Origin of the sequence: Rhodopseudomonas telluris, from assembly GCF_042432815.1 — a bacterium.
In the GTDB taxonomy this organism is placed as follows: domain Bacteria; phylum Pseudomonadota; class Alphaproteobacteria; order Rhizobiales; family Xanthobacteraceae; genus Rhodopseudomonas; species Rhodopseudomonas telluris.
This window is the reverse complement of sequence record NZ_JBHLWM010000003.1, coordinates 566523-672515: the sequence shown is the minus strand read 5'-3', so window position 1 is coordinate 672515 and position 105993 is coordinate 566523. Positions and strand designations below refer to the sequence as shown.

Annotated in this window: 95 protein-coding genes (1 of these 95 cut by a window edge); 29 read left to right on the top strand and 66 right to left on the bottom strand. The window is 66.8% G+C overall.

Annotated elements, in window-relative coordinates; all coding sequences use genetic code 11:
• Nucleotides 1-276: 276 nt before the first annotated feature.
• The 7 genes from ACFFJ6_RS09920 to ACFFJ6_RS09890 form a co-directional block, all read right to left on the bottom strand.
• Nucleotides 277-1095, bottom strand: coding sequence for an aspartate dehydrogenase (locus tag ACFFJ6_RS09920; RefSeq protein WP_378387017.1), 819 nt, complete (start codon nucleotides 1093-1095; stop codon nucleotides 277-279).
• A gap of 17 nt (nucleotides 1096-1112) precedes the next feature.
• The gene (gene cnbZ / locus ACFFJ6_RS09915; protein ID WP_378387015.1) at nucleotides 1113-1862 is read right to left on the bottom strand and encodes a 2-amino-5-chloromuconate deaminase CnbZ; all 750 of its coding nucleotides are present in this window, start codon (nucleotides 1860-1862) and stop codon (nucleotides 1113-1115) included.
• Between the two features lie 37 nt (nucleotides 1863-1899).
• Entirely contained in the window at nucleotides 1900-2631 is a 732-nt protein-coding gene (locus ACFFJ6_RS09910; protein ID WP_378387012.1) for an ABC transporter ATP-binding protein, read from the bottom strand.
• On the bottom strand, nucleotides 2624-3373 hold the full coding sequence (locus ACFFJ6_RS09905; protein WP_378387010.1) for an ABC transporter ATP-binding protein: 750 nt from the start codon (nucleotides 3371-3373) through the stop codon (nucleotides 2624-2626). The genes ACFFJ6_RS09910 and ACFFJ6_RS09905 overlap by 8 nt, the downstream gene beginning before the upstream one ends.
• Nucleotides 3366-4301 (bottom strand): branched-chain amino acid ABC transporter permease, encoded by a 936-nt coding sequence (locus ACFFJ6_RS09900; protein WP_378387008.1) that lies wholly within the window; start codon nucleotides 4299-4301, stop codon nucleotides 3366-3368. Before ACFFJ6_RS09900 ends, ACFFJ6_RS09905 begins: the two co-directional genes overlap by 8 nt.
• Nucleotides 4298-5164 carry a branched-chain amino acid ABC transporter permease gene (locus tag ACFFJ6_RS09895; RefSeq protein ID WP_378387006.1) on the bottom strand — a complete coding sequence of 289 codons (867 nt, stop codon included), beginning with the start codon at nucleotides 5162-5164 and terminating at the stop codon, nucleotides 4298-4300. Before ACFFJ6_RS09895 ends, ACFFJ6_RS09900 begins: the two co-directional genes overlap by 4 nt.
• A gap of 184 nt (nucleotides 5165-5348) precedes the next feature.
• Complete coding sequence (locus tag ACFFJ6_RS09890) at nucleotides 5349-6569, bottom strand: amino acid ABC transporter substrate-binding protein (RefSeq protein WP_378387004.1); 1221 nt, start codon at nucleotides 6567-6569, stop codon at nucleotides 5349-5351.
• 157 nt (nucleotides 6570-6726) lie between these two features.
• Between ACFFJ6_RS09890 and ACFFJ6_RS09885 the strand changes: the two genes are divergently transcribed.
• The gene (locus ACFFJ6_RS09885) at nucleotides 6727-7629 is read left to right on the top strand and encodes a LysR family transcriptional regulator (protein ID WP_378387002.1); all 903 of its coding nucleotides are present in this window, start codon (nucleotides 6727-6729) and stop codon (nucleotides 7627-7629) included.
• Nucleotides 7630-7776: 147 nt separating this feature from the next.
• On the opposite strand, the gene ACFFJ6_RS09880 is transcribed toward ACFFJ6_RS09885, so the two are convergent.
• Nucleotides 7777-9171, bottom strand: a complete 1395-nt coding sequence (locus ACFFJ6_RS09880) for an NAD(P)/FAD-dependent oxidoreductase (protein WP_378387000.1) — start codon at nucleotides 9169-9171, stop codon at nucleotides 7777-7779.
• Entirely contained in the window at nucleotides 9171-9575 is a 405-nt protein-coding gene (locus ACFFJ6_RS09875) for a nuclear transport factor 2 family protein (protein ID WP_378386998.1), read from the bottom strand. The genes ACFFJ6_RS09880 and ACFFJ6_RS09875 overlap by 1 nt, the downstream gene beginning before the upstream one ends.
• Nucleotides 9576-9789: 214 nt before the next feature.
• On the opposite strand from ACFFJ6_RS09875, the gene ACFFJ6_RS09870 reads away from it, so the two are divergent.
• Together ACFFJ6_RS09870 and ACFFJ6_RS09865 are read left to right on the top strand one after the other, a co-directional pair.
• Nucleotides 9790-11301: an aldehyde dehydrogenase family protein gene (locus tag ACFFJ6_RS09870; RefSeq protein WP_378386996.1), complete on the top strand. Its 1512-nt coding sequence runs from the start codon at nucleotides 9790-9792 to the stop codon at nucleotides 11299-11301.
• A gap of 8 nt (nucleotides 11302-11309) precedes the next feature.
• The gene (locus ACFFJ6_RS09865) at nucleotides 11310-12098 is read left to right on the top strand and encodes a sulfite exporter TauE/SafE family protein (RefSeq protein ID WP_378386994.1); all 789 of its coding nucleotides are present in this window, start codon (nucleotides 11310-11312) and stop codon (nucleotides 12096-12098) included.
• Between the two features lie 15 nt (nucleotides 12099-12113).
• Here the strand turns inward: ACFFJ6_RS09865 and ACFFJ6_RS09860 are convergent, their stop codons facing one another.
• From ACFFJ6_RS09860 to coxB, 3 genes are read right to left on the bottom strand one after another with little or no spacing between them, the layout of a single operon-like run.
• Nucleotides 12114-12461: a hypothetical protein gene (locus tag ACFFJ6_RS09860; RefSeq protein WP_378386992.1), complete on the bottom strand. Its 348-nt coding sequence runs from the start codon at nucleotides 12459-12461 to the stop codon at nucleotides 12114-12116.
• A complete protein-coding gene (gene ctaD / locus ACFFJ6_RS09855) occupies nucleotides 12458-14992 on the bottom strand; it encodes a cytochrome c oxidase subunit I (RefSeq protein ID WP_378386990.1) in 2535 nt (844 codons plus the stop codon). Before ctaD ends, ACFFJ6_RS09860 begins: the two co-directional genes overlap by 4 nt.
• Nucleotides 14989-15690, bottom strand: a complete 702-nt coding sequence (gene coxB, locus ACFFJ6_RS09850) for a cytochrome c oxidase subunit II (RefSeq protein WP_378386988.1) — start codon at nucleotides 15688-15690, stop codon at nucleotides 14989-14991. The genes ctaD and coxB overlap by 4 nt, the downstream gene beginning before the upstream one ends.
• Nucleotides 15691-15711: 21 nt before the next feature.
• On the opposite strand from coxB, the gene ACFFJ6_RS09845 reads away from it, so the two are divergent.
• Nucleotides 15712-16194: a DUF2231 domain-containing protein gene (locus tag ACFFJ6_RS09845; protein ID WP_378386986.1), complete on the top strand. Its 483-nt coding sequence runs from the start codon at nucleotides 15712-15714 to the stop codon at nucleotides 16192-16194.
• Here ACFFJ6_RS09845 and ACFFJ6_RS09840 read toward each other — a convergent pair.
• Nucleotides 16158-16652, bottom strand: coding sequence for a CopD family protein (locus ACFFJ6_RS09840; RefSeq protein WP_378386984.1), 495 nt, complete (start codon nucleotides 16650-16652; stop codon nucleotides 16158-16160). The genes ACFFJ6_RS09845 and ACFFJ6_RS09840 overlap by 37 nt on opposite strands.
• On the bottom strand, nucleotides 16649-17410 hold the full coding sequence (locus ACFFJ6_RS09835) for a cytochrome c oxidase assembly protein (RefSeq protein WP_378386982.1): 762 nt from the start codon (nucleotides 17408-17410) through the stop codon (nucleotides 16649-16651). The genes ACFFJ6_RS09840 and ACFFJ6_RS09835 overlap by 4 nt, the downstream gene beginning before the upstream one ends.
• A 235-nt stretch (nucleotides 17411-17645) precedes the next feature.
• On the opposite strand from ACFFJ6_RS09835, the gene ACFFJ6_RS09830 reads away from it, so the two are divergent.
• A complete protein-coding gene (locus ACFFJ6_RS09830) occupies nucleotides 17646-18638 on the top strand; it encodes a Bug family tripartite tricarboxylate transporter substrate binding protein (RefSeq protein WP_378386980.1) in 993 nt (330 codons plus the stop codon).
• A gap of 19 nt (nucleotides 18639-18657) precedes the next feature.
• Here ACFFJ6_RS09830 and ACFFJ6_RS09825 read toward each other — a convergent pair whose 3' ends face one another.
• From ACFFJ6_RS09825 to hutW, 8 genes are all read right to left on the bottom strand, one after another.
• Nucleotides 18658-19479, bottom strand: coding sequence for an energy transducer TonB family protein (locus tag ACFFJ6_RS09825; RefSeq protein WP_378386978.1), 822 nt, complete (start codon nucleotides 19477-19479; stop codon nucleotides 18658-18660).
• On the bottom strand, nucleotides 19476-19910 hold the full coding sequence (gene exbD / locus ACFFJ6_RS09820; RefSeq protein ID WP_378386976.1) for a TonB system transport protein ExbD: 435 nt from the start codon (nucleotides 19908-19910) through the stop codon (nucleotides 19476-19478). Before exbD ends, ACFFJ6_RS09825 begins: the two co-directional genes overlap by 4 nt.
• 3 nt (nucleotides 19911-19913) lie before the next feature.
• Complete coding sequence (gene exbB / locus ACFFJ6_RS09815; RefSeq protein ID WP_378386974.1) at nucleotides 19914-20711, bottom strand: tonB-system energizer ExbB; 798 nt, start codon at nucleotides 20709-20711, stop codon at nucleotides 19914-19916.
• Complete coding sequence (hutX, locus tag ACFFJ6_RS09810; protein ID WP_378386972.1) at nucleotides 20704-21231, bottom strand: heme utilization cystosolic carrier protein HutX; 528 nt, start codon at nucleotides 21229-21231, stop codon at nucleotides 20704-20706. The genes exbB and hutX overlap by 8 nt, the downstream gene beginning before the upstream one ends.
• Before the next feature lie 14 nt (nucleotides 21232-21245).
• A complete protein-coding gene (gene hmuQ, locus ACFFJ6_RS09805) occupies nucleotides 21246-21578 on the bottom strand; it encodes a heme-degrading protein HmuQ (RefSeq protein WP_378386969.1) in 333 nt (110 codons plus the stop codon).
• A gap of 60 nt (nucleotides 21579-21638) precedes the next feature.
• Entirely contained in the window at nucleotides 21639-23966 is a 2328-nt protein-coding gene (locus ACFFJ6_RS09800) for a TonB-dependent hemoglobin/transferrin/lactoferrin family receptor (protein ID WP_378386967.1), read from the bottom strand.
• A 175-nt stretch (nucleotides 23967-24141) separates the two neighbouring features.
• Nucleotides 24142-24804 (bottom strand): SDR family oxidoreductase, encoded by a 663-nt coding sequence (locus ACFFJ6_RS09795; RefSeq protein WP_378386965.1) that lies wholly within the window; start codon nucleotides 24802-24804, stop codon nucleotides 24142-24144.
• Nucleotides 24805-24840: 36 nt separating this feature from the next.
• Complete coding sequence (gene hutW / locus ACFFJ6_RS09790) at nucleotides 24841-26268, bottom strand: heme anaerobic degradation radical SAM methyltransferase ChuW/HutW (protein WP_378386963.1); 1428 nt, start codon at nucleotides 26266-26268, stop codon at nucleotides 24841-24843.
• Between the two features lie 312 nt (nucleotides 26269-26580).
• Between hutW and ACFFJ6_RS09785 the strand changes: the two genes are divergently transcribed.
• The 4 genes from ACFFJ6_RS09785 to ACFFJ6_RS09770 are packed head-to-tail and all read left to right on the top strand — an operon-like array spanning nucleotide 26581 to nucleotide 29604.
• The gene (locus ACFFJ6_RS09785) at nucleotides 26581-26781 is read left to right on the top strand and encodes a hemin uptake protein HemP (RefSeq protein WP_378386961.1); all 201 of its coding nucleotides are present in this window, start codon (nucleotides 26581-26583) and stop codon (nucleotides 26779-26781) included.
• Nucleotides 26778-27740: a heme/hemin ABC transporter substrate-binding protein gene (locus ACFFJ6_RS09780; protein WP_378386959.1), complete on the top strand. Its 963-nt coding sequence runs from the start codon at nucleotides 26778-26780 to the stop codon at nucleotides 27738-27740. The genes ACFFJ6_RS09785 and ACFFJ6_RS09780 overlap by 4 nt, the downstream gene beginning before the upstream one ends.
• Complete coding sequence (locus tag ACFFJ6_RS09775; protein ID WP_378386957.1) at nucleotides 27737-28819, top strand: FecCD family ABC transporter permease; 1083 nt, start codon at nucleotides 27737-27739, stop codon at nucleotides 28817-28819. The genes ACFFJ6_RS09780 and ACFFJ6_RS09775 overlap by 4 nt, the downstream gene beginning before the upstream one ends.
• Nucleotides 28816-29604 carry a heme ABC transporter ATP-binding protein gene (locus ACFFJ6_RS09770; protein ID WP_378386955.1) on the top strand — a complete coding sequence of 263 codons (789 nt, stop codon included), beginning with the start codon at nucleotides 28816-28818 and terminating at the stop codon, nucleotides 29602-29604. The genes ACFFJ6_RS09775 and ACFFJ6_RS09770 overlap by 4 nt, the downstream gene beginning before the upstream one ends.
• A 485-nt stretch (nucleotides 29605-30089) precedes the next feature.
• Here the strand turns inward: ACFFJ6_RS09770 and ACFFJ6_RS09765 are convergent, their stop codons facing one another.
• From ACFFJ6_RS09765 to ACFFJ6_RS09755, 3 genes are read right to left on the bottom strand one after another with little or no spacing between them, the layout of a single operon-like run.
• A complete protein-coding gene (locus ACFFJ6_RS09765) occupies nucleotides 30090-31205 on the bottom strand; it encodes an ABC transporter permease (protein ID WP_378386953.1) in 1116 nt (371 codons plus the stop codon).
• A gap of 1 nt (nucleotide 31206) precedes the next feature.
• Nucleotides 31207-33972, bottom strand: a complete 2766-nt coding sequence (gene rbbA / locus ACFFJ6_RS09760) for a ribosome-associated ATPase/putative transporter RbbA (protein ID WP_378386950.1) — start codon at nucleotides 33970-33972, stop codon at nucleotides 31207-31209.
• The gene (locus ACFFJ6_RS09755; protein WP_378386948.1) at nucleotides 33969-35039 is read right to left on the bottom strand and encodes an HlyD family secretion protein; all 1071 of its coding nucleotides are present in this window, start codon (nucleotides 35037-35039) and stop codon (nucleotides 33969-33971) included. Before ACFFJ6_RS09755 ends, rbbA begins: the two co-directional genes overlap by 4 nt.
• 198 nt (nucleotides 35040-35237) lie before the next feature.
• Between ACFFJ6_RS09755 and ACFFJ6_RS09750 the strand changes: the two genes are divergently transcribed.
• A complete protein-coding gene (locus ACFFJ6_RS09750) occupies nucleotides 35238-35843 on the top strand; it encodes a TetR/AcrR family transcriptional regulator (RefSeq protein ID WP_378386946.1) in 606 nt (201 codons plus the stop codon).
• 5 nt (nucleotides 35844-35848) lie between these two features.
• Here ACFFJ6_RS09750 and ACFFJ6_RS09745 read toward each other — a convergent pair whose 3' ends face one another.
• From ACFFJ6_RS09745 to ACFFJ6_RS09720, 6 genes are all read right to left on the bottom strand, one after another.
• Nucleotides 35849-36673, bottom strand: coding sequence for a phosphodiesterase (locus ACFFJ6_RS09745; RefSeq protein ID WP_378386944.1), 825 nt, complete (start codon nucleotides 36671-36673; stop codon nucleotides 35849-35851).
• On the bottom strand, nucleotides 36670-37491 hold the full coding sequence (locus ACFFJ6_RS09740; protein ID WP_378386942.1) for a phosphodiesterase: 822 nt from the start codon (nucleotides 37489-37491) through the stop codon (nucleotides 36670-36672). Before ACFFJ6_RS09740 ends, ACFFJ6_RS09745 begins: the two co-directional genes overlap by 4 nt.
• A 68-nt stretch (nucleotides 37492-37559) precedes the next feature.
• A complete protein-coding gene (locus ACFFJ6_RS09735) occupies nucleotides 37560-38840 on the bottom strand; it encodes an ABC transporter substrate-binding protein (protein WP_378386940.1) in 1281 nt (426 codons plus the stop codon).
• A gap of 30 nt (nucleotides 38841-38870) precedes the next feature.
• Entirely contained in the window at nucleotides 38871-39707 is an 837-nt protein-coding gene (locus ACFFJ6_RS09730; protein WP_378386938.1) for a carbohydrate ABC transporter permease, read from the bottom strand.
• Nucleotides 39704-40660 (bottom strand): carbohydrate ABC transporter permease, encoded by a 957-nt coding sequence (locus tag ACFFJ6_RS09725; protein WP_378386935.1) that lies wholly within the window; start codon nucleotides 40658-40660, stop codon nucleotides 39704-39706. Before ACFFJ6_RS09725 ends, ACFFJ6_RS09730 begins: the two co-directional genes overlap by 4 nt.
• The gene (locus ACFFJ6_RS09720; RefSeq protein ID WP_378386933.1) at nucleotides 40653-41807 is read right to left on the bottom strand and encodes an ABC transporter ATP-binding protein; all 1155 of its coding nucleotides are present in this window, start codon (nucleotides 41805-41807) and stop codon (nucleotides 40653-40655) included. The genes ACFFJ6_RS09725 and ACFFJ6_RS09720 overlap by 8 nt, the downstream gene beginning before the upstream one ends.
• A 115-nt stretch (nucleotides 41808-41922) precedes the next feature.
• Between ACFFJ6_RS09720 and ACFFJ6_RS09715 the strand changes: the two genes are divergently transcribed.
• The 5 genes from ACFFJ6_RS09715 (at nucleotide 41923) to ACFFJ6_RS09695 (ending at nucleotide 48741) form a co-directional block, all read left to right on the top strand.
• The gene (locus ACFFJ6_RS09715) at nucleotides 41923-42804 is read left to right on the top strand and encodes a LysR family transcriptional regulator (RefSeq protein WP_378386931.1); all 882 of its coding nucleotides are present in this window, start codon (nucleotides 41923-41925) and stop codon (nucleotides 42802-42804) included.
• Nucleotides 42805-42872: 68 nt separating this feature from the next.
• Complete coding sequence (locus ACFFJ6_RS09710; protein ID WP_378386929.1) at nucleotides 42873-43238, top strand: hypothetical protein; 366 nt, start codon at nucleotides 42873-42875, stop codon at nucleotides 43236-43238.
• Nucleotides 43239-43293: 55 nt separating this feature from the next.
• Nucleotides 43294-44565 (top strand): divalent metal ion exporter subunit IhpA, encoded by a 1272-nt coding sequence (gene ihpA / locus ACFFJ6_RS09705; RefSeq protein WP_378386927.1) that lies wholly within the window; start codon nucleotides 43294-43296, stop codon nucleotides 44563-44565.
• Nucleotides 44562-45554, top strand: a complete 993-nt coding sequence (ihpB, locus tag ACFFJ6_RS09700) for a divalent metal ion exporter adaptor subunit IhpB (RefSeq protein ID WP_378386925.1) — start codon at nucleotides 44562-44564, stop codon at nucleotides 45552-45554. Before ihpA ends, ihpB begins: the two co-directional genes overlap by 4 nt.
• Entirely contained in the window at nucleotides 45544-48741 is a 3198-nt protein-coding gene (locus ACFFJ6_RS09695; RefSeq protein WP_378386923.1) for an efflux RND transporter permease subunit, read from the top strand. Before ihpB ends, ACFFJ6_RS09695 begins: the two co-directional genes overlap by 11 nt.
• Before the next feature lie 42 nt (nucleotides 48742-48783).
• Here ACFFJ6_RS09695 and ACFFJ6_RS09690 read toward each other — a convergent pair whose 3' ends face one another.
• Complete coding sequence (locus ACFFJ6_RS09690) at nucleotides 48784-49164, bottom strand: response regulator transcription factor (protein ID WP_378386921.1); 381 nt, start codon at nucleotides 49162-49164, stop codon at nucleotides 48784-48786.
• 341 nt (nucleotides 49165-49505) lie between these two features.
• Here ACFFJ6_RS09690 and ACFFJ6_RS09685 point away from each other — a divergent pair, with 341 nt between their 5' ends.
• The gene (locus ACFFJ6_RS09685) at nucleotides 49506-50123 is read left to right on the top strand and encodes a helix-turn-helix domain-containing protein (RefSeq protein WP_378386919.1); all 618 of its coding nucleotides are present in this window, start codon (nucleotides 49506-49508) and stop codon (nucleotides 50121-50123) included.
• 27 nt (nucleotides 50124-50150) lie between these two features.
• Here ACFFJ6_RS09685 and ACFFJ6_RS09680 read toward each other — a convergent pair whose 3' ends face one another.
• The 3 genes from ACFFJ6_RS09680 to ACFFJ6_RS09670 all read right to left on the bottom strand — a co-directional run bounded on the left by ACFFJ6_RS09680 (nucleotide 50151) and on the right by ACFFJ6_RS09670 (nucleotide 55079).
• Nucleotides 50151-52478: a TonB-dependent siderophore receptor gene (locus ACFFJ6_RS09680; protein WP_378386917.1), complete on the bottom strand. Its 2328-nt coding sequence runs from the start codon at nucleotides 52476-52478 to the stop codon at nucleotides 50151-50153.
• 246 nt (nucleotides 52479-52724) lie between these two features.
• Nucleotides 52725-53891: an acyl-CoA dehydrogenase family protein gene (locus ACFFJ6_RS09675; protein WP_378386915.1), complete on the bottom strand. Its 1167-nt coding sequence runs from the start codon at nucleotides 53889-53891 to the stop codon at nucleotides 52725-52727.
• A gap of 144 nt (nucleotides 53892-54035) precedes the next feature.
• Nucleotides 54036-55079 (bottom strand): GMP reductase, encoded by a 1044-nt coding sequence (locus ACFFJ6_RS09670; RefSeq protein ID WP_378386913.1) that lies wholly within the window; start codon nucleotides 55077-55079, stop codon nucleotides 54036-54038.
• Nucleotides 55080-55239: 160 nt separating this feature from the next.
• On the opposite strand from ACFFJ6_RS09670, the gene ACFFJ6_RS09665 reads away from it, so the two are divergent.
• Entirely contained in the window at nucleotides 55240-56142 is a 903-nt protein-coding gene (locus tag ACFFJ6_RS09665) for a ketopantoate reductase family protein (protein ID WP_378386911.1), read from the top strand.
• Between the two features lie 228 nt (nucleotides 56143-56370).
• Here the strand turns inward: ACFFJ6_RS09665 and ACFFJ6_RS09660 are convergent, their stop codons facing one another.
• From ACFFJ6_RS09660 to ACFFJ6_RS09630, 7 genes are all read right to left on the bottom strand, one after another.
• Nucleotides 56371-57348, bottom strand: a complete 978-nt coding sequence (locus ACFFJ6_RS09660; protein ID WP_378386909.1) for an ABC transporter ATP-binding protein — start codon at nucleotides 57346-57348, stop codon at nucleotides 56371-56373.
• Nucleotides 57345-58760 (bottom strand): amidase, encoded by a 1416-nt coding sequence (locus ACFFJ6_RS09655; RefSeq protein WP_378386907.1) that lies wholly within the window; start codon nucleotides 58758-58760, stop codon nucleotides 57345-57347. Before ACFFJ6_RS09655 ends, ACFFJ6_RS09660 begins: the two co-directional genes overlap by 4 nt.
• Nucleotides 58757-58951, bottom strand: a complete 195-nt coding sequence (locus tag ACFFJ6_RS09650) for a hypothetical protein (protein ID WP_378386905.1) — start codon at nucleotides 58949-58951, stop codon at nucleotides 58757-58759. Before ACFFJ6_RS09650 ends, ACFFJ6_RS09655 begins: the two co-directional genes overlap by 4 nt.
• Nucleotides 58948-60012, bottom strand: coding sequence for an ABC transporter ATP-binding protein (locus tag ACFFJ6_RS09645; protein ID WP_378386903.1), 1065 nt, complete (start codon nucleotides 60010-60012; stop codon nucleotides 58948-58950). Before ACFFJ6_RS09645 ends, ACFFJ6_RS09650 begins: the two co-directional genes overlap by 4 nt.
• Nucleotide 60013: 1 nt before the next feature.
• Complete coding sequence (locus ACFFJ6_RS09640; protein WP_378386901.1) at nucleotides 60014-60901, bottom strand: ABC transporter permease; 888 nt, start codon at nucleotides 60899-60901, stop codon at nucleotides 60014-60016.
• A gap of 14 nt (nucleotides 60902-60915) precedes the next feature.
• Nucleotides 60916-61869 (bottom strand): ABC transporter permease, encoded by a 954-nt coding sequence (locus ACFFJ6_RS09635; protein ID WP_378386899.1) that lies wholly within the window; start codon nucleotides 61867-61869, stop codon nucleotides 60916-60918.
• A 301-nt stretch (nucleotides 61870-62170) separates the two neighbouring features.
• Nucleotides 62171-63832, bottom strand: coding sequence for an ABC transporter substrate-binding protein (locus ACFFJ6_RS09630; RefSeq protein WP_378386897.1), 1662 nt, complete (start codon nucleotides 63830-63832; stop codon nucleotides 62171-62173).
• A gap of 195 nt (nucleotides 63833-64027) precedes the next feature.
• Between ACFFJ6_RS09630 and ACFFJ6_RS09625 the strand changes: the two genes are divergently transcribed.
• The 9 genes from ACFFJ6_RS09625 to ACFFJ6_RS09585 all read left to right on the top strand — a co-directional run bounded on the left by ACFFJ6_RS09625 (nucleotide 64028) and on the right by ACFFJ6_RS09585 (nucleotide 72776).
• The gene (locus ACFFJ6_RS09625) at nucleotides 64028-65605 is read left to right on the top strand and encodes an ABC transporter substrate-binding protein (RefSeq protein WP_378387065.1); all 1578 of its coding nucleotides are present in this window, start codon (nucleotides 64028-64030) and stop codon (nucleotides 65603-65605) included.
• A gap of 455 nt (nucleotides 65606-66060) precedes the next feature.
• A complete protein-coding gene (locus tag ACFFJ6_RS09620) occupies nucleotides 66061-66786 on the top strand; it encodes a GntR family transcriptional regulator (RefSeq protein WP_378386894.1) in 726 nt (241 codons plus the stop codon).
• Nucleotides 66787-66836: 50 nt separating this feature from the next.
• Nucleotides 66837-67802, top strand: a complete 966-nt coding sequence (locus ACFFJ6_RS09615; protein WP_378386892.1) for an ABC transporter substrate-binding protein — start codon at nucleotides 66837-66839, stop codon at nucleotides 67800-67802.
• Between the two features lies 1 nt (nucleotide 67803).
• Nucleotides 67804-68559, top strand: a complete 756-nt coding sequence (locus tag ACFFJ6_RS09610; protein ID WP_378386889.1) for an ABC transporter permease — start codon at nucleotides 67804-67806, stop codon at nucleotides 68557-68559.
• A complete protein-coding gene (locus ACFFJ6_RS09605; protein ID WP_378386887.1) occupies nucleotides 68538-69344 on the top strand; it encodes an ABC transporter ATP-binding protein in 807 nt (268 codons plus the stop codon). Before ACFFJ6_RS09610 ends, ACFFJ6_RS09605 begins: the two co-directional genes overlap by 22 nt.
• 3 nt (nucleotides 69345-69347) lie before the next feature.
• Nucleotides 69348-70148: an ABC transporter permease gene (locus ACFFJ6_RS09600; RefSeq protein ID WP_378386884.1), complete on the top strand. Its 801-nt coding sequence runs from the start codon at nucleotides 69348-69350 to the stop codon at nucleotides 70146-70148.
• A 10-nt stretch (nucleotides 70149-70158) separates the two neighbouring features.
• Complete coding sequence (locus tag ACFFJ6_RS09595; RefSeq protein WP_378386882.1) at nucleotides 70159-70824, top strand: polysaccharide deacetylase family protein; 666 nt, start codon at nucleotides 70159-70161, stop codon at nucleotides 70822-70824.
• The gene (locus ACFFJ6_RS09590) at nucleotides 70821-71690 is read left to right on the top strand and encodes a fumarylacetoacetate hydrolase family protein (RefSeq protein WP_378386879.1); all 870 of its coding nucleotides are present in this window, start codon (nucleotides 70821-70823) and stop codon (nucleotides 71688-71690) included. Before ACFFJ6_RS09595 ends, ACFFJ6_RS09590 begins: the two co-directional genes overlap by 4 nt.
• A gap of 48 nt (nucleotides 71691-71738) precedes the next feature.
• Nucleotides 71739-72776 carry a 5-methyltetrahydropteroyltriglutamate--homocysteine methyltransferase gene (locus ACFFJ6_RS09585; protein WP_378387063.1) on the top strand — a complete coding sequence of 346 codons (1038 nt, stop codon included), beginning with the start codon at nucleotides 71739-71741 and terminating at the stop codon, nucleotides 72774-72776.
• A 33-nt stretch (nucleotides 72777-72809) separates the two neighbouring features.
• Here ACFFJ6_RS09585 and ACFFJ6_RS09580 read toward each other — a convergent pair whose 3' ends face one another.
• From ACFFJ6_RS09580 to ACFFJ6_RS09545, 8 genes are read right to left on the bottom strand one after another with little or no spacing between them, the layout of a single operon-like run.
• On the bottom strand, nucleotides 72810-73757 hold the full coding sequence (locus ACFFJ6_RS09580) for a hotdog family protein (RefSeq protein WP_378386877.1): 948 nt from the start codon (nucleotides 73755-73757) through the stop codon (nucleotides 72810-72812).
• 11 nt (nucleotides 73758-73768) lie between these two features.
• Nucleotides 73769-77077, bottom strand: a complete 3309-nt coding sequence (locus ACFFJ6_RS09575; RefSeq protein ID WP_378386874.1) for an acetyl-CoA carboxylase family protein — start codon at nucleotides 77075-77077, stop codon at nucleotides 73769-73771.
• Nucleotides 77078-77120: 43 nt separating this feature from the next.
• Nucleotides 77121-78833 carry an AMP-binding protein gene (locus ACFFJ6_RS09570; RefSeq protein WP_378386872.1) on the bottom strand — a complete coding sequence of 571 codons (1713 nt, stop codon included), beginning with the start codon at nucleotides 78831-78833 and terminating at the stop codon, nucleotides 77121-77123.
• 28 nt (nucleotides 78834-78861) lie between these two features.
• Nucleotides 78862-79737 (bottom strand): ABC transporter permease, encoded by an 876-nt coding sequence (locus ACFFJ6_RS09565; protein ID WP_378386869.1) that lies wholly within the window; start codon nucleotides 79735-79737, stop codon nucleotides 78862-78864.
• Nucleotides 79734-80690 carry an ABC transporter permease gene (locus ACFFJ6_RS09560; protein WP_378386867.1) on the bottom strand — a complete coding sequence of 319 codons (957 nt, stop codon included), beginning with the start codon at nucleotides 80688-80690 and terminating at the stop codon, nucleotides 79734-79736. Before ACFFJ6_RS09560 ends, ACFFJ6_RS09565 begins: the two co-directional genes overlap by 4 nt.
• Nucleotides 80691-80738: 48 nt before the next feature.
• Nucleotides 80739-82292, bottom strand: coding sequence for an ABC transporter substrate-binding protein (locus ACFFJ6_RS09555; protein WP_378386865.1), 1554 nt, complete (start codon nucleotides 82290-82292; stop codon nucleotides 80739-80741).
• Between the two features lie 20 nt (nucleotides 82293-82312).
• The gene (locus ACFFJ6_RS09550) at nucleotides 82313-83341 is read right to left on the bottom strand and encodes an ABC transporter ATP-binding protein (protein ID WP_378386863.1); all 1029 of its coding nucleotides are present in this window, start codon (nucleotides 83339-83341) and stop codon (nucleotides 82313-82315) included.
• Nucleotides 83341-84396 carry an ABC transporter ATP-binding protein gene (locus ACFFJ6_RS09545; RefSeq protein WP_378386861.1) on the bottom strand — a complete coding sequence of 352 codons (1056 nt, stop codon included), beginning with the start codon at nucleotides 84394-84396 and terminating at the stop codon, nucleotides 83341-83343. The genes ACFFJ6_RS09550 and ACFFJ6_RS09545 overlap by 1 nt, the downstream gene beginning before the upstream one ends.
• A 306-nt stretch (nucleotides 84397-84702) precedes the next feature.
• Here ACFFJ6_RS09545 and ACFFJ6_RS09540 point away from each other — a divergent pair, with 306 nt between their 5' ends.
• Nucleotides 84703-85491 carry a GntR family transcriptional regulator gene (locus tag ACFFJ6_RS09540; RefSeq protein ID WP_378386858.1) on the top strand — a complete coding sequence of 263 codons (789 nt, stop codon included), beginning with the start codon at nucleotides 84703-84705 and terminating at the stop codon, nucleotides 85489-85491.
• 3 nt (nucleotides 85492-85494) lie between these two features.
• Here the strand turns inward: ACFFJ6_RS09540 and ACFFJ6_RS09535 are convergent, their stop codons facing one another.
• From ACFFJ6_RS09535 to cyoA, 13 genes are all read right to left on the bottom strand, one after another.
• Nucleotides 85495-85881, bottom strand: coding sequence for a RidA family protein (locus ACFFJ6_RS09535; RefSeq protein WP_378386856.1), 387 nt, complete (start codon nucleotides 85879-85881; stop codon nucleotides 85495-85497).
• A gap of 24 nt (nucleotides 85882-85905) precedes the next feature.
• Nucleotides 85906-88242 (bottom strand): acetamidase/formamidase family protein, encoded by a 2337-nt coding sequence (locus ACFFJ6_RS09530; RefSeq protein ID WP_378386854.1) that lies wholly within the window; start codon nucleotides 88240-88242, stop codon nucleotides 85906-85908.
• 103 nt (nucleotides 88243-88345) lie between these two features.
• Nucleotides 88346-89587 carry an acetamidase/formamidase family protein gene (locus ACFFJ6_RS09525; protein ID WP_378386852.1) on the bottom strand — a complete coding sequence of 414 codons (1242 nt, stop codon included), beginning with the start codon at nucleotides 89585-89587 and terminating at the stop codon, nucleotides 88346-88348.
• 46 nt (nucleotides 89588-89633) lie between these two features.
• Complete coding sequence (locus ACFFJ6_RS09520; protein ID WP_378386850.1) at nucleotides 89634-91235, bottom strand: amino acid ABC transporter permease/ATP-binding protein; 1602 nt, start codon at nucleotides 91233-91235, stop codon at nucleotides 89634-89636.
• Nucleotides 91236-91359: 124 nt separating this feature from the next.
• The gene (locus ACFFJ6_RS09515; RefSeq protein WP_378387061.1) at nucleotides 91360-92202 is read right to left on the bottom strand and encodes an ABC transporter substrate-binding protein; all 843 of its coding nucleotides are present in this window, start codon (nucleotides 92200-92202) and stop codon (nucleotides 91360-91362) included.
• A gap of 402 nt (nucleotides 92203-92604) precedes the next feature.
• Nucleotides 92605-93969: a S41 family peptidase gene (locus ACFFJ6_RS09510; RefSeq protein WP_378386848.1), complete on the bottom strand. Its 1365-nt coding sequence runs from the start codon at nucleotides 93967-93969 to the stop codon at nucleotides 92605-92607.
• A 299-nt stretch (nucleotides 93970-94268) separates the two neighbouring features.
• Complete coding sequence (locus ACFFJ6_RS09505) at nucleotides 94269-94826, bottom strand: response regulator transcription factor (RefSeq protein ID WP_378386846.1); 558 nt, start codon at nucleotides 94824-94826, stop codon at nucleotides 94269-94271.
• Complete coding sequence (locus tag ACFFJ6_RS09500; RefSeq protein WP_378386844.1) at nucleotides 94819-96210, bottom strand: ATP-binding protein; 1392 nt, start codon at nucleotides 96208-96210, stop codon at nucleotides 94819-94821. Before ACFFJ6_RS09500 ends, ACFFJ6_RS09505 begins: the two co-directional genes overlap by 8 nt.
• Nucleotides 96182-96976 (bottom strand): SURF1 family protein, encoded by a 795-nt coding sequence (locus ACFFJ6_RS09495; protein ID WP_378386842.1) that lies wholly within the window; start codon nucleotides 96974-96976, stop codon nucleotides 96182-96184. The genes ACFFJ6_RS09500 and ACFFJ6_RS09495 overlap by 29 nt, the downstream gene beginning before the upstream one ends.
• 53 nt (nucleotides 96977-97029) lie before the next feature.
• Entirely contained in the window at nucleotides 97030-97419 is a 390-nt protein-coding gene (gene cyoD, locus ACFFJ6_RS09490) for a cytochrome o ubiquinol oxidase subunit IV (protein ID WP_378386839.1), read from the bottom strand.
• A complete protein-coding gene (gene cyoC, locus ACFFJ6_RS09485) occupies nucleotides 97416-98045 on the bottom strand; it encodes a cytochrome o ubiquinol oxidase subunit III (RefSeq protein ID WP_378386837.1) in 630 nt (209 codons plus the stop codon). The genes cyoD and cyoC overlap by 4 nt, the downstream gene beginning before the upstream one ends.
• Nucleotides 98045-100051: a cytochrome o ubiquinol oxidase subunit I gene (cyoB, locus tag ACFFJ6_RS09480; protein ID WP_378386835.1), complete on the bottom strand. Its 2007-nt coding sequence runs from the start codon at nucleotides 100049-100051 to the stop codon at nucleotides 98045-98047. Before cyoB ends, cyoC begins: the two co-directional genes overlap by 1 nt.
• An 8-nt stretch (nucleotides 100052-100059) precedes the next feature.
• A complete protein-coding gene (gene cyoA / locus ACFFJ6_RS09475; RefSeq protein WP_378386833.1) occupies nucleotides 100060-101214 on the bottom strand; it encodes a ubiquinol oxidase subunit II in 1155 nt (384 codons plus the stop codon).
• 186 nt (nucleotides 101215-101400) lie between these two features.
• Here cyoA and ACFFJ6_RS09470 point away from each other — a divergent pair, with 186 nt between their 5' ends.
• Nucleotides 101401-102723 carry an MFS transporter gene (locus ACFFJ6_RS09470; RefSeq protein ID WP_378386830.1) on the top strand — a complete coding sequence of 441 codons (1323 nt, stop codon included), beginning with the start codon at nucleotides 101401-101403 and terminating at the stop codon, nucleotides 102721-102723.
• An 88-nt stretch (nucleotides 102724-102811) separates the two neighbouring features.
• Here ACFFJ6_RS09470 and ACFFJ6_RS09465 read toward each other — a convergent pair whose 3' ends face one another.
• Both ACFFJ6_RS09465 and ACFFJ6_RS09460 read right to left on the bottom strand, forming a co-directional pair.
• Nucleotides 102812-103594 carry an SDR family NAD(P)-dependent oxidoreductase gene (locus ACFFJ6_RS09465; protein WP_378386828.1) on the bottom strand — a complete coding sequence of 261 codons (783 nt, stop codon included), beginning with the start codon at nucleotides 103592-103594 and terminating at the stop codon, nucleotides 102812-102814.
• 104 nt (nucleotides 103595-103698) lie between these two features.
• Nucleotides 103699-104766: a phosphotransferase family protein gene (locus ACFFJ6_RS09460; RefSeq protein ID WP_378386826.1), complete on the bottom strand. Its 1068-nt coding sequence runs from the start codon at nucleotides 104764-104766 to the stop codon at nucleotides 103699-103701.
• Nucleotides 104767-105081: 315 nt separating this feature from the next.
• Here ACFFJ6_RS09460 and ACFFJ6_RS09455 point away from each other — a divergent pair, with 315 nt between their 5' ends.
• Nucleotides 105082-105609, top strand: a complete 528-nt coding sequence (locus tag ACFFJ6_RS09455; protein WP_378386824.1) for a GNAT family N-acetyltransferase — start codon at nucleotides 105082-105084, stop codon at nucleotides 105607-105609.
• A gap of 130 nt (nucleotides 105610-105739) precedes the next feature.
• On the opposite strand, the gene ACFFJ6_RS09450 is transcribed toward ACFFJ6_RS09455, so the two are convergent.
• Nucleotides 105740-105993 carry the 3' portion of a VOC family protein gene (locus ACFFJ6_RS09450; RefSeq protein ID WP_378386822.1) on the bottom strand. It continues 142 nt past the right edge of the window, so only the last 254 of its 396 coding nucleotides appear in the window; its start codon lies off the right edge, out of view; its stop codon occupies nucleotides 105740-105742.

Genomic DNA, 105993 nt, shown 5'->3' with positions numbered 1-105993 from the left:
CTATGATGTGTCGACTATGTCTCCGAACACCTGTCGGTCATGTCTCCGGGCTGAACATCAAGCCCGGCCATGACGCGCTGATGGGACGGAGTGTAATGATCTGACGTCAGCGAGGTGGCGATTCAGACCTCGCCACACACACGGCCTCATGGTGAGGAGGCGCGCAGCGCCGTCTCGAACCATGGGCCGCGGCACCCGTGGCCTCTCATCCTTCGAGACGCCGCTTCGCGGCTCCTCAGGATGAGGACGCAGTGCGTGTCGGTGGGGCTGGAACGATCAGCTCCCCACCCGCAGCGCGGCGCCCCGCTTGCGCAGCAGTGCGATCACCGACAGCGGGGTGATCAGGCCGGTGCGCGGGTTGTCGGAGGGGATGTTTTCGATCGTCATCGAGAACCGCGCCGAATCCGCATCGACCTCGATGCGGTGGGTGTTGCGGGTGACGCTCGGGTCGGCCCAGATCTCCACCATGGTGCGGTCCGGCCCGATGCCGGCGAGCGACAGCGCGACCGCGACGTTGAGATTGGCCGGAAAGCCCTTGCCGGCTTCGCGCGCGGTGCCCTCGAACAGTTTCAACGGCTCTTTCAAGCCGTCGATATCGATGCCGTTGTCGACGATGAACGGCGCGCCACGCAGGCCGTCCACCGGCTTGCGGGTGATCATCCGCACCGAGTGAATCGTGCCGACCGCAGCGGCGGTGACGGCATCGAGGCCGATCAGCGCGCCGGTCGGCACGACGATCTGGCCACCGTTCGCCTTCGCCAGATCAATCAAGTCCTCGTGCTGCAGCAGCGCCGCGGCGCTGAGCACGATCGCGGTCTTGCCGCCACTGACGAACGGTTCGACGATCGCACGCAGCAGCCTGGCCGGCGCCGCCTCGATCACCAGATCGGCGTGGGCGTGGAGCTGATCGAGCGGCACGACCGACGGCGGCGACCGGAAGCTCGCGAGGAACTCGCGATGCTTCTCCGGGCTGCCGCTGGCGACCGCAGTGAGCGTCAGGCCGCCCTGGCCGCGATCGAGTTCACGTGCGATCGCGGCGCCGATGGCGCCGAGCCCGGCGATGGCGACGCGTTGCGGGGCCCGGCTGCTGCTCATGAGTTCGACCTTCCCGATCAGACGACGCGTTCGCGATGCACGCAGCGGCAATCCATCTCGTAGTCGAGGCCCTCGACCGGCGGGCGGTTGAAGTGCCAGGTCAGACCGTGGCGAAACACGCCGCGCTTGCCGAGCTCGCTCTCCAGGAACGGGTGGATGTCGTGCACGGTGTAGAGCTGCGCGCCGGTGATGTCGGCCCAGGTGCCGCCGAATGCGCTCATCCGCCGCTCCATCTCGCCGAGCACGAACTGCGCCTTCTTCTGCAGGCCGGCCGGGCTGGTGTCGCCGAGCGCCACGGTGTGGTCGCGGTAATTGCCCTTGCCTTCGGGCGCCTCGCCGCTGCCGGCGATCACGAACGACTTCGGCGCGTTGTCGGCCGGCACCGTGTAGGAGAACGCGTAGAAGCTCGGCTCCGCCGGCGGATCGATCGCCGGACAGACGTTGCTGCGCGCGATCGGATTGACGCGGTCCTGCATGATGCCCCAATCGACCAGCGTCTTGATGTAGATCTCGTTGAAGGCGACGAAGCCCTCTTCGGTGAACGGCGCGGGCGAGCGCAGCTCGCAGGCGCCGAACGCGGTCAGCGGCCGGCCGGCCTCCTTCAGGATCTCGGCGATCCTGGCGAAGCCCTGCTTGAGCGGCACCGGATTGGCGAAACGCACGCGCTCGATGGCGAAGCCCGGCAGCGCGGCGATGCCGCAGGAATACTGGAAAACGCCCGGCATATAGCGATAGCCGCTGTTCGGGGCTTCGACGGTCTCGATCATGATTCCTCTTTCGATCAGCAAGTGAAACTTCGGATTGTCATTCCTGCAGCACGCCCAGATAGGCGTCGCGGACGATCGGATCGGCCAGCAGCTCCTCGCCCGAGCCCTCGCGGACGATGCGGCCCATGTCCATCACGAAGGCGCGGTCGCACAGATCGAGCGCGATGGTGACGTCCTGCTCGACCAGCAGGATCGAGGTGCCGCCCTTGTTGAGCACGCGCAGCGCCTCGACGAGCTGCTCGACCAAGAGCGGCGACAGGCCGAGCGAGAGTTCGTCGATCATCAACAGCAACGGCGCGCTCATCAGGCCGCGGCCGATCGCGCACATCTGCTGCTCGCCGCCGGACAGCGTGGCGGCCTGCTGATTGCGGCGCTCGCGCAGTTTCGGAAACGTGCTGTAGACCTGATCGAGGTCGCGCTTGATCTCGGCGCGGCCCGCCTCGCGCAGGTAAGCGCCCATCAGCAGATTCTCTTCGACGCTCATGGCGCCGAACAGCCGCCGGCCTTCCGGCACGTGGACGATGCCGTGCGACAGGATCTCGGCGGCGCTGCGGCCGGCGAGGTCGTGGCCTTCGGAGCGATAGACGCCGGAGCGGACCGCGATCAGGCCCGACAGCGTCCGCATCAGCGTGGTCTTGCCGGCGCCGTTGGAGCCGATCAGCGCGGTGATCTCGCCGCGGCGCACCGCGAGGTCGATGCCCCACAGCACCTGGATTTCGCCGTAGCCGGCATCCAGCCCTTTGGCTTCGAGGATCAGATTCTCAACCATGGCGGGCGGTCCGTTGCGCGTATTGCTGGCCGAGATAGGCCTCGACCACGGCCGGGTTGCTGATCACCTCGCGCGGCGGCCCGTCGGCGATCGGGTGGCCGTTGTGCAGCACGACGATGCGGGTGCAGACGTTGAGCACCACCTTCATCAGATGCTCGATCATCACGATGGTAATGCCGTCGGCGGCGAGCTGATGGATCAGCTTGGTGGCGCGCTCGACCTCGGCGCTGTTGAGGCCGGCATTGACCTCGTCGAGGAACAACAGCTTCGGCTTCATCGCCAGCGCCTTGGCGAGTTCGAGCCGCTTGCGCATCGCCAGCGTCAACGTCGCGGCGGATTGCTCGGCCTGCGCTTCGAGACCGACGAAGGCGAGATGCTCGCGCGCCGCCTCGCGGGCCGATTTCAGGCTGGCGCCGGGCTGCGAGAACAGTGCCGCGGCGGCGACGTTGTCGAGCGCGGAGAATTCGGCGAACGGCTGCACGATCTGAAAGGTGCGCGACAGGCCGAGACGCGCCGCCTGATAGGTCTTGATCCGGGTGATGTCCTTGCCGTCGAACACGACGCTGCCGGTGTTCGCCGGGGTGACGCCGCAGATGGTGTTGACCAGCGTCGTCTTGCCGGCGCCGTTCGGCCCGATCAGGCCGAGCACTTCGCCGCGCGCGACCGAGAGGTTGACGTCGCGCAGCGCCTGCAGACCGGAGAAGCGGCGCGACACGCCGGTGAGGCGGAGCAGCTCAGACATGCTTGGTCCTCCGCCACAGCCGGTCGGCGCGCAGCGAGGTCAGGCCGTGCGGCAGGAACAACAGCAGCAGCACGATCAGCACGCCGAGCACGCCGGTGTGAATGTGGGTGTAGTTGCGCCACACCACTTCCTCGAGGCCGAGATACAGGAACGCGCCGCACGCCACCCCGAGCGGCGAGCCGAGCCCGCCCATCAGCGCCATCACGATCGGCTTCACCGAATAGAGAATGTCGAACACGTCCGACGGGTCGATATAGTGCACCCAGGCGGCGTAGATGCCGCCCGCCACGGCGACGAAGCAGGCCGACAGGCCGAACGCCGCGGCCTTGGCGAGCGTGGTGTTGAGGCCGACCATGCTGGAGGCGGTTTCGTTCTGCCGGATGCAGTTGAGCGCGAAACCGAGCTTGGAATTGGCGACCGCGATCACCATCAGGGCGGTGAGCAGCATCACGCCCCACATCGTGTAGAAGTAATACGTCGCCTCCGCCATCACACCGGCGCCGGAGGCTAGCGGGATGTTCAGCCCCATGCCGCCGCCCGTGAGGTCGGTGGCGTTGTTGACGAGTTCGCGCAGCACTTCGGCGAGCGACAGGCTGGCGATCGCGAAATAATGCCCGCGCAGCCGCAGCAAAATCGCGCCGAGCAGGCCGGCGGCGGTCAGCGCCAGCACGCCGGCGATGACCAGCGCCAGCGCCATCGGGAAGCCCTTGCCCATCAGCACGCCGGTGCAATAAGCGCCGAAGCCGAAGAACGCCGCGGTGGCGAAGGACGGATAGCCGGCGAAGCCGCCGACGATGTTCCAGGACAGCGCCAGCACCGCATACATGCAGGCGATGGTGCCGAGCCGCAGCGCATAGGCGCCGCCGAACAGCGGCAACGCCGCCACGCAGGCGATCAGGATCAGGAGGGCGAAATGGCTGCGGGTCATTCGAAGCCCTTTCGGCCGAGCAGGCCCTGCGGGCGCAAGATGAGGAAGATGATCAGCAGCAGGAACGACAGCGTGGTGGCGTGCGCCGGGCCGAGATAGGTGGCGCCGACGCTCTCGACCAGCGCCAGCAGCAGCCCGCCCGCCAGCGCGCCCGACACGCTGCCGAGGCCGCCGAGCACGCAGACCACGAAGGCCTTGCCAAGGAAGGTCGAGGAGGTCAGCGGCGAAATCGGGAAAATCAGCGCCATCAGCACGCCGGCGCAGCCGGCGAGCGCGGCGCCGAGCCCGAACGCGACCGCGTAGATCGACGGCACGTGCACGCCCATCAGCACCGCGGCGTCACGATCGAGCCGCACCGCCACGATGGCGCGGCCGACCTTGGAGCGGCGCAGCAGCAGATACAACAGCCCGGTGAGCGCCAGCGCCGTCACCGTCGCGATCAGCCGGTCGACCGGCACCACCACGCCGCCGAACGCCAGCGAGCCGAGCGGCGGGCTCAGGATCATCTTGCGATAATCGGCGGTGAAGAAATAGATCATCGCATTGTTCAGGATCAGGTCGAGCCCGAAGGTCAGCGTCAGCGTCACCAGCACCGGCGCGGTGATCACCCGGTTGAGGATCAACCGCTGGATGACGTAGCCGAACGCGAAGAACAGCGGCGCCGCGACGAAGATCGCGTACCACGGCGACAGATGCAGCGACTGGTACAGCATGAACGCCAGGTAGCCGCCGAGCACGATGAACGAGCCGTGGATCAGGTTGATGACGTTGAGCACGCCCCACACCAGCGAGAACCCGATCGCGATGCAGGCATAGAGACTGCCCAGCACCAGCGCGTTGATCAGGATCTGAATGGCTTGCATGAGTGCGGGTTCACTTGGTTAGGAGACGAGGAACGTCGAGGCGCAGCGTCAGCTTTTTGAACGAGGCCTTTGCCCCGTCATTGCGAGCGTAGCGAAGCAATCCAGGGACCCCATGCGTGGCATGGATTGCTTCGTCGCTTCGCTCCTCGCAATGACGGGGAGAGGCAGTGGATGGACCGGCGATTTACTCCACGCCCACCTTCAGCTCACCCTGCTTGATCGCCTGCGGGAACAGCACCACCGGCTTGCCGCCCTGGATCTGGAAGACCGGCGGGTCGAGCGAATTGATCTGGCCGTTGGCGCCGAATTTCACCGGGCCGAAGAAGGTGACGACGTCCATCTTGGCGAGTTCGTCGCGAACCTTGTCGCGGTCGGTCGAGCCGGCCTTCTCGATGGCGATCTGGAACAGCGCGCCGCACAGCGCCGCCGAGGCGTGCGCGTAGTCCGGTTCACTGTTGTACTTCTCCTTGAACAGCTTCACGAAATTGGCGGTCGAGCCGAAGATGTCCTTGCCTTCATATTGCGAGGCCGGGTGCCACCAGGCCGCCGACGAGACGTTCTCGGCGCCCTTGCCGAGCGCGTCGATGAACTCCTGATAGGCCGGGCCGGCGATCATCGACACCACCGGCGCCTTGATCTGCTGGTCGGCCATCTGCTTGCGCACCAAGAGCAGGTCGTTGGTGTAGCCGGTGACGAAGATCCACTGCGGCGCCAGTGCCTTGATCGACGACAGCGTCGCCGAATGGTCGAGCGTGCCGATCGCGTATTTCTCGAAATACGCTACCTCGAAGCCGGCAGCCTTGGCCGACTTCTCCATCTCCTGCGCGATCGCCAGCGGGAACAGATCGTTGCGGGCCAGGATGGCGATCTTCTTCACCTCCGGCACCTTGGCCTTGACCATCTCGGTCAGCGGCGTCGTCAGGGTGTCGTTGGGCGTGAAGGTGCCGAACAGATATTTGTAGTTCTGGTCGTAGACCTGCACCGAGGACGCGGTCGCGGCCAGCGTCGGCACCTTGTATTTCTCGGAGACGGTGCTGGCGGCCTTGGCGGCGCCGGAGCCGAACGGCCCGAACAGGAAGTTGACGTTGTTCTGGGTGATCAGCTGCTCGCTCGCCTGCACGGCGCGCGGCGTGTTCGACTGATAGTCGGTGTAGACGATCTCGACCTTGTACTTCTTGCCGCCGACATTGATGCCACCGGCCTTGTTGGCCTGCTCGGCCCACAGATTGTAGCCCTGCTGCTGCTTGATCGCCTCGGGCGCCAGCGGCCCGGTGATCGGCAGCGGCGCGCCGATCTTGATCACGTCGTCGGCCGACGCTGCGGCGATGTGTATTCCGGACGTCAGCACGGCGAGGCCGAGCGGGACAGAAAGGCGGACGCAGCGAGCAACCCACGTGTGAAGCATGCGGAAGTCTCCAGGGGCGGTGATGGCTGGGTACAACTGTGCCAAACCACCCGTTCGAATAAAAGCATTGAATTTCGAGGTCTCGGATCGAATAATTCGAACACTAGCCACGCACTGCCGGAATCTTCGGCATGCGAAAAGACAAGGAAACACAGCGATGATCGAGTCCACGGCGATCCGCTATTTCCGCGAGGTGACAGAAGCCGGCTCGATCAAGCAGGCCGCCGCGACGCTGCGGATCGCGCCGTCGGCGATCAGCCGGCAGATCCAGGCGATCGAGGAAGAGCTGTCGGTCAAGCTGTTCGAGCGCAACGCCCGCGGCATGGTGCTCACCGACGCCGGCCGGCTGGTGTATCGCTACGCGGTCGACAATCGCAGCCTGCTCGACGGCATCCGGGCGCGGGTGCAGGAATTCGAGACGATGCGTCGCGGCCAGATCAAGCTCGCCACCGTCGAGGGCATGCTGTCCAACTTTCTGTCGAACTTCCTGATCGAGCTGTCTGCCGACTATCCGGGCATCTTCGTCTCGACCACCGTGCTCGGCTCGCGCGCGGTCGCCGAGATCGTCGGCCGCAACGAGGTCGATCTCGGCCTGGTGTTCGGCCGCGCGCCGCGGCGCGACCTGATCGAACTTGCGCGGATGCGGCAGTCGCTGTGCCTGATCGTCGCACCGAACCATCCGCTGGCGACACGGGAGTCCTGCACCGTCAAGGAACTGGCCGGGCTGCGCGTGGTGGTGCCGGATCCCTCGTTCGGCATCCGCCAGGAGATCGATCGCGCCTGCGCCACCGCCAAGATCAGGCTGGAGATCAGCAGCGAGACCAATTCGCTGGCGTTCGCCCAAATGCTGGCCTGGCGCACCGACCTCGCCACCTTCCTGCCGCGCGACACCGCAATGCCGGCGATCACCGCGGGGCGCCTCGTCGCCGTCCCGCTGCGCGATCCGCGCCTGGAAGCCACGCAGGTGACGCTGGTCCAGCTCGCCTCGCGCAACATCTCGCCGTCATGCCGGATGGTGGCGGACCTGCTGGTCTCGCGAATGAAGAGCGCAAGGGAGTAATCAGTCGGTTGTTTAAAAGGGAGTGCGCCTGCCCCACGTCATTGCGAGCGCAGCGAAGCAATCCAGCGCCACATGCGCGGCGTGGATTGCTTCGTCGCTTCGCTCCTCGCAATGACGGGGAGAGGGCGTACTAGACGTGACGCGCTCTTACGCCGCCTCATCCCTGAGGTGGTACCAGCGATACAGCATGCGCTGGCCCAAGCGGCGGAAGGGTTCGAAGGTGTGGGTCGGCAGCGGCGAGGTGAAGATCGGCAGGTCCTGGCCCTTGAAGTGCTGACCGGCGATCATCTGCGCCATGCGGCGGCCGGCCTGCGCCGAATACGACACACCGTTGCCGCCGTAGCCGAGCGCGTAGAACAGGTTGGTCTGCGGATCGGGACGGAAGATGCGCGGCATCATGTCGTGGCTGACGTCGACCCAGCCCCACCACGAGTAGTCGATCTCGATGCCCTGCAGCGCCGGGAATTTGCGGTGCAGGCCGTCGATCAGCAGTTGCAGATGCTTCGGCGCGTCGGCGTCGGCGCCGGTGATCGACGAGCGGCTGCCGATCTGGATGCGGTTGTCCGGCAGCAGGCGATAGTAGTAGCGCAGCGTCCGCGTATCGGTCAGCACCAGCTTGGTTTTGAAGCCGGTGGCTTCGAGTTCGGCGGCGGTCAGCGGCCGGGTGACGATCGAGTTCGACAGGATCGGCATGCAGCGGCCTCGCAGCGCCGGCGTCAGGCCGGGCGCCGTGTAGGCGCCGGTGGCGATGCCGACCGCGCGGGCGCGGACGGTGCCGCCCGGCGTGCGCAGAAGCAGCTTGCCGCCCTGCTGCTGAATGTTGGCGACCGGGCTCGCCGGATGCACCTTGACGCCGAGATCCCGCGCCATCTGCTGATAGCCGAAGGCAAGCTTGGCGGGATGCACGCCGGTGCCGAGCGGCTCGAGCACCGCGCCGACCGCTTCGGCCTCGTTGAGATACTCACTGCGGAGCTGCTGGGCGCCGATCACGCGGGTCTGTTCGCCGAAGGTGTCGCGCAGCAGCGCGGCTTCGGCGGAGATCTTGTCGAGATTGCGCTGGCGATGCGCGATGTAGAGATGCCCGCCGCGCTGCGGTTCGCAGTCGATCGCGCTTTGCCGCACCAGCTCCTCGAAGGTCTCGAAGCCGTCGCGGATTTCGCCGTGCAGCCGCTTGGCAACATCGACGCCCCAGCGCGCGATCCATTGCGAGCGCGTCAGCCGGCCGGCGGCGTTCTGGCCCTGCCCGCCGTTGCGCGTGCTGCAGCCCCAGGCGACGCGGTTGGCTTCGAGTACCACGGGCTTGAGGCCATGCTCGCGCGCCAAAAAGATCGCACAGGCGAGGCCGGTGTAGCCGGAGCCGACGATCGCCACGTCGGCATCGATGTCGCCGGTGACCGGGCCGTCGTCCTCCGGCGGTACGCCGGCGGTGGCATGCCAGTAGGTCGGCGCGTAGTCGCGGTTGTGGCCGGGGCCGTCGCTGACCAGCGGATCGTAATGCGGGTCGTAGGCCGCCAGCGGCGGCGTCTTCAGCGGCCGGTTCATCATGCGGCTCCCTTGGCGGGCAGCGCCGGGCGATCCTTGCGGAACGCGCTCTTGCTGACGATCTTGTCGCCGCGGAAGCCGAACAGGTCGACGCCTTCGGCCTCGATGCGCGAGCCGTCTTTCGCCGTCGCGCGAAAAATCCATTCGGAGATGCCGCGGTCGCCGAACACGGCGTGGCGCGTGCACTCCCAGCTCACGTCGGGGAAGGTCGCGAAAGTCGTTTCGAACGCGGCGCGCACGTCGGCGGCACCGCTGATGCGGCGGCCACACGCCTCGGGACCCGCGGCGGCGTCGAACACGATGTCGTCGGTCATTGCGGCCATCACGCCGGCGCCGTCGTGGCGATTGAAGGCGGCGAACAGCAGTTCGAGTTGGCGCAGACGCTGAGTATCAAGTTCCGACATAGCGAGGACATTCCATCATGGTGGGCGCAGGGGCGTCTCCGTGATGATGGCGCGGATCGGCCGGCAGCTTCGAGCACAGGCTGTCACGCTCCGCAGGGCGTGCTTAGAACCAGATGCCGCGATGTCTGCGGCCAGAATCGCCGCCGCCAACTGGCCCAACGGCTTGGCCCCGGCTGGACCTTCGCGCCGAAAGCGCAATCGCCAAGGTGATGCGATGATCAACATCGCCACCCGCATCAATCCCGCCATCGCGCCCGCCGTGTCGGACGTGTTCACGCAACTGCAGGGCCGTCACCTGATCGGCAATGCGCTGGTTCCGACCGTGGCCGGCGCCACGCTCGAGGTGCTCGACCCCGCCACCGGCGCCGTGCTCGGCCTCGCTCCCGCCGCGACGGCCGACGACGTCGCTCGCGCGGTCGCCTCCGCCGCGGCGGCGTTTCCCGGCTGGGCCGACACGCCGGCGCGGCAGCGCGGCAAGCTGATCGCCGAGGCGGCGCGCGCCATCGCGGCGCGTAGCGACGTGATCGCCGCCGTGCTGGCGCTGGAGACCGGCAAGGCGATCCGCACCGAATGCCGCGGCGAAGTCGCCACCGCGATCGACATCGCCACGATGTATGCGGGGCTGGCATCGGAGCTGAAGGGCGAGACGCTGCCGTTCGATCCGCAGATCCTCACCTACACCAGCCGCGAACCGCTCGGCGTCGTCGCCGCGATCCTGCCGTGGAACGTGCCGCTGGTGCTGATGATGCTGAAGATCGCCCCGGCGCTGGTGGCGGGCAACACGGTGGTGGTGAAAGCGTCCGAAGAAGCGCCGTTCGCCACCATCGAGATGGCGCGGCTGATGGCCGAGCTGCTGCCGTCCGGCGTGCTCAACGTGATCTGCGGCACCGGCCGCGATTGCGGCTCGGCGCTGGTCGAGCATCCGGCCGTCGCCAAGGTGACGTTCACCGGATCGCAGGCGGTCGGCGAACTGATCTACCAGACGGCGGCCCGCAGGATCATTCCGGTCAGCCTCGAACTCGGCGGCAAGAGCCCGATGATCGTCTATCCGGACGCCGACATGGCGCGCGTGATCGCCGGCGCGATCGCCGGCATGCGCTTCACCCGCCAGGGCCAGAGCTGCACCGCCGCGAGCCGCATCTACGTGCACAGCACGCTGATCGGCGCCTTCGTGGCGCAGCTCAAGGACGCGCTGGCCAAGCTGGTGATCGGCGATCCGCTCGATGAAGCGACCGATATCGGCACGGTGATCTCGGCCCGGCAGAAGGCGAAGATCGAATCCTATCTGGCGCTCGGCGAACGCACCGCCGGCGCCCAGGTGGCGCGCTGCGGCGAGATCCCGCGCGCCAGCCATCTCAAGGACGGGCTTTATCTGCAGCCGACCATCGTCACCGGCCTGCCGGAGGATTCGCCGCTGATGCGCGAGGAAATCTTCGGCCCGGTGGTCTGCGTGCAGCCCTGGGACGACGAGGACGACGTCATCGCCCGCGCCAACGACAGCGATTTCGGCCTCGCCGCCACGGTCTGGACCCACGATCTGCGCACGGCGCTGCGCGCGGTGCAGCGGCTCGACGCCGGCTACGTCCAGGTCAATCAGAACCTGACGATCCAGCCGAATCTGAGCTATGGCGGGTTCAAGAAGTCGGGCCTCGGCAAGGAAGCCTCGCTGGAAGCCATGCTCGAGCACTTCACCAAGAAGAAGACCGTCGTCATCGACATGCGGTGAACGCCATCATGCAGGACCTGATCGCCGCGACGCAGGCGAGCCTCGCCGGCGCGCTGCCGTCGCCGCGGATCATCGCCGAAACCATGGCGGCGGTGGCCGCGGCGTCGCTGCTGCGCGGCTTCACCGGCTTCGGCTTTGCCATGGCGGCGGTGCCGCTGATGGGCCTGTTCATGCCGCCCGCCACCGCGGTGCCGATCGCCGTGCTGCTGCAATTGCTGAGCGGGCTGAACGACCTGCGCCGCAACCGGCGCGACTGCCACTGGCCGTCGCTGCGCTGGCTGATCGCCGGGGCGGTGATCGGCTCACCGCTCGGCGCGCTGGCGCTGAGCATCGCGCCGGCGCCGGTGGCGCGCATCGTCATCTCGGTGATCATCGCCATTGCGGTGCTGATGCTCGGCCGCGGCTTCGCGCTCGCCGTGGTGCCGTCGCGGCCGGTGACCGCCTTGGTCGGCCTGATGGCCGGCCTGTTCAACGGCCTCGCCGCGATGCCGGGGCCGCCGGCGATCGTGTACTACATGTCGGGCCCGTTCCGCGCCGTCGCGGCGCGCGCCTCGCTGCTGGTGTTCTTCCTCGTCACCTCGATCTCGGCCTTCGTCAGCATCGCGCTGGTCGGCCTCGCGACTCCCACGGTGCTGTGGCTGTCGGTGATCGCGCTGCCGGTGACGTTCCTCGGCACATGGATCGGCGAACTCGGCTTCCGCTACGGCAGCGAAAAGCTGCATCGCCGCGTCTCGATCGTCAGCCTGGGCGTGATCGCGCTGATCAGCGCCGCCAAAGGCTTCAGCGAACTGACCTGACCTCGCCGCCGCGGCTCACAGGCACTGCGACAAGGCCGGGATCGCGACGCCGATCCACACCGTCGCCACCAGCGCCGCCGCGGTCGATCCGATCGCGACCTTGCGGGTGAAGGCCGGCGTCGCGTCGCCGCGCGGCAGCCGCACGCAATAGATCAGCAGCCCGATCAGCGCCGCCAGATGCACGGACCAGATCGCCAGCAGCACGACGCGTAGCAAATTGCCGCCCGCGATCATCTTGCTCTGCCAGCCGAATGCGCAGCCGACCGACAGCCCGCCATACAGCAGCGTGAAGGCCAGGGCCCAGATGATGAAGCCGGCGGCGATCAGCAGCAGCGAGGACGGATGCGTCGGCGCGCGGGTCATCGCGGCGCTCCCATCACCAGCGGCAGGCCGTAGACGATCAGCAGCGTGCCAACCGCCAACGCCGCCGTAGTGGCGTGCCACAGCTTGCCGATCCGCAGATCGACGCTGCGCCGCGCCGAGACATAGCCGGTGCGGCTGCGCCAGATGCCGAAGCCGGCCAACACGGCGCCGACCGCGACGTGCAACCCGACATACAGCAGGATCACCAGCGTGGCGGCCGCATAGGCATGCCGCGTCGGGTCCGGCACCGCGGCGATGACGAGCGCGAGCCCGGCCAACGCGGCGCCGTAGCCGATCACGGCGACCGCCAGCGCGCCTTCACGCCGCGCGCCGCTGCCGATCACACGCCGCGACGTCGCCGCGGCGCCGGCGAGCGCCGCGAACAGCGCACCGCCTGCGGTCAGCGCCGCGCCGATCGGCGCCCACGCGATCAGCGCCGGCGGCGGCCAGTTCGGCGCCACCACCCAGAGAAACAGCAGGCCGAAGGCCAGCGACGCATAGGCAGTCGCGTCGGCGGCGAGCGTCAGCCCCATCGCCCACAGCGACGGCGGCGACGCGGCCTCGCTGTGCAGCACCGCGCGCGCGCCGTTGCCGATCGGCAATTCGCCCTGATCGCTGCGCTCGCCCGACTCCGGCGTCCAGGTCAGGAACATCGCCGCGATCGCCGGCAGCGCCAGCACCGCGAGCCAGTACAGCTTGAACAGCACCGCGACGAAGAACACGCCTGTCACCAACGCGGTGATCAGCGGCAGCATCGTCGGCGACGGCAGCCGCACGATCTGCTCGATCCGCCCCGACATCACGTCGACGCCGAGCGTCTCCAGCCAGCCGTGGCGGACGAAGCCGAGATAGCCGCCGCCGCGCGCGAGGTGATTGGCCAGATCGGGCTGGTCCGCCAGCGGCGCGCGGCTCGCCGCATCGGGTAGCGACGCGAAGGCGTAGCTCGCTGCCGGCGTCGGCATCGCCCATTCCAGCGTGCCGGCCGACCACGGATTGCGCGGGCCGCGCTTGCCGTGCAGCCAGTGCATGACGACGTCGACGGTGAACAGCGCGAAGCCGATCGCCATCACGAAGCCGCCAATCGACGACACCAGGTTGAGCCACTCCCAGCCAGTGTCGGCGCCGTAGGTGCTGATGCGGCGCGGCATGCCGAGCAGGCCGGTCCAGTGCATGATCAGGAAGGTGAGATTGAAGCCGATGATGATCAGCCAGAACGCCGGCACGCCCAGGCTGTGGCGCGGCACGCGGCCGGTGAAGTGCGGCAGCCAGTAATACGCGGCCGCCAGCATCGGGAAGATGAAGCCACCGACCAGCACGTAGTGCAGATGCGCGACGACGAAGTGCGTATCATGGACCTGCCAGTTGAACGGCACGATCGCCAGCATCACGCCGGTGAGCCCGCCGATCACGAACACCGAGAAGAAGCCGAGCAGATACAGCATCGGCAGCTTGAGCTGCGGCCGCCCGGCCGCCAGCGTGCCGATCCAGGCGAAGATCTGCACCGCGGTCGGCACCGCGACGGCGGTCGAGGCCGACGAGAAAAACGCCAGCGCCAGATGCGGAATGCCCACCGTGAACATGTGGTGCACCCACAGCCCGAAGCTGAGGAAGGCGAGCGCCACGATACTCACCACGATCCAGACGTAGCCGATGATCTCGCGCCGCGCGAGCACCGGCAGGATGGTCGACACCATGCCGGCCGCCGGCAGGAAGATGATGTAGACCTCCGGGTGGCCGAACAGCCAGAACAGATGCTGCCACAGCAGCGAGTCGCCGCCGCGCGCCGCGTCGAAGAACGGCAGGTCGAAGGCGCGCTCGATCTCGAGCAGCACCGAGCCGAGGATCAGCGGCGGAAAGCCGAACAGCATCATGAAGGCGGTGACGAGCAGATACCACGCCAAGAGCGGCATCTTGTCGAGCGACATGCCGGGCGCGCGCATCTTGAGAATCGTCGCGATGATCTCGACCGCCGCCGACAGCGCCGAGATCTCCACGAAAGTGATTCCGATCAGCCAGATGTCGGCATTGATGCCGGGCGTGTAGGCCTTCGAACTCAGGGGCGTGTACATGAACCAGCCGCCGTCCGGCGCCAGCCCGAACGCCATCGCGATCAAGAGGATCGAGCCGCCGAACAGATAGCACCAGTAGCCGTAGGCCCCGAGCCGCGGAAACGCCATGTCGCGCGCGCCGAGCATCTTCGGCAGCAGATAGATCGCCAGCCCTTCGAACATCGGGATGGCGAACAGGAACATCATCACCGTGCCGTGCATGGTGAAGATCTGATTGTAGAGTCCGGGCTCGAGAAAGGCGCTGCGCGGCGTCGCGAGCTGGGCGCGGATCAGCATCGCCAGCACGCCGCCGACGCCGAAGAACACGAAGGCGGTGAGGATGAAGCGCCGCCCGACGATGGTGTGGTTGACGGCGGAGAGCCGCCCCCAGCCGGGCGGCGTGCCCCACACCGCTTCGAGCTGCCTGTGCAGACGGACCGCGCTGGTCGCGGGCGCCGGCGTCTCGTGGCGCGACGCGCTCATGGTGTATCCTTCGGGAGCTTGTCGAGCCGGGCTTCGAACGCCTCGCCGTCGTGCACCTCGACGGCAAAGTCCATCACAGTGTGGCCGGTGCCGCAGAACTCAGCGCAGACGCCGCGATAGCGGCCGGGCTGCGACGCCGACAGCCGCACCACATTGGTGTGCCCCGGGATCGCGTCGACCTTGCCGCCGAGCCGCGGAATCCAGAAGCCGTGAATGACGTCGGCGGTGCTGACGTGAAGATCGGCGGCGCGGCCGACCGGCAGATGCAGTTCATTCACCGACACCCGCGCGCCGTCCGGCCCGGGATAGCGGAACGTCCACTCCCATTGCCGCACCAGCACGTCGATCCGCACCGGCGCATCGGCGCGCGGATGCGCCAGCAGCTTTTCGCCGACATAGAGGCCGTAACCGAGCAGCGGCGTCAGCACCAGCGCCGGCAGCACCAGCCCGCCGCCGATCAGCCACAGCCTCGGCGACGCCTTGCCATCTGTCGCAGGCTTGACGAACACCCACAGCAGCAGCGCCATCACCAGACAGAACAGCAGCGTGGCGCCGATCAGCATCGCCCACCACAGCGACGCGATGGCCGCGGCCGATGGTCCCGCCGGATCGACCGTCGACAGCGGCCCGGTGCAGCCGGCCAGCAGCGCTCCGGTCGCGACGACGCTCGATGTGAACCAAGCGCGTCGTCGGGGCATTAGGCTGGTGCGAGGTGCATAATGCCGAAGACCGTTCTGGAAGAAGTCCGCGCTTACGACACCAACTCCATCGTGGCGCTCGCCGGCCATCCGATCCACGCGATGATGGTGTCGTTTCCGATCGCGCTGGTGATCGCGACGCTCGGCTGCGACGTGTTCTACTGGTGGGGCGCAGATCCGTTCTGGGCGCGCGCCGGGCTGTGGGCGAGCGGCTTCGCGTTCTGGCTCGGCGTCGCCGCCAGCCTCGCCGGCACCGCCGAGCTCCTGCTGGTCGAGGGCATCCGCAAGCGCGTGGCGAGCTGGATGCACGCCATCGCGGGCGTCATGCTGGTGTCGATCGCCGGCGCCAATTGGGGCCTGCGGCTGTACGATCACGAGAATATCCTGCCGGTCGGCCTGATGATGTCGGCGCTCGGCTCGGTGTTCGTCGGCATCGCGGGCTGGCACGGCGGCAAGCTGGTGTTCGATCACGGCATCGGCCTGATGGTCTCGAACGACGACTGAAGCGCGCCCGGCGTGCGCAACCACGCCGGCACGTCGGCGTGTTCGATCGCTGGCTTGTCCAGGATCAGCACCAGGATCACGCCGATCACCGCGATCGTCACGCAGGTCATCACCCAGCGCCGCCACGGCGCGTAGTCGCCTTCCGGCTCGAACACGCTGAGCAGCACGTAGCCGGCCCGCATGTGAATGATCACCAACAGGCCGACCGCCAGCAGCTTCAGCATCATCCAGGTGGTGAACACCTCGCGCAGGAACAGCAGCGCCGTGCCGGCCACCACCGCCAGAAAGCCCGCGGGCGACACCAGCGCGATGAACAGGGTCCGGATGTAGCGATGCAGCTCGGCCGCATCGCGGCGGTTCAGCCGGCTGCGGCGCGCGAACAGGCCGGGCAGCACCAGCAGGCCGCCGCACCACACGATCAGCGCGGTGATGTGAATCGCCTTCAGCCACGCAATCATCGCGCGGGGTCATCGGCGACGCCCGCGCCGAACCGGCCGACCAGCAGCATCAGCGCCGCAATCAGATAGGGGATCGCCGCCGGCACCCACATGATCAGCCCGGCGAGTTGCTGATCCTGCAGCGCGGACAGTCCCCACGGGGGCGTCACGCCGAGATGTGCGTCGTACAGCGGCGTCCGCGCGAAGGTGATGACGGCGCCGAGCAGGCCCATCTGCACCACCGAGCCGAGCAGCAGCGCCAGCGCGCCGCCGAGCCGCGCCGCCGGCGTCAGCACGGCAAGCCACAGCAGCAGCGCGCTGCCGAGCAGGCTCAGCTCCATGCCCCAGAACATCCGCGGATCGGCCAGCGCCGCCGCATACGGCGCCGGCGCATGCCACAGCCACAGCAGCACCATATGCAGCACGAACGCCGCGCTGCCGGCGAAACCGGGCATCCGCAGCGTCGCCAGACGTTGCGGCAACGACAGAATGAGCAGCGGCGCCACCGCTGCGACCAGCACGACGTGATGTGCGACCCGCGCCGAGAACAGCGCCGAGGTCAGCGCGCAGAGCGGCGACACGAACAGCAGCACCATCAACGTCCATGCGCTGCCGGCGAGAACGAGCCTGGCATCGCGATCGTGCGCGCGCTCCCGCATCAGCACGCCGAGATGCAGCGCCGCGCCGCACGCGAGCGCGACGAGCAGCATCGGATCGAGATTCCAGCGCCCGAGCCACTCGGCCGGCAGCGGCGCAGCGCCGCAATACGGCGCGATCATCGCGCTCCCCGCGATGGATCTGCCGGGGCTTGCGCGCTGAGGTTGAAATACGCATGCCGCTGTCGCGTTGTTGCTACGCGCAAGATCAGCTCCGAAGGTTGAATTGTGCCCGATCGCCAACGCCGTGCCGCGCTGCGGGATGCAAGGGAGCGTGGTGGCAAAAGGTCACAGCATCGCTCGATGGCTGCGCCGTCAGCGCTGCGCTAGCCTTGCTGAAAAAACAGGGAGGACCACCATGTCTGCAATCATCACGCGGCGCCGTCTCATCGCGACCGGCACCACGGCGCTGGCGCTGCCGTTCGTGGCGCGCGGCGCCTCGGCGCAAACCCCATGGCCGAGCCGCCAGATCCGACTGATCTGCAGCTATCCGGCGGGCGGCCAGACCGATCTGCTGGCGCGCGCGTTCGGCGACTACATCGGAAAGCAGGTCGACAAGACCGTGGTGATCGAGAACAAAGCCGGCGCCTCCGGCTCGATCGGCACCGCCGAAGTCGCCCGAGCCGAGCCCGACGGCCACACGCTGCTGTGCTCGATCTCCACCACCTACATGATGAACCGGGTGATGATGAAGAACCCCGGCTACGACATGGACAAGGATCTGACGCTGGTCAGCGCGATCCCCGGCGGCGGGCTGCTGCTGGTCGCCAATCCGAAGCACGGCATCAAGACGCTGGACGATTTCGTCGCCTATGCGCGCAAGAACAACGGCAAGGTCAATTTCGGCACCTACAGCGCCGGCTCGGCGCCGCACATGACGATCAACGAGCTCAACAAGCAATACGGCCTCAACATCGAGCCGATCCATTATCGCGGCGAGGCGCCGATGTGGACCGGGATGCTCGACGGTTCGCTCGACGTCGCGATGGGCAGCTACACGGCCGCGAAGCCGGTGCTGGAAAGCGACCGCGGCACGGTGTTCGCCGTCAACTCCAAGAAGGTCGATGCGCTGCCGCAGATCAAGACGCTGCCCGAGCAGGGCGCGACCGCGAAGTTCTTCAAGGTCAGCGGCTTCACCGGATTCGCGGTGCCCAAGGCGACACCGCAGCCGATCGTCGAGCGGCTCGGCAAGCTGTGCGTCGCCGCCAATGACGATCCGAAGGTGAAGGCCGCGCTCGCGACCTTCATGCTGGAGCCGGCGCTCGGCGCCAAGGAGAGCAACGAGCTGTATCAGCGCGAGCTCCCTGTGTGGCTGGAGAGCGCGCAGGCGCTCGGCCTGCAGCCGGCCTGAGCCGCGACGCTGCGCGTCTCTATCTCACCGAGAAGCTGACCGGGACGGAGATGCGCAGCGACACCTGCGTGAGTTCCGGCGGAAACGCCGGCAGCGGCTCGGCGCGGCGCACCATCGCCAGCGTCTCGGCGTCGAGCGCCGCATTGCCGGACGAACGCGCCAGACTCGCGCTGAGCACCTGCCCGCTGCGCCCGACGGTGAACACCAGCGTCGCGGTGCCTTGCTGGCCGGCAGCGCGAGCTTCGGCCGGATAACGCTTGTAGCGCTGCAGATGCGCGGCGAGGCGCTGCCGATACGACGGCAGCACGGCGGCCGCCATGGCGCCGGCCGCCGCCGCCATCGCGTCGCGCGCGCGATGCTCGACATTGGGCGCGGCGCTGCTGCGCGGCGCCGGCGGCTGTTCGGACGGATGCAGCTTGGCGCTACGCTGCGGCGTCGGCGGCACGCGCTTCGGCTTCTCCGCCGCCCGCTCCGGCTTGTCGGCCTGCGGCTTCGCCTCCGGCGGCAGCGGCACCGGCGCTGTTTGTTGAACGGGCGTCGGCGCGATCTCCGGCGTCACCGCGGCCTGCGTGGTCAGCTCCGGCTCCGCGCTCGGCGCTTCGGCCTCCTGCATGGTCGGACCGGGCGCGAGATCGAGCGGGCTCGCCTGCGGCGCAGCGGTGATCGGCGCGAGATCGATCATCACCACCGGCGTCGCCTCGCCCGGCGTCTGATCATGTGCGTAAGTGGCCAGCGCGGCGGCGACGGCGGCGGCGTGGACGCCGACGATCACCGCGGCCGAAAGCAGCCAGCGCGGCGCGCCGCTGCGTTCCGGGAAGGCATGCAGCGTGCAGGCATTCATCGCTCCCCTCCTCCATCGAGCCCGACCAGCGCGACCTTGAGATAACCGGCGTCGCGCAGCAGATTCATCGCGGCCATCAGTTCGCCGTAGCTGACCGCCTTGTCGGCGCGTAGAAAGATCCGCTCGTCCTTGTTGCCATGCGTCGCCGCGGCGAGCGCGGCGCCGAGCGCGCCGCGCGGCACGTTGTCCTCGCCGATCGCCAGCGACAGATCCGACCTCAGCGACACGAACACCGGCTTGTCCGGCCGCGGCTGCGGCACGGCGGTCGAGGCCGGCAGGTCGACGCCGAGGTCGACGGTGGCCAGCGGCGCCGCCACCATGAAGATGATCAGCAGCACCAGCATCACGTCGATGAACGGCGTGACGTTGATCTCGTGCGTCTCGGCGAGTTCGTCGTCGCCGGCGCGACGTGTGCCGAGCCTGGCGCCCATCTGCTATCTCACCGCGCGGGCGGGCCGCGCCGCCGGGCGCGCGGCTTCGCGGCTGATCAGCAGCATCAACTGCGCCGAGGCGTCGCCGAGCAGCGCCCGATACGACGCGATGCGCCGCGACAGATGATTGTAGATCACCACCGCGGGAATCGCCGCGACCAGGCCGAGCGCGGTCGCCAGCAGCGCCTCGGCGATGCCCGGCGCGACGACGGCGAGATTGCTGGTGTTGGCTTTCGAGATTCCCACGAACGCATTCATGATGCCCCACACCGTGCCGAACAGCCCGACGAACGGCGCCACCGCGCCGATGCTGGCGAGCAGGCCGGTACCGATCGCGATCCGTCGCGCCGCCGCGGCCTCGACGCGCTCCAGCCGCAGCGCGACGCGGTCGGCAAACCCCTCGTCCTGCATGCCGCCGGACAGACTCGCCTCGCGCGCGACCGAGCGGATCATCTGCGACACCGCATCGGCCGCCTCGCCGCAGTCGGCTTCGACCTGCGCCAGCGTAGTGCCGTTCTCCAGCAGGCCGAGCCCGCGCCGAGCCTGCGCGGCGACGCGGCGCAGTTCGATCGATTTCGACAGCCACACGGTCCAGGCGGCGAGCGACGCCAGCGCCAGCCCGATCATCACCGCTTTGACGACGACATCGGCGCCGAGAAACATCCCCCAGGGCGACAGGTCACGCGGCAGCGTCACCATCTCGGCCGCCGCGACCGCCGGCGCGGGCAGCAGCGCAACCCCGGCGACCAGCGTAGCGGCGCAAGCGCCGCAACGCCGTGCGATATGGGCGCGACTACGCAACCGTCTCCCCGCCAAGCTGATCGGCCAGCGCGCGGAACCGCGCCAACTGGTCGGCGCGCAATTCGCGCTTGTCGTCACGGCCGACGAACACCTTGAACATGATGCCGCCGCTCCGATTGAGGAACGCCACGAAGGCGCTCGCCTTGCCCATGAACGGGCGCTCGACGAATGCCACGCCGCCGCAGTTCTCGTGGCGCAGATGGCCGTGCAGGCCCTTGGGCTGTGCCAGGTTGAAGTAACCGCGGCCGATCTCGCCGGGCGGCACCGCGCCGGTGAATTCGAAGATCGCGTCGTCGCTGTGCACGATCAGCGTCACCTCGCCCCAGCCCGCGATATCGTTCATCGCCGCCACGAAGCCGGCGCCGGGCCCGAGCCGCGCCATGCCGGCCGGCAGCGCCTCGATCACGTCGCGCGGCGACACGCCCCATTGCCGCGCGACGTCCTCGATCACCGCGGCCGGATTCTCTTGCATCTGCGCCTTCAGATCGGCGGCGGCGGATTTCACGACCGATATCGCCATCATGCGTCTCCCGTTCAGGCCGCCGCCGCATTGCGCTCGGTGCGCAGCACTTCGAAACCCTCGAACCGGGGATGGCCGAGATACAGGCTCTGCCCGGTGTCGTTGCCGGCGCGCGCATGCGAGCGGCGGAACTGTTCGGACCGCGTCCAGGCGTCGAACGCGTCCTTGTCGGCCCAGGTGGTGTGGGTCGAATACAGCGTGTGGTCCTCGGCGATCGGCCCCTTGAGGAGATGAAATTCGACGAACCCCGGCATCTCGCTGAGATAGGACTCGCGCGACTGCCAGATCGCTTCGAACGCCTGCTCGGCGCCGCGCTTCACTTGAAACCGGTTCATCGCAATAAACATCTCGTCTCCCCTGCCATGTTGGATGGATTGGCCGCCCGCCACGCGGCGGGCGGCCAAATGCTAGGCGCCGCCGAAATGCACCTTGATGCCGCCCTTGTAGACGATGCCGGGCCCCGGGCTGCTGAACAGCACGTCGTTCTGCGACGTGCCGTCGGACGACGAGCCCGGAATCGCGTAGGGCCGGTAGTAATTGTTGAGCAGATTGTCGACCGAGAAGCTCAGCGTCATGTCGGGTGTCGGCCGGTAGGCGACATTGAGATTGACCAGATCGTAGGACGTCGCCGGCAGATAGCCGGACGGCAGATTGGTGTTGGCCGCATAGGACGCCCACTGCGCCGCGATCGTCAGCTGTCGGTCGAGCAGCCGCAGGCCGCCCGAGGTAACGACCTTGCGCGACGGCACCGAGGCGAGGCCGATGCCGGTGTCCGGGTTGGTGCCGCGCAGCACCGACGCCGAGACGCCGACGAACCACAGCCCGGCATCGTAGGCGGTCTCGACCTCGACGCCGTCGATCCGCGCGCGCGGGATGTTCTGATACTGATAATACTTGCTGTAGAGGCCGAAGCTCGGGCCGAGATTCGACACCTGCGGGGTCGACGCCACCAGATCGATGTAGTTGTCGATGTCGTTACGGAACGCGTTGATCTTGCCGCGGAAGCTGTCGCCGCCGATGAACACGTCGTTGAATTTGAGGTTGAGGCCGGCTTCCTTGTTCTTGCCGACCTCCGGCCGCAGCCCGGCATTCGGGATCAGGCAGAACAGGCCGCCGCGTCCGTCCGCGCAGGTGAACAGCGCCGGCCCGCCGCCGGTGGCGTGCGCGCCCGCGATCAGCGTCTCGGTGATCGACGGCGCGCGATAGCCTTCGGCATAGCTGAGATAGGGCGTGATCCCGGCCAGCGGCGTGACGCCGATGGTGATCTTGGGCGACAGCCGGCTGCCGCTCGCCGTGGTGTTGGCCGATGTCAGCTCGTAGTGATCGAACCGGGCCGCGCCGATCACTTCGAGCCAGCTCGCGTAGTTGTTCTTGAGCTGCACGAAGCCGCCCGACACCGTGCGCTCGCCGCTCGGCGTGGTGACGTTGGAGTTGCCGCGAGAATCCCAGGTGGTGACCTTGTCGTTGAAGGCGTCGACACCGTAGGTCACCGCGGTGCGCCAGTCGCCGGCCTCGAACCGCGTGGTGTTGTTGGCGTCGATACCGATGGTGTCGAGCCGGTAGCCGCGCTGATCGCCGACGCAACCGGAGATGTTGTTGCCGACATTGCCGGCGCCGCAATAGGCCGAGCCGCTGGTCGAGTTGTGATAGGTCTTGGTCTGGTCGTTGTCGGTGCGGTTGCCGTACAGGCTGATGTTCCAGTCGAACAGCATGTCGTCCGGCCGCGAATATTTCCAGCTCAGCGTGCCGGTGGAATTGCGCACGTTGGAATCGTACACCGACGAGCCCTGGTACAGCGCGCGCTGCGCCGCGGTCAGCACCGGGCCGCGGTTGAACTGGCCGATATCGTAATTGTAGTCCTGGAACAGGCCGCCGATCTTGACCTCGTGGCCCTCGGCGGGCCGCACCGTCAGCTTCAAGAGGCCGCCGGCGATGTCGTTGCCGGTGTTGCCGATCTCGGTGCCGGCGCCGTCCTTGTAGTTGCCCTGGGTGCGATACAGCGCGCCGCCGAACACATCGACCGTGGGATCGACCCGGACGCCGCCGAAGATCGAGCCGAGGCCGCGCGCATTGTTGCTGCCATAGGAGCCGGTCATGTCGACGCCCCAGCGCTCGCCGGCGCGCAGCACGTCGTCGATGTCCTTGGTGCGGAACGACACCACGCCGCCGATGGCGCCGGAGCCGTAGATATTGGCGCTCGGGCCGCGCACGATGTCGACGCCGCCGATCAGTTCGGGATCGAGGAAGAACGAGCCCTGCGCATTGTGGCCGGAGCGCTGATAGTTCTGCCGCGCGCCGTCGACCACGACGCCGACGCGGCCGAAATCCTGCAGGCCGCGGATGTTGATCGCGGTCGAGGGATCGTCGCCACGATCCTGGAACGACACGCCGGGCGTCGCAACGAAGATGTCCTGCAGCCGGTTCGGCTGCAATTGCTGGATCTGGCCGGCGGTGATGGCGCTGGCCGGCGCCAGCGCATCGATGGCGCGCTCCTCGTTCTTGGTCGCCACCACCGTGATGGCGTCGAGCGACTGGGTGGAGACGCCGGCCTGCGCATAGGCGTCGCGCGGATTGGAAGCTGCGGCCTGCGGTTTGGCGGCCTGCTGGCGGGCGACCGGTTTCTGCTTTTTCGAGTCAGGCGATGGCGCCGCGGTTTGCGCCGCGGCGGGCGCCGCCAGCGCCACCACCCATACAGATAACAACAGCGCACAGACGCGCGAACCCAGCCCCACCATGACAGCCCCGATCGAGTGATGTTGATTGCGGCTGGCGGGCTCGCCCGGGGGCGGCTGGCTGGCAGAACGTCGGCAATCGCCAACGGATTGCATTTTGGTAACGAAGCACAACCACACGGTCAACGCCGCGCGGCTGCTGATTAAAGTGATTATAAAGAAGCGCCCTCGGCGCTTACTACGCGCCGGCGAATTCGCGGATGTCCGCCGGCTCGGCCGGCAGCGTCGTCCGATCGACGGCGGACAGAATCAGCCGCGTCGTCGCCGGCGCCGCGACAGCGCGCAGCACCAGGTCGGCCAAGTCGGCGCGGGTGATGCGGCCGTGGACGCGCGGATCGGCGTACAGCGCGCCGCTGCCGGTCGGCTCGCCTTCGGTGAGGCCGCCGGGGCGGATGATGGTCCAGTCGAGATCGAGCGCGCGCAGATGATCTTCCGCGCGGGTCTTGGCGTCGAGCACCGGACCGATCGCCGCGATGATCCGCTCCGACGCGAACGGCCGGCTATCGCCGCAGGCCAGCGACGAGATCTGCACGATACGGCGCACCCCGAAGCGCGCCGCCGCGTCCGAGATCGCGTTGTTACCAGCTTCGTCGACCAGCCGCCCATCCGGCAGCGCGCCGCAGACCGACGACACGATCACATCGGGCGCCACCCGCCCGACGATATCGCCGACCGCCGCCGCATCGCCGAGATCCGCGACGGACGATTCGGCGGCACCGGCAAGCTCCCGCAGCCGCGCGGCATCGCGGCCGCTGGCGTGCACGCTCCAGCCGCGCGCGGCGGCCTGCGCCACGAGCGGGCGGCCGGTGCGGCCGGTCGCGCCGAATATCAGGATCTTCATGCGTTCGCCCCGCGCTTCGTCAATTCCGCGACGAGGCTACGCGATCCCGCAGCCATGCGCATCCGCGCCGAGCGCGGCGGATTGCAGCCCCGCCAGCAGGCCGCTGATCAGGTTGCTGATCCAGAACGAGCCGGCGCAGCTCGGCCGGAAGCCGTCGCCGCTGAGATCGCCGAGCCCGGCCGCCACCCAGTTGGCCAGCAGCGGCGCCACCGCGACGCGGAAGCCGGGGCGCATCGTTTCGACGGCGGCGAGATCGAGCTGGCCGGATTCGAGCCCCGCCGCGATCATCGCGTGCGCGGCATGATCCGCCGGCACCAGCGCGACGCCCTCGACCGGCTGCAGCCGCTGCGCGATCATGTCGCGGCGCTGCGCCAGATCCATCACGTTACGCCAGCGGATGCCGTGCGCCTGCCCGCCGGCGCCCGCGCCGAACGGCAGGCAGGTGACGCCGCGCTTGATCGCCGAATTGTAGCGGTTGAACTCGCGCGCCGAGCGCACCAGATGCGACTGCGTCACTTGCAGCCAGCCGAGCGCCGTCAGCCGCTCCACCGCATCCGCATAGATCCGCGCCTGCCCGCCCGGCGTCGCGGGCGGCGGCAGCTTGCCCTTCTCGACCGCCATCGCCATCGGCCCGTTGGGAAACATGTTGAGCGCATACAGCGTGACGCCGTCGAGCCCGATTTCATCCACGGTCTCGATGTCCCGGCTCCAGTCGCTGCGCGTCTGGCCGGGCAGCCCGTAGATCAGGTCGCACACCACCGCGGTGCGGCCGAGCGCCACCAGCTCGGCGAGAAACAACGCGACCTCCGGCCCGGCGAGCTTGCGGCCGAGCCGGCGACGGACCTCGGTCGAAAACGTCTGCACGCCGATCGACAGCCGCGTCACGCCGGCATCGGCGACCTTGGCGGCCTTCGCCACGTCGAAGCCGAACGAGCGGCCCTCCAGCGTGATCTCGCAATCGCCGGTGAGCGGCAGATAGCGATGCAGCCCTTCGATCAGCCGCGCCAGATCGTCGGCCGCCAGCGCCGAGGGCGTGCCGCCGCCGATATACACCGCGTCGATCGGCGCCGACGCCACCAGCGGCGTCTGCGCCCTGGCGGCGAGCTCGGCGAGCAGATCGTCCACATAGGCCGGCCCCGCCTCGGGCCGCCACACGTTCTGGAAGAAGCCGCAGAACAGACAATGTGTCTGGCAATACGGCACGTGCAGATACGCCACCGCGGTCTCGTCGCGCGGCGTCGCGAACACGCGCTGCATCACCGCCTCGACATTCTCGCTATCGACCGGCCGGCTGCCGCGCCACGGCGGCGAGAACGAGCGGCGCTCGAACGCCTCGGTGAGCGGATCGCAGCCGACCCGCACGAAGTAATCACTGACGCGCACCGCAGCGCCGTGCGCCGCATGCTGGCCGTGCCCGACCTGCGACGATCGGCCGCCCGCCAAAGCCTTCATCATCCGCGTCATCGTTCCCCGCTCCGCCGTCATGGCGCGCGGCAGCAAGGCGCGCGCGCAGCGCCGCGCAGGTGCTGGCCGGCGCGACCATCCTGATTCCGATCACAACATCAATGAGGAGCTGGCGGGCGCTGCGGATCGCAGGGAGCTGGCTGGCCGAAGTACCATGGGCGACCGCCTGACGGATCGCCGATGAGACGACCTTGACGACGCGGCCGTGGGGCGTCAAGCGACGTACCACACGTTTAAAGTGATTATAAGACACATTCCCGCGGGATGATCCTATAACGGCCGCTGATAGTTCAACTGATCGGCGACGCACTCATGATCGAACGCGCAACACAGAGCGGCACGGCAGCAGCCGCCCCGCAGGACCCGACCACCCGGCGCGCCATCGAGATGATCGACAATCAGGTCGAGAGCCGCGACCTGTTTTCGTCCGGCCGCGAGATCGTGATCGCGCATGGCGACGACAAGTACCGGCTGCGCCTGACGTCGCAGAACAAGCTGATCCTGACCAAATGATGCGCCGCCCGCTCTTTGGCGCGGCCTGCGCGCTGCTGACCGCGACGGCGATCGGACTGTCGTCCCCGGCTCGTGCCGGCGGCCCCGTGGTGCGCGACGCCCACGGCCGCGACGTGATGATCAGCGACACCTCGCGCACCGTCGCGGTCGGCGGCGCCATCACCGAAGTACTGGTGGCGCTCGGCTTCGAACAACGCATCGCCGGCGTCGATTCCACCAGCACGTTTCCGCCCGAAGCCGTGAAGGGCAAACCGAACGTCGGTTACTTGCGCCAGCTCTCCGCCGAGGGCGTGATCGGACTGAACCCGACGCTGATCCTGGCGATGGACAGCGCCGGCCCGAAGCAGACCATGCAGGCGCTCGAAGCCGCGAAGATTCCGCTGGTGTCGATTCCCGAGACCTTCACCGAGCAGGGCCTGCTCGACAAGATCCGGCTGATCGGCCACGCGATGCAAGCCGACGCCGGCGCGACCTGCCTCGCCAACGCCGTTGCACAGGATTTCGATCAGCTCCGGCAGCTGCGCGCAAAAATCAGCAAGCCGGCGCGGGTGATGTTCGTGATGTCGCTGGTCAACGGCCAGGCGATGGCGGCCGGCCGCAACACCGCCGCCAACGAGATCATCGAGCTGTCCGGCGGCGTCAACGCGATCGACGGTTACGACGGCTACAAGACCATCAACGACGAGGCGATCGTCGCCGCCAAGCCCGACGCGGTGATCACCATCCGGCGCAGCCGCGATTCGTTCGAGGCCGACGCGTTCTATGCGCATCCCGCCTTCGCGCTGACGCCGGCCGGCGCCAACCGCGCCTTCCTGGCGATGGACGGGCTGTATCTGCTCGGCTTCGGTCCGCGCACGCCCGCTGCGGCGCGCGACGTCGCCGCCGCTTTATATCCGCAGCTCGCCCCGCAGGCCGGCAGCTTCAGCCCGAAGGCGGCGAGCGCCGACTGCCGCTCATGAGCGTAATGGAGATCGGCCGCAGGCGTGTCGCGCGGTCGTTCCGGCCGCGCTCCGGCGCGACGCTCGCGGTGCTGCTCATGCTGCTGCTGATCGCCGCCGCGACGGCGCTGACCGTCGGCGCCGCCGGCATTCCGCTATCACGGCTGCCCGCCGCGCTGCTGCTGCAGGACGCGCACGGCAATGCTCCGGCGCTGCGCGACCAGATGGTGCTGTGGTCGATCCGGCTGCCGCGCATCGTCACCGCGGCGATCATCGGGGCGCTGCTGGCGGCGTCCGGCACGCTGATGCAAGGGCTGTTTCGCAATCCGCTGGCCGATCCGGCGCTGGTCGGCGTCGCCAGCGGCGGCGCGCTCGCCGCGGCGGTGTCGATCGTGCTGCTCGACCAGATCCTCGGCAGCCAGTTGCGTTTCCTGCAGGATCATCTGCTGCCGATCGCCGCGTTCGGCGGATCGCTTGTCACCACGATCCTGCTCTATCGTATCGCCAGCCGCGCCGGCCGCACCTCGATTGCGCTGTTCCTGCTCGCCGGCATCGCGATCGCGGCGATCGCCAATGCGGGCATCGGCGTGCTGGTGTTTCTCGCCGACGACCGTCAGCTCCGCGACATCACCTTCTGGATGATGGGCTCGCTCAGCGGCGCGAGTTGGGCCAAGGCATTGTCCTGCGCGCTGGTGCTGGCGATCGCGCTGCTGGTGTTCGTCAAGGTGGCGCGCCATCTCGATCTGCTGGTGCTCGGCGAATCCGAGGCGTTTCACACCGGCGTCGATGTCGAGCGGCTGAAGCTGCTGTCGATCGTGCTGGTGTCGTCGATGACCGGCGTCGCGGTGTCGATCTGCGGCGTGATCGGCTTCGTCGGCATCGTCGTGCCGCATCTGCTGCGGCTGGTGATCGGCCCGTCGCACCGGCTGCTGCTGCCGGCCTCGGCGTGTTTGGGCGCCGCCATGCTGGTCGCGGCCGACACCGTGGCGCGCACCATCGTGGCGCCGGCCGAAATGCCGATCGGCATTCTCACCGCCGCGATCGGCGCGCCGTTCTTCCTCGCCTTGCTGCTGCGGCAGCGCAAGCTGGTCGGGCTGTGAGTACCCGGCTGCAAGCGACCCAGGCGAGCTTCGCGACCGGCGGCGCGACGCTGGTCGATCGTATCGACCTCGGCATCGCGCAGGGCGAACTGATCGCGATCGTCGGCCCGAACGGCGCCGGCAAGTCGACGCTGCTGCGGCTGCTGTCGGGCGACCTGCGGCCGACCTCCGGCACGATCCGGCTCGGCGCGCGCGAGCTGGCGTCCTACCCGCCGCGCGACCTCGCCGAACGCCGCGCCGTGCTGGCGCAGCACATCACCATCAGCTTCCCGTTCACGGTGGAAGAAATCGTCCGGATGGGCGCCGGCGAACTCGCCGGCCGTCCCGCGCAGGCGGCGATCGAGGCCGCGCTGCAGGAGGTCGGCCTCGCCGACTTCCGGAGCCGCGACATCACCACGCTGTCCGGCGGCGAACAGCAGCGCGCGCATTTCGCCCGCGTGCTGGTGCAGCTCTGGACCAGCGAGGCCACGCGCGGCCCCGGCATCCTGCTACTCGACGAGCCGACCTCGAGCCTCGACATCCGCCACCAGCTCGACCTCGCCCAGACCGCGCGGCGCTGCGCCCGCAAGGGCACCACGGTGATCGCGATCCTGCACGACCTCAACCTCGCGGTCCGCTTCGCCGATCGCATTCTGATGCTACACGCCGGCCGGCTCGCAGCCGACGGCTCGCCCGCCGAGGTGATGCGGCCCGACCTGATCGGCCGCGTCTTCGATGTCGCCCTCAGCATCCGCGCCGACCCAGCCGGCAGCCCGTTCGTGCTGCCGGAGCTGGCGGGGGTTTAAGGGACAGTCGACGTCTCGGAAACGCGGCGTCTCGTCCCCCCTCCCCCTTGCGGGGAGGGGTCGGGGTGGGGGGCCCCGAGCACAGTGCCCGCGTCGCCCTCACCCCAGCCCTCTCCCGCAAGCAGGAGAGGGAGCGCGCTGCGGCGCGGGGCGAGCCGCACGATGTGATCCACCCGATCGAAAACGCGGCCCGCCTGCTCCCCTCCCCCTTGCGGGGAGGGGTCGGGGGTGGGGGGTCCCCAGGCACTGTGCCCGCGTCGCCCTCACCCCAGCCCTCTCCCGCAAGCGGGAGAGGGAGCGCGCTGCGGCGCGGGGCGAGCCGCACGATGTGATCCACCTGATCGAAAACGCGGCCCGCGTGCCCCCTCCCCCTTGCGGGGAGGGGTCGGGGGTGGGGGGTCCCCAGGCACTGTGCCCGCGTCGCCCTCACCCCAGCCCTCTCCGGCACGCGGGAGAGGGAGCGCGCTGCGGCGCGGGGATCGTCATCACGCGCTGAGGAACCGCCGGAAGTGGCGCAGCGCCAGCGCGAACAGCACGCTGCCGATCACCAGCAGCGCCAGGAATTGCGGCCACACCACGTCGAGCCCGGCGCCGCGGAACAGGATCGCCTGCGACAGCGACACGAAGTGCGTATTCGGCGCCAGCAGCATGATGTCCTGGATGATCTGCGGCATGCTTTCGCGCGGCGTGAGGCCGCCGGACAGCGCCTGCAGCGGCACCAGGATCAGCATCATCAGCAGACCGAACTGCGGCATCGTGCCGGCGGCGGTCGCCAGATAGATGCCCATGCTGGTGGTGGCGAACAGATGCAGCGCGGTGCCGAGCAGGAACAGCAGCATCGAACCCTGCACCGGCACGCTGAGCACGCCCTGGATCACCACCGCGAGTGCGAAGCCGGACGCGAGCAGCACCACGCCGCCCATCGACCACACCTTGCTGATCATGATCTCGAGCGGCGTCACCGGCATCACCAGCAGATGCTCAATGGTGCCGTGCTCGCGCTCGCGGATCAGCGCGGCGCCGGTGAGGATGATCGACAGCATGGTGATGGCGGTGATCAGCTCGTTGACGGCGCCGAACCAGCCCTTGTTCAGTTCGGCGTTGAAGCGGATGCGCAGCGTCTGTTCGACCGGCACCGACGTGGCGGCGCGGTGGCGGCTGAGAAACTCGTTGATCTCGCCGGTGACGATCGCCTGCACATAGCCGCCGCCGGTGAAGGCCTGGGTCATGCGGGTAGCGTCGATATTGAGCTGGATAGTGGGCGAGCGCTTGGCCAGCAGGTCGCGCTGGAATTCCGGCGGAATGTCGAGCGCAAAGGTGTCGAGCCCGGCGTCCATCCGCTTGTCCATCTCGGCCTGGGTGATCAGCTTGGGGATCGAGAAGTAGGGCGGATTGAACGCCGTGATGATCCGCTCCGACACCGGCGAGCGATCCTCGTCGACGATCGAGATCGCCGCGTGATTGAGCGTCTCCGGCAGCGCCTTGGATTCGATATAGATCGACGCCGTGAACGCGTAGACGATCAGCACCATCAGCATCGGGTCGCGCAGCAGGCCGCGCAGTTCCTTGATGCCGAGCTGGACGATGTTGGAGATCCGCACGTCACTTCGCCTGTTTCTTGAGAAGCGCCGCACCGGCGCCGAGCAGCACCGGCACCATGATCATCAGCGGCACCAGCGACGACCACATGTCGGCAAAGCCGAGCCCCTTGGAGAAGGCGCCGCGCGAAATATTGACGAAATAGGTGGTGGGATAGATGGTGCCGACCACCGCACCAAACCCCTGCAGCGACGACACCGGGTCGATCAGGCCGGAGAACTGCAGCGCCGGGATCAGCGTCAGCAGCGCGGTGCCAAAGATGGCGGCGATCTGGCTCTGCATGAAGGTCGACAGCACGAGGCCCAGGCCGGTGGCGATGATGACGTAGAGCAGCGCGCCAGTGCCATAGGCGAGGAAGCTGCCGGTGAACGGCACCTGGAACGCGAAGATCGCGAACGCCGTCAGCAGCACGCAATTGACCATCGCCAGGAACACGTAAGGCAGTTGCTTGCCGATCAGGAATTCGAGCCGCGTGGTGGGCGTCGCGTAGAAATTGATGATCGAGCCGAGCTCCTTCTCGCGCACGACACTGAGCACCGCCAGCATCGCCGGGATCATCATCAGCAACAGCGGGATCACCGCCGGCGCCATCGCCACCAGGCTCTTGATGCCCGGATTGTAGCGATAGCGCATCGCGATCTGGAAACTGCCGGCGATCGCCGCATCGCCGTAGAGTTCACGCGCCTTCTGGCTGAGCCAGGCCAGATGCATCGCCTGCGCGTAGCCCCGCGCGGTTTCGGCCCGCGCCGGCATCCCGCCGTCGATCCAGGTGCCGATCTCGACAGGCCGGCCGCGCGAGACGTCACGGCCGAAGCCGGGCGGAATCTCGATCGCCATGGTCAATTCGCCGCTGCGCATCCTTCGGTCGAGATCCGCGTAGTCGGTGATCGGCCGCTGTTCGGAAAAGTAGCGCGAGCCGGCGATGTTGAGGATGTAATCGCGGCTGATCGTGGTGTCGTCGCGGTCGAGCGCCGCGAAGGTCAGTTTCTCCACGTCGAGATTGATGCCGTAGCCGAGCACGAACATCAGCACCACGCTGCCGATCAGCGCCATGGTGGCGCGGATCGGATCGCGCCGCAGCTCCAGCGCCTCGCGCCGCGTATAGGCGAACATCCGCCGCGGATCGAACCAGCTGCGCATCGATGCGCGCGGCTGGGCGACCGCTTCGGTCGCCGGCGCGGGCGGAGTAGCAGCTGCTGCCGGCCTGGTCTGCGCGCCGATCGCCTCTTCCAGATAGGCGATGAACGCGGTCTCGAGGCTATCGGCCTTGCGGCTCTCGACGATCGCGCGCGGCGAGTCGCTGATCAGCACCCGCCCGGCATGCATCAGCGAGATGCGGTCGCAGCGCTCGGCCTCGTTCATGAAATGCGTCGAGACGAAGATGGTGACGTTGTCGTTGCGCGACAGGTCGGAGAGGATCTGCCAGAAGCCGTCGCGCGCGACCGGATCGACGCCCGAGGTCGGCTCGTCGAGAATCAGGATGCCGGGCGAATGGATCATCGCCACCGCCAGCGACAGCCGCTGCCGGATGCCGAGCGGCAGTTCGTCCGGCAGCTTGTCGATCACTTCGGTCAGATCGAACCGCCGCACCATCTCGGCGATACGCGGCTCGATCGTCGCCGGCTCCATCCGGAACAACTTCGCGTGGAGTTCGAGATTCTGCCGCACGGTGAGTTCGCTGTAGAGCGAGAACGCCTGCGACATGTAGCCGACGCGGCGGCGCACCGACATGTCGTTCGGATCGACCTCGCTGCCGAACAGCCGCGCCTTGCCTTCGGTCGCTGCCAGCAACCCGGTCAGCATCTTCATCGTGGTGGTCTTGCCGCAGCCGTTGGAGCCGAGGAAGCCGAAGATCTCGCCCTGCTCGATCCGGAACGACACGTCGTCGACCGCGGTGAAGTCACCGAACCGCATGGTCAGATGCTCGGCCTCGATCGCGACCTCGGACTGACCGGCCTTGCGCGGCGGAATCACCACCTCGGAATAGCCGCGGCGCTCGTCTTCGGGCAGCAGCGCGATGAACGCGGCGTCGAGCGTGCTGCCTTGAGTTTGCCTCAACAATTCCGCCGGCGTCGCCTGCGCCAGCACGCGCCCGGCATTCATCGCCACCAGATGGTCGAAGCGCTCCGCCTCCTCCATGTAGGCGGTTGCCACGATCACGCTCATACCGGGACGCTGCGCCCTGATATCGTTGATCAATTCCCAGAATTGCCGGCGCGACAGCGGATCGACGCCGGTAGTCGGCTCGTCCAGGATCAACAGGTCGGGATCGTGAATCAGCGCGCAGCACAGCCCCAGCTTCTGCTTCATGCCGCCCGACAGCTTGCCGGCCGGCCGCTCGGCGAACGCCGAAAGGCCCGTACTTTCAAGCAGTTCGGCGATCCGCCGGGCGCGCTCGGCATGCCCCTGGCCGAACAGCCGGCCGAAGAAGTCGACATTCTCGAATACCGACAGCGTCGGATACAGATTCTTCCCGAGTCCCTGCGGCATGTAGGCGATCCGCGGACACGAATCGCGACGATGCCGCGCATCGGCGATATCGCCGCCGAACACGTCGACGCGCCCCTGCTGCACGGCGCGCGCGCCCGAGATCAGTGATAACAGGCTCGACTTGCCGACGCCGTCGGGGCCGATCAGTCCGACCATGCAGCCGGCCGGCAGATCGAGCGTGATATCATCGAGCGCCAGCGTCTTGCCGTAGCGCAGCGTGACGCCGGCGAGACGGACGATCGGCGCGGGCACAGCAGGGCCCGCCGCGGCGTCGCTCATTGCACCGGCGCTCCGCTGACTTTGGCGGGCCATTGCGCCTTGGCATCAAGCTTCACATAGGCCACGCCCGGCAGGCCGGTCTTGACCAGCGCTATGTACTTGCGCAGCAGCTCCTGCGGAATGTGCGCCTTGACGCGGAACATCAGCTTCTGCCGTTCCTCCTCGGTCTCGACCGTCTTGGGCGTGAACTGCGCAGTATCGGCCACAAACGTCGCCTTGGCGGGGATTACCACGTCCGGCAGCGCGTCGAGGACAAGCCGCACGTCTGCGCCGATCACGACCTGTCCGGCCTGCGCGGTCGGCAGGAAGAACGTCATGTACACGTCGCTGAGATCGACGAGGTTGAGCACGCGGCCACCGGCGGCAAGCACTTCACCGGGCTGCGCGACGCGATATTGCACGCGGCCGTCGCGTGGCGACTTCAGCGTGCTGTCGTTGATCTCGACCGTGATACTATCGATTGCCGCCTTGGCGGCATCGACCGCGGCGCCCGCATCGACCACCTGCGCTTTGGCGGCGCTGATCGCCGCTTCGGTCGCTGCGAGTTGCGCCTTCGCGGCCGCCACCGCGGCCTTGGCGCCCTGCTCGTTGGCGCGGTCGTCGTCGAGCACCTGCTGCGATACAGCGTTGGTCTTGATCAGCGTCTCGGCCCGCGCCAGTCGGCGCTCCAGCGCATCGAGCTGCGCGTCGCGCTGCGCCACGACGGCAATCGCCGCCTCGCGTTCGGCTTCGCGCTGATTGACCTGGCTGGTCGCGGTCTGCACGCCGATCGTTGCGCGCCGCAACTGCGCGTCCGCCTGGCGGCGCTGCGCCTCGAGCTGATCGGTATCCATCCGCGCCAGCACCTGGCCGGCCGTGACGAAATCGCCTTCGCGCACGAGGATCTCGCGGATGCGCCCCGCCGCCTTGGTTGAGATATCGATCTCGGTCGCTTCGATCCGGCCGTTGCCGCTGGCGATGCCGGGTGGCAGCGCCTTGGTCCCGAAGGTGCGCCACGCGACGTAGCCTCCGCCTGCCGCCGCCACGACGGCGACGATCATCACCCAACGCTTCCAATCCGTCGTCATCGACACTCTCTCCAGTCGGCACCGCATCGCGGGACGCGAACGACCGCATCCTCGGCATCAGGCACGCACCGACTTTGCCGCGATGCCAGAGTCGCACCTTGAGGGAGATCAACAGCGGTTGATCACAGCCGCGTTAGCTGTGTCCCGCATGCATCATGCTGAAGATTCGGTTAGTTGCTTCAACGAAGGAATTCGCCTTTGAGCCCCAAGGCCGCTCTGCGCGAGGCGCCACCCCTCAAGGTCACGACGCGCGACCGGATTCTCGACGCCGCGATCCTGCGGTTCGCGCGGCAGTCCTATGAGACCACCGGCCTGCGCGACATCGCCGCCGACGTCGATGTCGATGTCGCCTATGTGCATCGCTGCTTCGGCTCGAAGGAACGGCTATTCGCCGCGGCCGTCGAGGCCACGCTGAAGCCCGAGCTGTTGCTGACCGGCAAGGCCGACGACCTCGCCGCAACTCTGGCGCACGAACTGTTTCATCATGCCGAGGGCCATGGGCCGCATCAGGTGCGGCCGCTCGACATCGTCATCCACTCGCTGTCGAGTGCCGATGCGTCCCGGGTTCTCCGCGAGGTCGTATCGCGCAGCTTCGTCGAGCCGCTCGCCGCCAAGCTCGGCCATGCCGACGCGCTCAACGCGGCGCTGATCACGGCGCTTCTCGCCGGCACCGGCATCCTGCGCACCGTGCTCGGCATTACGCCGCTGCAGGAAACGGAAGGCGGCCGGCTCGAAACGATGATGACGGCGGCGCTGGCCGGCATCATCGCCAGCGCCGATGTCACGACCGAACCGGACGTGTAACCCGCTCAGAACTCCGCGCGATCCAGCGCCGCCTTGTCGTGCAGCGAAAACAGCGGCCCGTCGTACAGGAACGAGCGCTGGTGGATGACGATGCGGTCGCCCTCGACGCTGACATGCGCATAGTCGGGCGCTTCGTGCGAGCCCGGGATATGGCCTTCCGTCACCAGATCGAACGCGACCTGATGGGCGAGCGAGCGCTGGATGTGAAACGGAATGCCGCGCCAGACGCCGCCGATCGGCCGGTGCAGATGGCCCATGAATAGATAGTCCGGCCGACGGCTGCGGGCGATCACCTCCCACTCGGCCTCCGGATTGGCGAGCCGGATCGTATCCATGTAGCGCAGCCCGGTGTCGAACGGCGGATGATGCTGGAACAGCAGCAACGGCCGGTCGGCTGGCGCCGAGGTCAGCGCGTGTTCTAGAAACGCCAGCCGCGCCTCGCACAGCAGGCCTGCGTGATTGGGCGCGTCCTCGTTCAACGTATCGAGCGTCACGATGGTGGCGGCGTCGAACACCTGCATGGTTTGCACGAAGCCGTTCGGATCGCGCGGCACGCCGGGGAAGTAGCGGGCGAAGCCGTCGCGCTTGTCGTGATTACCCATCAGCAGAAAGGTCGGCGCATTGAGTTCGCCCAGCACCTCGGCGAGCGCTTCGTAGGCCGGATCCTCGCCCCAATGCGCCAGATCGCCGGTGACCATCACGAAGGCGATCTCGGGATGATCGCGGTTGATGCAGGCGATCGCGGCGCGCAGCCGCTCCGCGGGATCGAGCCCGTAGATGCGCCGGCCGCGAGCGACGAAATGCGTATCGGTGAGAACGACGAACTTCATCGGACCATCGTCTCCCGATCCCACGCGTGATAATCCGGCGAGCCTTCGACACGGATCGGCCCGTCATAGCCGAACTCGACCATGTGCACGGTGACGTAGTCGTCGCCGATGAACGCGACGCCGTAGGACTCCGGCAGGTCGGAGGCGCTCAGCATCGCCGTCTCTGAGAACAGCGGAAACGACGCATGATTGGTGCCGCGCAGCGACGAGGTCGGCACACCCGCCGCCGAGCCCGACAGCGGCAGATGGCAATGGCCGAAGAAGATGTGGCGGATGCGATCACGATGCGCACCGACGATCTTCCGGAACGCCGCGTCATCGAGCAACCGGATCTGATCCATCGGGCCGAGATGTGTCGGCACGGGGTTGTGATGCATGAACAGCAGGAACGGACCGGGATGCTCGTCCAGCTGCCGCGTCAGCCAGTCTTGCCGCGCAGCACAATAGCGGCCCGCATGGCTGTTCGGCTCGACCGTGTCGAGCAACAGACAGCGCGCGGCGGAGGTGTCGTGCACGCCTTGCACGAAGCCGCCATCGGCGCATTCGGGGAACACGCTCAGGAAGACGTCGCGGCGGTCGTGATTGCCGATGCACAGCCGGGTCGGGATCGGAAATTCGCCGAGCCGCTGCTTCAGCCAGACATAGTCCTCGCGATCGCCCCAGTCGGACAGATCGCCGGTGATCACCATCAGCTCGGCGTCGTGATGGTCGCGCAGCAGATGCGTCAGCGCGCGCTCGAAATTGCGCCGCGGATCGCGGCCGCCGATGGTGGTGCCCGGCGTGGTGAGATGGATATCGCTGAGCTGGATCAGTTTCATGAGGATCTCCGGTGAGATGCGGAGCGGTCGCCCGCTCCGCATGCAGAATCAAGATCGACTGCGGGAGATCAGCGCGCGGTGCCGACCGACCTCGGCAGCATCTTCTGGACGTCCTTGGTCATGTCGGCGAGCACCGCCTCGGGTTCTTTGGCACGCGCACCGCTGACGATCGAGTTGAGATGATCCTTGATCACGTCGGTAATCTTCAGGCCGTTGTCGCCGGGGAACGCGTACCATTTGGTCAGCAGCGCGAGCTGGCTGACGGCGGTGTAGTTGTTCGGGTTCTTGGCGTAGAAGTCCTTCAAATAGACGTCGTTGGCCACCTTGTTGGGCGGCATATAGCCGGTGGTCTCGGCCATGATGGCGGCGCCCTTCGGGCCGGTCCAGAACTTCACCACTTCCCAGGCGGCATCGCGCTTGGCCTTGTCCTTGGCGGTGATCAGCACGACGTTGCCGCCGGCCGGCAGCCGGCCGTTCGGCTTCGCGACGTCCGGGAACGGAATGGTCTTCAGCGTGAACTTGCCGCCGATCATCTGGGTGGTCTTGTTGAGGTCCGACGTCGAGGTGATGTGGATGCCGGTTTTGCCGGCCGCGAAGATCGCGCGCATCGACGGCTGATCGAGATTCGGCATGCCGCCTTCGGTCACCAGCCGGGCGATCTGCTTGATGGCGAACTGGCCTTCGGGGCCATCGAACGCCACCTTGGTTTCATCCGCGTTCAGCATGGTGCCGCCGCGCGCGAACACCGGCGCCTGCCACAGCCAGTTGCCGGTGATGTCCCAGGCATAGGTGATGCCATTGATGTCCGGGCCGAGCGCCTTGACCTTCTTGGCAAGGTCGATCAGGCCGTCCCAGGTGTTCGGAAGATTGCTCGGATCGCCGCCGGCCTGCTTCACCAGATCGACATTGACATATACGATCGGCAGCGAGATCGCGAACGGCAGCGCATAGACTTTGCCGCCGGCGGTGCCGATGTCGTACATCGCCTGATGGAAGCCCTGCTTGTCGAAGTCCTTCTCAGCCGCGATGTAGCCGTCGAGCTCGGCCGGAATGTTCTTGTCGACCAGCACGCGGATGCGGTTCAGGCCCTGGAAGGTGACGTCCGGAAGCTGATTGGTCACCGCCTCGCGCAGCACCTTCTGGGTGCCTTCTTCATACGACTCGTAGGGGGCGCGCAGCGTCACCTTGATCTCCGGATGCACCTTGGCGAATTCCGCCGCGATCTGCTTGTGGGTTTCGCTGAACAGCTCCGGATAAGGATATTGCAGCACCACTTCGGTCTGGGTCTGCGCGTGGGCCATGCCTGCGGCGAGCGAGAGGGCCGCCGCCACCATCCAGGTTCGCAACATCTTGGTTCTCCTTGTGTGAGAGGACGTGGATTACTTGAGGCCGGTCAAGGTGATGCCTTCGATGAAGCGGCGCTGCGCGAGCAGGAAGGCGATCACCAGCGGCGCGATGATCACCAGCGCCGCCGCCATCAGCGGGCCGTAGTTGGTGCCGGCCTCGGCATTGCGAAAATGCGCGACCGCGAGCGGCGGCGTGTAGAATTGCTGGCTGTTGAGCACGATCAGCGGCCAGAAATAATCGTTCCAGTGCGCCACCACCGAGAAGATGCCGAACGCGGTGACGGCCGGAATCGCGGCCGGCAGCATCACCCGCCAGACGATGCCGAATTCGGAGATGCCGTCCATTCGCGCGGCGTCGATCAGATCATCCGGCACGGTCTTGAAGAACTGCCGCATCAGGAAGATGCCGAACACCGAAATGGTGAACGGCAGCACCAGCGCCGCGTAGCTGTCGAGCGCGCCGAGCTTGTGCAGCAGCAGGAACACCGGAATCGCAGTCGCCTGCGGCGGAATGAGGATGCCGAACAACACCAGCGCGAACAGCGTGCCGCGGCCGAGGAAGCGCAGCTTGGCGAGCGCATAGGCGGCCGGCAGCGCGATCAGGATCTGCAGCGCGAAGATCGAGATCGTGACGATCAGACCGTTGAGCAGATAGCGGCCGAGGTCGGCCTTGGCGAACGCCTCCTGCAGGTTCTCCCACAGCGCGAAGTGATGCGGGATCAGATGCAGCTCGCTGGAATAGATCTCGTCGGCGGGCTTCGACGCCGTCGAGATCATCCAGATGAACGGCGCCAGTACCACCAGCGCGCCGGCAAGTAACACGGCGTGACGCAGCAGCGGCCACGGGTTCAGTTTGAATGACGCGATCATGAGTAGTGCACCTGACGGGCGGTGAGCCGGGCCTTGATCAAGGTCAGCGCCAACACGAACACCAGGAACACCACGGTCAGCGCCGCGGCGTAGCCGGAGCGGAAGAACTCGAAGCCTTCCATGTACATGGTGTGGATCAGCACTTCGGTGGATTTGGACGGCCCGCCCTTGGTCAGCACGTGCACAGTGTCGAACACCTGGAAGGAGCGGATGCCGGTGATCACCACCACGAACACCGTGACCGGCCCGAGCAGCGGCCAGGTGACCAGCCGGAATTGCGACCACGCGCTGCCGGCGCCGTCGATCTCGGCGGCGTCGTACAGCGGCTTCGGGATCGAAACGAGGCCGGCGAGAAACAGCACCATGTTGAAGCCGAGCGCCTGCCAGACGCCGATCACGCACAGCGACAGCAGCGCGGTGTCGCGCTCCTGCAGCCAGCCGTGCGCGGGAAGGCCGACGCTGCGCAGCAGGCCATTCACCAGGCCGAACTGCGGGTGCAGCATGAACTCCCAGACGATCGCCATCGCGATCAGCGTCGCCATCACCGGCAGGAAGTACACGGTGCGGTAGAACGCACGCAGCCCGGTGCCGCTCTGGATCAGCAGCGCGACGCCGAGGCCGAGCACGACCGAGCCCGGCACCACGACAACCACATAGGTCAGCGTGTTGGTCAGCGAGATCCAGAATGTCCTGTCGGCGAACATCTCCTGATAATTGGCTAGCCCGATCCACGCGAAGGACGGCGCGCCGAGCTGATAATCGGTGAAGGACAGCGCGATGACTCCGAGCAGTGGCCCGATCAGCATCAGCAGCATCAGCACGATCGCCGGCCCGACCAGCGCATAGGCAGCGCCGCCGCGCAGATGCGGTCGTGCCCTGCGGCCGGGCGTGGCGGCCGACGGCACGGGGCGAGCAAGGGCAACGTTGCCCGGAGTGAAGACCGCGTCAGACACCGGCCACCTCCAGCGTGCGAACGACGGAAGGCGCGGCGTGAGTCTCGATCCGCTTGCCGCCGGCGTCGAACAGCCGTACCGCATCGGGTGTGAAGCCGAACCGCAGCACGCTGCCGAGCGGCGGCAGCTCGCGGACGTCGCCGATCCGCGCCAGCAGCGGCGTCGCGAGGCCGTCGACGCCGAGATGCACGAATGCTTCGGCGCCCATGTTCTCGACATGCACTACGGCGCCGGAGAACGGCCCGGATCCGACCTGGACACGCTCCGGCCGCACGCCGATCCGGCACGGCCGCGCGAGGCCCAAAGCCGCGACGCCGAGCCGCTGCCCCAACGCCTCGACCTGCCCGTCGGTGCGAACCTGGCCGGGCAGCACGTTGATCTTCGGACTGCCGACGAATTCAGCGACGCGGATGTCGCGCGGGTTGTCGTAGACCTCGGCGGGGCGGCCGACCTGCACCAGCTCGCCGCCGATCATCACGGCGATGCGGCCCGACATCGTCATCGCCTCGGCCTGATCGTGGGTGACATAGATGAAGGTCGCCTGCAGCCGGCGGTGCAGTTGCGCGATCTCGGCCCGCATATGCACGCGCAACTTGGCGTCGAGATTCGACAGCGGCTCGTCGAACAGAAACGCCACCGGGCGCCGCACGATGGCGCGGCCGACCGCGACGCGCTGGCGCTGGCCGCCGGAAAGCTGGCCCGGCTTGCGCTTGAGAAACGCCGAGAGTTCGAGCTGCGCCGCGACGTGCTCGACCTCCTGCCGGATCTCGCGCTCGACGCGGTAGCGGTTTGGCAGCAGCCGGCCGAGGAGCGGCATCCGCTCCAGCGTCGTCAGCCGCTTCATCCGCAGCGGCACCGCGATGTTGTCGAACACGCTGAGATGCGGATACAGCGCGTAGGATTGAAACACCATGGCGAGGTTGCGCTGGCTCGGCCGCACGCCGTCGACCGGCTCGCCGCCGATCCGCACTTCGCCGGACGTCTGCGCTTCGAGACCGGCGATGATCCGCAGCAGGGTCGACTTGCCGCAGCCGGACGGGCCGACCAGCGAGACGAACTCGCCGTCTTCGATCGAAAGATCGACGCCCTTCAGCACGTCGGTGCCGTCGAAGGATTTGCGGATCTCGCTGAGTTCGATAGTCGCCATGCCGCCGCTCCTCATCTGCGATCCATACGCAGCGTGGCTAAGGCCGGCGTCTGACGGTCACATAACAGTCAACAGCTTTGCTTATGGTCCGCGCAGGTTTTGCTTGGAGAACGACATGGCGCTGACGGCGGCGCGGATGCGGGCGGTCAACGCTGTGTACGAGACCGGCTCGTTCGCTGCGGCCGCGCGTCGCATCGGCGTGTCGCAATCGGCGATCGCCCAGCTGGTGCGCGATCTCGAAGGCGAATTCCGCGTGGCGCTGTTCGAGCGCAGCGGCGCGAGCCTGATCCCGACCTCGCTGTGCCGGCAGCTGTACGGCGCGATCAGCAAGATGCAGGCGGTCGAGGCCGATGCGCTGTCGATCCTGCAGCAGCGCGGCGAACCGGCCGGCGGCGAGCTGCGCGTCGGCCTCGGCAATTCGATGCCCGGCATGGCGCTGATCGCGTCGTTCAAGCGGCTGTATCCCAAGGTGCAGGTCGCGATCGAGATCGGCAGCTGGTCCAACATCGTGGCCTCGGTGGTCGAGCAGCGCGTCGACATCGGCGTGCTGCCCGAGGTGCCGGAGGACACGCGGTTTCGCCGCGAGGTCTGCCTGACGCAGCGGGTCGTGGCGCTGTGCCATCCGACGCATCCGCTGCAGGACCGGGCGCAGGTGTCGCTCGCCGAGCTGACGGCGTTTCCGCTGGTGTTCCGCCCGCGCGACTCGTCGACGCAGCGGGCCGTCGATCGCGCCTTCCGCGACGCCGCGCTGCGGCCGAAGCCGTCGCTGATCGTCAACACCCGCGAAGGCATGCTCGAAGCCGTCGCCAACCACCTCGGCATCGGCTTCATGTGGGAACACGGATCGAGCCGTGCAGACGGCATCACCAAAATTCCGGTGACGGAACTGGGCGCCGAAGTGCCGGAATGCATCTTCGCGCTCGCCGGCAAGAAGGGGCGGCTGGTCGAACTGTTCTTCCACGCACGCGGCGCCTCCGGCCTCACCGGAACTGCGTAACACTATTGCGGCTCGACGCCGGGACGACGCACATGCTACCAGACGGTCGCGTCATCCGAGTATCCAGCTTGACCGAGTTGCAGCCGACATCCCGTCTCCGCGTCCCGCGCACGTTGCGTGCGCTCGCGGTGGTGTGCGTGGCGGCCGCTTATCTGCTGTCGGGCCTGCTGCACAATCTCTGCGATGTCGACTTCACCCGCATGGGCGGAGACGCGCAGATCGTCTCGGTTGCGCATGACGGCGCACAACACCATGACGGCGGCGCCCTCGCCGGGCATCATTGCCATGGCTGCTTCTCGGTGTCGGTCCCGGCCGCACCGGTGCCGGCGCCGCTGGAGATCACGTCGAACGACGTCGCGCTCGGCTACGCCGCCACCACGCTGCTTGGCCGCGCCCACGGGCTCGATCCGCCTCCGCCAAAAACCCTGACCTGACCGCCATCGCCGGGCGCAGCCGCGCCCACGCTCTGCCGTCGATCAGGTTTCATCCATGTCTGTCAGATCCGCCACGCGTCTTGCGTGCGCGATGGCACTGCTGTTCAGCCCGGCGCTGAGCGGCGTGTCCCATGCACAATCGCTCACCATGAAGTCAGCGCTGCAGCGCGCGCTCGCCGCCAGTCCGCGGCTGACCGCCGCCGAGCGCGATATCGGCATCGCCACCGGCCAGCGCATCCAGGCCGGTACGCTGCTCAATCCGGAAGTATCCTACGAGCTCGACAACGCTTACGGCAGCGGCGCCTATCGCGGCACCAAGTCGGCCGAGTCGACGCTGCAGATCAGCCAGTTGTTCGAGCTGTTCGGCAAACGCGACGCCCGCATCGCGGTCGGTCAGGCCGGCATCGAGGTCGCGGCGGTGCAGCGTCGCGCTGTGCGGCTGGAGATCCTGTCCGAGACGGCGATCGCCTTCGTCAGCGTGCTCGGCCTGCAGCAGCGCATCACCATCCTGGATCAGCAGGTCGAAGCGATCGACAAATTGACGCCGCTGCTGCAGCGGCGGGTCGATGCCGGCGCCTCGTCGCCGGCCGAGACCGGCCGCGCCGAAGTCGCCTCCGCGCTGGTGAAGGCCGATCGCGAACGGGTGCGCGCGACGCTCGCCAGCGCGCGCCGCGAACTCGCGGTGCTGATGGGCGACACCGCGCCGAAATTCTCCACCGTCTCCGGCCGGCTCGAGCCGAGCGGCCGGCCGCCGAGCTTCCAATCCGTCGTGCAGGCGATCGACGCCAATCCGCAATTGATGCGCTGGACCGCGGTCTATGCGCAGCGCAACGCCGAGCTGCTGCTGGCGCGGCTGAAGCCGTATCCGGACGTGCGTGTCAGCGCCGGCTGGCGTCACTACAACGACACGAACGACGATGCTGTGCGGCTGTCGGTGTCGGTGCCGATCCCGGTGTTCGACCAGAACCAGGGAAACATCCTCTCGGCGCAAGAGAGTCTCGCGAGGACCGCCGCCGAGCGCGCCGCCAATCGCAACACACTGATCGTGCTCGCCGGCCGCGCCTACGACTCGCTGCAGGGCGCGCTCGCCGAACTCAAGGTGCTGCGCGAGGTCGCGATCCCGAAGGCGCGCGACGCCGCCGCGGCGATCGCGGAGGGCTACGGCCAGGGCCGCTTCTCGCTGCTCGAAGTGCTCGACGCCCAGGCCAGCGTCGCCCAGGCGCAGCTCCGCGAACAGGAAGCGCAGCAGAATTTCCACGTCGCCGTCGCCACCATCGAGGGGCTGGTCGGCAATCCGTTTTCACTGGCGCGGGGGAGCGCACGATGAACAGGACCGCAACGGTCATCGCGATCATTCTGGCCGCCGCGGCCGGCGCGCTCGGTGCGCGCTATCTGGCGCCGGACGAGCACGGCACGCCGACCGAACATGCCCACGGCAAGCCCGCCGAAGGCGAAAAGAAGTCGGGTCAACACGCCGAGCCCGACGAGCACGGTGCCGATCGTATCCTGATCAGCGAAGTCAAACTCGCGGCAGCCGGCGCGAGCTTCGCCGAAGCCGGCCCGGCGACGCTCAGCGACTCGCTGGCGCTGAACGGCATTCTGCGCGCCAACCAGGAGACCCTGGTTCAAGTCACGCCGCGCTTTCCCGGCCTGGTCCGCACCATCCGCAAACGGATCGGCGACCAGGTGACCAAGGACGAGCCGATGGCGTCGATCGAGAGCAACCAGAGCCTGACCAGCTACGAGCTGAAATCGCCGCTGGCCGGCACGGTGATCGATCGCCAGATCTCGCTCGGCGAATACGCCTCCGAGCAGAAGCCGGCCTTCGTGGTGGCGGACCTCACGACCATCTGGGTCGATCTGTCGATCTATCGTCAGGACATTCAGCGCGTGAAGATCGGCGACGAGGTGCTGATCGATCCCGACGACGGCGGCGGCGACATCAAGGGCCGCATCGCCTATCTGGCGCCGATCGGCGCGCTCGACACGCAAACCGCGCTGGCGCGCGTGGTGTTGCCGAATCCCGACAGCCGGTTGCGGCCGGGGCTGTTCGTCACCGCGCGGCTGGTGCTCGCCAAGCGCGACGTCGCGGTCGCGGTGCGGGCCGGTGCAATCCAGACGCTGGAGAACAAGACCGTGGTGTTCGTCCGCGAAGCCGACGACGCGCTCGAAGCGCGGCCGGTCGTGCTCGGCGAGCAGGATTCCCGCTTCGTCGAGATCAAGGCCGGGCTCTCACCAGGCGAACGCTACGTCGCGGAGAACTCCTTCGTGGTGAAAGCCGAGATGGGCAAGGGGGAGGCCGAGCATGATCATTGAGAGCATTCTCGCCTTCTCGATCCGGCAGCGCTGGCTGGTGCTGATCGCCGCGCTCGGTCTCGCCGCCTTCGGCGCGTGGAACTTCACCCGGCTGCCGATCGATGCGGTGCCGGACATCACCAACGTGCAGGTGCAGATCAACACCCAGGCGCCCGGCTACTCGCCGCTCGAGATCGAACAGCGCATCACCTTCCCGGTCGAGACCGCGATGGGCGGGTTGCCGAAACTGTCCTACACGCGCTCGCTGTCGCGCTATGGGCTGAGCCAGGTCACCATCGTGTTCCACGACGGCACCGACATCTACTTTGCCCGCCAGCTCGTCAATGAGCGCATTCAGCAGGTGCGCGACCAGCTCCCGGCCGGCGTCGAGATGGCGATGGGGCCGATTTCCACCGGGCTCGGCGAAATCTACATGTACACGGTCGAGGCCAAGCCCGGCGCCACCAATGCGGACGGCAAGCCCTATACGCCGAGCGACCTGCGCACCGTACAGGACTGGATCATCAAGCCGCAGCTACGCAACGTGCCGGGTGTCATCGAGATCAACAGCATCGGCGGCTATCAGCGGCAGTTCCACGTGCTGCCCGATCCGGGCAAACTGATCGCCTACCGCCTCGGCTTCCGCGACCTGATGGTCGCGCTCGCCGCCAACAACGCCAATGTCGGCGCCGGTTACATCGAGCGCAACGGCGAGCAGTATCTGGTCCGTGCGCCCGGTCAGGTCGGGACCAGCGCCGAGATCGAAGCCATCGTGGTCGGCACGCGCAGCGGGATTCCGGTGCGGATCAAGGATGTCGCCCAGGTGATCGAGGGCACCGAGCTGCGCACCGGCGCGGCAACGCTTAACGGCGAAGAAACCGTGCTCGGCACTGCGATGCTGCTAATCGGCGACAACAGCCGCACCGTGGCGCAGCGCGTCGCCGCCAAGCTGCAGGACATAGCAGGCTCGCTGCCGGACGGCGTGATCGCCCGCACTGTGTACGACCGCACCCATCTGGTCGAAGCCACCATCAAGACGGTCGAGACCAATCTGCTGGAAGGCGCCACGCTGGTCGTGGTCGTGCTGTTCCTGATCCTCGGCAACATTCGTGCCGCGATCATCACGGCCTGCATCATTCCGCTGTCGATGGCGATGACCATCACCGGCATGGTCGAGACCAAGGTCTCGGCCAATCTGATGAGCCTCGGCGCGATCGATTTCGGCATCATCATCGATGGCGCGGTGATCATCGTCGAGAACTGCCTGCGGCTGCTCGCCGCCGCGCAGCACGACAAAGGCCGGCTGCTCAGCCTGAACGAGCGGATGCAGACGATCCTCGCCGGCGCCAGCGAGGTGATCAAGCCGAGCCTGTTCGGCACGCTGATCATCGCGGTGGTGTATCTGCCGGTGCTGACGCTGACCGGCGTCGAAGGCAAGATGTTCACCCCGATGGCGCTCACGGTGCTGATGGCGCTCGGCGCCGCGGCGCTGTTCTCGATCACCTTCGTGCCGGCCGCTGTGGCGATCTTCGTTTCCGGCAAGGTGTCGGAGAAAGAGAACATCGTGATGCGCGGCGCCAAGCGGATCTATCTGCCGCTGCTCACGCGTGCCATCATCTATCGCAAGACCGTGGTGGTCGCCGCGATCGCCATCACGCTGGTGAGCGGTTTTGCGGCAACCCGAATGGGCGGCGAGTTCATCCCCAGCCTCGACGAGGGCGATGTCGCGCTGGCCGCGATCCGGATTCCCGGCACCAGCCTGACGCAGTCGCTCGCCTTGCAGATGGCGCTGGAAAAGCGCGTCCGCCAGCTTCCCGAAGTGAAGGACTTCTTCACCCGCACCGGCACCGCCGAGGTCGCGACCGACCCGATGGCGCCGTCGATGTCGGACGGCTACATCATGCTGAAGCCGCGCAGCGAATGGCCCGACCCGGCGAAGACCAAAGCCGAACTGGTCGAGGAGATCGAGAAGGCCGCCGAGGATATCCCGGGCAGCAACTACGAGATCTCTCAGCCGATCCAGCTGCGCATCAACGAACTGGTGTCGGGCGTGCGCAGCGACGTCGGCGTCAAAATCTTCGGCGACGACCTCGACATCCTGCAGAACGCCGCCAGGCAGGTGCAGACCGCGATCCAGGGCATCCGCGGCGCCACCGATGTGAAGACCGAGCAGGTCGCGGGCCTGCCGATCCTGACCGTCAAGCTCGATCGTCCCGCGTTGTCGCGCTACGGGCTCAGCGTCGCCGACGTGCAGGGCATCGTCGAGATGGCGATCGGCGGCAAGAGCGTCGGCAAACTGTTCGAGGGCGACCGCCGTTTCGATATCGTGCTGCGGCTGCCGGAGCGGCTGCGCGTCAGTCCCGAGGCGATCCGGGCGATTCCCATTCCGCTGCCGCCGGCCGAGGAGCCAACCACGGGCCTCACCAAGGCCGCGATGGGATCGCAGGCGCTGCAGATGCGGCACATCCCGCTGTCGGCCGTCGCGACCGTGGAGGCGGCGCCGGGACCGAACCAGATCAGCCGGGAGAACGGCAAGCGCCGCATCGTGGTGACCACGAACGTGCGCGAACGGGACCTCGGCTCGTTCGTGGCCGAAGCTCAGCAAGCCGTGGCAGAGAAGGTGACGCTGCCGGCCGGCTACTGGATCGGCTGGGGCGGCCAGTTCGAGCAGCTGGTGTCGGCGAGCAAGCGGCTCACCATCGTGGTGCCGGTGGCGCTGCTGCTCGTGTTCCTGCTGCTGTTCATGAGCCTGAACTCGGTCGCGGACGCCCTGCTGGTGTTCAGCGGCGTGCCGCTGGCGCTGACCGGCGGCGTCGCGGCGCTGCTGCTGCGCGGCATCCCGCTGTCGATCAGCGCCGGCGTCGGCTTCATCGCGCTGTCGGGCGTCGCCGTGCTGAACGGTCTCGTCATCATCGCCTTCATCGAGCGATTGCGGAGTGAGGGCAAGCCGGTGATCGACGCGGTGCGCGAAGGCGCAGTGACGCGGCTGCGGCCGGTGCTGATGACCGCGCTGGTCGCCTCGCTCGGTTTTGTGCCGATGGCGATCGCCACCGGCGCCGGTGCCGAAGTGCAGCGGCCGCTCGCAACCGTCGTGATCGGCGGCATCATCTCGTCGACCATCCTGACGCTGCTGGTGCTGCCGGCGCTATACACACTCTTCCGCAAGGACAGCCGCGCAGCCGCACGCGCCGAGCCGACGCTTGGATGAGCGGCTCCCTCTGCGCTACTCACCGACTGGCGCAAGTACTCGTCAAGGCCGGGAGGATTGCGCCAGCGCCTGCTCGATACACCGCACCATCACCTGCGCGTCGAATGGCTTGCTCAGGAACGCGATCGCGCCGAACGCCTTGGCCCGCGCCTCCGCTCGCGCTTCGGGAAATGCCGTGATGAAGACGACCGGACAGTCGCGGCTTTCGGCGACAAGCCGCGCGTGCAGATCGAGACCACTGAGGCCCGGCATCTGCACATCGGTGATCAGACAGCCGGCCGAGCCGCACAGATCCGACGCGAGATAGTCCTGCGCCGACGAATAGCCGCGAGCCTCGTAGCCGATCGACCGCACCAGCGCCACGATGGCGATACGGACGTTCTCGTCATCATCGATCACCGCGACGATCTTGCCGATGGTCAATGCTGCCATCCTCAAGAATGATGCAGTGCGAGCCCACGAGCCGAAACATTGCGGCACCGGCCAGCGGGCGATAAGTCATACGATGGTTTTACACCGTCGCCTCCGTCGCGCAGCGAGAACTCGGATTCCGACCCGCGCGGCGCTGTTGAGAGGCCGCGCGTGCGATCTCGCTGCGAGCGCCGACGCCCATTAAACCTTGGTGTGATAGCACCGATACTTACACACGCTATTGCTGGCACGTTCGTGCAACTTTCCTCCTGGTGCGTCACCGTCAAGGATGCCGCACGACGAGAAGCCATCGCCGGGCTCGGCAATGGCGGCGAATGGAAGGCCAGAGCGCCATGGAGCGGCCAACAGACATCACGGGGGAGACGACGGCCGACCCCTTCGTATCGATCGCCGAATTCCTCGAAGAAGCCTCGGCCGCCGTCGGAGGCAATCCGATCGTGGCACGGACGTGCATCGCCCGGGCCGCGATGCTGCTCCGGGAAGTCCAGGCGCGGCATGCGCCGGCAGGCGACAACCCGCAGCGGAGCAGCGGCCCCGGCCTCGCGCGGTGGAAGCTCAACCGCGTCCTGCTGCATGTCGAGCGCCGCCTCGGCGGCAATCTGCGCGTTCGCGATCTCGCCCGGCTGACCGGCCTCAGCCCCGGACATTTCGCGCGGGCGTTTCAGCAGAGCGTCGGTGTCGCACCGCGCCACTTCCTGATCGAGCGCCGGATCGAGCGCGCCAAGACCCTGATGCAAACCAGCGACATGACGCTGTCCGAGATCGCGCTCGCCTGCGGACTGAGCGATCAGGCGCATCTGTCGCGACTATTCCGCCGCCACACCGGCACCACGCCGAACGCCTGGCGCCGCGAATGGCGCGGCGCCGATCCGCAAGGCCCGTCCTTCGTCAAATCGCCGCGCCTCGCCGGCGACGGGATCCGGAGAGAGACCGAGGCGCACGCCGGATAGATCCGCGCGCCTAAATCTCTTCGTGCGTCAGTTCCAGGCGTATTTCAACGTGCCCAGCACCGTCCGCGCGGCGCCGAGACCGCAATAGGCCAGACCGGTCACGCACGACGACACGTAGTAGTGGTTGCCGAGATTGGTGGCGTTGACCTGCGCGCTCCAGCCCTTCAGGTCCGGCCGCAGATACTGGAAGTCGTAGCTGATGGCGGCGTCGAACAGCGTGTAGCTCGGGATCAGGATCGTGTTGGCGGCGTCGCCGTAGCTGGTGCCGACATAACGGACGCCGGCGCCGATACCGAGGCCCGCGACCGGCCCATTGTACCAGGTGTATTTCGCCCACAGCGAGGCCTGATCCAGCGCGGTGTTGAGAAGATAATTGCCGACCGTGCCGTCGTTGGCGGAGGTGACGCGCGGATCGTATTTGTTGTAGCCGCCGACGATCTCCAGCTCGCGCGTGACGTTGCCGCGCGCTTCGAACTCGAAGCCGCGAACCCGGACCTGTCCGGTCTGGACGCTGAACACGATGTTGGCCGGATCGGCCGTCAGCACGTTCTTCTGGGTGATGTCGAACACCGCGGCGGTCAGCATCAGGTTGGAGCCGAACGGCTTGAACTTGACGCCGATCTCGCCGCCCTCGCCGGTGGTCGGCTTGAAGGTGTTACCGAAGCGGTCGGTGCCGGACGTCGGCACGAACGACGACGAGTAGTTGACGTAGGGCGACAGGCCGAAGTCGAACAGATAGTTCAGGCCGACGCGGCCGGTGGTCGCCTTGTCGCTCTGCAGATAGGTGCCGGCAGCCGGAAACAGGCCGGTCGATACCGTCTCCGCCTGCGCCCAGTCCTGCCGGCCGGTCAGCGTCAACGTCCAGCCGTCGTATTTGACCTGATCCTGCAGATAGAGGCCGGCCTGGCTCGACGTGGTGTTGGTGGCGATGAACGGCGACAGCGACGCCGCCGACGGAATGAACGCGCCGTAAACCGGCGCGAAGGCATCGATCGACGAGATCATGGTGAAGCGATAGTCGGACTTCGCGGTCTGGCGCTGATAGTCGAAGCCGGCCAGCACCTTGTGGCTCAGCGGACCGGTCGCGAAATCGGCCTGCAGCTGATTGTCGAGCGCGACGTTCTGGGCGCCGGATTTCACGTAGTTGTAAGACCGCAGCATCGTGCGGTTGTCGGCCAGCAATCCTTCGGAGCGGACGCCGCCGAGATCCTGCGACACGTCGAAATAGCGCAGATTGGACCTGAACTGCAGATTGTTGTCGAAGCGATGTTCGAACGCGTAGCCGACCGAGAACTGTTCGAGCGTGTAGCCGTCCCGGCCCGGCTCGCCGAGATAGCGGCTGTACGGCACCCGGCCGAACGGATTGGACAGCAGCGAGACGCCGCCCGGCACGTATTGTTGCCAGCCGTCGGCCTTGATGTTGGAATAGTGCGACAGCAGCGTGAGCGACGTATCGGTGGTCGGCCGCCAGGTCAGGCTCGGCGCGATATAGGCCTTGTTCTCGTGGACGAAGTCCTGCTGCCCGTCGGTGCTGCGACCGAGCCCGACGATGCGGTAGAGAAACTCGCCGTTCTTGTCGATCGGCCCCGAACTGTCGAACGCGCCCTGAAACCGCTCGAACGATCCGAAGGTGCCCACCACCTCGTGCTGCGCAGAAGCGGTCGGCCGTTTGCTCACCATGTTCAGCAAACCGCCTGGATCGGTCTGGCCGTACAGTCCGGAGGACGGCCCGCGCAGCACTTCCAGCCGCTCCAGCCCGTAGGTTTCGATGCGCGGAAAGGCGAATTGCGTGCCCGGATCGACCGGCTGCCGAAGCCCGTCGAGATAGCGCGGCACGTCGAAGCCGCGCAGCTTGAACGAATCGAAGAACGTCGTTGCGCCGTACGTATCGAGCGTGACGCCGGGCGTATAGCGCAGCGCCTCGACGACGTTCTGCGCGCCTTGCGCCTGGATCTGGTCCTGCGTCACCACCGAGATCGACTGCGGCGTCTGCAGGATCGGCGTGTCGGTCTTGGTTCCGGTCGCGCTCTGATTGGCCAGATAGCCGACCACCGGGCCATTGGCGCGCTCGACACCCCGGCCGGCATTGGCCGAACTGACAACAGGCTGTGCCGGCTGCTGGCGGTCCGGTGCGGCGGCACGGCGTGTCGCCGTTGTCGCCCGGGTCGCGCGCCGCGTCGGCGTTGCCGGGCGTGCCGCCTGCGGCTTTGGCGCATCCACGGTGACGGCCGGCAGATCGCGCCCGGACTGCGCCCGAGCTTCGCCGAGCGGCAGACTGCATCCCAACGCGCTCGAACAGATCAACGCCTTGACTACTACGCTGCGAGCCAAGCGCCCCGACGTCACCGCTTTCATGTCGATCCCCGTACCAACCAGGGATCGACAACTATCACATCGGTTGCGGCTGACAGCCGGACGGCAGTTGGAATGCATCCAAATCGTGCAGACGGCGCGAGCGACGTGGCAAATTCGTCACGCGCGCGAGGCTCGACAACGACAGACCGCGGGCCTCGTCCTGCGCTGGTTCCATTCGCCGTGATCGCGTCTCCTGGAGACGATGGCGAGCGGCCGCCGCCGCACCACGACGAAATGTTGTCGTGATCAGTACGACTTCGCCAGCCCCAGCACTTTCTCGGCGATGAAGCTCAGCGCGAGCTGCGGGCTGACTGGGGCAATGCGCGGGATCATCACCTCGCGAAGATAGCGCTCGACGTGATACTCCTTGGCGTAGCCGAAACCGCCATGGGTCATCACCGCCTGCTCGCAGGCCGAGAAGCCGGCCTCACCGGCGAGGTACTTCGCCGCATTGGCGGCCGCGCCGCACGGCATGCCCTGGTCGTATTGCCACGCCGCCGACATCACCATCAGCCAGGCGGCTTCGAGCTCGACCCAGTTCTTCGCCAGCGGATGCTGAATCGCCTGGTTCTGGCCTATCGGCCGGTTGAACACGATCCGCGTCTTGGCGTACTCGGCCGCGCGTGTCAGCGCCAGCTTCCCGAGCCCCACCGCCTCGGCGGCAATCAGGATGCGCTCCGGATTCATGCCTTCGAGGATGTAGTGGAAGCCCTTGCCCTCCTCGCCGATCCGGTCCTCGACCGGAATCTCGAAGTCCTCGAAGAACAGCTCGTTGGAGTCGATGATCTTGCGGCCCATCTTTTCGATCTCGTGCACCTTGATCCTGGTGCGATCGAGATCCGCGTAGAACAGGCTGAGGCCGTGGGTCGGTGACTTGACCTCTTCCAACGGCGTGGTGCGCGCCAGCAGCAGGATCTTGTGCGCGACCTGCGCGGTCGAAATCCACACCTTCTGGCCGTTGACGACGTAGCGGTCGCCCTTGCGCACCGCGCGGGTCTTGAGCTGGGTAGTGTTGAGGCCGGTGTTCGGCTCGGTCACCGCGAAGCACGCCTTCTCGCGCCCCTCGACCATCGGCGGCAGCATGCGCTGGCGCTGCTCCTCGGTGCCGAACACCACGACGGGGTTGAGGCCGAACACGTTGATATGCACCGCCGAGGCGCCCGACATGCCGGCGCCCGACTCCGAAATCGTCCGCATCATGATGGCGGCTTCGGTGATGCCGAGGCCCGACCCGCCATAAGCCTCGGGCACGCAGATGCCGAGCCAGCCGGCGTCGGCCAGCGCCTTGTGGAAGTCGTGCGGGAAGCCGCCTTCGCGATCCTTCCTCAGCCAATAGGCGTCGTCGAAGCCGGCGCAGATCTTGGCGATCGCATCGCGGATGGCTTCCTGCTGGTCGGTGAGGGCGAAGTCCATGGCCTGGCTCTTGTTCGATCTTGTCTGAGGCGTTTCCCGCGCGCCGCGGCGCGCCGGCGCACAATGCCATCTGGCCGCGCGCAGGCAAGCACAACCCTGATCCGCGCCGGACGAATTCCGACAGACGGCAGAAAGCGCCGCAGGTCAGCGATCGAACACGGTGTTGCGCTGCGCGTTCACCAGAATGAAGGTGGTCCGCTTCGGGATTTCCTTCAGCTTCTCGGCGCCCATATAGGTCATCGCCGAGCGCAGCCCGCCGGCGATGGTCTCCACCGTCGCCCGCACCTCGCCGCGATACGGAACCTCGACGGTCTTGCCCTCCGCCGCCCGATAATCGGCGACGCCGCCGTGATACTTGTTCATCGCGGTCGCCGACGACATGCCGTAGAACACCATACCGGTCGGCACCTTGCGGCCATCCTGCTCGGCATATTTCAGCTCGCCGCCGCATTCGTCGTGGCCGGCCAGCATGCCGCCCAGCATCACGAAGTCCGCACCGCCGCCGAACGCCTTCGCGAGATCGCCCGGCACCGTGCAGCCGCCGTCGGAGCAGACATGCCCCTTGAGGCCGTGCGCGGCGTCGGCGCATTCGATCACCGCGGAGAGCTGCGGATAGCCGACGCCGGTGAGATCGCGCGTGGTACACACCGAGCCGGAGCCGATGCCGACGCGAACGATGTCGGCGCCAGCGATCACCAGCGCCTCGGTCATCTCCGCCGTCACCACCGTGCCGGCCATGATGATGGCGTCGGGATTCTCGTCGCGCAGCTTCGACACCGCGCGGACGAACGCCTCGGTGTAACCATTGGCGACGTCGATATTGATCATCGGCACCTTGGTCTTGGCCTTCACCGCGGCGAGCCGCTCCCAGTCGGCCGAGCCGGTGCCGACGGTCAGGAAGACGTTCGGATCCTCGTACTTGTCGAGATAGGCGGCCAGCCGCTCCGGATCGTAGAACTTGTGCAGGGCGACTAGCGCACCGAACGGCCGGAACGCCTCGGCCATCTCCAGCGTGCCGATCGTGTCCATGTTGGAGGCGATCAGCGGAAAGCCGGTCCATTCGCGCCGGGCGTGGCGGAAGCCGAGCGTGCGATTGATATTGGCCTCGAACCGCGACGACAGCACCGAGCGTTTCGGCCGGATCAGCACGTCGCGGAAATCCAGTTTCGGGTTCAGGTCGATATGCACGCGGTGATCCTCTGTCGGTGAACGCCGATGATAAGAAGCATTGGTTGCCCAATGGTTCGCCCCTGCAATGCGCAAATGGTCGCCTGCGCGGACAGCGGGTTGCGGCCGGCGGCCGGGCGCTTCAGAACCGTTCCCCGACAACAGGCAGGAGGAGCAGCGCATGAAAGTCGTGGTGATGGGAGCGGGCGCCGTCGGGTGCTATTTCGGCGGGCTGCTGGCCGAGGCCGGCCACGACGTGACGCTGATCGGCCGACCGAACCATGTCGAGGCGATCAACGCCAAGGGCCTGCTGCTCGAAACCAAGGCCGGCCGGCGTTTCATCCCGCTCAAGGCCGCGACCGATCCGGGCGCGATCGAGCCGCCGGATCTGGTGCTGGTCTGCGTCAAATCCGCCGACACTGAAGCGGCCGGCGCGGCGCTGGCGCCGCGGTTGAAGCCGGACACCGCCGTGCTCAGCCTGCAGAACGGCGTCGACAATCCGCAGCGGCTGTCGGGCCCGATCGGCCGCCCGGCGATCGGCACCGTCGTCTATGTCGGCACCGAGATGGCCGGCCCCGGTCATGTGCTGCATCACGGGCGCGGCGACCTCCTGATCGGCGCCTCGCCGCAGAGCGACGCGATCGCCGCGGCGCTCACCGCCGCGAACATCTCCACCACCGTGGTGCCCGACATCGATCAGGCGCTGTGGTCGAAGCTGATCCTGAACTGCGCCTACAACGCGTTGTCGGCGATCGCCGACCTGCCCTACGGCCCGCTGATGCAGGTTGAGGGCACGCGCGAGGTGGTCCGCAATGTGGTCGCCGAATGCATCGCGGTGGCGCGCGCCAGCGGTGTCAGCATTCCGGACGATCTGCACGACAAGGTGCTGGCGCTGCCCGGCATGATGCCAAGCCAGAAATCCTCGACCGCCCAAGACCTCGCCCGCGGCAAGCCCGGCGAGATCGACTTCCTCAACGGCTTTGTGGCGCGCCGCGGCGCCGAACTCGGCGTGCCGATGCCGGCCAACCTGACGCTGCAGGTGGCGGTGAAGCTCATCGAAGCCAGCCGCGGCATCGGTCGCTGAGGCCAACTAAGCAGGCCTCCTCAACCGCCACGCTCTCCACTCGCTCAGCGTCATCCTGAGGCGCCCGATGCGCCGCGCGCATGCGCGGTGCACCGGGCCTCGAAGGATGGACCACAGCCCCCGTCGCTTCATCCTTCGAGGCTCGCTACGCTCGCACCTCAGGATGACGGTTGTGCGGGTGGAGAGCGAGATCTCTACGAACTCGGCATCGACCCAGATCGGACCATCTCACGCCATCGCCACCGCCGGCTCCACCAAAACACAGCGCGCGGTGCGGCCCGGCCCGACTTGCACGTCCGGCGGCAGGCCTTCGGTGCAGCGCGGCTGGGCGTGGGCGCAGCGCGGCGCGAACGAGCAGGCGGTCGGCGCCTTGTCGAGCGACGGCGGCGCGCCGGGGATCGTCTCCAGCCGCGCGCCGCGCTTGGCGCCGTGCACGGTGGAAGCGAGCAGCCCCTGCGCATAGGGATGCAGCGGCGTGCGCACGATCTGGCTGAGCGTGCCCTGCTCGATGATCTGCCCTGCATACATCACGGCCACGCGGTCGCAGATCTCGATCGCCACGCCGATGTCGTGGGTCACGAAGATCACCGACATGCCGAACTCGCGCTGCAGCTCTCGGAGTAGCAAAAGAATTTGGATCTGCACCGTGGCGTCGAGCGCCGTGGTCGGCTCGTCGGCGAGCAGGATCTTCGGCCGGCACGCGAGCGCCAATGCGATCATCGCGCGCTGGCGCATGCCGCCGCTCATCTCGTGCGGATAGGCCTCGAGCCGCCGTTTCGCCGACGGAATGCGCACGACTTCGAGCATCTCCAGCGCCCGCGCCATCGCGTCCTTCTGGCTCTTGCCCTCGTGCCGCATCACCGTCTCGGCGATCTGCTGGCCGATGGTGTAGACCGGGTCGAGCGCCAGCGCCGGCTCCTGGAAAATCATCGACACCGCCTGGCCGCGAAAGTTCGACAGCGCGTCGTCGTCCATCGCCAGCACGTCGCGGCCCATCACCTCGACCTTGCCGGTGATCGTGGTGCGCTTCTTCGGCAGGAGTCGCATCAGCGCGCGCAGCGTCACGCTCTTGCCCGAGCCGGATTCGCCGAGCAGGCCCAGTACTTCGCCCTCGCCGAGCGTCAGGCTGAGATTGTTGACGGCATGGACGGTGCGATCTCCGCCGAAGCGGATGTTGAGATCGCGGACCTCGACGAGATTGCTCATGCGGGCTCCGGCACTTTCGTGTGGAAGTCGGTGGCGCGCTGCCAGGCTGCGCCGATGCGCAGCAGCGTCGCCTCGTCGAAAGCGCGGCCGAACAGCTGCAGCCCGATCGGCAGGCCGCTGGCCGCAAAGCCGCACGGCACCGCCAGCGCCGGCAGGCCCAGATAGTTGATCGGCCGGGTGAAGCGCGTCAGCCGCTGAATCACCGCCTCGGCGTTCAGGCTGTTACCGACATCGCTCTCTTCGATGGTCGGCGCCGGCACCGGCGACACCGGCGCCAGCACGGCGTCGACGCCGGCAATCGCCGCGACGAATTCAGCCAGCGCCACGCCGCGCCAGCGTAGTGCTTCGAGATAGCTCAGCGCCGGCACGCCGAGCGCGTTCTGCAGCCGCATCAGCACCTGCGGGCCGTAATCCTGCGGCCGCTCGCGCATCCACTGCGCATGGAAACCCGCGGCTTCGACGGCGAGCACGAGTTGACTCGCCGCGGTGAGCTGGCGCTGCTCCGGCAGCGTCACCTCAACGACGCGCGCGCCTTCGCGGGCGAGCGTCGCCTTGGTCTCGTCCAGCACGCGCGCGACCTCGGCGTCGAGATCCTCGACATAGAACGCGCTCGGAATGCCGATCGTCATGCCCTGCAGCGAGCCGCGGGTCGCCGCGAGATAATCCGGCACTGCGCGCGTCGAGGTGGTCGGATCGGCCGGATCGACGCCGGCCATCAGGCCGGTCAGCAGCGCGCAATCCTCGGCGGTCTGCGCCAGCGGGCCGACAGTGTCGAGCGATTGCGAAAGCGGCATCGCGCCGGCGCGGCTGATCAGCCCGACGGTTGTTTTGAGTCCAGTGACGCCGCAGAAATGCGCCGGCATCCGGATCGAGCCGCCGGTGTCGGAGCCGAGCGCCGCAAAGGTCAGCCGCGCGGCAACTGCGGCGCCTGAGCCCGACGACGAGCCGCCGGTGATATGCGCGGGCGACCAGGGATTGCCGACCGCGCCGTAATGCGCGTTGTGGCCGGTCGGCCCATAGGCGAATTCCGACATCTGCAAGCTACCGAGCCGCACCGTGCCGGCGTCCTTCAGGCGCTGCAGCGCCGTCGAGGTCGTGGTCGCGACGTAGTCCTTGCGGATCTTCGAGCCGCAGGTCACGACATGGCCGGCCTCGTAGTACATGTCCTTGTGGGCGAGCGGCACGCCGTGCAGCACGCCCTTGCTGTCACCACGCGCCAGCGCAGCATCCGCCGCGTCGGCAGCAGCGAGCGCGCTGTCCGCTTCGATCGACATGAAGACGTTGAGCTTCGGCTGCGCGACGGCGATGCGATCGAGGCACGCCTGCGTCACCTCACGCGACGACAGTTTCTTCGCCGCGAGCGCGGCGGCCACTTCGGTCAGCGTCAGCAGCGCCGGATCGGACGAACTCATCGGGCGGACTCGTTCTGCACGGCGACGTAGCTCGCCGGTTCGAGATCGAACGGCAGCGTGCCGGCGATCGGCGCGAAGCCTTCGAACGCCGGGCCGATCGAATTGGCGATCCGCGCGGCGACCTCGTCGTTGACCGGCAGGCCGGCGATTTCGGCCATCGGCTTGATCACGGACGGGGCGGGTTTGATCATTGGGCGGTTTCTCCTCTTGGGGCGCGGCTGTGGCCGGAGCCCGGAATCGCCATGAAGCATGCCGCCTGATGGCCGCTCGCGTCCAGCGCGGTCAGCTTCGGCGAAGTTGCGCCGCACAGCGGCTCGGCGAACGGGCAGCGGGTGTGGAAGCGGCAGCCCGCCGGCGGATCGATCGGGTTCGGCGGATCGCCGGAGATCGGCGGCACCTCCGTGCGCTTGTCCGGATCGGACGACGGCATCGCGGCCAGAAGCGCGCGCGTATAGGGATGCGCCGGCTGATCCCAGACCTGATCCACCGGCCCTAGCTCGACGACTTCGCCCAGATACATCACCAGCACGCGGTCGGAGATGTAGCGCACCACATTGAGGTCGTGGCTGATGAACAAATAAGTCAGGCCGAATTCGCGCTTGAGATCGACCAGGAGATTGAGCACCTGTGCCTCGACCGACTTGTCGAGCGCCGACACCGCTTCGTCCAGGATCACCAGCCGCGGCGACAGCGCCAGCGCGCGGGCGATGTTGACGCGCTGGCGCTGGCCGCCGGAAACTTCATGCGGATAGCGATTGGCAAACGTCTCGGGCCGCAGCCCGACCTTGCCGAGCAGCTCGCGCGCCAGCGCCCGCGCGGTGCTATCCGCCATGCCGTGCACCTTGGGGCCGAACGCGATCGACTCTTCGATCGTCAGGCGCGGGTTCAGTGACGCGTAGCTGTCCTGAAACACCATCTGCATGCCGCGGCGCAGCTCGCGCAGCGATAATTCGCGGCCGACCGCGCGGCCGTCATAGATGATGTCGCCGGCATTGCGCGGCATCAGATGCATCAAGAGCCGCGCCGTGGTCGACTTGCCGCAGCCGGACTCGCCGACAATGCCGACGGTCTCGCCCTTGGCGATGGCGAAGGTGACGTCGTCGACCGCCCGCACCGTCTTGGCCGCGCCGAACAGCCCGCCGCGCACCGGGAAGTGCTTGGTCAGCCCCTTGACGTGCAGCAGCGGCTGCGCCGCGCCGCCCAGATCCTCGATCGGTTCGAGCCGATCCGGTACGTCCGTAATCTCGGTCATGTCAGCTCCTGATATCCATGGCGCTGCGCATCCCGTCGCTGAGCAGGTTGAAGCAGATCGACACCGCGAAGATCATCGCGCCGGGCAGCGCCGCCACCCACGGGTTGACGTAGATCGCGGTGCGCAACGTGTTCAGCATCAGGCCCCATTCGGGCTCCGGCGGCTTGGTGCCGAGGCCGAGGAACGACAGGCCGGCCGCCAGGATCATCGACACCGAGATCAGACCCGTCGCATAGACAAAGATCGGCCCCAGCACGTTGCCGAGCATGTGCACACGCATGATGGTGAACGGGCCGGCGCCCGAGGCGCGCGCGGCCTCGACGAAATCCATGTTGCGCACGCCGGTGGTGACGCTCTCGGCGACGCGGGTGATCTGCGGCAGGAACACCACGGTCAGCGACACGATCGAATTGGTGATGCCGGCGCCGAGCGCGCCGGAGATCGCGATCGCCAGCAGCACCGACGGAAAGGCGTAAAACACGTCGATGGTGCGCATGATGGCGGTGTTGACCTTGCCGCCGACATAGCCGGCGACGAGGCCGAGCGAGGTGCCGAGCACGAAGGCGAAGATCACCGGCAGGATGCCGATCAGCAGCGACAGCCGGCCGCCATAGATCAGGCGCGCCAGCATGTCGCGGCCGAGCTCGTCGCTGCCGAGCGGATAGTTCGGCGTGCCGATCGGCTTCAGCCGGCGGATCATCGAGCCCTGATACGGATCGGCGAGATGCAGATACGGCGCGAAGATCGCCGACAGCAGGATCAAGAGCAGGATCAGCGCGCAGGCGATGCTGACCTTGTCGCGCAGCAGGCGGCGGCCGACCGTCGCCCAATAGCCGCGCGAGGGGCCGGCCGGCGCGGTCTGCACGGCGGTGTCGGTGAGTGTGGTCATCGAATCCTCCCGGCTCAGGCGCGTTTGATGCGCGGGTCGATCGCGGCCTGCGCGATGTCCACCACCAGATTGAGGAACACGAAGAACAGCGCCAGCACCAGGATCGTGCCCTGCAGCAGCGGCAGGTCACGCTGGAAGATCGCGGAATTGAGCAACAGCCCGGAGCCCGGCCAGGAGAACACCGTCTCGATCAGGATCGAGCCGCCGAGCATGTAACCGAGTTGAAGCCCCATCACCGCCAGCGCGGTCGGCGCGGCGTTCTTCAGCACGTGGCGGAACACTTGCGTCTCGCGCAGGCCCTTGGCGCGCAGCGCCTCGACGAAATCTTGCGACAGGATATCTCCGGTCAGCGCCCGCACCGTGCGGGTGACGATACCCATCGGGATCACCGAGGTGGTGATCGCCGGCAGCACCAGATATTTCAGATGCGCCCAGTCCCACGCCCACTGCCCAGAGCCGCCCGGCCCGGCGCCCACGGCAGGAAGCCAGTTGAGCTGCACCGAAAAGATGATCACAAGCACCATGCCGAGCCAGTAATGCGGCACGGACACGCCGGCGATGGCGATCGAGGTCGAGACCTTGTCGATCCAGGTGTCGCGGAAGTAACCGGCCAACAGGCCGAACAACAGCCCGAACGAAAAGCCGATGATCGCCGCGGCGATCGCCAGCGTCACGGTGTTACTCACCGCACGCAGCACCTCGGCCAGCACCGGCCGGCCGGTCGCGATCGAATTGCCGAGGTCGCCGTGCAGCGCCTTCCACAGCCACAGCCCGAATTGCACCGGCAGCGGCCTGTCGAAGCCGTAAGCGGCGCGCAGCTGCGCCGCCAGCTCCTGCGACGCGTCCGCCGGCAACACCGCCACCAGCGGATCGCCGGGCGTGATATGCACCAGCATGAAGCAGACCAGCGCGACGCTGATCACGATCGGGATCACATAAACGAGGCGGCGGGCGATGTAGACGAGCACGGTTGTCCCTTACGGCACGACTTGAGAAGACGGCGGGATTTCCTGATCGGAAACCCCTCCTTCGTCATGCCCGGGCTTGTCCCGGGCATCCACGGACGCAAGCAGTGTGCCTGAGGTCGTGGATGGCCGGGTCAAGCCCGGCCATGACGTGGAAAGAGTGCGCGCGGACCACCGACGCACTCGTCGAATGTCAACGCACTGCCTGTCCGTCATTGCGAGCGAAGCGAAGCAATCTTGAAGCACAGTGCACGGCGCTGGATTGCTTCGTCGCGTTGCTCCTCGCAATGACGATGGACTTTGCTCACTGGCTGATTGACACCGGCGAAAAGTCGACGAACCAGCTCTTGGGCTGGACGAAGCCCTTGATCTTCGGGCTCAGCGCGCGCGGGCCGACGTCGTGGGCGACATAGAGGAATGCCGCGTCGTCGATCGAGGCGGCGTTCAGCTCCGCCAGCGCCTTGTCGCGCTCCTTCTCGTCGAACGAGGTCCGCGCCTTCTTCACCAGTTCGTCGAACTTCGGGTTGTTGATGAAGCCCCAGTTGTTCGACACCGGCGGCGCCATCGACGACTGCAGGAAGCGCACCAGCGCGAAGAACGGATCCATCGCCGCATAGGTGATGTTCACCGCGTCGCTGCCGTTAGCGGACGGATCCTTGACGCCGCGGCGCCAGTTGGTGAACAGCGTATTCCACTCGATGACGTCGAGCTTGACGTCGAAGTAACACTCCGCCAGCGCCTGCTGCAGATACTCGTTCATCGGCAGCGGCAGCATCTGGCCCGAGCCGGACGCAGAGGTCTGGATCTTGACGCTGAGCTTCTTGCTCGGTCCGAAGCCGGCTTCCTTCATCAGTTTCTGCGCCGCCGGCAGATCGTATTTGATCTGGAACGACGGATTGCCACGCCACGGATGGCCTGGCTCGAACGTGCCTGTCGCCGGCACCATCAGGCCCGCCAGCAGGCCGTCGCGCAGGCCTTCGCGATCGATGCACAGGTTGGCGGCCTTGCGGACGCGGATGTCGTTCCAGGGCGAGCCTTCGATGCGCGAGAACTGCCACGGCCAGACATGCGGCTGCTCGTTCTTCTCGATCTTGAAGCCGCGACCCTCGATCTCTTTCACAGCGTCGGGCGCCGGCGCTTCGACCCAGTCGACCTGACCGGCGAGCAGCGCCGCGGTGCGCGCATTGGCCTCCGGCATCGGCAGCAGCACCATGCGGTCGGTCTTCGGCACGCGCGCCTTGTCCCAGTAGTTCTCGTTCTTCACCAGTTCGAGCCGCTCGCGCGGCGTGAACTTCGCCATCTTCCACGGGCCGGTGCCGGCGGCGTCCTTGGCGAAGGCGGCCCACGCCGCCTGCGACTTCGCCTTGGCGTCGGCGCCCTCAGCGCGCTCATAGAACACCTGCCATTTCGAAGGGCTGACCATGAACAGATTGGTGAGGTTGATGGGCAGGAAGCTGTCGGGCTCCTTGGTAGAGAGCTCGACCGTCATGTCGTCGATCTTCTTGGCCGACACCAGTGTCGGCATGCGGGAAGCGGTGACGCCGACCTGGCTGGCGTCGAACTGCGGCGCCTCCTTGTTCAGCACCTTGTCGACGTTCCACACCACGGCGTCGGCATTGAACGGCGTGCCGTCGTGGAAAGTGACGCCGGGGCGCAGCTTGAAGATCCACTTGGTCTTGTCGGCGTCCTCGACCTTCCACTCGGTGGCGAGGCCCGGAATCACGACGCTGGCTTTCGTCGCCGACGAGAGGTCCCACATCGTCAGGCCGTCATACATCGTCAGGCCGGTGAAGCGATTGCCTTCGAAGCCCTGATCGGGCTGACCGAGCGTGCGCGGAATGTCCGCGGCCGTCATGCCGATCCGCAACACGGTTTCGGACAAGGCGATCTGCGGCAGGGCGACCGCGCTGACAGTGGTCAGGGCGAGCAGCGCGGTGGTGCGGCGGAGGACACGAAGGTGACGCATGCTGGAAACTTCCCGTGTGACTAATTTATGCGCTGCATTATGCAATGCGTGTGCCATCCAAAGCGGCAGGATCGTTGGCACACAAATAATTGCGACCTCGTGTCCCATGCGGGTTGAACTGGCATTCGCATTGCAAGCATCCGCGTCATCGTCATGAGGAGATCAGTTGCGATGAAGCGACTTGGAAGTGTGTTGATGCTGGCCGCGATGCTCGCCGGCGCGGGCGTGTCCGCCCCTGCGCGGGCCGAGTCCGTGGTGCGTTACGGCATCTCGATGGCCGATATTCCGCTGACAACCGGCCAGCCGGACCGCGGTGCAGGCGGCTATCAGTTCACCGGCTACACTATCTACGATCCGCTCGTGGCCTGGGAAATGAACGTGGCGGACCGCCCCGGCAAGCTGGTGCCGGGCCTCGCGACGGAATGGAAGGTCGACGAGTCCGACAAGACCAAATGGCGCTTCACGCTGCGCAAGGGCGTCAAGTTTCACGACGGCAGCGACTTCAACGCCGACGCGGTGGTCTGGAATCTAGACAAGGTGCTCAACGAAAAGGCACCGCAGTTCGACAAGCGTCAGAGCGCGCAGGTCAAGACCCGGCTGCCGTCGGTGAAGAGTTACGCCAAGATTGATGATTATGCGGTGGAGATCACCACCAAGGCGGTCGACTCGTTCTTCCCGTATCAGATGCTGTGGTTCCTGGTGTCGAGCCCGGCGCAATACGAGAAGGTCGGCAAGGACTGGGACAAGTTCGCGGCGCAACCGTCCGGCACCGGGCCGTTCCGTCTGACCAAGCTGGTGCCGCGCGAACTCGCGGAGCTGACGAAGAACAACGACTATTGGGACAAGTCCCGACTGCCGAAGACCGACAAGCTGATCCTGGTGCCGATGCCCGAAGCGTTGACCCGCACCAACGCGCTGCTCGCCGGGCAGGTCGACCTGATCGAGACGCCGGCGCCCGATGCGGTGCCCCAGATCAAGGCGGCCGGCATGAAGATCGTCGACAACGTCACGCCGCATGTCTGGAACTATCACCTCAGCATGCTACCGGGCTCGCCCTGGACCGACATCCGTCTGCGCAAGGCGCTTAACCTCGCGATCGATCGGGACGCCGTGGTCGGACTGATGAACGGCCTCGCCAAGCCGGCGATCGGCCAGGTCGACCCGTCGAGCCCGTGGTTCGGCAAGCCGACCTTCAAGATCAAGTACGATCTCGCCGAAGCCAAACGGCTGGTGAAGGAAGCCGGCTACTCGCCCGAGAAGCCGCTCAAGACCACCTTCATCATCGCCACCGGCGGCACCGGCCAGATGCTGTCGCTGCCGATGAACGAGTTCCTGCAGCAGAGCTTCAAGGAGATCGGCATCGACGTCGAGTTCAAGGTCGTCGAACTCGAAGTGCTGTACACCGCGTGGCGCAAGGGCGCGGCCGACGAGAGCATGGCGGGCATCACCGCCAACAACATCGCCTACGTCACCTCCGATCCGCTCTACGCGATCGTGCGGTTCTTCCACTCCGGCCAGGTCGCGCCGGTCGGCGTCAACTGGGGCGGCTACAAGAACCCGAAGGTCGACGCGCTGATCGACGAGGCCAAGACCACGTTCGACCCCGCCAAGCAGGACGATCTGCTGGCGCAGGCGCATGCCCAGATCGTCGATGACGCCGTGCTGGTCTGGGTCGTGCACGACACCAACCCGCACGCGCTGTCGCCGAAGGTGAAGAGCTTCGTGCAGGCGCAGCACTGGTTCCAGGACCTGACCACGATCGGCCTGCAGTAAGTAACAGGCCGACCACACTATCAAAGAGGCTGCGCAATCCGCGCAGCCTCTTTTCTTGGCCGGTTCACCTTCTGCAGGCCCGCTCAACTCTTGTATCGGCCGACATATGCGCGCTCCGTCATTTAGCGGCGCCGCCCCACCCCCACCGTCATCACCCGCGAATGCGGGTGATCCAGCATCCCAGAGCGCCTACTACTTCGTCGCGAAGGCTCTGCCATACTGGGTCGCCCGGGCAAGCCGGCGATGACGTGGGGAGGCGGGGAGAGACCATTTCTCTTAGCTGCGAGCGGCTGATACTTCATCAAGCGCGAGGAGGCCCACGCGTGCAGTGCAACTACGGCACCGCACCATCGCGAACTGACAAATTAGCGTGCTGCTCAGCCGCATGCCGCCTCCGCGAAAATCGATTTTCGATTTTGATTGACGCTCACCGGCATCGTGGACATGCTCACGGCATGAACGGGATGGGACTGCGCGTTTCAGAGACCGTCAGCGGCGGGCCGCGGAGCCTGACCTCCGCGCTGCACGAACGTCTCCGTGCCGACATCCTGGCGACCCGGCTGCTGCCGGGACAAAAGCTCAACATCGCCGCGCTCGCCAAGCAGTTCGACGTCAGTCTCGCCGCCGTGCGCGAAGCACTGTCTCGCCTGACGGCGGACGGGCTCGTCCAGGCCTCGGACCAGCGCGGTTTCCGCGTCACGCCGGTGTCGCTCGGCGACCTCGCCGACGTGACGCGCACCCGCATCGACATCGAAGGCCTGGCGCTGCGCCGCTCGATCGAGCTCGGCGACGAGCGCTGGACGATCGCGGTGCGGCAGGCATGGGAAGCCCTCAAGGCCGTCGAGTATCGCGACCCGGACGACGCCTCTGCGCATCACGACGAGTGGATGATCCGGCATCGCGTATTTCATCGCGCGCTGGTCAGCGCCTGCGGATCGCCCTGGCTGCTCGGCTTTCGCGACGTGCTGCACGAGCAGAGCGAACGCTACCGACGGCTGTCGATCCGGCGCGAGATCGGCAAGACCCGCGACGTCGAGGCCGAGCACGCCACGATCGTCGCCGCGGTGCTGGATCGCGACGCCGAGGCGGCGGTGCGCGCGCTGGCGCTGCACTTCAGCGTCACCAAGGAATTCGTCGAGCTCGCGGCTTTCCGCATCGCGGAGGTGAGCGCGGCGCACTGATCGACCGGAGAAAACTCCGGCGAACGACAAACATGTGGGAGGAAAGACCAATGAAGATGTCTCGCCGGCTGGCGCTCTCGTCACTCGCCGCTGCGGTTCTGTTCGCCGGACCGGCGGCCGCTGCCGAAACCATCCGGGTGGGCCTTCCCACGAAGACGTTCTGGCCAACCACCGTCGCCGAAACCGCGGTACGGCAGAAGCTGTTCGAGAAAGAAGGCCTCAAGGCCGAGCTGACGATCTATCGCAGCGGCGCCGAGACCTTCGAGGGCATGGCGGCCGGCGCGTCCGACATCATCCTCGATCCGCCGTCGCTGGTCTCGGCCGGCCGCAAGAAGGGCGTGATGTCACGCGTCGTCGCCAACGCCACGATGGGCAATTTCGGCTGGCAGCTGATGGTGCCGGCCAAGTCGGCGCTGACCGTCGATGCCCTGCAAGGCAAGAAGGTCGGTATCACGGCGGCGGGCTCCGGCTCGGATTTGCTGGCGCAGTGGACCAGTCAGGACAAGAAGGTCGAGTTCAACCGCGTGCCGCTCGGCGGCGGCGGTCTCGTTCCCAATCTGCTGGCCGGCAATGTCGATGCCGCCGTGGTGTATTCGCCGCTCAGCTTCCAGATCGCAAAATCCGGCGAGGCCAAGACCATCCTGGACTACGCGACCGCGGTGCCGCCGAATCTCACTGCCGGCTGGATCGTGCTCGACCGCTTCGCCGAATCCAAACCGCAGGTGGTGCAGAAGGCCCTCAACGCGCTGTACGGCGCGGTGCGCTTCATGCGCGCCAACCGCGACGTCACCATCAAGCTGATCTCCGAGCTCTACGAAATGCCGCCGGAGATTGCCGCGATGGAGTACGAGCAGACCATCATGAAGCTCGAGACCGACGGCAGCATGAGCGCCGCCAACGTGCCGGCCGCGGTGCAGCTGTCGCTCGATCTCGCCAGGCTCGGAGGCGTCAAGGATCTGGTGCCGGTCGAGGATGTGATCTCGACCAGGTTCAAGCCGGTCCCGACCAAGCCATAACATGGCGGGTAAGCTCGCCATCCAGCTGGCGCGGATCGCGATCGTTGTCGCGATCCTGGCGCTGTGGGAGACGCTGTCGCGCACCGGCCTGGTCAATCCACGGCTGCTGCCGCCGGCCTCCGAAGTCTTCGCGACGCTGATCGAACTGCTGCAGCGCGCCAGCGTGCAGAAGGACCTGATGGTGACGGCCAGCGAAGTCCTCGCCGCCTTCGCGCTCGCGGTGCCGGCCGGCGTGGTGATCGGCCTGCTGATGGCCGAGAACCGTTACTTCGGCGAGGTGACGCGGCCGCTGCTGTTCTTCGCCTTCAGCATCCCGAAGTCGATCTTCCTGCCGATGTTCATCCTGGTGTTCGGCGTCGGCTTTGCCCAGAAGGTCGGGTTCGGCTTCTTCTCGACGATCTTCATCGTCATCATGTCGACCGCCACCGCCGTCGAATCGGTCAAGGTCGAGCACCTCACCGTGGCGCGCTCCTACGGCGCCACGCCGGCCCAGACCGCGCTGCGGGTGTATCTGCCGAGCATGCTGCCGGTGCTGCTCGAGGCGCTGCGCATCGCCATGATCTTCAATCTCACCGGCGTGATCCTGGCCGAGATGTACGCCTCGCCGGACGGCATCGGCCACCAGATCGCGATCTGGGGCGAGAACTTCCAGATGAAGCAGCTGCTCGCCGGCGTGGTGATGGTTGCGGCGATCGCCATGACGTTCAACGAACTGATCAGATGGGTGGAAACGCGATGCAGCCACTGGCGAACGTGACTCCGCTGCGACCGGCGCCGCGCGCCGGCGCGATCGCCGTCCGCAATGTCGGACAGGTCTTCAAGACCCGGTCGCAGGACATCGTCGCGCTCGACGACGTGTCGCTGGACATCAAGCCGGGACGGTTCGTCGTGCTGGTCGGGCCGAGCGGCTGCGGCAAGTCGACCCTGCTGATGATGATGGCCGGACTGCGCCGGCAGACCAGCGGAACGATCAACATCAACGGCACGCCGATCACTCAGCCGGACCCGAACCGCGTCGGCGTGGTGTTTCAGGAAGCCAGCCTGTTTCCGTGGCTGACGGCCGAAGAGAACGTCGAATTCCCGCTCAGCCTGCGCGGCGTCGCCAAGGCCGAGCGCCGCGCCAAGGCGCAGGATGCGTTGAAGCTGGTCGGGCTGGAGAATTTCGGCAAGCGTCACCCGCACGAATTGTCCGGCGGCATGAAGCAGCGTGTCTCGATCGCGCGCGGCCTGGTACAGGATCCGCCGGTGCTGCTGATGGACGAGCCGTTCGCCGCACTCGACGAGCAGACCCGGATGACGATGGGCGACGAGCTGCTGCGGATCTGGGCCGCGACCGGCAGGACCGTGGTGTTCGTCACCCACAGCCTGACCGAAGCGGTGTATCTCGCCGACGAAGTCATCGTGATGTCGGCGCGTCCCGGCCGCATCGTCGATCACCTCCAAGTACAATTGCCGCGGCCGCGGACCTACGAGATGCTGAGCGGCGATGCGTTCGGTGCGCTGCGCGACCAGATCTGGCGCCACATCCGCAAGTCGGCCTGACCGATGCGCGCCGCCACGCTTCGCCGCCTGATCGTTCTCGCGCTGCTGGTGCTGTGGGAGTTGCTGCCGCGCAGCGGCCTGGTCGCCGAGCTGTTCCTGCCGCCGCTGTCGAAGACGCTGGTGGCCGGCTGGACCGACGCGGCCGAATACGGCCACGCGCTGGCGGTGACGCTGTACGAAGTCGCCATCGCCATGGTGATCGCCTGCGGCGGCGGCATCTTGCTTGGCGCCGTGATCGGCAGCCTGCGCACGCCGCGCATCCTGCTGATGCCGATGGTCTCCAGCCTCTACGCCGTGCCGCTGGTGATCCTGTACCCGGTGTTCACCGTGTGGCTCGGCATCGGCTCGGAATCCAAGATCGCATTCGCGGCGATCTACGGCCTGCTGCCGACGATGCTGTCGACCGCGGCGGGCATTCAGACCATCGATCCGCAATTGGTGATGGCCGCGCGCAGCATGGGCGCGACGCCGAGCCAGCGGCTGCTGCGCGTCATCATCCCGGCCGCAATCCCGACCGTGCTGTCCGGCCTGCGGGTCGGCGGCGCGCTGGTGATCGTCGGCGTGGTCGTGTCCGAGATGCTGATCTCGTCCGCCGGGATCGGCTTTCTGATCTCGCGCTATCGCACCGTTCTCGACAGCCCGCACGTGTTCGCCGGCGTGCTGCTGGTGCTGGCCATCACCATCGCGTTCAGCGCCGGCGTGCGCTGGATCGAGCGCAAGGCCGCGATCTGGCAGACCGGCACCCGCGCCGGGCAGGACGCCGACGAGGAGATCGCCCGCGGCCGGCTGCAGCCGGCGACGTGAAGGACATCGCATGTTCGATCTGACGCTGAGCTTCGACAACGGCCCCGAGCCCGGCGTCACCGAACGCGTGCTCGACATTCTGGCCGAGCGCGAGCTGAAGACGACGTTCTTCGTCATCGGCGAGAAGCTCGCCGATCCGGTGCGGCGCGGCCTCGCCGTCCGTGCCCACGAGGCCGGCCACTGGATCGGCAACCACACCTACACGCACAGCGTTCCGCTCGGCGAGCAGCCGGGCGCCGATACGGCCGAGGCCGAGATCGGCCGGACCCAAGCGGCGATCGGCGAGCTGGCGCATCCGCAGCGTTGGTTCAGGCCGTTCGGCGGCGGCGGCAATCTCGACGACCGGCTGCTGAAGCCCTCGGTGGTGCGCCATCTCGAACGTCATCGGCACAGCTGCGTGCTGTGGAACGCGATCCCGCGCGATTGGGACGATCCGGACGGCTGGGTCGCGCGCGCGCTGGCGCAGTGCCGGGCGCAGCCCTGGACGCTGATGGTGCTGCACGATCTGCCGACCGGCGCGATGCGGCATCTCGAACGATTCCTCGACGCGGCCGCGGCGAACGGCGCCCGCTTCCGCCAGGAATTTCCGCCGGACTGCGTGCCGATCCGCAGCGGCGCCGTCGTCCTGCCGATTCACGACTACGTCTCCTCGATCGAAGAAAGTGCCCCGACATGAAGATCGCGAGCTTCAAGGCCGCAGGCCGCGCCTGCTACGGCATCGTCACCGACGCCGGCATCGTCGACGCCGGCAGGCGGCTGACGTCCTTTCCGACGCTGCGGGCGCTGCTCGCCGGCGGCGCGCTCGGCGAGCTGCGCAAGCTCGCCACCGAGCGGCCGGACTACGCGCTGAACGACGTCGAACTGCTGCCGACGATTCCCGACCCCGACAAGATCTTCTGTATCGGCGTCAACTACGCCACCCACCTCGCCGAGAGCGGCCATCCGACGCCGCCGCATCCGATGATCTTCACCCGCTTCGCCAACAGCCAGGTCGGCAGCGGCCAGCCGATGATCCGGCCATTGGAATCCGAGCGGTTCGACTACGAAGGCGAGATGGCGATCGTGATCGGCAAGGCCGGACGGCGGATCGCGCCCGAGGCGGCGCTGGACCACGTCGCCGGCTATGCCTGCTACAACGACGGCAGCATCCGCGACTGGCAACGCCACACCTCGCAATTCGCGCCGGGCAAGAACTTCGTCGGCACCGGCGGCTTCGGCCCGTGGATGGTGACGACCGACGAGATCGAAGACATCAGCAAGGAGACACTGATCACCCGGCTGAACGGCGTCGAGGTGCAACGCGCGCCGATCTCCGACCTGGTGTTCGACGTGCCGGCGCTGATCGCCTATTGCTCGACCTTCGCCACGCTCGTCCCCGGCGACGTCATCGTCACCGGCACCACCGGCGGCGTCGGCGCCTATCGCAATCCGCCGCTGTGGATGAAGGGCGGCGATGTCGTCGAGGTGGAGATTTCCAACATCGGCATCCTGCGTAATCCGGTGATCGACGAAAAGCCTGCCGCGGCGAGCCGCGCCGCCTGATCCGCACCAGCAGACCAACAAGCAACAAGAAGGAATCCCTGCGTGCCGATGCCGACTCACCTGCTGCCGACCACCGTGGTCGGCTCTTATCCGCAGCCGGACTGGCTGGTCGACCGGGCGATGCTGTCGAAGACGGTGCCGCGCACGCGCCTGCACGAGATGTGGCGGCTGCCGGCCGAGCATCTCGAAGAGGCCCAGGACGACGCCAGCATCGTGGCGATCCGCGACATAGAGCGCGCCGGCATCGACATCGTCACCGACGGCGAGATCCGCCGCGAGAGCTACTCCAACCGCTTCGCCACGGCGCTTGACGGCATCGACGCCGACAACCCGGCGATCATCGTCGCCCGCACCGGCAACACCAAGACGCCGGTGCCGCGCGTCGTCGGGCCGGTGAAGCGCAGCCGGCCGATCGAGCTGCACGACATGCAGTTCCTGCGCGCCAACACCGACCGCGCTGCCAAGATCACGCTGCCCGGCCCGTTCACGATGAGCCAGCAGGCGAAGAACGAGTACTACAAGGACGACGAGGAACTGGCGATGGCGTTCGCCGAAGCGGTCAACGCCGAGGCGCTGGAGCTGCAGGCCGCCGGCGCCGACGTGATCCAGCTCGACGAGCCGTGGGTGCGCAACAATCCGGAGGTCGCCAAGCGCTACGCCGTGAAGGCGATCAACCGCGCGCTGCAGGGCATCCGCGTGCCGACGGTGGTGCATCTGTGCTTCGGCTACGCGGCGGTGGTGCCCGGCTCGAACAAGCCGGCCGGCTATTCGTTTCTCGCCGAGCTCGACGACACCATCGCCAGCCAGATCTCGATCGAGGCGGCGCAGCCGAAGCTCGATCTCGGCGTGCTGAAGGACCTGTCGTCCAAGACCATCATGCTCGGCGTGCTCGACCTCGGCGATCCCGATGTGGAGAGCGTCGACACCGTGGCACGCCGCATTCGCGACGGCCTGAAATACGTCGCCGCCGACCGCCTCGTCCCCGCGCCGGATTGCGGCATGAAATACATGCCGCGCGCCACCGCCTTCGGCAAGCTCAAGGCGATGTGCGACGCCGCCCGCGTCGTGCGGCAGGAGCTCGGTTGAGGCGGCGGTGGCGACCCGTCGCCGCCCGGCCTGCTATGCGCGTCGCTGCAGCGCCGCGTATTCCTGCGCGTAAGCCGCGTAGGACTCCTTCAGGGTGGCCAGATTGAGCAGCATGGTGGCGACCAGCCGGCCGCCGCTGTCGAAGGCTTCGGTACGCGCCCACAGGCTCTCGGTGCGCTTGCTGCCGGACAGCGCCACGACCTTGCGCTGAATGCGGTAGCTTTCGCCGACGAACAGCGGACCGGCGATCAGCCGGATTTCCTGATCGGCGAACAGGCCGACCGCCGGGCCGCGCACCGGCAGCCCGTCCTGCTTGCTGAGATACTGAAACAGCACGCTCAGCATCTCCATCGGAATGATCGGCCGGCCCCACGGCGATGTCGCGTGATAATAGGGTGACGGCTCGGTGATCACCTTGAGCTTGTCGGCCAGCGAGAACGGATACAGCTCGCCCATGTGCTGGTCGGCATCCATCTTCACGGTCTGCGGCGCGGTGGTCATGCCGACGGTGATGTCGCGCAGGATCACGGCGTCGGTCAGCGGCTTCAGTTCGGTCAGCCGCTGATCGAGCGCCGAGGGCGGCGCGTCGGCGCCGACCGACGCGCTGCCGCGCAGCACCTCGGTGCCGTCGCGCTTGACCATGCGCACCGTGGTGTGACGCGCATCGTTCGCCGGCTTGTCGACGATCGCCTGCACCTCCTCGCCCTCGAACGCGGCATTGCGATAATGCGCCGACAGGCAGCCGGTCTCGAACCACTCGTTGCCCCACAGCCTTTCGCACAGCGGCGCGAACTGGCTGAAATGCGTCGGCCCTTCGATGGTGCCGCCCTTGAAGCCGAGCTTCTGTGCGGTGGCGTCGTCGTGGATCGAGGCGTGGGAATCGTACACTTGCGCATGCAGCATCTGCCGCGGCTGCCGCCACGGCCCGACCAGCGCGGCGCCGGTGTCCTCGATCGGCGTATCGAAAGCGGCTGTGCTCATCGTTTGCTCCATTACCATGCGTCGATGCAGGGCCGCTTGCGGCCCTCGCGCTGCGGCGGGGTCGGCACCGAGCGCAGCCCGGCCATGATCCAGCGCCGCGTCTCCGCCGGATCGATCACGTTGTCGATCTCGAACACCGAGGCGATCGAGGTCGCCTTGCCGTTGGCGTACATCTCGGCGACCTTGGCCTTGTAGTACGCCTCGCGCTCGGCCGGATCGGCGATCGCCTCCATCTCCTTGCGGAAGCCGAGGCGGACATAGCCTTCCAGCCCCATGCCGCCGAACTCGCCGGTCGGCCACGCCGCGGTGAAGAACGAGGCGTGGAAGCCGCCGCCGATCATCGACTGCGCGCCGAGGCCGTAGCCCTTGCGCAGCACGATGCCGAACAGCGGCACGGTGAGGCTGGCGCCGGTGACGAACATCCGCGCGACGTGGCGGACGATCGCCGTTTTCTCCGCTTCCGGCCCGACCATGAAGCCGGGCGTATCGCACAGCGACACGATCGGAATGTCGAACGCATCGCAGAGCTGCAGGAAGCGCGCCGCCTTGTCGCCGGCCGGCGCATCGATCGCGCCGCCGAGATGTTTTGGATTGTTGGCGATCAGCCCGAACGGCTTGCCCTCGATGCGAATGAACGCGGTGACGATGCCGATGCCGAAGTCGCGGCGCAGCTCCAGCACCGAATCCTCGTCGGCGATCAGCTCGATGACGGCGCGGATGTCGTAGACGCGCAGCCGGTTTTCCGGGATCGCACGGCGCAGCAGCCGCTGATCCGCGGCGCGCCACTCGGCGACCGGCCCCTGGAAATACGACAGATACTTCTGCGCAACCCGCGTCGCCTCTTCCTCGTCCTCGACCAGAATGTCGACGACGCCGTTCGGCGACTGGAACGATACTGGGCCGACTTCGGCCGGGTGATACACGCCGAGGCCGCCGCCCTCGATCATCGCCGGGCCGCCCATGCCGATCGAGGCGTTTTGCGTCGCGATGATCACGTCGCAGCAGCCGAGCATCGCGGCGTTGCCGGCAAAGCAATAGCCGGAGACGACGCCGATCACCGGCACTAGGCCCGACAGCCTGGCGAACTGTACGAAGGAGGGCCCGTCGAGCCCGGTGAGGCCGAGCCGGTCGGTGTCGCCGGGACGGCCGCCGCCGCCCTCGGCGTAGAACACCAGCGGCATCTTCCATTGCTCGACCAGCGTCAGCATCCGGTCGATCTTCTTGTGGTTCATGTGGCCCTGGGTGCCGGCCAGAACCGTGTAGTCGTAGGAGATCACCATGCAGCGCGCGTCGTGCTCGCCGAACTGCTTGGCGTTGACGGTGGCGACGCCCGCGACGAGACCGTCGGCCGGCGTGTTCTTGATCAGGTCGTCGAGCGCGCGGCGGCGGCGCTGGCCGGCGATCGCCAGGCTGCCGTATTCCATGAACGAGCCTTCGTCCACGAGCTGCGCGATGTTCTCGCGCGCGGTGCGCTGATTGGTCTTGCGCCGGCGCCCGACCGAGTCCGGCCGGTTCTCGTCGAGCGTGTTGCCCTGCCGCGCCATCACTTCGGCGAGGTCGGGACGGATCGCGTCGAGATCCATCTCGGTTTCCTCGGCGGCCAGATCGCCCTCGACGTCGAGCGGCTCGAGATACAGGATCGCTTCGCCCTGCATCAGCGTCACGCCATCGGCGGTGACGATGCGGCGGATGCGGCCGCCCTGCTCGGTCGTAACCAGATGCTCCATCTTCATCGATTCGAGCACCGCAAGTTGCTGATGCGGCCGCACCACGTCGCCTTCCGCGACGGTGATCGCCACCACCGTGCCCTGCAGCGGCGCGACGATCGACACCGCGCCTTCCGGCGCGGCTTCGGCCGCCGCCTTGCTGTGCGATTGCTGCGCTTCTCCGCCCGGCAGCGCGACCAGCGGCGTACCGAGCTTCTCTGCGGCGGCGACCAAGTCAGCGACGGTCCGATCGATGAACGCGGTGCTGACGCGATTGGCTTTGAAGTCCGGATGCGCCAGGATCGCCTGCAGCAACGCACTATTCGTCTCGACGCCGGCGATGCGGAATTCGCGCAGCGTCCGCGCCGCCTTGGCGACGGCGTCGGCCCACTGTCCTGGCGCGTGCACGATCACCTTGGCGAGTAGCGAGTCGAACGCCGCGCTGGTCCTGTAGCCCGCATAGCCGAACGTATCGACGCGCACGCCCGGTCCCGCCGGCGGCTCGAATACGCTCAGCGTGCCGCCGCTCGGATGCGTGGCGCCGCTCGCATCCATCGTTTCCATGTTGACGCGCAGCTGAATCGCGAAGCCGCGCGGCTTCGGCACGTTCGCCTGATCGAGCCCGAGCGAACTAAGCGTCGCGCCGCCCGCCACCGCGATCTGCGAGCGCACCAGATCGACCGAGAGGACTTCTTCAGTAACGGTGTGCTCGACCTGCAGCCGCGGATTGGCCTCGATGAACGCGAACGCGCCCTCGCCGTCACCGCCGTCGCCATCGACCAGGAATTCGAAGGTGCCGAGACTGTCGTAGTTCGCCGCCGTCGCCAGCTTCACCGCCGCCTCGACGATCCGCGCCCGTAACTCATCGCTCAGCGACGGGCTCGGCGCGATCTCGACCAGCTTCTGGTTGCGGCGCTGGATCGTGCACTCGCGCTCCCACAGATGACTGATAGCACCGTGCTGATCGCCGATGATCTGAACTTCGATGTGCCGCGCATTGCGGATCAGCCGCTCGGCATACACCCCATCACTGCCGAACGCCGCCTTGGCTTCGGACTGACAGCGCGCATAGGCTTCGCCGAGATCCTCGGCGCGCTCGACCACGCGCATGCCGCGACCGCCGCCGCCCGCCATTGCCTTGATCATCACCGCCGCACGATCGCCGAGCGAGGCGAAGAACGCCTGGATGTCGTCCAGCGTCGACGGCCCCTGGGTGCCGGCAATGATTGGCACTCCCGACTTCTTTGCGAGTTGCCGTGCCGCAACTTTGTCACCGAATAGCCTCAAGGCTTCGGGCGACGGACCAATGAACCGGATACCTTCCTCCGCGCATCGCCGGGCGATATCCGCGTTCTCGCTGAGGAAGCCGTAACCGGGGTGCAGCGCGTCGCAATGCGCCGCCTTTGCGGCTTCGACCACCGCCTCGATATCCAGATAAGCCCTTGCGCCGCGCCCCGGAATCTCGCGCGCTTCGTCGGCGATGCGCAGATGCAGCGAGGCCGCATCGTCGGACGGATAGATCGCCACGCTGGCAAGCCCGGCATCGGCGGCGGCCCGCGCGATGCGGATCGCGATCTCGCCGCGGTTGGCGATCAGTAATTTACGGAACGACATGCGACTTTCCTCATCCCCAATCATCGGCAGCGCCGCCGCGCGATCAGCGCGCGTTGGCGTCGAGTTCTTGCTTCTTCACTTTGCCGGTCGCGGTCATCGGCAGGGCGTCGATGATGCGGATCTCCGGCACCTTGTAGACCGCCATCCGCTCGGCACACCAGGCCTGCAACTCGGCCGGCGTGATGCTGCCCTCGGCTTCAGGCTTGAGCTGAATAAACGCAACCGGTACCTGCCCCTTGCCCGGATCGTCACGGCCGACCACGCCGGAGCCGAGCACTTTGGGATGCTGGCCGAGCAGCGCTTCGATCTCCGGCGGAAACACGCTCATGCCCTTCACCTTGAGCATCTCCTTGCGCCGGCCGAGGAAATGCAGGAAGCCCTGCGGATCGATGGTGCCGATGTCGCCGGTACGCAGCCAGCCGTCGACCAGCGACTGCGCGGTCGCCTCGGGCTTATTCCAATAGCTCTTCAGCAGTGACGGCGTGCGCACGCGAATCTCGCCCTCGCCGCCAAGCAGCACCAGCTCGCCGGTTTCGAAATCGGTGATCTTGAATTCGGCGCCCGGCACCGGCAGGCCGACGAAGATCGGCTGCGAATTCAGATCGAAGTCATCGCTCTGAAAGCCGACCGTGAAGGTGTTCGACGTGTGCGTCTCGGTCATGCCCCACGAGGCTTCGGTCAGGATCGTGCCGGTGAGATCCTTCCAGCGCTTGCGATAATCGGGGTTGAGCTTCTTGACGAAGGAGACCACGCGGACCTGCTTCAGCGACGACAGGTCGAACTCCTTGAAGCGCGGATGGTCCATCAGCTCGACGGCACCGTCGACCGGCATCGCGGTCACCCCGACCTTGTAGCGATCGATCGCCGACAGCACGCCGAGCGCGTCCCAGCGCGCCAGCAGCACCAGCGTCGCGCCGGCGAACAACGGGAAGATCAGGCCGAAGTTCTCGCCGGCGATCCAGAACTCGGGAAAGAACGACAGGAACACGCTGCGCTCGTCGGCGACGACCGAGATGCCGTGATTGGCGGCGGCGGTGTACACCATGTCGCCCTGGGTATGGACGCAGCCCTTCGGCATGCCGGTGGTGCCGCCCGTGTAGTTCAGTGCCGCGACATCGTCGAGCGACGCTGGCGGCAGCGGCTCCGGCGTCGGCATGGCCGCCAGGGTCGGCAGCAGATCGGTCGCGCCGGCGACCGCGACACGCGGCCCGCCGACCGAGTCCGGCACCGGGATCGTCGGTGCGGCCGGGATCACGTCCGCGAAGCTGGTGACGATCACCTCGCGCAGCTTGGTTTCGCCACGCACCTGATCGACCACCGAGGCGAGTTGATCGAGCGCTACGATCACTTCGGCATCGGTGTCGTTGAGTTCGTAGGACAGCTCGAACGCGCGCGACAGCGGGCTGACCGGCACGTGGATCGCGCCGAGCTTAAGAATGCCGAAGAACACGATGTGGAATTGCGGACAGTTTGGCAGGAACACGGCGACGCGGTCGCCCTTGCGCACGCCCTTCTGCATCAGCAGCGCGGCGAACCGGTCGCTGAGCCGATCGAGCTCCGCATAGGTGGTGACGTGGCCGTAGAAGATCACGGCCGGCCGCTCCGGTGCGCGCTTCGCCCAGGCGCGCAGATACTCGCTGAGTGCGATCTCGCCGTGCGGATAGCGCGGCTCGGTCGGCAGGCCCTTCGGCCAGGCCTTGGCCCAAAGGTCGTGCAGGGTTGCGAGATAATCGGCTTCGGCGGCGCTGGCGCTCATGGTGTGATCCTTGTTGTTCTTGCTTGTCTCAATTGCGCTTCATCGTCGGGTCGAGCGCGACGCGCAGCGATTCGCCCAGCGTGTTGTAGGCCAGCGCCGTGAACAGGATCGCCAGACCCGGCGGATACATCTGCTCCGGCGCAATCTCCATGTTCTGATAGGCGCGCGCCAGCATCGCGCCCCAGCTCGGATCCGGCGGCTGAATGCCGAGCCCGAGGAAGCTGAGGCTGGCTTCGGCCAAGAGCGCCGCGGCGAGCAGCAGCGTCACCTGCACGATCACCGGCTGGATCGCATTCGGCAGCACGTGCCGCCACAGGATGCGCGTGGTCGAACCGCCAAAGCAGCGCGCCGCGTCGACATAGAGCTCGTGCCGCACCACCAGCGTCCGGGCGCGGACCAGCCGCGCGAGCTGCGGCGAGAACACGATGCCGACCGAAATCATGCCGTTGGTGAGTCCGATGCCGAGCGCGCCGGTGACGGCGATCGCCAGCACGATCGCCGGAAACGACAGGAAGCTGTCGATCACCCGGCTGATCACGGTGTCGACCCAGCCGCCGAGATAGCCGGCGAGCACGCCGACCGGCACGCCGATCAGCACTGCGATCGCCACCGCCAGGAAGCTTGCATACAGCGACGCCGTGCCGCCGTGGATCAAGCGGCTGAGCGTATCGCGGCCGAGATCGTCGGCGCCGAGCCAATGCTCCGCCGACATCGGCGCCAGCGACGCGTTGACGTCCTGCGCCAGCGGATCATATGGCGCGAGCCACGGCGCCAGCACCGACACCACGAACAGCACCAGCAGAACGGTCAGGCTGATCGCGCCGCGAATGTCGGACACGAACCAGCGAAGGAATTTGCGCACCCGCCGCGGCCGGTGCGGCGCCGTCATCGCCAGATCGGTCATGAGGCGATCCTCGGATCGAGTACGCTGTACAGGATGTCGGTGAGCAGATTGAGCGACACCACGATCAGCACCATGGTGAACACGACGCCCTGCACCACCGGAAAGTCGCGGTGCATCGCGGCATTGACGATCAGGCCGCCCATGCCGGGAATCGCAAACACTGCCTCGACCACGACGGTCGCGGCCAGCATCCGGTTCGCCAGCAGGCTGATCACCGTGAGCAGATTGACGCTGACGTTCTTCAGGCCATGGCGCCACAGGATCGACGACGGCGGCAGGCCCTTGGCGTGCAGGGTCCGCACCTGCTGCGACGACAGAATCTCGACCAGCGACGAGCGCAGCTGCCGCGCCACCTCGGCGATGCCGCCCGACGCGAGCGCCAAGGCCGGCAGGATCGCGTGACTGAGCGACGCCCACGGATCCTTGAAGAACGACACCGCGCCGGTCGCCGGCAGCCAGCCCAGCTGCAGCGAGAAGAATGCGACCAGCAGCATGCCGAGCCAGAAGTTCGGCACCGCGACGCCGAGCGACGCGATTGCCATCACGATGCTGTCGATCCACGAGCCCGGCTTGGTCGCCGCCGCGATGCCGAGCGGCACGCCGATGAGCAGCGCGGTGAGCAGCGCCAGCACCACGATCAGCAGCGTGTGCGGCAGGCAGCGCTGGATCGAGGCCAGTACCGATTCGTTCGACACCAGCGAGTTCGACAGATCGCCCTGCACGGCCTTCCCCAACCACGAACCGTATTGCAGCAGGAACGGCTGATTCAGCCCGTACAGCTCACGGATCTCGGCGATCCGCTGTTCCGACGCGTTGTCGCCGGCGAGCGTCACCGCGACGTCGCCCGGCACCAGCTTGAGCAGGCCGAACACGATGAAGGTGGACAGCACCACCACCGGGATCGCCTGCAGCAGCCGGCGGCCGATGATGTGAAGTCGTGCGGCGTTCAACATGAGGTTTCGATCCGGCGCGGGCGCCGCAGAGCCTGCGGCGCCGTTCGCTCACGCGAGGGAGATGTTCTCGAATTTCGGCTTGCCGAGCAGATTGGGCTTGAAGCCCTTCACCTTGGACGACAGCGCGTCGAGTTCGAACTGGAAGGCCAGCGGCGCGGACAGCGCCTGTTCGACCGTGATGCGCTGGATCTTCGCGAACACTTCTGCGCGCTTGGCGAGATCCTCGCTGGCGCGGCTTTCCTGGATCAGCTTGGACAGCTCTGGATCGGCGGTGCGGCCGGCGTTGTAGTAGGCGCCTTTGTCGAAGCCGAGCCCGTAGGTCATGCTCGGATCCGGGCGCCCGGTCCAGGCCGACACCAGCAGGTCGAACTTCTTCTCCTGCGCGAAGAACTGCGCGCTGATTTCGGCAATGGTGCCGCGGGTGAACTTCACCCGGATACCGGCCTTGCCGAGCTGATCCTGAATCACTTCGCCGCGGCGCACCGAATCCTGATCCGTGTAGCCGCCGATCGTCAGATCGATGCCATCCTTGTAGCCGGCCTCGGCCAGCAATTGCTTCGCCTTGGCGATATCGTGCGGATAGGTGTTGGCCACGTCCTTGTTGTAGGCCCAGTGCGAACTCGGCAGCGTCATCCGCGCCGGCTCGCCAAGCCCGCTCAGCGCCGCCTTGACGAAGGTGTCGCGGTCGAACGCGAAGTTGATCGCCTGGCGAACCTTGAGGTTGTCGAGCGGCGCGCGGGCATAGTTGAAGTACACCTGGATGCAATACAACGTCGGCGAGCTGACCATGGTCAGATCCTTGGCACGCTCGATCACCGGCTTGAGGCGCGCCGGCAACTGAAACGCCATGTCGTTCTGACCGGCCACCACCGAACGCAACGCAGTGGCGTTCTCCGTGATGATGTTGAATTCAATGCCGTCGAGATACGGCCGGCCCTTGCGCCAGTAGTTTTCGTGGCGCGTCACCACAATGATCTCGTTGTCGTTCCAGCGCACCAGCTTCCACGGCCCGGCGCCGACCGCCTTGCGGTCGGTTTCGTTGCCAAGCGCCTTGATGTTGGTCGGCGACACCATCATGCCGGCGCGGTCCGACAGGATCGCCGGCAGCGCGGTGTCGGGGTTCTTCAGCTTCAGCGTCACCTGCAGCGGGCCGGTGACGTCCACCTGATCGATGCTGGCGAGATCCGGCTTGATGTTGGAGCGCTGATCGGTGCGGTTGCGATCAAGGTTGAACTTCACGGCCTCGGCGTCCATCGGGGTGCCGTCGTGAAACTGGATGCCGGGGGTGATGTCGAGCACCATCGTGTTGGCGTCGGGATACGACCATTTCGCCATGCCGGGCTTCGGCTTCAGCGTCTCGTAGTCCCACTCCACCAGCGTGTCGTACATCGTCCAGAGGATGCTGTGATCCGAGCCGGCGCCCCCGGTCGCGGGATCGAGCGACGACGGGTTGGCGGGCGCCGCGACCTTGAGCACGCCGCCCTTCTTGGGCTCCTGCGCCTGCGCCGGCAGGCCGAGTGCGCCGGCCGCGACGCCGCCACCGATCAGCGCCAGAATGTCACGGCGCCGCAGGGTTCGTCCGCCCAGATCGTATACGCGCATGGTTGTCCTCCCGATGATGATTAGGATGCGGCTTGCGCCGGCTGATTGTTCGGCGGCGGCCCGTCGGCCGTCGCGAAATGGCAGGCGACGCGGTGCCCGGGCCGGACCTCGCGCCAGTCCGGTATCTCGTCGGCGCAGCGCGGCTGCACCGAGGGACAGCGCGTGCGGAAGCGGCAGCCCGACGGCGGCGCCACCGGGCTCGGGATCTCGCCTTCGAGAATGATGCGGCGATCGACCCGCAGATGCGACGGCAACGGGATCGGCTCGGCCGACAGCAACGCGCGCGTATAGGGATGCAGCGGCCGCTCGATGACGTCTTCGGCGGGCCCGAGCTCCATTAGCTTGCCGAGATACGTCACGGCGATGCGGTCCGAGATATGCGACACCACCGAGATGTCGTGGGTGATGAACACGTAGGTCAGGCCGAATTCGCGCTGCAGATCGGCGAACAGGTTCAGGACGTCGCCGCGGATCGAGACGTCGAGCGCCGCGACCACCTCGTCGCAGACGATCACCTTCGGGCGCAGCATCAGCACCCGCGCGATGTTGACGCGCTGCTTCTGCCCGCCGGACAATTGGTGCGGATAGCGATCGGCCGCCTCGGCGGCGAGACCGACCCGCTCCAGCATAGCGATGCCGCGCTGGCGCCGCGACGTCGCGTCACCCTCGCGCAGGATTTCGAGCGGCTCGACCACGCTGTCGATAATGGGCATCCGCGGATTGAGCGCGGCGTTGGGATCCTGAAAGATGATCTGATAGTCGCGGCGATGCTGCCGGAACGCCCGCGCCCCGAGTCGTTCGGGATCGGTGCCGTCGTGCAGGATCTGACCTTCGGTCGGCCGCAGCAGCGACACCAGCGCGCGGCCGAGCGTGGTCTTGCCGGAGCCGGACTCACCGATCACGCCAAAGGTCTCGCCGGCCTGCACGGCGAAATCCATGCCGTCGATCGCCTTGACAGTGTCGCGGCCGTCGCGCGACGGAAACAGAATGCGCAGATCGCGCACCGCCAGAATGCCGGCCTCGGAAACATCGCGACGCGGAGCGGCCATCAGTTCACCGCTCCAGGCAATTCGAGCTCCGGCGTGCGCCAGCAACGCGCGGCGTGATCGGGTGTCAGCGCGATCATGCGCTGCTCCTGCTCGCAACCCGGCACGGCGTGCGCACAGCGCGAGCGGAACCGGCAGCCGGCCGGCATCGACTGCGGCGACGGCACGCGGCCTGGGATCGACGACAGTACGCCGCGGCGCTTGCTCAGGCCGGGCAGCGAGCGCAGCAGCCCCGAGGTGTAGGGATGACGCGGCCGCGTGAGCACATCGTCGACCGGCGCATCTTCGACCACCTCGCCGGCATACATCGTGATCATCCGGGTGCAGGTCTCGGCGACGACGCCGAGATCGTGGGTGATGAAGATCAGCGCGGTGCCGGTGCGCTCGCTCAGTGAGCGGAGCAGATCGGTGATCTGCGCCTGCACGGTGACGTCGAGCGCCGTGGTCGGCTCGTCGGCGATCAGCAGCTTCGGCTTGCAGATCAACGCCATCGCGATCATGACGCGCTGGCGCATGCCGCCCGACAACTGATGCGGATACTCGTCGCAGCGCCGCTCCGGCGCCGGAATGCCGACCTCGCGCAGCGCCGCAATGGCGCGTTCGCGGCCTTCGGCCTTGCTGGCCGGAAAATGGACCCGATAGGCCTCGCTGATCTGATCGCCGACGGTGAACACCGGATCGAGCGCGCTCATCGGCTCCTGGAAGATCATCGCAATGTCGCGGCCGCGGACCGCGCGCATCCGCCGCGGCGACAGCTTCAGCAGATCGGTGCCGTCGAACAGCACGTCGCCGGCGATACGGGCCGACTGCGTCGGCAGCAGCCGCAGCAGCGACAGGCCGGTGACGGTCTTGCCGCAGCCGCTTTCGCCGACCAGGCCGACGCGCTCGCCGGGGGCGATGGAGAAACTCACATTGCGGGTGACCGGCAGAGCGCCCTGAGCGGTCGTGAACGACAGCGACAGATTGCGGACGTCGAGCAAAGGCTGCGCGAGAGCGGCCGATCGCCCGTGGAGCGACGGAGCTTGCCGCGACGTGTGGGGTTCGACCTGCCCCGTCATTCGCCGCGACAATGCGAAGGTTGGTGGATGAAGCGCGGGGCGCGGGACGACCACACACGTCCGGCGACGAGGCGTTCGAAGCCGGGCCGCGGGGTTGGCCGGGCACATGCCGGCGCTGTCGTGATCGCCATCGTCATCCTCCCGTCCGCGGCTCCGGGCCGCGGTTCGTCGCGCTTTCGGCTTGGTGCCGATTTCGGCGCGCGACACCCCAATCAAACGGCACAGATTGTCGATTGTCAACAATTGACGATTGCGCTACTTTGTCCCGCGCCACGGACGCACCGACGGGAGAGCGCTTTGGGAACGATGGATCGCAGTTCGCCGACTGCGAGGGACGGCCGAACCGAGCGTCGTTTTGCGCCGCGTACGCTGCCGGACCAGGTGGCGGAGGAGCTCGGCGCCGAGATCGTTTCCGGCCGGCGCAAGGCCGGGGCGCGACTGGTCGAGATCGATCTGGCGCAGGAATTCGGCGTCAGCCGGGGCCCGATCCGCGAGGCGATCCGGATTCTCGAACGCCGGCGCCTCGTCGAATTGCTGCCGCGGCGCGGCGCCTACATCAAACCGGTGTCGCTGAAATCCGTCGCGGATCTGTTCAACGTCCGCACTGCGCTGTCGACGCTGGCGGTGCGCACCATGGCGACGGCGCCGGTCGAGAGCTACATCGACACGCTCGCGCGGCGGTGCGACGAACTGAAGGCGCAGGTCGATGTGGACGATCCGATCGCGTTCGCGCGGACGACGACGCGGGCCGTCAAGACGATCGCGCGCGGCTCCGGCAACGAGCTGCTGGTCGAATTGCTGACTGATCTCGCCAATCAGACGGTGTGGACGATGATTTGGAAATCGCCCTTGGACTATCAGACCCGCGACATCCGGCTGGCCTCGGCCGACCTGATGGCGGCGACCCTGAAGGCGATCCGGCAGCGCAAGCCGAATGCCGCCGTGACGCATTTCGGCCAGTTGCTGGAGGGCGACCGCGACCGCGCGCTGGCGACGCTGTCGCAGATCCGGGGTGAAGCCTTCGACCTCAGCGCCCTGATCCACGCCGACGAATCCGGCGTGGCATTGCAGGCGCTCGCCGCACGGCCGGCCTAGCGTTCACTCCGGCCGGCGGCAGACCAGATCGATCTCGATCAGCGCGTCGTAAGCAAGACCGGTGACGCCGACACAGGTGCGCGCCGGCAGACGATCCTGCGGGAAGTAGCTGCGATAGGTCTCGTTCATCTCGGCATAGTCGCGCTTGAACTCGGTGAGATAGATCCGGCTCATCACGATGTGCTCGAGACCGAGGCCAAGGCCGGCCAGCACGACACGCAGATTTTCCATCACCGCACGAGTTTGCGCGCCAATGCCGTCGGGCAGCACGCCGGGCGTCAGAGGCGTGTCGGGCATCTGGCCGGTGACGAAGACGAAGCCGTCGGTTTCCACGGCGTGGCTGAACGGCGCGACCGGCTTCGGTCCGCCGGGGATCATGTGAAACTTCAAGACAGGCCTTTCGTGAGATGAAGATCAGGCGCGCGCGTCGGCGAACACCTGTTTGCTGAGAATGGCGTGGACGCCCCAATTGCCGTCCACCACCTGGGTGACGCCGAAATCGACCGCGACCGACATCAGCGCGATCGCCTCGTCCTCGGTCAGTCCCTTGATACTCATCAGGAAGCGCCGCATCTTCCGGAACGCGTCCTTCATCGCAAGATCGAGCGACGACGTCGCATAGACCTCGCTCTGGCCCTTGGCGCCGAATTCGGCCAGGTAGTTGGGGTGGCTGAAGCCCATCAGCACCCAGTCGGTCGCGGTCTCGATCAGTGGGTAGGTGAGATCGGCGAACGGCTTGTCGGCGAATTCGCCCTTCTTGTGCAGGATCACCTCGAAAGTGCCGGTCATCGAGCACTCGATCGCGGTGCCGCCGAGCTCGCCGTCACCTTGTGCGGCGTGCGGATCGCCGACCGACAGCAGCGCGCCCGGCACCGACACCGGCAGATAGATCGTCGATCCCTTGCCGAGCCGCCAATTATCGAGATTGCCGCCGAAGTAAGCGGGGGGCACCGAGTCGACGAAGTCGACTTCGCGCGGCGCCAGCGCGATCACGCCGAAATGCGGCCGCAGCGGAATCCGCACGCCGTCGAGCACATCGTGACGCCGCCGCACCGAGGACGGCTGCACCGGCACGCCCGGATAGTCGTAGGTCGCGTGCACCGTGCCGAACGGATCGACTTGCGGGGCCCAGCGATACGAGTACGCGGCGCGTGCATAGGGCGCCGCCTCGTCGGCGAAGATCTCGTAGATCGTCACCGCCTCGTGGGCGTGCTGCTCGGCGAGGAATTCCTTGTAATGATAGCCCCACCACGCCGCGACGCTGCTGCCGAACACCCGGCCCTTGAAGTCGGGATTACGGCTGGCGCGCGGCACGATGTCGAGGATGCGGATCTCGAGTACGTCGCCCGGCTGCGCATCCTTCACTGCGACCGGCCCGGTGCAGATGTGCACACCAAAACCTTCGCCGGCACCACGGCCGTAGATCGAGGCGTCGAGCGGGCCGGCGCCGCGGCGATCGACGTTCTTCTGATCGTGCGTCCAGTGAAACACGCTCTCGGCGCCAGCATCACCGCTGATCATCCGCTCTGGATCGTCGGAGGCATGCTGCGTCAGGGTCTCGATCGTGATGGTGTCGCCCGACGCAATCTCGATCTGCGGCGGCAGCGAGCGGCTGAAGTAGCCCCAATGCACGCGCGATGCGTCGGCCGTGAGGTGATGATGCTGCGGCGTCGTTTCGGCACAGAAGTCCGACGCCGGAAACTCCGCGGCCGGCCGACGCGCCGCGGTCCTTGCCGGCTGATTGCGGAGCTGCACCAGCGCCTGCTGCGGCCAGCCGCGCTGCGCGGTGGCGGCCGCGGTCGCGGCGTGACGCTCCGCCTCGGCCTGCCGATACTCCCGCGGCGACACGCCGAAGCGATGCCGGAAAGCGCGACTGAAATGCGCCGAGTCGTTGAAGCCGGCGCGAAACGCGATCTCGGAGATCGAGTGATGCGCCTCTGCCGGATTGGCGAGGTCCGCGCAGGTGCGCTGCAGCCGGCGTTCGCGCAGATAATGCGTGAAGCTGGAGCCGGTGCCGCCGAACAGCTTCTGCAGATAGCGCTCCGAGATTCCTTCGGCGGCCGCGACCTTGGCCGGCGTCAGATCCGGATCGTCCAGCCGGCGCTCGATCGCCTGACACAGCCGCTGCAACGTCGCCGCCTTGCTGGCGCTGCCTGCATTCAAGTCGGATGTTGCCGGCGCCTGCCGCATCAACGCGGGCATTAAATCCGCAAGGCCTTGCGCGGCCGCCGGCCACTCGGCGTCGGACAGAGTTTCGAGATGGCCTGCGGCGCTCTCCAGCATCCGGATGAACATATCGCCGAAGCCGCTCGGCGCGATCTGCTGAACCTCGGTGAGCCGCGGTCCCACGGTCCGGCTGCGCGCGGCATCGCAAGACACGGACAGCACCACCGCGCGGAAATCGCGCGCGAACGACAGGCTCCAGCCGCTCGCCCGCGGCAACAACAACAGATGGCCAGCGGCGATGATCTGATGGCCCGCCGCGGTCTTCAGCGAGAGGCCATCCTCGAGCGGCAGCAGGACCAACGGATGATCCCCATGCGCCTCCGCCTGGGCCGTCACCGCCTGCGGGCCGGCCGACAGCGTCGCCAGCGTCACGCCCTCGGAACTACGGCGCACGGCAGTGGCGTGGCCCGCATGGCTGGTTGCAGCCGCCGCAGGCTGCAAGCCCAGCGAGGCAAGCACGTCGCGCCAGGCTTCCGGGCGCTCGCCTTCGCAATAGGACTCGCTGGAGTAGGGACGCAGACTCATGGCTCGGCCTTCCTGGCCAAAACCAAGCAACCCCCGTGCCATCGTCAGGCACACGGAACAATGTCCGACCACGAGCCGGCTCATCGCGACGCCGCCGCCCCGCCTAGTCGCAGCGGAACACGTTCTTGCGGATGGTGCCGTGCACGCCCCAATTGGCGTCGACCACCTGGGTGACGCCGAAATCGGCGCCGACCGACATCAGCGAGATCGCCTCGTCCTCGCTGAGCTTGTGCACCGTCATCAGGAACCGGCGCATCTTGCGGAAAGCGTCGCGCATCGCGCGGTCGAGGCTGGAGTGGTTGGCGATCTCGAGCTGCGCATTGGCGCCGAGCTCGGCCAGATAGTTGGGATAGGTGAAGCCGTAGACCGACCAAGCATCCGGCGTCTCCAGCATCGGGTGGGTCAGGCCTTCCAGCGGCGTGCCGCCGAGATCGTTCTTCTTGTGCAGGATGAATTCGAAATCGCCGGTCAGCGAGGTTTCGATCGCCGTGCCGCCGAGCTCGCTGTCGCCCTGCGCGGCGTGCGGATCGCCGACCGAGAAGAACGCGCCCGGCACAGCCACCGGGTAGTACATCTTGGCGCCCTTGCCGACCCGCCAGTCGTCGATATTGCCGCCGGTGTAGCTCGGCGGGATCGACGAGACGAAGTCCTCCTCGGACGGCGCCAGCCCCATCGTGCCGAAATGCAGCCGCGCCGGCAGCTTGACGTTGCTGAGGATGTTCTCGCGCTTGATGATGGTGCGGTGATCGACCGGCACGCCCGGATAATCGATGGTCGGGTGCACGATGCCGTCGGGATCGGTCTGCGGCGTCCAGACGTAATTGTAGACCGCCTTGGCGAACGGCTCGCCCGAGGTGTCGAGCTCGAAGATAGTGATCACCTCGCGCGGCTTCGGCTCTTCGATCAGATCGTGATAGTGAAAGCCCCAATTCGCCGCGACGTTGGAGCCGAAGCATTTGCCGGCGTGACACGCCTTGCAGGCAGGCCGCGGCTTGATGTCGAGAATACGCACTTCCAGCACGTCACCCGGCTCGGCGCCTTCGATTGCGACCGGACCGGTGAGCAGATGCACGCCGACGCCCTCCCCGGAACCGCGGATGAACGGCCCCTCGGTCGGGCCTGCGCCGCGGCGCGCCACCGCCTTGTGCTCGCGGGTCCATTTGAACACGCTCTCGGCGCCGGGATCGCCCTCGATCATGCGCTCATAGTCGTCGCCCGCGTGATGCGTCAGCGTCTCGATGGTGGCGCGGTCGCCGGACTTCAGCGTCAGCGCGGGCGCCACCACCTTGCTGAAATAGCCCCAGTGGACGGTCTTCGGCGACACCGGGAGAAGATGATGCTTCATGCTGAGATCCTCGACAGGCAAGACGAAAAGAAAGCGGACATCGCGATCACTCGGCGTCCATGGCGCTGAGGAAGCGCTGCGCGACCGGATTCTTCGGATGGTTGAGCACCTGGTCGGCCGGGCCTTCTTCGATGATCGCTCCGCCGGCGAGCAGCACGACGCGGTCCGCGACCTCGCTGGCGAAGCGCAGCTGATGCGTCGAGATGATCATGGTCAGGCCGTCCTCGACCGCGAGGCGGCGGATGACTTCCAGCACTTCGTTGACAAGTTCGGGATCGAGCGCGGAGGTCGGCTCGTCGAGCAGCAGCACGCTCGGATTGGGCGCGATGGCGCGGGCGATGGCGACGCGCTGCTGCTGGCCGCCGGACAGATGCCGCGGCAGCGCATCGGCGCGATGCGACAGGCCGACGCGTTCGAGCAGTTGGAGCGCGCGGCGCTCGGCCTCGGCCGGTGCGACGCCGTGCACCCAGCGCAGCGGGCCGGCGATGTTCTCCTTGGCGGTGAGGTGGCCGAACAGGTTGAACTGCTGAAACACCATGCCGACGCCGACTTCGGCCCGGGCCTGCGCGGCCATCCGCGGCGACAGCGGCTTGCCGAGATGATTGAAGCCGAGCCGGCGGCCGCCGACCTCGATGGTGCCGTCGTTCCACAATTCGAGATTGTTGATACAGCGCAGCAACGTGCTCTTGCCGGAGCCGGACGGGCCGAGCAGCGCGATCACTTCGCCGTTGCGCACGGCGAGATCGACACCGTCGAGCACGATGTTCGCGTCGTAGTTCTTGCGCAGCGCCTTCACGGCGACGGCGACGTCGTTGCGGGCGAGCGCGGCCGCACGCGCGGCATGATCGATCGGCGCCGGCGGCAGGCGCGGCGGTGGCAGTTCGGCGACGCCGCCGTCCGGCAGGATGTCCGGCGCAGGCTCGTTGTCTTGCAGCGGGTCGTCGATGCCCTGGGCGCGGTACCATGGCAGGAACCGCATCAGCTTGACCTGCTTGGAGGTGCGGTCGAGATCGAACAGCCACTCCAGGAAGATCTGCAGGGCCGAGATCGCCGAGGTCAGCAGCAAATAGATCAGGCCGGAGGCGAAGAAGATCGAGAAGAAATCGAAGGTCGAGGACGCGAGTTGCGTCGAGCGCAGCGTCAGCTCCTGCACGGCGATCACCGAGGCCAGCGACGAGTTCTTCAGCGCGCTGACCGCTTCGTTACCGAACGCCGGGATCATGGTGCGGATCGCCTGCGGCGCGATGATCCGGCGCATCAGGATGCCCGGCGTCATGCCGAGCGCCTGGCCGGCGAGAATCTGGCCTTTCTCGACGCCGAGTACGCCGGCGCGCAGCATCTCGGCGATGAACGGGGCTTCGTTACAGGCGAGCGCGAGGCCGGCTGCAAGGATCGCGGGCAGCTTGATGCCGATATGCGGCAGAGCGTCGTAGGCGAACACCATCTGCAAAATCAGCGGCGTGCCGCGGAAGATGACGGTGTAGATCCGGGCGGCGGACGACAGCAGCTTGAAGCGGCTGAGCTGCATCCCCGCCAGGATCGTTCCGAGGATCAATCCGCCGCCGAGGCCGAGGGCCGTGACCTGCAAGGTCACCTCGATGCCCTGGATCATGTAGGGCATGCTCAGATAATGGAGAAACAGCTCCATGGCGGCGTATCCTTAGTGAGCCTGTAGGGTGGGCAAAGGCACGGAGCGCCGTGCCCACGACATCGGTCGCGGTGTGAAGTGGTGGGCACGGCGCGCGCGCCTTGCCCACCCTCCGTCGGGACGATTACTTGACGACCAGCAGGCCGGGCTCGATCAGGTTCTCAGGGTCGAGCTTCCACTTCTTCAGCAGCGCGAGCTGGTCGCCGGACTTGTAGATTTCGGTCAGCGCGTCTTTCACGGCGTCGCGGAATTTCGGCTTGTTCTTCGGCACCGCGATGCCGACCTGATAGGGGATCGTCACCGCGATCGCCTTTTCGAGCTTGTCCGGATAGGCCTTCACCGCATTGTCGACGGTGTTGACGTCGTTGATGTAGGTGTCGGCGCGGCCAGCAAGGATCGCCTGGATGCAGTTGGCGTTGTTGTCGTAGAGCTGGATGGTCGGCTCGGGCTTGCCGAGCTTCTTGCACTCGGGCGCCAGCGCCTGGATCAGCGGGACTTCGACATAGCCGGTGTTCTCAGCGGCGGCGGTCCCACACAGCGAGGTGTCGATGCCGGTGATCTTCTTCGGGTTGCCCTTGGCGACCAGCACGCCGTCGAACACCTTGGAATAGGTGATGAAGTCCGCCGCCTTGGCGCGCTCTTCGGTGGCGTAGATGTCGGAGATGACGATGTCGGCCTGGCCGCTCGACAACGTGGTCAGCAGCGCCGCGAAGGTCACGGCCTTGTAGGTCAGCTTGAAGCCGAGGCAGTCACCGATCGCTTCGCCGAGGTCGATGTCGTAGCCGATATATTTGGTCGGATCCTTGGGATCGATCGACTCGTAGCCCGGCGTATGCGGGTTGATGGCGTTGACGAGGGTCTTGCCCTTCCAGTCGGGATACTTCTCCTGGAGCGCCGCGCAGGCGGCGGGCGCAGCGGCGTGCGCCGGCTTCGGCGCCGCAAAGCCGACCAGCACCAGCGCGCCCATCAGCGCGGCGCTCGTCAGGCTCCGAAACTCGGGAATAGGCAACTTGACCATTCGATCGCTCCTTCGATGGTGTCATGGCGGAGGCCATGTTCCGAACCGTCTGGGAGCTAAGACCGTGCGCCGCGGAAAAACTTGTCTCCGGGCGCACAACCTCTTGTTCGAAGGCTGCTACCAAATAGGCAGCACTTGCGAGATTTTTGGGCGGGAGTTGATCACACGGTGACGACGAGCTGCCGCCCTGCCCTTCGCTGAGCAAAGCGGCGAGCCTCACACCTTCGTCATGCCCAGGCTCGTCCCGGGCATCCACGTCTTGCTGAATAAGCTACGCCCAAAGACGTGGATGGCCGGGACAAGCCCGGCCATGACGCAATTTTCGCTTAGGCAGATGAAATTGGCGAGAGCCTACTGCGCCTTCACGGCACCCTTGTCGTTGTCGGCGCGCTTGCCGAGATAAGCGATCGCGGCGTTGAGCTGGGCATCCTCGGGCTTGCCGATCAGGTCGGCCTTGATCGGCGGCGACGAGGCGGCCGGCTTATCGGTTCCGGCCGCAGCGCCGGAGGCTTTCGGCTTGGCAGTGCCGGGCTTGCCGGCGCCCCCGAGCTGCCCCGGATTGGCGATGGCGCCGCGTAGCGCGCCTTCGCGCAGCATCGCACCGCCGGCGATCTGCTGATCCTTCGGCGCTTCCTGCACGATATCCGGGGTAATGCCGTCGTCCTGGATCGAGCGGCCGGACGGCGTGTAGTACAGCGCCGTGGTCAGGCGCACCGCGCCGCGGCCCTTGATCGGAATCACGGTCTGCACCGAACCCTTGCCGAAGCTCTGCGTGCCCATCACGGTGCCACGCTTGCGATCCTGCAGCGCTCCGGCGACGATTTCGGACGCCGAAGCCGAGGCGCCGTTGATCAGCACCACCACCGGAACGCCGGGCAGCATGTCGCCCTTGGACGGCGCGCTGAACACGCGCTGATCATCGGGCTGGCGTCCGCGGATCGACACCACGGTGCCGCCGTCGAGCAGGTTGCCGGCGACATCGACAGCGGCGGTCAGCAAGCCGCCGGGATCCTGGCGCAGGTCGATGACCAGCCCCTTCAGCCCGTCCTTGGAGTCGCTCTTGAGCTTGGTCAGCGCATTCTTGAAACCGTCCGAGGTGTCGTTGCCGAACTGGCTGATACGCACATAGCCGATGCCGTCGGGCTTCAGCTCCGACTTCACCGACGCGACCTTGATGATCTCGCGGGTCAGGGTGACGTCGAACGGCGGCTCCTTGCCGCGCAGAATGGTAATCGTCACCTTGGAGCCGGGCGTGCCGCGCAACATGTCGACGACCTCTCGCAGGCTCATGCCCTGGGTCGAGGTGTCGCCGACCTTGATGATGTCGTCGCCGGGCTCGAGCTTGGCGCGGGCCGCCGGCGTGCCGTCGATCGGCGCGACGATCTTGGGCACACCGCCCTGTCCCGAGATCTGCATGCCGAGACCGCCGAACTGGCCCGCCATGTCGGTCTGCATGTCCTTGAATTCTTTTTCGTCCATGTAGTCCGAATGCGGATCGAGCCGGTTCAGCATGCCCTTCAGCGCATCCTTGGTCAGCTCGTCGGTGCCGACCGGGTGCACATAGGCTCGCTCGACCAGGCCGATCACGCCGCCGATCAGGTCGAGATCGGGCTGCACCGTTGGAGTTCGCTGCAGCGCCAGCGCCGACAGCATGGGAATGGTGATGATGCCGGCCGCAGCGGCGACACTGATAACAAACCTGCGGGATTTGAACATGAAAGGACACCGGAATGAGCTGGCGCGGCGTGCGCATTTAAGGGCCACCCGCGCCTGATCGCGGTGGGTGCTGTCTGGAGGACTCTGGTCCCACTGACCGAAACGGGTGGCCTATAAATACGCCGGCAAAGCGGCGACTCAAGGATCAATAGGCCGCCACGGCAAGTCAAGCTGCAACGAGTTCCGATTCCATCAGAACTGACCCGCTGTAAGCGGCAGCCGTGAACGACGAGTTACAAGCAGCAGCCGACTGACAGCTGGCGCTCGACAAAGTCCTGCTGATCGGCGTCGGGCAACGGTCAGCGGACCTGCCGCTTCTCCAGCTTGCGCGCCAATGTGCGGCGATGCATGCCGAGGCGCCGCGCCGCTTCGGAGATGTTGAACTCGCTGTCGATCAGCGTCTGGTGAATGCGTTCCCATTCCAGCGTCTTGATCGAGGTCGGCTGGCTGGCGAGCGCGATATCGGCATTGCCCTCCGCCTTGCGGAACGCGGCCTCGATGTCGTCGGTATTGGATGGCTTGGCGAGGTAGTGGCAGGCGCCGAGCTTGATCGCCTCGACGGCGGTCGCAATGCTGGCGAAGCCAGTGAGGACCACGATCAGCATTTCCGGATCCTGCGCGTGCAGCAGCTCGACGCAGGCGAGGCCGGAGGCGACGCCGAGCTTGAGATCGACCACCGCATAGCCGAACGAACGCTCTTCGAGGGCGTCGCGCACCTCTTCGATCATGGAGGCGTGCACCACAGTGTATCCGCGACGCTCGAACGAGCGCTTCAACGTCTTGGCGAAGCCGGCGTCGTCCTCGACGATCAGCAGCGAGCGGTCTTCGGTTTCGGCGTGGTGTTCGGTCTCAGTCAAAATTCTGTCCGATCGCGAGGGTCGAGAGCGGCAGCACGAGTTTGACCTTGGCGCCGCGGTTACGGAGATTTTCGGCGGTCATCGAACCGCCGAGCTTGCGTACCACATTCATCACCAGGAACAGGCCGAGGCCGCCGCCGGCCCGGCCCTTGCTCGACTGATACGGCTTGCCGAGCTGCGCCAGCATGTCCTTGGGAAAGCCCGGTCCGCGGTCGCTGATCGACAGCACGAGATTGTCGCCCTCGCGCTCGGCCAACAGCTCGATCCAATAGCGCGACACCTCGAAGGCGTTGTCGAGCACGTTGAAGATCGCCTGCTTCAGCGTGACGTCCGAGACGATCGGGAGATCCTCGCCGAACGCGTTGACGACGTGCAAGGTGGTGCGGCTGCGGGCGCTCCGCCATTCTTCCGCCAGAGCCTCGAGGAATTCCGCCACTGTCGTCGGCGACGATCCCTCACCGCGCGCTTCGCCGGCCGACACCAGAATGCCGGTGACGATCGACTGACAGCGCTTCAACGCCGTCTCCATCTCGGCCAGATCCTCGGCCAGTTCGCGGTTGTTGGTGAGCGCCGGCATCCGTCGCCAGTCGCTGAGAATCACCGACACCGAGGCCAGCGGCGTGCCGAGTTCATGCGCGGCGCCCGAGGCGAGCAGGCCCATGCGCACGATATGATCCTGCTCGGCCGCGTGCTGGCGCAGCGACGCGAGATGCGCGTCGCGTTCGCGCAGGTTGCGATGAATGCGGGTGACGAACACCACCAGCAGCACGGCATTCAGCGCGAAGCCGAGCAGCATGCCGCCGACCCGCAGATTGATCGGATCGCCCGCCCACTCCGGCAGCACCAGCGGGCGTGACGCCTCGGTCAGCCAGATGATCGCGGTGAAGACGACCGCCACCAGCGACCAGCTCGAGCGGCCGTCGAGCAGCACCGCGCCGAGTGTCACCTGCAACAGATACAGCGAGGTGAACGGGTTGGTGACGCCGCCGCTGAGATAGAGCTGGGCCGTCAGCGCCACGACGTCGAGGATCAGCGCCACCAGCAGGTCGTGATTGCTGATCGCGAAGCGATAGCGCATCCACGCCAGGCTGGCGATGTTGAGTGCGACCAGACCAAGGATGACGGCGCCCATCGGCACCACCGGCAGCGGCGCGCCGAGCCACAGATGCACCGCCGCAATCGTCACGATTTGCCCGACCACCGCTGTCCAGCGCAGCTGGATCAGCAGCGACATGTTCTTGCGGTCAGTTTCGTCGTCGGGGGTCGAGGTGCCGAGGGGGGCGATCGGCTCGTCGCCGGCTTGCACCACGGCCAGGGACGAATGGCTGCCTCGCGGCGCCCAGTCCGTCTTGTCGTCAGCGATGCTCGGCGATCGGTCCAGCATTGGATCCTGTCGGAACGGCGGATCGCGCCCCGGCGCCCGGTCGGCGCCTCACGCGTGCCCTGCGGAGATATTCGCCGCCAAAGGCCACAACAAGCCAGCCGGCCAGCATAAAGGCCAGGCAAAACCACGTGAGCGCATAGGTCAGGTGGTTGTTCGGGAACTGCACCACCGTCAGCCCGCCGATCGGCTGGCCGCGACGATTGAGCGAGGCATCGGCATCGATGAAGAAGGGTGCGACATTCCCGATATCGCGCGCAGCCGCGATGGCCTGCACGTCTCGCGAGTACCAACGGTCCTCGGCCGGATCGTTATGGCGGAGGAAACCGCCCTTCGGCTCGGTGATGCGCAGCAGGCCTGTGACCGTCACCTGCCCGTCCGGCTCGCCGTCCCGCCGCGACGCACGGTCGCGCTGATCGGGCAGGATGAAGCCGCGGTTGATCAGGACCGTATGGCCGTCCGCGGTGCGCAGCGGCGTCATTACCCAGAACCCGCCGCCGGCTTCGGTGACGGCCGTCGTCAGGGTTTCGCGGTCGTTCTGGAAATGCCCGGTGACGGTGAGGCGGCGATATTCATCGTTCGCCGCCGAGATCGTCGGCCAGGCCGCCACTTCCGGCAGCGGCGCGGGAGCGGCATGGATGCGCGCTTCGACTCGGTCGATCAGCGCCAGCTTCCAGGCCCGCCGTTCGACCTGCCAGACGCCGAGGGCAATCAGCAGGACGACGCCCAGCAACGACGGGATCGTGAGCCACAGCGACGGCCGGCGCATGGGGGTGCCCCCCAGAGTCCGCGCGTCGCCGGAGGCCACGATCCCCGGTTCGCTCACTTCGGCGGGACCATGTTGTGGACCGGCATCATGTTGGTGATGAGATGGTGCATCACCCACAGCGATCCGGCTAGCGCGATCACCACCATGACGATGGTGAAGATCAGCGCCATCATGGTCCAGCCCTGCTCGGACGAGGTGTTCATGTGCAGGAAGTAGATCATGTGCACGACGATCTGCACCGCCGCGAACGCCATGACGACGAGGCCGGTGACGGACTTGTCGGCGATCGCGCCGCTCATCACCAGCCAGAACGGGATCGCGGTCAGCACAACCGACAGGCCGAAGCCGATCAGATAGCTCTTCAGCGTGCCGTGGGCATGCGCGTCCGGATGGCCGTGGTGGTCCTCGCCATGGGCGTCGACGGGCGGATTGTTGATGCTCATCGCAGCACTCCCAGCAGGTACACGAAGGTGAAGACGCCGATCCAGACCACGTCGAGGAAGTGCCAGAACATGCTGAGGCACATCAGGCGACGGCGGTTGGCCTCGATCAGCCCCTTGCGGGCGACCTGGGTCATCAGCGTCACCAGCCAGATGATGCCGAAGGTGACGTGCAGACCGTGGGTGCCGACCAGCGTGAAGAACGAGGACAGGAAGGCGCTGCGCTGCGGCGTCGCGCCTTCATGGATCATGTGATGGAACTCGTAGAGTTCGATGCTGAGGAAGGCGAGGCCGAACAGCCCGGTAATCGCCAGCCACATCTGGGTGGCGCCGACCTGCCGCTTCTCCATCGTCAGCATGGCGAAGCCGTAGGTGATCGACGACAGCAGCAGCATCGCGGTGTTGACCGCGACGAGCTTCAGATCGAACAGATCCTTCGGCGCCGGCCCGGCCGCGTAGTTGGTGCCGAGCACGCCGTAGGTGGCGAACAGGATCGCGAAGATGAGACAGTCGCTCATCAAATAGAGCCAGAATCCGAGCAGGGTACTCGAACCTTCCGGATGGGCGTGTTCGTCGACGACGTAGAAGATCGGATCCGCGTCCTTCGGATTGGCGACCGCGACACTCATCACTTGGCTCCCGCAGCGAGCAGACGGGTCCGCTCTTCTTCGACGCGCACCACTTCCTCAGCCGGGATGTGGTAGTCGCGGTGATAGTTGAACGTATGACCGATCGCGACGGCGAGCAGCGCGATGAACGCCAGCGCGGCCAGCCACCAGATGTACCAGATCAGAGCGAAACCGGTCGCGGTGGCCAGACCGGCGAGAATGACGCCGGTGCCGGTGTTGCTCGGCATATGGATCGGCTTGAAGCCGGTCAGCGGTCGCTTGTAGCCGGCACGCTTCATCTCCCACCACGCGTCGGTGTTGTGCACCATCGGGGTGAAGGCGAAGTTGTAGTCCGGCGGAGGCGAGGACGTGGCCCATTCCAGGGTGCGGGCGTTCCACGGATCGCCGGTGACGTCGCGGAGCTGCTCACGGCGCAGAATGCTGACGGCGATCTGGATCAGGAACGCGCCGATGCCGACCGCGATCAGAGCCGCCCCGCAGGCCGCCAGGACGAACCAGATCTGCAGGCTTTGATCGTCGAACACACGCAGCCGGCGGGTGACGCCCATCAGGCCGAGCACGTAGAGCGGCATGAAGGCGAGGTAGAAGCCGACCACCCAGCTCCAGAACGAGACCTTGCCCCAGAACGGATCGAGCTTGAAGCCGAACGCCTTCGGGAACCAGTAGACGATGCCGGCGAACGCACCGAACACAACGCCGCCGATGATGACGTTGTGGAAGTGCGCGACCAGGAACAGGCTGTTGTGCAGCACGAAGTCGGCCGGCGGCACCGCGAGCAGCACGCCGGTCATGCCGCCGATCACGAAGGTCAGCATGAACGCGATGGTCCACATCATCGGCAGTTCGAACCGGATCCGGCCGCGATACATCGTGAACAGCCAGTTGAACATCTTCGCGCCCGTCGGGATCGAGATGATCATCGTGGTGATGCCGAAGAACGAGTTGACGCTGGCGCCCGACCCCATCGTGAAGAAGTGGTGCAGCCACACCAGATACGACAGGATGGTGATCACCACCGTGGCGTAGACCATCGAGGTGTAGCCGAACAGCCGCTTGCCCGAGAACGTCGACGTCACTTCCGAGAAGATGCCGAACGCCGGCAGGATCAGGATGTAGACCTCCGGGTGCCCCCAGATCCAGATCAGGTTCACGTACATCATCGGGTTGCCGCCGAAGTCGTTCGTGAAGAAGTTGGTGCCGACATAGCGGTCCAGCGACAGCAGCGCCAGCACCACGGTCAGCACCGGGAAGGAGGCGACGATCAGGATGTTGGTGCAGAGCGAGGTCCAGGTGAAGATCGGCATGCGCATCATCGTCATGCCGGGCGCCCGCATCTTGACGATGGTGCAGATCAGGTTGACGCCGGACAGCGTCGTGCCGACGCCCGCGACCTGCAGCGCCCATATGTAGTAATCGACCCCGACATCCGGACTGTAGCCGATATTCGACAGCGGCGGATAGGCCAGCCAGCCGGTGCGGGCGAACTCGCCGACGAACAGCGAGATCATCACCAGCACGGCGCCGCCGACGGTCATCCAGAAGCTGAAATTGTTGAGGAACGGGAACGACACGTCGCGCGCGCCGATCTGCAGCGGCACGACGTAGTTCATCAGACCGGTGACCAGCGGCATCGCTACGAAGAAGATCATGATCACGCCGTGGGCGGTGAACACCTGGTCGTAGTGATGCGCGTTGAGGTAGCCCTCCGAGCCGCCGAACGCCATCGCCTGCTGCAGACGCATCATGATGGCGTCGGCGAAGCCGCGCAGCAGCATGATCAGGCCGAGGATCATGTACATGATGCCGATGCGCTTGTGGTCGACGGTGGTGAACCACTCACGCCACAGATAGCCCCACAGCTTGAAGTAGGTGAGGCCGGCGACCAGCGCGGCGCCGCCGCACGCGACGCCGACGAAGGTCATCACGACAATCGGCTCGTGAAGCGGAAGCGAATCCAGCGACAGCCGGCCGAAGATCGCTTTAACGATATCAAAATTGGAGAACATGCGATCCCTCAGGATTGGGACTTCGACGTCGAGCCGAACAGGAACGAAGTGGAGGAGCCGAGTGGCGCCAGCGTCGGACGCTTCAGCCCGGCGCCGAGCAACGGCGTGGATTCACGGACCTGCGCGGTCGTGCGACCCTGCGGCTCCTCGGGCGTGCAGATGCCGGCCACGAAGGACGGCTGCGGCCCGAGCGCGGTGCCGCGGCGAGCGTATTTGTCGTAGGCCAGCGGCAGGGTGTTGTTCAGCCCGGCCATGCCGGAGCCGCCCTTGGCGTCGATCGCCATCATCTCGCTCATGCACATCTTGCCGGTGTCGACGCACATGTTGAGGATGGCGCGGAACAGGTCGCTGTCGACCGAGCCGAACGCGCGAGGCTTCTCGTTGCTGCTCGGGCGCTCGAGCTGCAGATATTCGGGGCGACCGAGTTTGTCGGGGCTCGCCTTCGCGCGGGCGATCCACTGATCGAAGCCGGCGTCGTCGAGGCCGTGGAAGGCGAAGTGCATGCCGGAGAAGCCGGCGCCGCTGTAGTTGGCCGACAGGCCGCGATAGTTGCCGGCGTGGTTGATCACCGCGTGCAGCTTGGTCTCCATGCCGGGCATCGCGTAGATCATGCCGGCGAGCGCCGGGACGTAGAACGAATTCATCACCGACGACGACGTGATGCGGAAGTTGATCGGGCGATCGACCGGAGCGGCCATCTCATTGAGCGAGGCGACGCCGTATTCCGGATAGATGAACAGCCACTTCCAATCGAGCGCGACGACATTGACCTCGAGCGGCGCCTTGTCCCGGTCGACAGGGCGGTTGGCGGCGATCCGGTCCAGCGAGCGGTAGGGATCGAGCAGATGGGTGCCCATCCAGGTGATGGCGCCCAGGCAGATGATGATCAGAAGCGGAGCCGACCAGATCACCAGCTCGAGGCCGGTCGAGTGATCCCACTCCGGATCGTATTTGGCCGCGTCGTTGGAATGCCGGTAGCGCCAGGCAAACCAGATCGTCAGCGCCATCACCGGCAGCACGATCAGCAGCATCAGGACGGTCGACACAATGATCAGGTCGCGCTGCTGCGCCGCCACGTCACCGGCCGGCGCCATCACCACAAAGTTGCAGCCGCTCAAAAGTACGGCCAAGGGTAGCAGCAACAGAAACTTTAGTCGTGACACGCGTTCCGCCCTTTGAGAATGAGAATATCTCGCAAGGACACGAGCTAGCTGCGGCGCAACAATCCGGACATTGGACAATTTGTCCAATGTTGCGGTGCGGGATCACCGCTCAAACAGAAATGCGATCGCTTCTAAAAGTGAGAAGCGCTCGCAACATTTTCCTTCGACATTTCAACGGCAGAGGCGATGACGGACACCACCACAGCGGGAACCACGACGGAGGGACTTGGCTCGGATCCGGCGCACAAGCATGCCAACCCGAACGACATCGCCATCGGGGTCATCATCGGCCGTACCGCCGAATTCTTCGACTTCTTCGTCTATGCGATCGCCTCGGTGATCGTGTTCCCCCGTCTGGTGTTCCCGTTCACCAGCGAGTTGAACGGCACCCTCTATTCCTTCGCGATCTTCGCCATCGCCTTTATCGCCCGGCCGTTCGGCTCGGTGATCTTCATGGCGATCGACCGCACCTACGGCAAAAGCGCCAAGCTGATCATCGCGATGTTGCTGCTCGGCACTGCGACGGTCGCGATCGCGTTCTTGCCCGGCTATTACGAGATCGGCGCGACCGCGATCTGGCTGCTGGCGCTGGCCCGCGCCGCGCAGGGCCTGGCCTGGGGCGGCGCCTGGGACGGCCTCGCCTCGCTGCTGGCGCTGAACGCGCCGAAAGAGCAGCGCGGCTGGTACGCGATGATCCCGCAGCTGGGCGCGCCGCTCGGCCTGATCGTCGCCAGCGCGCTGTTTGCCTATTTCACCGGACACCTGTCGGCCGAGGACTTCTTCGGCTGGGGCTGGCGCTACCCGTTCTTCGTCGCCTTCGCCATCAACGTCGTGGCGCTGTTCGCCCGGCTTCGTATGGTGGTGACGCCGGAATACGCCGCGCTGTTCGAAAGCCGCGAATTGCAGCCCGGCCGCGTCAGCGAGACCGTCCGCAACGAAGGCCGCAACATCGTGATCGGCGCCTTCGCGCCGCTGGCGAGCTTCGCGCTGTTCCACATGGTGACGGTGTTCCCGCTGTCCTGGGTGTTCCTGTTCACACGTGAAAGCCCGGTCCGCTTCCTGGTCATCGAGACCATCGGCGCCGCGATCTGCGTGCTCGCGATCATCGCGTCGGGCTATCTGTCCGACCGGATCGGCCGCAAGCCGCTGCTGATCGGCTCGGCCGTCGCGATCGCGGTGTTCAGCGGCTTCGCGCCGCAGCTGCTCGACGCCGGCCCGGTCGGCGAGTCGGTCTACATGATGCTCGGCTTCGTGCTGCTCGGCCTGTCGTTCGGCCAGTCCTCGGGCGCGATCGCCTCCAGCTTCCGGATGGCCTATCGCTACACCGCCTCGGCGCTGACCGCCGACTTGGCCTGGCTGTTCGGAGCCGGCTTCGCGCCGCTCGCCGCGCTGCTGCTCGCCACCCATTATGGCCTGCTGTCGTCCGGCGCCTATCTGCTGTCCGGCGCCGTGGTCACCGTGCTGGCGCTGTGGATCAGCGGGCTGCGCGAATCGGAAGAGTATCGGTAAGCGCCCCGCGCCGTTCGACCGTCTCCTCAAAATCAAAGCGGCCCGCGATGACGCGGGCCGCTTTTTTGTTGCAGCTCTGGCGAGGCGCTTAGCGCGGCGCCATCCGGATCGCGCCGTCGAGACGGACGTCTTCGCCGTTGAAGTAGCCGTTGGTGATCATGGTGAGCGCGAGCTGCGCATATTCCTCCGGCAGACCGAGCCGCTTCGGGAACGGCACCGAGGCGCTGAGCGCGGCCTTGACGTTCTCCGGCGCGCCCTGCAGCAGCGGCGTGTTGAAGATGCCCGGCAGGATAGTGTTGATGCGGACGCCTTCGCTCATCAGGTCGCGCGCGATCGGCAGCGTCATGCCGACGACGCCGGCCTTCGAGGCCGAATAGGCCGCCTGGCCCATCTGGCCGTCTTCGGCCGCGACCGACGCGGTGTTGACGATGGCGCCGCGCTCGCCGTCGTCCAGCGGCGGCAGCGACAGCATGCCCTGCGCCGACTTGGCGATGCAGCGGAAGGTGCCGACCAGATTGATCTGAATGATGCGATTGAAGGCATCGATCGGAAAATGCGTCGGCTCGCCGGTCTTCTTGTCGCGGCCGGCGGTTTTCACCGCGTTGCCGGTGCCGGCGCAATTGACCAGGATGCGCTCCTGCTTGTGCGCCGCGCGCGCCTTGGCGAAGGCCGCATCGACCTGCTCGTCGGAAGTCACGTCGACCTTGCAGAACACGCCGCCGATCTCCTTGGCGACGGCCTCGCCCTTCTCTTCGTTGAAGTCGAAGATCGCGACCTTCACGCCCTGCGCGGCGAGCGCACGTGCGGTCGCGGCGCCGAGGCCCGACGCACCGCCGGTGACGACGGCGGCGACCGAGGAATCGAGTTTCATGTCAGTTTTCTCCCTTGGATTGAGCTTGTTCGATGCGGACGGCCGGCGCTCAACGGCCGCCCGCAGTGCTGGCGATGGTGAATATCGGCTGCTGTTTCGCCGCTCTAGGCGGAAGCACCGCTCTGCTTCAGCCGACCGATTGCTTGTTCGGCCAAATCCAGTTGCTCGCTGACCCGGCGGCGCAAGTTGTCCAGGTCGACGCCCTCTGTGCTCTTTTGTCCCGCCATGTAGCGGGCATAGACGCCGTGGATGATCGCGGCGGTCTTCCAGCGGTTGAAGCCGATGTAGTAGTCGAGCCTGGACAGGTCACGGCCGGTGCGTGCCGCGTAACGGTCTGCCAACATGGTGCGGGACGGAAAGCCCGGCAGCACCGTCGGAGCTTCGCCCCACTGCCGGTCGCGATCGCTGGGATCGGGAAACTGATTGAGGGCATAGGCGAGGTCCGCCAGGGGATCGCCGAGCGTCGAGATCTCCCAGTCGACCACCGCCACGATGGTGTGGTCTGGCCCCGTCAGGGTATTGTGCAGCCCGTAGTCGCCGTGAACGATCCGCGCCGGTCCCTGTTCGGGGAGTTGCTCCAGCAGGAATTCACGCAAACTGTGCGCGCGCGGGTCATCGAACTTCGCCGGCTCGATCGAAGCCATCCACGACTGATACCAAGTCTTCAATTGCCGGCCGACGTAACTGTCCTTCTTGCCGAGATCGCCAAGGCCGACAGCGTCGGGGTCGACCGCGTGCAGATCGGCCAGCACGTCGATGAACGAATGCGCCAGCTTGGCGCGCTCTTGCTCCGGCACCAGGCGGCGCGTGTCGGCCGCGGTGTAGAGCGGGTGCCCGTTCACATGGCCCATGATGTAGAACCGCGCGCCGGTCACCGCGGTGTCGTCGCAGAAGCCGAACGCGGCCGGCACCGGCACCGGAGTCGGCCCGAGCGCGCTGATCAGCGCCCACTCGCGCTGCATATCGTGCGCCTTGGGGAGCAGCTCGCCGAGCGGCGGCCTGCGGATCACGGCCTTCCGGCCGCTTGCGTCTTCGATCAGGTAGGTCAGATTGGAGTGGCCGCCCTGCAGCCGCGTCCAGACCAGCGGCGGTGTCAGCGCAGGGACATTCGCACGGATCCAGGCTTCGACGGCCGGGATGTCATAGCCTGCAATCGGTTCGGTGGTCTTCATGCCGCCTTGCTCCTCGATCGATCGACCGCGACGCACCTTGCTTGACGTGGCAAGGCGTCATTCGCTCAGAGCGTCTTGCGGGTCTCGAAATTCCTTGTCAACCGGCGGCTTCCTTCGCGGAGAGGGGAAGGCAGCTCAGAGGGCGTGCTGCGGCGCAAAGGCGCAACCAGATTTCCGCTTCGCGGGATCATCGTCTTTGCGATCCGCCGGTGAAGAGACTGACTCGGCCGCCATAAAAGCGCTGAGCTTGCGCGACAACACGGCGGATGCCGCGCCGGCTTTCGGATCGGTCGAAGGTCAGGAAGGTCCGACCGCATGGATGCCATCGAAACAAACCGTCTCGTCCTGAGAAATTTCCGGACGAACGACGCGGCCGATCTGTTGGCCTATCTGTACGCGCCGCGGTCGAGCTGCTTTCTGTCGATGAAGCTCGACGACCTGCCGGCGGCCGAAGCGGAGGCGACCTTGCGCAGCCGAAGCGATGAGCACATTGCGGTGTGTTTGAAGTCGACCGGCCGGCTCATCGGCGACCTGTTCGCCGTGCCCGAAGACGATACGGTTTCGGTCGGATGGAATTTCAACGAGGCCTTCGCTGGCGTCGGCTTTGCGTCCGAAGCCGCGCGCGCGTTGTTTGACCATTTGTTCACTGCACGCAACGCACGCCGCCTCTACGCCTATGTCGAAGACCACAACATCGCGTCGCAGCGTCTGTGCGAACGACTAGGGATGCGCCAGGAAGGGCTGTTCAAGGACTTCGTCTCCTTCACGACCGACCGCAATGGTGACCCGATCTACGAGAACACCCTGCAGTACGCGATCCTGCGCCGGGAGTGGCAGCGATAACAATCAGCGGGCTGACGCGATGCGGGGCAATACCCTGCGTCGCTGGTGACCAAGGCGCGGCGCCATGACGACCATGGTCCGAGCCGGAGACATTCCCGCCGGCACGACCTCCCGGCCACATGACCGCCGATCAACCGAACCTGCCACCCCTCTGGATCACCTCGATCTTGTAGCCATCCGGGTCGGTAGCGAAGAAGAAGCGCGCAAGCACCGCGTTATTGTGCTGCAGTTCGCGCAGTGGTCCCGGCGAGAGATTCTCGCGTTCGAAGCGCGCGTGCTCCGCGGCCAGATCGTCGACCACGACCGCCAGATGACCGTAGCCGTCGCCCATCTGATAGGGCGCTGTCCGATCGGCATTGACGGTGAGTTCGAGCTCGAACGGCG

Bases quoted from the DNA above. Each gene is read 5' to 3' on its own strand.
- ACFFJ6_RS09900 (WP_378387008.1), bottom strand. From the start codon at position 4,301: ATGACCCGCAGCCATTTCGCCCTCCTGATCCTGATCGCCTGCGTGGCG.
- ACFFJ6_RS09555 (WP_378386865.1), bottom strand. From the start codon at position 82,292: ATGCGCGTATACGATCTGGGCGGACGAACCCTGCGGCGCCGTGACATT.
- ACFFJ6_RS09830 (WP_378386980.1), top strand. From the start codon at position 17,646: ATGTCTGCAATCATCACGCGGCGCCGTCTCATCGCGACCGGCACCACG.
- ACFFJ6_RS09655 (WP_378386907.1), bottom strand. From the start codon at position 58,760: ATGAGTTCGTCCGATCCGGCGCTGCTGACGCTGACCGAAGTGGCCGCC.
- ACFFJ6_RS09605 (WP_378386887.1), top strand. From the start codon at position 68,538: ATGCAGCCACTGGCGAACGTGACTCCGCTGCGACCGGCGCCGCGCGCC.
- ACFFJ6_RS09885 (WP_378387002.1), top strand. From the start codon at position 6,727: ATGATCGAGTCCACGGCGATCCGCTATTTCCGCGAGGTGACAGAAGCC.
- ACFFJ6_RS09680 (WP_378386917.1), bottom strand. From the start codon at position 52,478: ATGAAAGCGGTGACGTCGGGGCGCTTGGCTCGCAGCGTAGTAGTCAAG.
- hutX (WP_378386972.1), bottom strand. From the start codon at position 21,231: ATGGCGATATCGGTCGTGAAATCCGCCGCCGCCGATCTGAAGGCGCAG.
- ACFFJ6_RS09780 (WP_378386959.1), top strand. From the start codon at position 26,778: ATGATGCGCCGCCCGCTCTTTGGCGCGGCCTGCGCGCTGCTGACCGCG.
- ACFFJ6_RS09590 (WP_378386879.1), top strand. From the start codon at position 70,821: ATGAAGATCGCGAGCTTCAAGGCCGCAGGCCGCGCCTGCTACGGCATC.
- ACFFJ6_RS09620 (WP_378386894.1), top strand. From the start codon at position 66,061: ATGAACGGGATGGGACTGCGCGTTTCAGAGACCGTCAGCGGCGGGCCG.
- ACFFJ6_RS09575 (WP_378386874.1), bottom strand. From the start codon at position 77,077: ATGTCGTTCCGTAAATTACTGATCGCCAACCGCGGCGAGATCGCGATC.
- ACFFJ6_RS09720 (WP_378386933.1), bottom strand. From the start codon at position 41,807: ATGGCGACTATCGAACTCAGCGAGATCCGCAAATCCTTCGACGGCACC.
- ACFFJ6_RS09825 (WP_378386978.1), bottom strand. From the start codon at position 19,479: ATGAATGCCTGCACGCTGCATGCCTTCCCGGAACGCAGCGGCGCGCCG.
- rbbA (WP_378386950.1), bottom strand. From the start codon at position 33,972: ATGAGCGACGCCGCGGCGGGCCCTGCTGTGCCCGCGCCGATCGTCCGT.
- ACFFJ6_RS09600 (WP_378386884.1), top strand. From the start codon at position 69,348: ATGCGCGCCGCCACGCTTCGCCGCCTGATCGTTCTCGCGCTGCTGGTG.
- ACFFJ6_RS09840 (WP_378386984.1), bottom strand. From the start codon at position 16,652: ATGATTGCGTGGCTGAAGGCGATTCACATCACCGCGCTGATCGTGTGG.
- ACFFJ6_RS09865 (WP_378386994.1), top strand. From the start codon at position 11,310: ATGCAGGACCTGATCGCCGCGACGCAGGCGAGCCTCGCCGGCGCGCTG.
- ACFFJ6_RS09625 (WP_378387065.1), top strand. From the start codon at position 64,028: ATGCTGGCCGCGATGCTCGCCGGCGCGGGCGTGTCCGCCCCTGCGCGG.
- ACFFJ6_RS09640 (WP_378386901.1), bottom strand. From the start codon at position 60,901: ATGACCACACTCACCGACACCGCCGTGCAGACCGCGCCGGCCGGCCCC.
- ACFFJ6_RS09580 (WP_378386877.1), bottom strand. From the start codon at position 73,757: ATGAGCACAGCCGCTTTCGATACGCCGATCGAGGACACCGGCGCCGCG.
- ACFFJ6_RS09890 (WP_378387004.1), bottom strand. From the start codon at position 6,569: ATGCTTCACACGTGGGTTGCTCGCTGCGTCCGCCTTTCTGTCCCGCTC.
- ACFFJ6_RS09455 (WP_378386824.1), top strand. From the start codon at position 105,082: ATGGATGCCATCGAAACAAACCGTCTCGTCCTGAGAAATTTCCGGACG.
- exbD (WP_378386976.1), bottom strand. From the start codon at position 19,910: ATGGGCGCCAGGCTCGGCACACGTCGCGCCGGCGACGACGAACTCGCC.
- ACFFJ6_RS09525 (WP_378386852.1), bottom strand. From the start codon at position 89,587: ATGAAGCATCATCTTCTCCCGGTGTCGCCGAAGACCGTCCACTGGGGC.
- ACFFJ6_RS09470 (WP_378386830.1), top strand. From the start codon at position 101,401: ATGACGGACACCACCACAGCGGGAACCACGACGGAGGGACTTGGCTCG.
- ACFFJ6_RS09735 (WP_378386940.1), bottom strand. From the start codon at position 38,840: ATGTTGCGAACCTGGATGGTGGCGGCGGCCCTCTCGCTCGCCGCAGGC.
- cnbZ (WP_378387015.1), bottom strand. From the start codon at position 1,862: ATGATCGAGACCGTCGAAGCCCCGAACAGCGGCTATCGCTATATGCCG.
- ACFFJ6_RS09545 (WP_378386861.1), bottom strand. From the start codon at position 84,396: ATGACGGGGCAGGTCGAACCCCACACGTCGCGGCAAGCTCCGTCGCTC.
- ACFFJ6_RS09910 (WP_378387012.1), bottom strand. From the start codon at position 2,631: ATGGTTGAGAATCTGATCCTCGAAGCCAAAGGGCTGGATGCCGGCTAC.
- hmuQ (WP_378386969.1), bottom strand. From the start codon at position 21,578: ATGTTTATTGCGATGAACCGGTTTCAAGTGAAGCGCGGCGCCGAGCAG.
- ACFFJ6_RS09845 (WP_378386986.1), top strand. From the start codon at position 15,712: ATGCCGAAGACCGTTCTGGAAGAAGTCCGCGCTTACGACACCAACTCC.
- ACFFJ6_RS09755 (WP_378386948.1), bottom strand. From the start codon at position 35,039: ATGACGACGGATTGGAAGCGTTGGGTGATGATCGTCGCCGTCGTGGCG.
- ACFFJ6_RS09835 (WP_378386982.1), bottom strand. From the start codon at position 17,410: ATGATCGCGCCGTATTGCGGCGCTGCGCCGCTGCCGGCCGAGTGGCTC.
- ACFFJ6_RS09795 (WP_378386965.1), bottom strand. From the start codon at position 24,804: ATGAAGATCCTGATATTCGGCGCGACCGGCCGCACCGGCCGCCCGCTC.
- ihpA (WP_378386927.1), top strand. From the start codon at position 43,294: ATGTCTGTCAGATCCGCCACGCGTCTTGCGTGCGCGATGGCACTGCTG.
- ACFFJ6_RS09665 (WP_378386911.1), top strand. From the start codon at position 55,240: ATGAAAGTCGTGGTGATGGGAGCGGGCGCCGTCGGGTGCTATTTCGGC.
- ACFFJ6_RS09650 (WP_378386905.1), bottom strand. From the start codon at position 58,951: ATGATCAAACCCGCCCCGTCCGTGATCAAGCCGATGGCCGAAATCGCC.
- ACFFJ6_RS09800 (WP_378386967.1), bottom strand. From the start codon at position 23,966: ATGGTGGGGCTGGGTTCGCGCGTCTGTGCGCTGTTGTTATCTGTATGG.
- ACFFJ6_RS09515 (WP_378387061.1), bottom strand. From the start codon at position 92,202: ATGGGCGCGCTGGTGCTGGTCGGCTTTGCGGCGCCGAAGCCGGCGCAC.
- ACFFJ6_RS09510 (WP_378386848.1), bottom strand. From the start codon at position 93,969: ATGTTCAAATCCCGCAGGTTTGTTATCAGTGTCGCCGCTGCGGCCGGC.
- ACFFJ6_RS09530 (WP_378386854.1), bottom strand. From the start codon at position 88,242: ATGAGTCTGCGTCCCTACTCCAGCGAGTCCTATTGCGAAGGCGAGCGC.
- ACFFJ6_RS09730 (WP_378386938.1), bottom strand. From the start codon at position 39,707: ATGATCGCGTCATTCAAACTGAACCCGTGGCCGCTGCTGCGTCACGCC.
- ACFFJ6_RS09595 (WP_378386882.1), top strand. From the start codon at position 70,159: ATGTTCGATCTGACGCTGAGCTTCGACAACGGCCCCGAGCCCGGCGTC.
- cyoB (WP_378386835.1), bottom strand. From the start codon at position 100,051: ATGTTCTCCAATTTTGATATCGTTAAAGCGATCTTCGGCCGGCTGTCG.
- ACFFJ6_RS09615 (WP_378386892.1), top strand. From the start codon at position 66,837: ATGAAGATGTCTCGCCGGCTGGCGCTCTCGTCACTCGCCGCTGCGGTT.
- ACFFJ6_RS09920 (WP_378387017.1), bottom strand. From the start codon at position 1,095: ATGAGCAGCAGCCGGGCCCCGCAACGCGTCGCCATCGCCGGGCTCGGC.
- ACFFJ6_RS09695 (WP_378386923.1), top strand. From the start codon at position 45,544: ATGATCATTGAGAGCATTCTCGCCTTCTCGATCCGGCAGCGCTGGCTG.
- hutW (WP_378386963.1), bottom strand. From the start codon at position 26,268: ATGACGCGGATGATGAAGGCTTTGGCGGGCGGCCGATCGTCGCAGGTC.
- ACFFJ6_RS09495 (WP_378386842.1), bottom strand. From the start codon at position 96,976: ATGCGCCGGCCGTCGCTGTGGCTCACGATCCCGTCGTTGCTGGGCGTC.
- ACFFJ6_RS09875 (WP_378386998.1), bottom strand. From the start codon at position 9,575: ATGTCGGAACTTGATACTCAGCGTCTGCGCCAACTCGAACTGCTGTTC.
- ACFFJ6_RS09460 (WP_378386826.1), bottom strand. From the start codon at position 104,766: ATGAAGACCACCGAACCGATTGCAGGCTATGACATCCCGGCCGTCGAA.
- ACFFJ6_RS09740 (WP_378386942.1), bottom strand. From the start codon at position 37,491: ATGAAACTGATCCAGCTCAGCGATATCCATCTCACCACGCCGGGCACC.
- ACFFJ6_RS09630 (WP_378386897.1), bottom strand. From the start codon at position 63,832: ATGCGTCACCTTCGTGTCCTCCGCCGCACCACCGCGCTGCTCGCCCTG.
- ACFFJ6_RS09500 (WP_378386844.1), bottom strand. From the start codon at position 96,210: ATGCTGGACCGATCGCCGAGCATCGCTGACGACAAGACGGACTGGGCG.
- ACFFJ6_RS09565 (WP_378386869.1), bottom strand. From the start codon at position 79,737: ATGACCGATCTGGCGATGACGGCGCCGCACCGGCCGCGGCGGGTGCGC.
- ACFFJ6_RS09570 (WP_378386872.1), bottom strand. From the start codon at position 78,833: ATGAGCGCCAGCGCCGCCGAAGCCGATTATCTCGCAACCCTGCACGAC.
- ACFFJ6_RS09520 (WP_378386850.1), bottom strand. From the start codon at position 91,235: ATGGAGCTGTTTCTCCATTATCTGAGCATGCCCTACATGATCCAGGGC.
- ACFFJ6_RS09610 (WP_378386889.1), top strand. From the start codon at position 67,804: ATGGCGGGTAAGCTCGCCATCCAGCTGGCGCGGATCGCGATCGTTGTC.
- ihpB (WP_378386925.1), top strand. From the start codon at position 44,562: ATGAACAGGACCGCAACGGTCATCGCGATCATTCTGGCCGCCGCGGCC.
- ACFFJ6_RS09895 (WP_378387006.1), bottom strand. From the start codon at position 5,164: ATGCAAGCCATTCAGATCCTGATCAACGCGCTGGTGCTGGGCAGTCTC.
- ACFFJ6_RS09550 (WP_378386863.1), bottom strand. From the start codon at position 83,341: ATGGCCGCTCCGCGTCGCGATGTTTCCGAGGCCGGCATTCTGGCGGTG.
- cyoC (WP_378386837.1), bottom strand. From the start codon at position 98,045: ATGAGTGTCGCGGTCGCCAATCCGAAGGACGCGGATCCGATCTTCTAC.
- ACFFJ6_RS09870 (WP_378386996.1), top strand. From the start codon at position 9,790: ATGATCAACATCGCCACCCGCATCAATCCCGCCATCGCGCCCGCCGTG.
- ACFFJ6_RS09645 (WP_378386903.1), bottom strand. From the start codon at position 60,012: ATGACCGAGATTACGGACGTACCGGATCGGCTCGAACCGATCGAGGAT.
- ctaD (WP_378386990.1), bottom strand. From the start codon at position 14,992: ATGAGCGCGTCGCGCCACGAGACGCCGGCGCCCGCGACCAGCGCGGTC.
- ACFFJ6_RS09465 (WP_378386828.1), bottom strand. From the start codon at position 103,594: ATGAAACTCGATTCCTCGGTCGCCGCCGTCGTCACCGGCGGTGCGTCG.
- ACFFJ6_RS09675 (WP_378386915.1), bottom strand. From the start codon at position 53,891: ATGGACTTCGCCCTCACCGACCAGCAGGAAGCCATCCGCGATGCGATC.
- ACFFJ6_RS09660 (WP_378386909.1), bottom strand. From the start codon at position 57,348: ATGAGCAATCTCGTCGAGGTCCGCGATCTCAACATCCGCTTCGGCGGA.
- ACFFJ6_RS09775 (WP_378386957.1), top strand. From the start codon at position 27,737: ATGAGCGTAATGGAGATCGGCCGCAGGCGTGTCGCGCGGTCGTTCCGG.
- ACFFJ6_RS09585 (WP_378387063.1), top strand. From the start codon at position 71,739: ATGCCGACTCACCTGCTGCCGACCACCGTGGTCGGCTCTTATCCGCAG.
- ACFFJ6_RS09685 (WP_378386919.1), top strand. From the start codon at position 49,506: ATGGAGCGGCCAACAGACATCACGGGGGAGACGACGGCCGACCCCTTC.
- ACFFJ6_RS09540 (WP_378386858.1), top strand. From the start codon at position 84,703: ATGGATCGCAGTTCGCCGACTGCGAGGGACGGCCGAACCGAGCGTCGT.
- ACFFJ6_RS09560 (WP_378386867.1), bottom strand. From the start codon at position 80,690: ATGTTGAACGCCGCACGACTTCACATCATCGGCCGCCGGCTGCTGCAG.
- ACFFJ6_RS09745 (WP_378386944.1), bottom strand. From the start codon at position 36,673: ATGAAGTTCGTCGTTCTCACCGATACGCATTTCGTCGCTCGCGGCCGG.
- ACFFJ6_RS09860 (WP_378386992.1), bottom strand. From the start codon at position 12,461: ATGACCCGCGCGCCGACGCATCCGTCCTCGCTGCTGCTGATCGCCGCC.
- coxB (WP_378386988.1), bottom strand. From the start codon at position 15,690: ATGCCCCGACGACGCGCTTGGTTCACATCGAGCGTCGTCGCGACCGGA.
- ACFFJ6_RS09715 (WP_378386931.1), top strand. From the start codon at position 41,923: ATGGCGCTGACGGCGGCGCGGATGCGGGCGGTCAACGCTGTGTACGAG.
- ACFFJ6_RS09785 (WP_378386961.1), top strand. From the start codon at position 26,581: ATGATCGAACGCGCAACACAGAGCGGCACGGCAGCAGCCGCCCCGCAG.
- ACFFJ6_RS09880 (WP_378387000.1), bottom strand. From the start codon at position 9,171: ATGAACCGGCCGCTGAAGACGCCGCCGCTGGCGGCCTACGACCCGCAT.
- ACFFJ6_RS09905 (WP_378387010.1), bottom strand. From the start codon at position 3,373: ATGTCTGAGCTGCTCCGCCTCACCGGCGTGTCGCGCCGCTTCTCCGGT.
- cyoD (WP_378386839.1), bottom strand. From the start codon at position 97,419: ATGAGCATCAACAATCCGCCCGTCGACGCCCATGGCGAGGACCACCAC.